The following is a 111359-nucleotide window of genomic DNA, read 5'->3' as shown; positions in this document are numbered from 1 at the left end:
AATACATCAAATGTTATTAATCAACGTTTGAAGAAAAACAAAAAATCTTATATTTGTGTGAATTTCAATACATCAAATGTTATTAATCAACGTTTGGGTGAAAACACTTTTGTGTTTTCTCCTTAGTATTTCAATACATCAAATGTTATTAATCAACCAATATAAAATACACATTTTAAATATATATCCCATCAATATATTACCCATTTTATGAGATTTTTTGATTTTTTACCAGCTATTTCTATTTTTTGCTTTTCTTTATTTTTTCAAATTCTTTTGTTTTTGCTGGTAATTATATTATTAGATTTTCTTCTAGTGATTTGTATTTTCCTATTGTTTCTTCTTCGAAGCTTTCTTTGTTATACATTTTTATTATTGTTACAAAATCCTCTTCTTTTTTTATTGTTTTTTCAATTTCTCTTTTCAAAGCTATAATTTTTGATGGGCTTATTTCTCCTCTAAATACTGAATTTTGGTGGTGAGTTAAATATTTTTTGCAGACTTTGAATACTTTGTTTACTCTTTTTTCTCCAACATCATAGAATAGAAATGCATAATTATAATTTTTCCCCATCAATATTTCCTTTCTAATAAATAAGGTTCGAATTCTTTGTCTTCTAGTATATATTTTATTAATTTATAGCAATCTAGCTTTATTTGTGTTTGATAGCTTACATTTCTTTTTAATTTTTCATTTTTAAATTTTGTTTCTATTCTTTTTTCAAAAGCTGCTATAAATATTTTCTTACCCTCATCGTTTAGGATACAATAATTTTGCTCTTTTAAAAAATGATCTTCTACTCTAATTTTTCTATTATTTACCAAATCAAATATTGTTTTAAATACTATTATAGTCTTGAAAGCTTCACTCATATCTAGGGAAAGAGAAAATCTTGATTCACTTGGTTCGTGTAAATAACTTATGGCTTGATTTAAGTGAGTCCTGTAGATTGCTGTTATAGTTTTTGTGTATAAAAGTGAGTTTCCAAATGATATTAGGGCATTTATTGGATTATCAGGAGGTCTTCTTACTCTTTTATTCAAAATAAAATCTTCATTTAGAAAATATTTGAAAGAACCGTAAAATCCTTGCCAAATTTTTCCTTCTATATATAAAACTTGTTTTATGTTATTTGATTTTTCAAGCTCCTTCGAAATCTCATTTTTTAAATAATCAAGAAAAATTTTAACTTCCTTTTTATCATGTTTATAGTAATGATATAGAACTTGATAAATATTTTTCCATATCGCTTCTACAATTTTTTTAGCTATTTCTATTCTTTTTTCATTATAGGCTTCCACTTGTTTAACCAAAAGTTTTCCGCTTATGTATTTTTCTCTTGGATAAAATGTTCCAGAATAGTTTCCATAATAATTAAAAAAATGTAGGACTATATGCTTACTTGCAAGAAAATCTAATAATTTTGTATTTATTGTCGTCTCGCTTAGTATGTAAAGCTCTCTTATGCTTTCTATTGGTATATAAACATTTTTACCATTTACCTTATAAACTAAGGAATTGTCTTTTCTTTTTATTTGTCCATCTGTTAAAAGATATTTTGTTTTTCCCATACTTTCACCTAGATTTTGCAATATTCATAATAAGCACATTTGGTACATCCCTTAATTTTTTTGAATTTTGGGATTTTTTCTTTTGAAATAAATTCTTCTATTTCCTTAAGTAATTTTTCTAGTTCTTTTTCTTTTCTATCGTCTAAATCTAAATATTCTATTTTTTTACCTTTATTGTTTTCAACAAATTCTAATTTTCCTTTTTTGACTATTCCTTTTTTCTTCAATATATAAAGATAATAGTAAAGCTGCCATCTAGCAGCTTCTTTGTCTGCATCTGACTTTTTTATTTCTACCAAATATTTATCTGTAATTTTATCAACCACTATATTGTCTATTTTTATCTCAGAATTTTTCTTGTTTTCGCTTTTACTTAGGTGGATTTCTTTTCCAATTTTTACAAGTTCACTGTTATCTTCGAAATTCAATTTATTTGCAAATAAATAACACTGCCTTTTGCAATGAAAATAATAATTTATTATCGTTCCATTCATATTATGTCCTCAAATTCATCATTTTCATTTTTATAGTTTAATCTTTCATTATAAATATATTTTTCTCCATCTTCTATATAAACGATTATATAAACGATGTTTCCTATTATATCATTTGCTGTTTCTACATATTTTAAAAAATCTCTTTTTGAAATTCTATATAGAAAATCTGACATTTGGGCTTTCTTTTCTGAAAGTTTTACAATTTTTTCACTATAATTCATATCTTTATTCTCAATAAGATTTGTGTATTGATTCCAAATTTCAGATCCCTTTATTTCTTTTCCATTTATCCTTAAATTTCTATTTAAAAATAATTCAATCATTTGCCTATTATCATCAATTAATTCCATGTGTTTGGATATTTTTTCGAAATTTAATTTAACAAGGTCTTTTTCAAAATTTATATAGGCATATTCGTCCCTATCATTTTTTGCTTTTTGTAATTTTAAGGCAAAATATCTAGAAAAATCTTTTGTTTCAAGATCTTTTCTCCTATCTTTATTTCTTAGAGTCAAAATATCTTGGGAATTTTTATAAATTTTCTTTTCATCTGCCATGTCAAAAAAATATGCTACAGCATCATTTTTTAAAGCTGACCTTCCAATTCTTCCCAAAAACTGTTCTTCATTTTCAAGCATAGATATATCTTTGTAACCAATATCCATGTCAATATCAACTCCAGCTTCTACAACCTGACTTGCAATTAATATGGTTTTTTTAATAACTTCTCCACTTATTTGTCTGATAACTTGAGACTTTCTTCTCAAATTATCATCGCCTGTTAAAATCAAAATATTATATTGGTTAAAAATTTCCTCCTCATTTAAGATTTTAAAGAAATTTTCTGCGTCTTTTTTTCTAATAAATTCTACCAATATTTTTTTGTGATTTCCTATATTTTCTTTCATATGATTTAAAAGATGATCATAGTCAATCTTTCCCAAATCTAACAAATCATAGTTTATTTTGACCCTATTTTTAAATAAAGGCTCATCAAAAATTTCTCTTGGATTTTTTATTAATTTTCCTATATTTTTCTTTTTATCCTCATCTAACAAAGCTGATAAATCAGGAAGGGTTGCTGACATAATAATTATTTTTAAATTAAAAATCTTGGCATAAATTTCTAACATTTCTATAATTTCATTCCACAAATCTTCCCTGTAGGCTTGAATTTCATCCAAAACAATTACAGAATTTGTAATTTGATAAAGACCAAATATATTTTTTCTTTTATTTGAAAAAAGCGTATTAAAAAGCCCTACATTAGATGTGATTATAAATGGAGAGTGGAGAAACTGTCTATCCAATAAAGATTTTATATAATAATCCCAATCTTTCATAAAATCATCATTATCACTTTTTCCAATAGGTGTGATTGAATTTATAATAGAAATATTTTCTTCTATGCTGGTTTTTTTATAACATTTTAAGAGTGTATTTTTATTTTGTTCCACCAAGGTGTTAAAGGGATAGGCATAGATTATTTTATTAATCTGATCATTTAATAATTTGTAAGATAAATTCATAGCAGTATTAGATTTGCCAGAACCTGTAGGAGCTTCTAGGAAAAATATATTCTTATCCCTTTCTTCTTCTAAATTTTTTTCTGCATTTAGAAAAATTTTAGTCCTAAGATCGTTTATATTTTCTTTTTTCTCATAAGACTTGTCTTTTTCGCTTTTTCTAATACTTTTTATAAGTTTTGAATTATTGTATATCTTTATAAGGTCATTTTGGTCAATTTTTGGAAGCTTTGTCTTATATCCATTCATATAATCAGTTGTAGCATAAAAGTCAGCTGCGACTAAAATAGAATATATAATTCTTGTATATATGTAAATCTCTTTTGATTTTGATTTTTTGAAATCTATATAAGAAGAATCCATATCAAAATCATAGACCAGATCCATAATTTCATTAGATATTTCTTCAAAATCATCAAAAAATTCTTCCTTTATATTCTTATCTTTACTTAAATAATTTAAAGTTTTATAAAATTTACTTCTTTCATCAATAAATAAATCAAAAAAATTATGAATTGAATATGAGAAGTCTGATAAATCACTATGATGTCTAGAAATTACAAAGGCATTTAAAAAAATAAGATAATAAAATTTTTCTTTTAGTTCATCATCAATTTTTAAATTTTTAATTTTTCCAACAAAAATATAAACATAAATAAATGAAGAAAGTATAGAATGTTGGGTTTCTATTCCCAAATCTATAAGGTCTATTTCAAAATTTTTTAATTTATTTCTTTGAAACCTAGAATTTATCTTTCCTAAATCATGAAATAGTATTACAGAATCTATTAAATCTTTAAAATATGTATATCCTTCCCTTTCATCGAAAATACTTAGGAAAAATCTTTCAAAGACTTTTCCCAAGTTTTTTTCATCTAGAATCTTTTGGTAATATGCAAAAGTTTTATTAATATGATCTTCTAATTTTTCTTTATTATTTCCTACTCCTTCTATGTGACCTAGGTATTTATCTGGATTTTTAACTATAAAATCAAGCTTCATATATTCCTTCTTCGCTGTAAAAAGCAAGTTTTAACTTATTATCTAAATCTTTAAATATGACATTTTTATCTGATTTTTTTCTAACTTCTCCATTGCTCGCCAAGGTTTTTTTTCTTATATATCTTTCAGTGTCTTCTTCTAAGAAAAACGGAAGATTTTCTTCATATTTATACATCTTACTTTTTAACCTTAGTTTAAAATCTTCATCCCAAAATAAAGAATCTATAATATTTTCATCACTTTTTTCTAAATCAACTATTTTACAATTACTAATATTTGCCATGTGATCATTTGTTCCAAGATAAGGAGTAAAAATTGTTTTTTTATTTAAAATATATTCTTTTATCAATTCACTTTGGTCATTGTCTAAGAAAACATAAATTAGCCATGAAGGATTTTCTAGCCAAACTTGTTTTACTATTAGATTTCCACCTTCTTCATTCGATGCAAAAGCTGTAGAATTATTAAATATTTGCAACTTTTTATCAAAAATCCCATCATTTCCCTCTGAAACTATAGAAATTTTAAGATCTTTTAATTTTTTATAAAACTCAGGATATTTTTCCCTGCCTTTTTCGTTATATCCTTTGTACCCAACAATTGCTCCCAAAAGTCCTAGAAGGGCAACTCTGTGAATTTGTCCATAAGTATAATATAGATAAGTATTTACATCTGGCTGTTTGAAAAAACCTGTTTTCCCACTTAATCTAAATCTCAAAGCTTTCATATTAAGCCTCGATTTTTTCTCTTGTGTATATATTATAAACTTCTATATTATCTGGAAAATCAACCAAGTCTATTTTTTCATTGTCGTAATAAATTTGGATTTTTTCTATATCATCTCTTTCTTCTAGAATAGTTTTTCCTGTGAAAATTATCTTATCCTTTAAGTTTTCTTCAAAATTTTTTTCAAATTTAATATAATTTGCAAGACTTGGAAGATAAGTATCTAATTTTGTTTCAACAAACATAGAAAATTCATTATTTGCTCCTTCTTTTGCATTTGTAGCATAGGAAGTTGCACAATCAATTGCAGCTAGTTTGAATTTTTCATAATCTTTTTCGCTATAGCCTTCTGTTACTCCTAATTTTTTATAATCATCATAAGCCTTTGGATTTATTACAAAAGAATAAAAATAATGAGCTTCATCTGATACAATTTTATTTCCCAAAGTAGAATTTTGAGCTTCTTCTCCTGATTTACTTTTTTCTTTTGCATTAGGATCTCTAAAAGGAGATAAGATTTGTTGAACTTGAGCCCTGCTATCTTCATATTTGTTCATTCCTTGTGAAATTTGCACTGCTCCAGTTATTGAAATATTATTTCCTTTTTCTGCAAAGGTAGCTCCAAAATTTTTTACATCTGTTGCCATAAATAAATTGGTCAGAATTTTTTCGGATTCACCAGATTTTATTTCTGTATCAAAAACTTGTTCATATCTTTCCTTTAAAGTTCTAGGCATCAAGTTTCCCTTATCTCCTATGGTGTAACTTTTTATATAAATTACCTTCTCGCCTTGTTCAGACCATTTTTTCTTCATAGTATATTTTAAAGCCTTATCTGATCCAAAAATTTTACCAGAAGATAAAGATTTTGGAAATCCTGAGAAATCCGCATTCCAATTTGCCATTTTTGATCCTATCCCAATAATTCCATAAACTCTTTTATTAAGCTCTGTCATTTTCTTCTCCTTCACTTAGTTTTTTTCCATAAAGATATGATTCTTCTAAAAATCCCGCTATTATCCACCTATCTTCTGCCTTTTTATTATCAAATTTATGAACAAGAATTTGGCTTACAGCCCTATTAAGTCTTACATCCTTAGCGCTAATATTGTGGGCATAAGTTACAAGTAAGTGTTCCAAATTTTCAATTATCCTAGAAGTTTTTTGTCCTCCTAAGAAATTTCTAATAAAGGTTAAATTTTTATCGCCAATCTTTGAATGATTAAGTAGTTTTCTCAAAACTTGTCCTAGGGCAAACAAAATTTCTTCATCACCTTCAAGAGAAATATCTCCTGCTGATTCTAATTTTCTTTTCATTTTTTCTTGAAAATCCATATAATTTTCCTCCTTTTTTTCAAAATATTCTTTCAAAGATAAATAATAATTAAATTGGGTTATAGCCTTTGTATTATAATCATTTGTAAGAGAATATTTGATAGAATCTTTCAAGAGCCTATCTAAAATCCTTACAACTTCTTTATTCTTATTATTTATTATTGCAAATTCCAGACTTTTTCCATAGTTTAAAATTATCATTTTAAAATTTAACTCTTTTATATTTAAATTATCCAAATTATACTTATTTCTTTGGTAATAATTATAGAAAAAAAACGAATCTATTTTATTTAAAAGTATATTTTTTTCAGTAACAAGACCGTATTTTTCTTCTCTTTTTGAAAAATCTTCGGCTTTAGCATTTTCTGGCAAGTACTCTTCAATGAATTGCTTAATTTTAATTTCTATATCATCAAAATCTTTTGAATAAATATTATAATCTAAGATAGCCGCCTCATTTTTTTCAGGATACAAAAACAATTCAAAACCTATAAAATTTTTATTTTTTTCAAAACTTATTTCCTTATTTCCGGTATTAAAATATATCCTCTTATATCCTCTCTTGACAGATGATGAAAGATAGGAAAAAAATAAATTTTGTAACTTTGCCATATCTGCACTTATTAAATAAGGTTGTTTTACCTTTCTAGATAAATTTTCTAAATAAGGCTTTTTATCATTTATTCCTAAATTATCATCAGAAACACCAAAAGTTTTTCCATTAACTTCTATATTATATTTATTCTTATTAAATAAATTGGTAAGTAAATACCTATCTTGCTCTCTTTGATAGGCTTTTTTTGTTTTTTCTTCATCTTCATAGACAAAAAATATTTTGAAATAATCTTTTGAGCTTGTATCAATATCAAAGATATTTTTATTATCAATATTTTCAACAATCCACTTTTCAATTTTTTCAGCCTCATCTACATTTACGCCACCCAGTTTTTCTTCATTCTCCAAATAAAGATTTTTTGCATTTTTATCCTTATATTTTTTGAGTGGATTTTTTAAAATTGAAAAATATCTTTCTATTGCATCTTTATTAATCTTATCTTCATAAATATTTTCCTTGAAGAAAAAACTATAATAATTAGAACTATGGATCGCTTTTTTATTGTCTATGCTTTTGTTCATATTTAAGAGATTGGAATTAAAATCCAAATCTCTAATAAAAGAATAATTTAATGGTTGATTTTCAATTTTCTTTTCTTTTTTGTCATATTTAATTTTAAAACTTGGGCTAACCTCCCAAGGACCTTTTTCTTTCATAGTAACAAGATAATATTTACCATCTTTAGGAATATATCCTCTCAAAACCATGTCAGGATCTTCGTCCAAATTTTTTTTGAAAATCTCCAAACATTCTTCTAGCACATAATCACCTCCTAAATTAAATATTTGTATCCCAAAAATCCTGCCCCATAAGCTGAATTTTCACTAAATGTAACACCAAGAGCAAAATAAGCTAGTTCCTGACTTCTTTTATCCATATTAATTTCAAGCTCAAGCTTATCACCCAAAAGTTTTATGTTTTTAAATTTAAAAGCAATTGGCATTTCATTTAAAAATTTAAGACCTGTATAAAATTTCCCATCCTCTATATTTTCATCAATAAAAAATTTGTATTTTTTTATTAAATTATCTGTGATTCTCTTTTCAAATTCTTCTAAGGTCAACTTTTCCTTCCAATATCCAAAATCATTTTTTATAATTGTAGGATTTAGGGTAAATAGTTTTGAAATAGGTGATTTTGGAATTATCCTAACCTCAACAGTCAAGTTTTTGAAAACCTTATTCTTGTAATCAGAAAAACTATTCAAAATATAATTTACAAATTCTTCATCAATTGACCTAATTCTGTACTGATAAACCATATTTTTTTTGTAGAACTTTTTTATTGGATATAGATTATCGTGGCAATAGGATTTATAATTTTTAGATTTGTGAAGATCTAAAAATTTTTCATTTTCTGACAAATAAGAAATTATTGCCTTAGAAATAAATCCCAAAGAATCTGACGAATCAATATCTTCTAACAAAAATGTTCTTATTTTTAACTCATATACTTTCATTTTTTATCTCCTTTCTTTTTTATGATATATTGAATCAAATTACTAAAATAATAATTACAAATTTTATATCCCATATTAATAATTAAGCTGATATTTTTATTTTTCATCTCAAAATATATTAAATTAGTAATTAAATTCTTTAATATATTACCCATTCTATAATTGAAAAATCTTCATTAAATTTTTAATTTATCTTTTATTGTTAAATTCAAAATAAAACAATATAATACCCCTAGAGATAGTATTTAAGTTTTAAAACTATACTCTTTTACACCATTATATTTAATTTTAAAAAATGAGCTTATATATTTAGTGAGACTCAAAATATTTTGTTACTTGTGCAAGGTTTTTGTCTGTTTATTAAATATAAACTGCTTTTACCTTGCTTTTTTTAAGGAGATTTTATGGAAATTGAAATGTTAAAAGGAAAAATTCATAGGGCTACTGTGACTCAGGCTGAACTTGACTATGTTGGTTCTATTACTGTTGATGAGGCTTTGCTTGGTGCAGCTGGAATTAGAGAGTATCAGAAAGTGCAAGTAGTTAATATTAACAATGGAAATCGAATTGAAACTTATACGATTGCTGGCGAGAAAGACAGTGGTGTTATTTGTTTAAATGGTGCTGCAGCAAGACATTTTTCGCCTAATGATTTGGTTATTATAATGGCTTATGCCTCTTATAATGAAAAAGATTTGGAAAAATATAGTCCAAAGGTTGTTTTTGTTGATGATAAAAATAAAATCAAAAAAATTTCATCTTACGAAAAACATGGGACTTTAGTGTAAATAAATTTTAGTGGTGTAATAGGCTATCTCTAAATATTTTTAGAGGAGAAGAAAATGAAAGTTATTAAAAAAATTGATGAATTGAGAGATGTTTTAAAGGATTTTAAAAAAGAGGGAAAATCAATTGGCCTTGTTCCTACAATGGGATTTTTGCACAAGGGACATGCAAGCCTAATTAAAAAAGCAGTTTCAGAAAATGACATCGTAGTTGTTTCTGATTTTGTAAATCCTATCCAATTTGGACCAAACGAAGATTTGGAGGCTTATCCTAGAGATATAAATGCTGACAGCAAATTGTGCGAAGATTTGGGAGCTGATTTTATTTTTAATCCTGAACCAAACGAAATGTATCACGACAAAAAAGCCTTTGTAGATATTGAGGGACTTTCTGATAATTTATGTGGAGCAAGAAGAGAGGGACACTTTAGGGGCGTTTGTACAGTTTGTACAAAATTATTTAATATTGTTGGCCCTAACAGAGCATATTTTGGACAAAAAGATGCCCAACAACTTTCAATCATCAAAAAATTAGTTTTTGATTTAAATATTCCAGTTGAAATTGTTGCCTGCCCAATCGTAAGAGAAGAAGACGGACTTGCTATGTCTTCAAGAAATACTTATCTTTCAAATGATGAGAGAAAAGCTGCTCTTTGCCTTTCAAAGGCAATTTTTGAGGGAGAAAAAATGGCAAAAGAAGGAGCAAGCGTAAAAGAAGTTTTGGCAAAAATGGAGGAAATAATTTCATCAGAAAAACTTGCAAAAATCGACTACGTCAGTGCTGTTGATTTTGAAACAATAAAAAACGTGGACAATTTCAATAAAGATACCTTGGTAGCAATTGCCGTATATATTGGAAAAACAAGATTAATCGATAATTTTATTTATGAGGTGTAAAGATGGAAAAATTTTCAAGAATTTCAGATAAAATAACTCAAAATATCGGTTTAATTATTGTAATATTTTCTGTCATAGCCTATTTTGTACCAGATTATTTTTCTTGGATGACAAATTACACCACAATTTTTCTTGCCCTTGCCATGTTTGGAATGGGAACTTCAATCGAATCCGACGCTTTTAAGAAAATTTTAAAAAATCCTAAAGATATTTTTATAGGAGCCTTGGCACAATTTACAATTATGCCCCTACTTGCTTGGATCTTAGCAGTAGGATTTAATGTAAACAAAGATATTGCTTTAGGAATTATCCTTGTTGGATCATGCCCTGGAGGAACTGCATCAAATGTAATAACCCACATATCTGGAGGAAATGTTTCAATGTCAGTTTCTATGACAATTTTATCAACCCTACTCGCCCCAATTGTCACACCTTTTTTGGTATATCTTTTGGCAGGAAGATGGGTTGAGGTTTCAATTTTAGCCATGTTTAAATCAGTTGTGACAGTTGTTTTAATACCAGTTTTGATGGGAATTTTTGCAAAAAAATTAAGCCCCGAAAAAATGGAAAAATCAAAATCAATTTTCCCATTAATATCATCACTTGCAATTATTTTGATAATTTCAGGAATAATCGGAGCAAATGCAGAAAAAATCGCAAAATCTGGACTAATCGTTTTATTAATAGTAATGATTCATAATGCACTAGGACTTTTATTAGGACTTGGCGTTTCCAAATTATTCAAAATGGATTACGACAAGCAAACAGCCCTTTCAATCGAAGTGGGAATGCAAAACTCCGGCCTTGCCATCCAACTTGCAACAGCAAATTTTGCCCTAAACCCACTAGCAACCCTCCCAGGAGCAATATTTTCAATCTGGCACAATATTTCAGGTTCAATTTTCGCATCACTTAGAAGAAAAGATGAAAAAGATCTTGCCTTTGCTAGGGAAAAATAATTATAAAAAAAGATGAGGAAATTAATCCTCAGCTCAGAATGTAGGCAAATTCAGTTTAGTAATTCATTAATAATTAAAAAATAAAATCATGCTAAAACCCATCTCGACTAGATGATTGTGCCTTGATTTGGCACAATCATCCCTAAAACTAAGTGCGAAAGCACGAAGAATTTTTTAAAGCAAATGAGTTTTAGTGTGAGTGAAACTAACTCATGGAGAGATCTCATGAGATTTCTCGACTCACTACGTTCGCTCGAAATGGGTGAAAATTTAGTTAGTCAATAGTCTAAGATGAGGAAATTAATCCTCAGCTTTTTGCTTTATATTTCTTGCCTTTGTGAATTTCCTCTTATATCAACTTCTCTTATTTTTTTAATCTCATCATTTCTGTAGCCGTAAAAATAATAGTTAGCTTTGCTGTTGAGCATGAGCGGGATGAAATTATTTGTATTTTTTACCAAACTATAAATCACTTTTATATTAATTTATTAAATAGTTAAGATTTAAAATAAAAAGGATTTTTTCTATTTCATCCTAGCCTTATCCCAAGTATCAAGATAGGATTTGTAAAAAGAAAGATCTTGGACAGTTTCCAAAACTCCTAAATAATTTCCGTTCTTATCCCTAACTGCATAGTAGGTCACAGCGTGGTCATTGCCCCTTATGTTTTTTATGATTTGAAATTTATCCTTGCTACCTTTTTTAAATTCACCGATAAGCTTTCTTACAATTGGCTCAACTTGGGGTGGGTGACATGAATAAACTTCTCTTCCCAAAGATGTCTTAGCCCTTTTAAAAATTTTATCAGCTTTTGTGTCATTATAATAAGAATTTATATCATTTTTATCTATAAAAGTTATCTCAATTTCCAAAGTATCAAGAAGGGCCTCAAGCTCACCAACTTTCATCTTTCCTTTAGAAAAATTAATATATCCATCCATAGAATCTTTCTCATTATTTGTATTTTCTCCCTCATCCCAAACTTCTTTTTTGATTATATCATCAGGATAATCTTTCAAATCCTCATAAAGACCCAAAAAATCTTCATTTGAAATCACATCTTCCATCAAAGGATACAAGATATTTTCTTCCTTATAAGTCATCTCCCTTGCTCTTTCAAATACTTTTTTGACATCATCAAAATCAGATTTTTTGAAAGCTTTTTTGAAATTTTTAGAAATTTCTATATCCACGCCCCACATAATTTCAGATGGACCTGGCTTTTTATAATTTTCCTTTAACAAAGGATAAATCAAATCCCCCTTTTTCCTATAATGTGAAGTGATTTTATTAGAAATATCTTTAATTTTTTCCAAATCTTGACTGTTTTCTCCTAAATCAATAAGTTCTTTAATTTTTTCATTTTCCAAAAAGAAAAATCTAAGGGGATGACCAGAAATATTTATTAATTTCAAATCCTTTCCATCTTCACTTTCAGTTTTTCCATGAAAAAGTGAAGAATGCACATCGCAAAGCCTTTGAACATCAGCCCTATCAACTCCCCCTTCAAGAAGAGCTTCCTCAGCATCCATAATTTCAGAAGATGAAACATTTTCGAAATTTTTTACAAAATCTTTTCTAACACTTTGAAGAGCCTCACCATCTGACAATCTTTTTACATAAGATTTAATCAGATTTCTTCTATTTTTAACTTCAAAATCATCATAAGAGTTAATAATTTCATAACCCAAATCTTCTAACTTTTTGTCAACATTATCAATTCCAACCATCTTTGCCCCGCGTCTAATAGACATTTTTTTGCCCATAGTTTTAAGCATAAGAGGATTGGAAAGATTTTTAAAACCAAGACCTATAAGATCTTTTTTTAATTTATCATCACGATTAACTAAATCATAAATCGCCTTATTAATATCAATTTTTTTAGCCATAATATCCTCCAATATTATTATACTCTTCAATTGATAATGTCTATTATTTGTATAAAAAAAGCAAGAAGTATCTTGCTTCAGACTGTAGACAAAGTAGATGAAAAACGCAATTTCATCTACTTTGTCTATATAATAAACGCTTAAATCAAGCTATCTATGGGTATAAATATACTAAAGATGGAGGAAGTTATTCTACATAAAAACGAAAATAATAATACTGAACAAGTCCAAATGGTATCAGTAGAACAACTAGTTCCAAAAAATCACATATTAAGAAAAATAGATAAACACATAGACTTCAACTTCATATACGACCTAGTAGTATTAATAAAACTTGTAATCCTACAATACTTCTTCAACATAAACAGCATGAGGCAAACAATAAGAGAAGTAGAAATAAACCTAGCCTCGTCGGTTCTTAGGACTGGACTTCTACGATAAAGTTCCACACTTTTCAACTTTCGGTAAAAACTATGAAAGAAGATTTAAAAATACAGACATATTCAATCAAATATTCGAAAATATCCTAGACCAAGCAATGAATTATGGATTCGTAGACACAAAAATACAATTTGTAGACTCAACCCATGTAAAAGCTCACGCCAACAGACATAAAAATCAGAAAGTAAAAATAAAGAACAAAGTAAAATCATATCAAAGAAAACTAGAAAAAGAAGTAAACAAAGACAGAAACAACAATGGTAAAGATGACTTCGATTACCCAGAAGGTGAAAAACTAGTAGAAAAAGAAATCACCCAATCAACAACAGACCCAGAAAGTGGACTATTTCATAAAGTAAACCATAAAGAAGTATATGCCTACTCAATCCAAACATCATGTGACAAAAATGGATGGATCTTAGGATACAAAGCCTATCCAGGAAACCTACATGACTCAACAACTTTCCCATCATTCTTCAAAGAAAATTTAGAAAAATATAAGCCAGAAAAAATAGTAATGGATGAAGGATATAAGATACCAGCAATAGCAAAAGAGCTAATAGAAAAATGGATAATGCCAGTCTTACCATATATAAAACCAAAAGGAAGAAGAAACGATAAAGAATCTTTCTATCCAAAACAATACAAATATGACGAAATAAACGACTGCTATATATGTCCAGAAAACAAAATATTACTATACTCAACAACAAACCAAGAAGGATACAGAATATATCAAAGCAAGAAAAGTTTATGTGAAAACTGTCCAAGTCTAATTAAATGTACAAAAAGTAAAAGCAAGGTAAAGGTAATAATTAGACATATCTGGCAAGAATACATAGACTATTGTGAAAGATATAGACTAACAAAAGCGGGAAAAGCTGAATACAAGCAAAGAAAAGAAACAATAGAAAGACAGTTCACAAGTGCAAAACAATATCATAGCTTTAGATATACTAACATGATAGGAAAAGCAAAAATGAGTATGAAAGCAGCACTAACTTTTGCGTGCCTAAATATGAAAAAACTAGCAAAATTACTAGATAGATTAGACAGAGAGGATGATTTTCCTCTATTTACTAAGATATTTACTATATTATTTGAAAAATTAATATATTTGAGAATAAATATAAAAAAAGCGTCGATAAACCTGTTTTATTAGGAGGTTTGCCGACGCTCTGAAGCGATGTCTTCGCTTGTTTTACTTTTTACTATTCATAATCTACAACACTTAAAAGTATTGATTTTGGTCCTAAATGAACCCCGAATACTGGAGGTACTGTCATTTCTTTATATATTTTTGCGTTTTTTATTTCTTCTTTTAGCGATTCTTTTATTATTTTTATTTCTTCAAAGCTTGCTCCTCCGCCTATTGCTAGGCCGTATTCTTTTTTATCTTTTATTTTTTTCTTTATGATTTTTGCTATTTCTTGGAATGATTTTTTTCTTCCTATAACTTTTTTTGCTATTTTTATTTCTCCGTCTTTCATTGTAAAAATCGGCGTGAAATTTATTAAATTTGCAACTTTTCCTATTGATTTTGGCAATCTACCTCCTTTTACAAGGTAGTCAAGACTTTCTGCTCTTACGTATATATTTGCTTTTTCTACATCTTTGATTGCTCTTTTATAAATTTCTTCGTATTTTTTTCCTTTTATAGCTGATTTTGCTGCTTTTGTTGCTATAAAATATAGGGGAAGTGATGCTATTTTTGTATCTATTATATCGATTATAACATTTTTATTTTCTATATGATCTTTTGCTAAATTCATCATATTGTTCATACCTGAAAGATGGGATGATATTGAAAAACATAGGATTTTATTGTATCCTTCTTCTATATATTTTTCTAGAATTTCTACAAATTCTCCTACTCCTGGTATTGATGTGCTAACTTTTTCTTCTGTATTTTTTAATTTTTCAAAAAATTCTTCGCTTTCTAAATCTATTTGGTCTGTGTAACTTGTATCTCCAAAATGTATTTTGAATGGGACTATGCCTATGTTATATTTTTTTGCTTCTTCTAGGTTAATCGAGTTTCCTGAATCTACTATTATTTTTATTTTCTCCATTTTTTTCCTCTTTTAATTATTTTTTCTAAAAAAAATAGCCTCAAAACAAAAAGTTTTGAGGCCTTATGTCTTTTTTTATAGATAATATTTTTCTACTACGTTTAATTGGTCATCTAATTCGTAAACTAATGGTTGTCCTGTTGGGATTTCTAAATCCATTATGTCATCATCTGAAATTTTTTCTAAATGTTTTGCCATAGCTCTTAAAGAATTTCCGTGTGCTGCTACTAAAACTGTTTTTCCATCGATTAAATCTTTTGCTATATTGTCTATATAGAATGGAAGACATCTTTCTAGTGTTACTTTTAAATTTTCTGCAACTGGTATTATATCTTTTGGATATTCTTTAAATCTATCTTCGTTTGCTTGTGCATTTGCTTCTTCGTCTGTTAAAGCTGGTGGAAGTGTATCGTATGATCTTCTCCAAATATGCACTTGTTCATCTCCGTATTTTTCTGCTGTTTCTTTTTTGTTTAATCCTTGTAATGCTCCATAGTGACGTTCGTTTAATCTCCAGGATTTTACAACTGGCACATACAATTGGTCAGAATATTCAAGGGCAAAGTTACAAGTTTTGATTGCTCTTTTTAATATTGATGTATAAGCTATATCAAATTTAATTCCTGCTTCTTTGATTTTTCTTCCAGCTTCTTTTGCTTCTTCTACTCCCTTGTCTGATAAATTTACATCTACCCACCCTGTAAATTTATTGGCAAGATTCCATTCACTTTGTCCATGTCTTACGAAAACTAATTTTTTTGTCATTATCTTCTCCTCATTTTTTCCTTTTTCTCAAGCTGTTTTTGCTTGGCTTTCATTGACTCATTCTTTTCTTCATCAATATTGTCAATCCATGTTAGGGCGTTTGCTGTTCCTTTTATTACACATTCTCTTGGATCTTGGGCAATTTTTACATCAATTTGAAGTCTTTCATTGATTCTTTTTGCAAGTCCCAAGGTTAATGCACCGCCACCTGTTAAAAATATACCTCTTTCATACAAATCTGCAGCTAATTCTGGAGGTGTTTGCTCTAATACATTTTTTACTCCATTTATTATTTTATCAATTGATGGTAGTAAGCAAGAATAAATTTCTCCAACTGGAAGATAGATTCTTGATGGAAGTCCATCTTCTATAAGTCGTCCTACAACTTCAATTGAATCTGTATAGTCTGCTTCTTGAGCTTTTATTTTTATCATTTCTGCACTTGATTCGCCAATAAGCATCCTATATCTGTTTCTTATATGATCTTTTATATCATTGTCGAAAGTATCTCCAGAAATTTCTATAGAATCGCTTGTTACGATTTGTCCCATAGAAACTACTGCAATATCTGAAGTTCCTCCTCCAATATCTATAACCATATTTCCTTTTTCATCTGTTATATCTATATCTGCACCAATCGCTGCTGCGAGAGGTTCGTCTATCAAATAAACTCTATGAGCTCCTGCATTTTCTGCTGCTTGAAGAACTGCTCTTTTTTCAATTTGAGTTGCCTTGCTTGGAACACAAATCAATAAATCAGGTTTAAATAAAGATTTATTCAAGGATTTTTTCAAAAAATATTTAAGCATTTCTTCTGTTGCGTTAAAATCTGCAATTACTCCATCTTTTAAAGGCTTTAATGCAATTACATTTCCAGGAGTTCTTCCCAAAATTTTTTTTGCATCTTTTCCAACTGAAAGAATTTTTCCTGTGAGTGTATCTTTTGCTATAACTGAAGGTTCTTCTAAGCAAATCCCCTTATCTTCAACGTATACAAGGACTGAGGCTGTTCCCAAATCTATTGCCACACTTTTTCTTAACCTTGACATGGCCTCTCCTATTTATTTTTTAATTTATCAACTTGGTCTAATTTTTCCCAAGTAAAATCTTCATCATTTCTTCCAAAGTGTCCGTAAGCTGCGGTTTTTTTAAAAATTGGTCTTTGTAAATCTAATTTATCAATAATTGCTTGAGGTCTAAAATCAAAAACTTCTTTTACAATTTCTGTAAGTTTTTCATCTTCATATTTTCCAGTTCCAAAACTATCTACATAAATTGATAGAGGTTTTGCAACTCCAATTGCATAAGCTACACCAATTTCGCATTTTTTGCAAAGACCAGCTGCAACCATATTTTTTGCTGCATATCTTGCCATATAAGTTGCTGATCTGTCAACTTTTGTTGCATCTTTTCCAGAAAATGCTCCGCCACCAGATTTTGAATATCCACCGTAAGCATCAACGATTATTTTCCTTCCTGTAAGTCCAGAATCTCCTTTTGGTCCACCAATTACAAATTTTCCTGTTGGATTTATATAAAATTTTGTATCATCGTCGATGTATTTTGGATCAATAACTTCTTTGATTACTTTTTCTATTACATCTTTTTTGATTTGTTCAAGGCTTACTTCTTCTGAATGTTGAGTTGAAATAACTATAGAATCTACTCTTTTTAATTTGTCATCATCATATTCTACTGTAACTTGGCTTTTGCCATCAGGTCTTAAATAATCAAGAATTCCTTCTTTTCTAACTTGAGCAAGTCTTTTAGAAAGTTTTTGTGCATAAACAACTGACAATGGAAGATATTCTTCTGTTTCATCATCTGCATAACCAAAAACCATTCCTTGATCGCCCGCTCCAATTTTGTCGTATTTGTCATTTGTAGATTTAAAATCCATTGAATCATTTACGCCTTGAGCAATGTCAGGAGATTGTTCTATAAGTGATGTTAAAACTGCTACGTTTTGATAATCAAATCCTAATTTTGGATCATCATATCCTATTTCTTTGATTGTATCTCTTGCTATATTTTCTATTGGAGCATAAGCATTTGTCGAAATTTCTCCAACAACCAAGACAAGACCTGTTGTTGTTACACATTCACAAGCTACTCTAGAATTTTTATCTTGCTTTAAACATTCATCTAAAATCGCATCAGAAATTTGGTCGCAGATCTTATCTGGATGTCCTTCTGTTACTGATTCTGAGGTAATTAATTTTTTCATATTAAGTCCTTTCTTTTAAGGATAATTATACCTTAAATTATTTCAATTTGTTATATTTTAATCAATTTTTTCTAACAAAACTACAGCTCTTGCCTCAATTCCTTCTCCACGCCCTGTAAAAGATAATTTTTCTGAAGTTGATGCTTTGATTGATACATTTTCTATATCAGTTTTTAAATGTTTTGCCAATTTTTTTTGAATCTCTTCTCTTTTCGGAGAAATTTTTGGCATTTCACAAATTATAACTGTATCTAAATTTCCAATTTTGTAGGATTTTTCTTCCATTAATTTTACAACCCTATCGAGAAGTTTTATTGAGTAAATATCTTTGTACTCATCGTCAGTATCTGGAAATAAATTTCCAATATCTGGAAGATTTAAGGCTCCCAAAATTGCATCCATTATGGCATGAACCAAAACATCTGCATCAGAATGACCCAAAAGTCCTTTTTCATATTTAAATTCAACTCCACCCAAAATTAATTTTCTATTTTCAACTAATTTGTGAACGTCATATCCTATTCCGATTCTCATACTAATCCTCTAAAAACGCCTTGGCAAATATCAAATCTTCTGGTGTAGTCATTTTTATATTTGAATATTCGCCTTCAACTACTTTTATTTTTTCATCACTATAAATTTCAAAAAGCTGGCTATCATCTGTTATTGTAAAATTACTTTGTGTATATTTTTCGTAAAAATCCAAAATCATTTCCTTATCAAAGGCTTGAGGAGTTTGAACATTGTAAACTTCTTTTCTAAGTGGTGTAGTTTTTACCAAAGAATTTTCATCTACAATTTTTACCGTATCTTTTGATTTTACTGCACTTATTACAGCCTTATACTCTTTTAAATTTTCTAACACTTTTTCAAATAATTCTTTACTTGCAAAAGGTCTTACCCCATCATGGGTTAAGACCAATTTTGAATTTTTATCTACAGCTTTTAAGCCCTCATAAGTTGAAAGCTCTCTTGTTTCTTTCCCAAAAACATAGGAAATTTTCTTGTCATATTTTTTTAAAATATCCTTCAAATAATTTTCATCATCTTTTCTAATTACTACAATTATTTGGTCAATTTGGTCAAGTTTTACAATGGTATCAAGGCTAATTTCTAGAATTTTTCTGCCCATAATTTCTATGTAGGGTTTTGCCTTGTTAGATTTCATCCTAAGTCCATTACCTGCAGCTGTAATTACTGCTGATATTTTTTTTCCGTCTATCATATTATTCCTTTGCTCTTACAAATATCATTTTTCCAGCCGATGTTTGTAAAACACTGGTTACTGTTGTATTTATTTTCTTTCCAATTAAATCTTTTCCATCTTCAACTACAACCATTGTTCCATCTTCAAGATAACCTACTCCTTGATTTCTAGATTTTCCTTCTTTGATAACTTCGATTTCCATTATCTCTCCAGGCAAAACCTTGGTTTTCATTGCATTTGCCAAATCATTTATATTTAAAACTGTAATTCCTTGCACATCTGCAACTTTATTTAAATTGTAGTCATTGGTAAAAATTTTTGCTCCTGTATCTTGGGCAAATTTCAAAAGTTTTGAATCTACTTCTTTAATATTTGGATAATCTTTTGAACTTATTTCAAGATTTATATCCTTATTTTTTTTGATTTCTTTTACAACATCAAGCCCACGTCTACCTCTTTCTCTTTTTAAATCGTCGGGACTATCGGCTATGTGTTGAAGTTCTTCTAGGACAAATTCTGGAATTATTAATTTTCCTTCAATGAAATTTATTTTTATAATATCCAAAATTCTTCCATCAATTAAAACTGATGTATCAATTAATTTTAAGGATGTATCCTTTGAAATTTCTTTTTTATTTTCTCTTCTATTTGATATTTTTACATTTTTTACTTTTTGGAATGTTTGAGGGTATTTGTCTGGATATTTTGATGCAATTCTCCAACCCAAAAGTCCAAAGCCCAAATAAATAATAATAGATAATAGCACAAAAATTGAATTACCAACTACTGGTAACGACAAAGAGCTTAATGGTTTGGTTGCAAGAAAGGCTAAAATTAAACCTACAATTACTCCGCTTATTCCAACTGCCACACTAAGTGGCGGTAAATCTTCTAAGTATTTTTCTAACTTCATAAATACATCTTCCATCATTTTGTAAATAAAACCTGATAGAAAATAAAATATGCCTGCAAATAATAAAGCCACTAAAACATTTACTGCAATGAAAAAAACAGAACTACCTATTGTAAAATCCACAACAGATAGTACCAATTTTAATACAGATATGCCTAGAATAGCTCCAATTACAGAAAACATAATTCGAAATATTCTATTTAACATTATCTTCTCCTAATTTTTTATAATCCGATTGATTCATCAATCATTTTTTCTGCCTCATCTTTTTCTAGAGAGCCTGACATGACTAATTCGCTAGCCATAATTCTTCTCGCCCTATTTAAAAGCTTTTTTTCCGTTGTTGAAAGTCCCTTATCATCGTCTAAGGCAACAAGGTCTCTTACCATATTTGCAATTTTGAAAATATCTCCAGTTTTTAAAATTTCTTGATTTTCTCTATATCTTAGATTCCAATTAGAATTTAAATCTTTAGGATCTTGTTCAAGAATTGCAAGTATTTCTTCTCCTTCTTTTTTGGATATAACATCTCTAATATTCATTTTGTTGATATTTGCTTTTGGAATTGATATATCCATGTTACCTATAGGCATTTTGAGTATAAAATATTCTTTTTCCTCGCCTAAAAACTCTTTGGTTTCTACAGAATCAATTATCCCAGCTCCATGCATAGGATAAACTATTTTATCACCGATTTTAAACATTTTGACCTCCTAGGTTCTCTCTTTTATTATAACCTTTTTTGGCAAAATAGTAAAATCAAATAATTTTACAGTATACTACCACTATATTCTTTTGTCAATACTTTTTTTCCTATTCGAAATCAACTCCTTGCTATCTTTTGAAAAGCCAGTTCTCATTTTTACAGCTCTATTTAAAACTTTTACTTCACTTTTTTTATAAGAGCCTCCAAAATCGCCATCTAAAGTCCAATCAATTTTTTCGTCACTTTCAACTTTAAAAACAGAACCAGACCTAAAAATCACATTATCATTTTCTTTTTTGCTCCTAAGCCCATCGATAATTTGATTTAGCTCAATTAATCCTTTTGGTTTTTTAATTAAAACAGCTTCAAAAATCCCATCATCAAGACCAATATTTTTATTGTAAAAATTATTAAATCCTCCAACTGAAACAGAATTTGTTGCCATAAAATGAATAAATTCTCCTTCAAAAACTTCTTCATCAATTTTTATTTTTGCCTTATAAGATTTTAAATTTGAAACAGTTTTTACCCCCTCCAAAATATAGGCAAATCGTCCAAAAATATTTTTCATTGATTGGTCAGTTTCGTAAGAAACTTGGGCAATTGAACCAAAGGCTGCAACGTAGGTAAAAAATTTAGAATTAAATTGCCCTACATCCACATCCATAACTTCGCCTTTTATAGCATATTTGCTAGATTTTTTTATGTCAGAAGGAATTTTTAATGACCTTGAAAAATCATTTGTTGAACCTGTTGGAATATATCCGATTATAGAATTTGCATCAGCTTTTAAAACACCAGAAACAACTTCATCCAAGGTTCCATCGCCACCGCTTACCAAAATCTCATCATATTCTTTGGCAAATTCTTTTACTTTTTCTCTCGCATCATCCGCTCTTTGCGTTGCATAAACCGTCGGAAAATAAGAATTTTTGCTAAAATATTCAACAATTGAGCTTAAATAATTTCCTATAGTTCTTTGCCCGCTCATCGGATTATATATATATAATAATTTTTTCATTTTATCCCTCAAATTTGTAAATAATATATTTATATTTTACTTACATTTGTTAAGTTTTAAAGTATTAGCTAATTTTAATTCCAATTTATCAACTAACATGATATACTTAAAATTGTTATTATATAAAATATAACAGAAAAAAAGGAGTAAAATATGGAGAAAAATAATACAAGATTTATAGTCGAAGGAGGAGTGTCAATCGCCCTTTCTTTTGTACTTTCTTTTGTAGTTTTGTTTAAAATGCCTCTAGGAGGTTCAGTAACTCTTGCATCTAGACTTCCAATTGTAATTTTTGCAATAAGGTGGGGAGCTAAAAAAGGACTTTTGGCTGCAGCAGTTTTGGGATTGTTGAATATGGTTTTTGGAGGATATGTAATTCATCCTGCCCAAGCAATTCTTGATTATATTCTATCATTTTCAGCAATTGCCCTTGCAGGTATATCATTTAGCAAAAATAAAAGCAAATATTCATACATTCCATCAATAATAATTTCATATTTAGTAAGTGGAGCTTTTAATGTGATTAGTGCTTTTATATTCTTTAACGATATGGCAACAGCAAAAGCAGCCGGCTTTAATAACTTTACCCTATACGCTTTTGCATATAATTATTCTTTCTTAGCAGCTGATGCTTTGATTTTAATAATTGTATTTTTGCTTATTTTTGATAGGGTAAAAAAATTTCTAGATAAACAAAATTAAAAATAAGAATTCAAAAAGACCATCTTCCGATGGTCTTTTATTTTGAAGATGATTCTACGATTTCTAGATTTCCTTTAAAAGAATAGGATTTGGCATAATTTGTTATTATAAAAAAATCTCCTTTTTTTATTGGATATGTTTCATCATCTATTATAATTTCCCCACATCCCTTTATTATGCTTTCTAAAATATATGGCTCTTTTCTTTCAAACGAAATTTCTTTTTCTACATTTATTTTTTTTACTGTAAAATACTCATTATCATACAAAATTTCTATATTTTTTTCTAAATTTTCGTGGATTTTTTCTGTGTCTAGGCACTTTAAGGCTTTTTTTGATTTTTCTAGGTGCAAAGCTCTTTTGTTTCCATTTTTATCTTTCCTATTGTAATCATAAAGTCTGTAAGTTATATCTGACGCTTGTTGGATTTCCAAAATCAAGGAATCTTTTTTTATGGCATGAACCATGCCGGCTGGCACTTTAAAAAAATCTCCTTTTTTTGAATTTTCTTCTTTTAATAAATCTTCCCATTTTTCCTTATCTATTAGGTCAATGGCTTCTTTTTTGTTTTTTGTTTTTAAGCCATAGATTATTTTTGCCGGATTTTCATTTAAAATATACCAACACTCACTTTTGCCGTAGGAATTTTCATTTTTTGCCATTTCATCATCTGGATGGACTTGGATTGATAAGTCATCGTTTGCATCTATTAGTTTTATCAATAGGGGAAATTTTTCTTTTTTTTCATTTCCAAAAATTTCTTTGTGGTTTTGATATAAAAAATCTAAATTTTCACCCTTATATTTTCCATTTAAAATTTTTGATGGGAAATCTTTCATAGCAGAAATCGCCCAATATTCTCCAATATTTTTTGATTCGAATTGGTAAAGAAATTCTTTTTTAAGCCTATCTCCTCCCCAAATTTTTTCTACAAATTTTCCTTCTAAAAATAATATTTTTTCCATAAGTCACCTCTTTTTTATTATACTAAGAAAAAAATAAAGCCCAAGGATAATCCTTGAGCCTATTTTATGCTACTGTTAGTTTGTTTTTGTGGAAGAAATTTGTGAGATAAATTTGTATTGATGATGCTACTAGGTCAAGTATAGCACCAATTCCCAACATTCTTGTAAATTCTTCTACAGTTTTTATATCGCTTAAATAAAATCCATTTTGTGTTTGTGTTGAACTTTCTGATACTCTTACTCCAAATGTTTCAAAAAATTTCAATCCAAATGTAAGTCCTAAAATAGAAACTATTATTGTTATTATTATAAATACCAAAACCGGACCAAATTTTCCCATATCTTTGAAAGTTTTGCTTGAGCCAATGCTTATTGATGCCAAAATTCTTGTAAGTGTTGCAAGCAAAGAAACTATTAGTGTTATTGTTCCTATTATTAATGTTTTTGATGGAAATTGGTCAAAAAATCTTTTTAATCCTTCAAACAATTCTTTTACTCCAAGTCCATCTGGTCCTGTAGAAATAACTAAAAATCCAAAAAATTCTATCAAAAATACTAGACCTGCAAGTAAGGCAATAATCATAATATTTAAAACTCTTGATGTGGTTATATCTTTTGATTTTACTGGGAGGACATCATAAAAGGCAGCCTCTTCGCCATAAAATTTCTTGTAATCGTTTAAAATTACAATTATCATTGAAATTGCAAAGGATGAATACATAACCACCATTGAAATAACTGTGATAAAATCCAAAAACGCTGAGTCAAAATATAAATTTATATAATTTAATACAAGTGACAAAATTAAAGGAATTACCATCCAAGGAATTATGTCCCTAATATTTTCTTTTAATTGGTGTTTTAATAATTTAGCCATTGAAAACCTCCTCAAAGTATTCTTCAACTCCCATCTTGTGATTTTGTCTCAAATCATCAATATTTTCTTCCAAAATAATTTTTCCATCAGAAATAAATACAACCTTATCCAAAAGTCTTTCGATTTGACTAATCAAATGAGTTGAAATAATCATAAGGCCTTCTGAATCAAAATTATCAATTATTACATCCATAATTTTTCTCCTACTTGCAGGATCAATCCCACTCATTGGCTCATCCAAAAGATATAAATCGGACTTTCTTGAAAGAGAAAGAGCAATTTGCACCTTGTCTTTCATACCCTTTGACATATTTTTTATTTTCATCTTCATATCAAGTTTAAAATCTCTTATTATTTTTTCAAATTTTTCTTTTGAAAAATCTTCAAAAAAGTCGTCATATAAATTTGAAATTTGAATCAAATTATATGATTTGTCCAAAGGAAGATGGTCTGGTTGGTAGGATACAAAAGATTTTGTAAGATAGTCTGGATTTTCCCCACCAATTTTTACCTCGCCCTTATAATTTTTTTCAAGACCTGCAAGAATTCTAAGCAAAGTTGTTTTTCCCGATCCATTAGGTCCCAAAAGCCCAACAATTTCTCCTTTTTTAAATGATAAATTTAGCTTATCCAAAACAAGTTTATTTTTGTATGCAATAGATAAATTTTTAATCTCTAACATTAGTCCACCTCCCAAAATTTTTCAAGACCATCAAGAGCATCTTCTTTTGAAATTTTTAAATTTTTTGCATTGTTAATAAAATCTTCACAAATTATTTCAAAAGCATTTTTTGATAAAGATTTTATCAAATCCCCATCATCCGTTACAAATCTTCCACTTGTCCTTTGGCTTTTACAAAGTCTATCGCGTTCAAGCTCAGCCAAAGCTCTTTGGACAGTATTTGGATTTACTTCATAATCCTTGGCAAGATTTCTAACAGAATCAATTTTATCGCCAGCTTTCCACACGCCACTTGAAATTTTCGACTTAAAATCTTCTAAAATTTGAAGATAAATAGGTCTATCATTATCAAATTCCATTTAAGCCTCCTTTTTTTCTATCGCTTGCCCAACAACCAAACCAATCAACATTCCAATCGGAAGAAAAGTTCCAATATTATCGTACAAAGAACCAAAAATTATACCAAAACTCATTCCAATAGTCATACCTTCTGCCAAATAATTTTGCTTGTTTTTGTAATTTTGATTTTCGCCTTTAATTTTTTCGCTTTTTTCAAGTTTTTTTATAATAAATACAAATAAAAACCCCAAAAGCCCCATAGGCAAAATTATTTTTAAAATATTCATTCACTTTCCTTTTTGTATTTTTGTATTATTGTATCACTCTCTTAATACAATAATATTATATCCCCGATTTTTATTTTTGTAAAGTCTTTTTTAAAATTTTTAAAATTAAAAAATAAAATACGCTAAACGCCTAATTTAAAAGCTTTTACTAATTATTTTTTAAAATTTGATTTTGTTTTTTTTTGAAAATTCTTAAAATATTTACTCAAATTTTACAAAAATTTTTACATTTCCTAATAAATATAATTTAATATCTAAATTGAAAGAAAATTTGAAAATAATCCCTCAAAATTTACGCTCTTTTCTAATAATTTCATTTTTTCTTTTGCAAATATTTGTTGGTAATTGCCTCAAAAATTTTTAGCCTAACAAGGCTAAATTTTTTAAACAAATACACTAAACTAAATAAGTGATTTTAAAACCTATTTTTCAAAATCTCCAAACAAAAAAGGCCCTAGGATTTCTCCTAAGACCTTTTTGTTTTATTTTCTATTTTATCTAATGCTTACTCTACCAAAAGCTGATTTTATATCCAAATCTAAATCTGATTCTTCTGGATTAGTTGAAACTTGATAGCCATCTTTTGTTTGCAATTTATTTTTAAATTTATCCGCAATTGAATAAGATGATGATTTAATCAAAGCCTTTATATTTTTATTAAATTCATTTGTATCAATTACAACTGATCCAAATTGTGTTCCTATATTAACTTCTTTTGCATCAACGATTTTAAAAATTTTAATTGAACCAGCTTTTGATGAAAGAGCAACTTTTTCCATATTTAAGCCATCAATTCTTATAGAGCCATTTACAAGATCTACATTTGCATTTTCTCCAGAAATATTTGAAAGATAAACTGATCCATTTACATTAGAAACTTCAAGATTTCCATTTGTGTTTCTAATTTCAATTTTTCCATTAGTATTTTTCAAATCAATATTTCCAGCAGAATTTATAATAGTAAATCTTGCATTAGTTGATTCAATATTATTTTCCTTAAAATCAACATCACAAAGTTCAACTTGACCATTTACAATATTTATATCAAGACTATCATAAATATTTTTGCCCAAATATAATTTTACATTCGCACTTGCATCCAAAGACTTATAATTTTCATTTACACTTACAATTAATTTGTCCTCAACAACTTCAATATTTAAATAATCATTTACTTGGTCTTCTTTGTTTTTGAAATAAACTTTCTCATCAACCATAATATGATTTTCTTGAGCTCTTTCAATATCCAAAGAACCATTTATAAGATCAATTTCTATAGCATTCACATCATCATCAATTTTTGTTTGATTTTCAGTTTTTTGAGAATTTATATGGTAAATATTAGGAATATTTACGCTATCAAGATCAATATCAAAATCAAAATTTGAAATAGTTTCACTTGTCTTTTTCATAATTTTTTCAAAAGAAGTTGATAATTTATCAACAAAACTTTCCTCATTATTTTTAGACTTGTCTTTGCCAACTGCCTCCAAAAGATCGCTAGCTTGTTCAACTGTAATTTTTCCTTCTTTTAACATATCTAAAATCATTTTCTTTTCTTCATTCATCTTTAAGCTCCTTTAAAAGTTCACTTGCTTGGTCAGGAGTAATCTCTCCGCTGTTGACCATATTCAAAATATCTATTCTAGATTCTTGTTTATTTATTTTTCCACCAAGTTTTTTTACAATCTTGTCAATTCTATTTCTAACAGTCGGGTAAGAAATTCCCAAACTCTCTCCAACATCTTTTATACTGCCACGCTTTTGCAAAAAAAGCTCAATAAATTCCAAATCCTCAATATCAAGTCTTTGAAACTTACCCATTTCAAATTCTCCACTAACTTCAGTAAAACATGAATTACATTTATAAGAAGTGATAACCAAGTCACCACCACAATTAGGACATTTATTAATCAAAACCCGCCTCCTTTATAAAATAAGTATACCACCATTTTAATTTTTGTAAAGTTTGTTTTTAATTTTTTTAATATTTAAATAGTATATCTTAATTAATTTAATATTTTATTTTAATTAAATCATTTCAAAAATTAATCTTCAAAAATTTTCCAAAAAAAAAGACAAAAGATAAAACTTTTGTCTCAAACTATTAAAAAAAATCAAAAATATATAACTATAACTGATAAACAACTTATCATTTCTCTCATTTATAATTTATCATGCTTTAAAATAAGTTTTTTGCCCAGTAACTTTTCAAGCTTCTTAGGATCCAAATAATTGTATTTACTACAAGTGCTAGGTTAAAAGTAAAATTTAATAGTACTACTATCCCGTAAATTTCTTGATTTTTTATGAATTTGAATGGATTTAAATATGAAATTAGGGAGAAAATCAAAAATACTCCTATCCATTTTATTGAAGTTTTTAAATTTTCTTTGTAATCCGGGAAAATAAAATGTCTATTTTTGTATCTTTTTATGAAATTATCTCTTTTTTGTTTGTAATTTTTTCTATCATCTCTCTCGTTTTTTATAAGGGATGAATAATAAAAAATCATATCGTCGTAGGTTGATGTGTATTTTTTAAGATTTTCGCATTCTTCTTTTGAATAGGAAATCTCTATTATTCTTTTTGTTATATTTGCTTTTGATTTGTATGAAATTTTTTCATTTCTTAATTTTTTTAATTTTTCTATATTTTTTTCGTTTTCGATTTCTTTTTTTGTTTTGTCTTCGTATTTTTTTGTATTTTTTCTAATTAGAAAATAAAAACTTAATAATATTAGAAAAACTAAAATTTGTCCTAAAAAAATTAACATAAAATTGCTTGTATCAAGGCTTGTCACAAATAGCATTACAAAACTTGGCAGCAAAATAATCAAAAGGGCATAGCTTATAAATTTTATTACACTTCTCATTTTTCTTCTCTTTCTAATAGGTCTTGGTAATATTTTTTTAGTTTCAAGCCTATATTTTCTATGGATTTTTCTTGGGCGAGCTTGTAGCCTTCTTCTTTTAATGAAGGATATTTTCCTTCCAAAATCAATTTTATTTTTTTGTAAAATTCTTTTTTGTCTTTTGCTTTATAAATTTCTTTTCCGTCTTTGAGATTTTCATAAATTTCTATATCTCTAATTATTGTGTCGGCTTTTGTTGCAAGGGCCTCTAGTAAAACTATTCCTTCGGTTTCTTCAAATGTCGGAAATATATAAAGGTCTGATCCTGAATATGCTTCTCGCAATAATTCTTGGCTAACATAGCCTGGAAAATGTAAATTTTTTAAATCTGTTTTGACAGCTTTTTTGATTTTTTCTGGCACTAAACTTAATTTCAATTCTCCAAACCACACAAATTCGTATTGGGGAAGTTTTTTTGCAAGGTCTACGAAATCCAAAATTCCTTTTCTTTCTATAAATAGGCCAACTGAAATGATTGATTTTTTATTTTTATCAAGCTTATATCTTTGGTAAAAATTTTCCCTGTCATTTTCTTTTTTCTTCCAAAAATCTAGGTCGACTCCGTTTGATACGACTTTAATTTCTTTTCCAATCTTATATGAATCCAAAATATTTTTGGAATATTTGGTTGGTGTTAAAATCAAATCTCCTTTTTTGTAGCAATGTATAAGCCATTTTTTGAAAAATGGTGCAAGCTCATTTGATAGGATAAAAGAATTTTTAAAATCTTCCTTGGTGGAATGCCCATGATAGACAACTTTTTTTCCAGATTTTCTCGCCTTATTTGCAAAAAAAGCAGACTTTGGAAAAACTGTATTTATGTGGCAAATATCATAATCGTCATCTGGATTTAAGGTATATGAAACTCCAACCAAATCCAAAGCCTTTTTTTGATGGTCTATTGCTTTTCCAACGCCAGATTCTTTTACAGTTTGATAATCTTCATTATAAATAAGAATTTTCATGTGTCCTACCTTTTTTGATTGCTTCTTTATATAATCTTTCGCAATTTTCGCCAAAAGAATCTATAGAAAAATTTTCCAAAGCATATTTTCTTGCGTTTCTAGAAAGTTTATCCCTTTTTTCTTTATCAAGAAAAATCATTTCCAAATATTTTTTAAAATCAGAAAAATTTTCATATTGGTAGCCATTAAAATCATCAATTATTACCTTATCAAGGCAGTAATCTTTTCTACAAATCGCAGGAGTAGCATTGCTCATCGCCTCATAATAAGTAAGTCCTTGAGTTTCGGACTTGCTTGCAGAAACAAAAGCATCTGCCATTCTATAATAATTATTTACTTCCATAGGCTTAACCATACCCGCAAAATATATTTTTTTATCAATATTTTTTGCATAAGATTTCAAATCTTTTAAATAAGGTCCGCCACCAACAAGAATAAATTTTAATTTTTCTATATCAAGCCTTTCGTAATAATCAATTAGTTCCTCAATATTTTTTTCTTCGGCAAGCCTACCCAAATAAAGAATTATTTTATCGCTTGCATCAAATCCGTAATAATCTCTGATTTTATTTTTATCTTCCAATTTTTCTGGCATTTCTATTCCAGTAGGAATTATTTTTATTTTCTCATCTTCAATATCATAAGATTTTAAAATTTCTCTAGTTTTTTCGCTTGGAACAATAATCATTTCAACCCTATCGGCAATTGCTTTTGAAAAAACCGAAATCATTTTTTTGCCCACCTTTTTTGATGGAGAAAAATAGTGAGTATAGTCTTCATAAATTGTATGATAGGTGTGAACTAAGGGACAAGATGATTTCTTGGCAATTTTTGTCGCCATCATAAAAGTAGAAAATTCGCATTGTGAGTGAACAATATCTGGTTTCCAATCTTTTATTTCCTTAATGAATTTATTTCTTAAAGTTGCAGAAATCCTTGCCTCTGGATAAATTTTCCCTGCACCAAGACTTCCTATATAATAAACATTTCCTTTTTTATAACTTTCAGTTGAATTTGAGAGGGTTAAAACTTTTACATCAAATCCCCTATCTTCTAGATAGGATTTTAAATTTAAAATTGATCTTACTACACCATTGACGACGGGATCGTACCAATCGGATGTAATTAAAATTTTCATTGAATCACCTCTTTAACTAACTTAACATTTCTTTCATTATAAACTTACAAAGTCTATTAATATTGTATGCAAAAAGTAAATATTTTTCAATTTATATCAATTGGGGTATATTTTATCTAGTATTAATTCAAAGAAAGGGTGATAATTTGGGAAATTTAATAGTTGGCGATGTGCTTTTATTATTCTTTTCAATTTATGTAGGAATATTTTTCAAAAAATTTCACACAGACTATCCAAAAATGAGAGTTGGATTTCACATTTGGGAAGTTTGTTACAATAAAGAATGTTGGGAATACGGAAATAATTTTGCTGGAAATCTTTCAATAATTCTTGGAATAATTTTATTTGGCATAATTTATCCAATAATTTTGTATTTCAAAATAAAAAGAAATATATGCGTAATCCTTCTAATTGTTTTTACAATCCTATATTTTATCCTTTTACTTTTAATTTTAAGACACCACATGAGAAAAAAATTTAATTTAAAAGATGAAAAAGATGATGAAGATGATAAAAAATAAAGCTATTTTACAAAAAGTAAAATAGCTTTATTTTTTTCTTTGAGATTTTTATTTAAAAATTTTAGTCTTCTTCTTTGTCTATATATTTTCTTTTTAATCTTATAGCTGATGGACAAGCTGCAACTCCGCCTTCGCCTGTTTCTCTTAGGCTTGCTGGAAGGGCATCGCCTACTTCTTTTAAGGCGTCTACTGTTTCATCAAATGTTACCAAAACTTTTACTCCAGCAATTGCCATATCAGCTGCAGAAAGTGCATTTATAACTCCTGATGCGTTTCTAATATTGCAAGGAAATTCTACCATTCCTCCTATCGGATCGCACACAAGTCCCATTATTGATAAAAGTGCAATTGATGCCGCATCTTCCATCACGTCAATGTCACATCCTCTCAAATAACAAATTGCAGCTGCACACATAGCTGCTGCAGAACCGCATTCCGCTTGGCATCCGCCCTCAGCTCCAGCAAATGTTGCATTGTCAGCAATAATTTGTCCGAATTCTGTTGCAACGAGAATTGCTTTTATCAATTCTTCATCAGAATATCCATATTTTTCACGCATTGCCATTAAACTTGCTGGAACAATTCCTGCAGATCCTGCTGTTGGACTTGCTACGATTTTTCCCATTGATGCGTTTACTTCTGATGTTGAAAAAGCCATAGCCATTGCCTTTGTTGGCAAATCTCCCATTATTGTATCTTCTGATAGAAAATAATTATTCATTGATTTTGCATTTCCACCAGTCATTTTTGTCATTGACATTAATTTTTTATCAAGAGCTTTTTGTGAAGATTCTTTCATAACATCAAGAGATTTTTGTAATAATTCAAAAACTTCTTCTCTTGATTTTCCTGTTAGCTCCATTTCATCTTCAAGCGCAATCTCCCAAACTTCCTTGTTTTCTTCTTTTATTCTATTTTTAATATATTCCATTGTTGTTTTCATAAATTACCCCAAATATTTTATAAATTCAAAATTCTTGCCGGCTTCAATTTCTTTGTAAACTTCTTCTTCCAAATCTTGATCTAATTCTACAATTAACATAATTGTGTTGCCCTTGTTTATAGTTTTCATATTTTTTATATTATAATTGTGGTCAAACAAAACATTTGAAATGAAAGCTATCATTCCTTTTTGTTCAGGATAGGTACAAATAATTGTAGGATTTTTTCCATTATATTCTACTTCATTGTCCATTATTTGATTTATCATAATATTTCCGCCACCAATTGATGAGCCTCTCAATTTAAATTCATGGCCGTCTGGGTAGTAAAGAACAATTTTTACTGTGTTTGGATGAACTTCTCCCATATCTTGTGGAATAAAATTATAAGTAATTCCTGCTTCATCAGCTATTTTAAATGAATCTCTTAATCTTTCATCTTCTGGTCCAAAGCCCAAAACTCCTCCAACCAAAGCCCTATCTGTTCCGTGACCTTGGTAAGTTTTTTCAAATGATCCGTGTAAATAAAAATCAACTTTTGTAAATCCTTCTCCGCCCAAATCTCTTGCGATTTTTGCAATTCTGTTTGCTCCCGCAGTATGGGATGATGATGGGCCAATCATTACAGGTCCAATAATATCAAATACTGATAAATTTGCCATTATACTCTCCTTATTTTTGAAATTTCTTTTGGACTATCTATTATAAGATTTGGCTTTAAATTTTCAAGAATTTTTCTTTCTCTAAAGCCCCAAGCACATCCTACAGTAAATACTCCAGCATTTTTTCCACACTCCATGTCGACTTCGCTGTCTCCAAAATAAAAAATATCCGAATAGTCGACACCAAATCTTTCTTTTATTATATACATACCCTCAGGCGACGGTTTTCTTTTTATATCTTCTCTATATCCTAAAATAAAATCAAAATAGCCTTCTCCAAAAATCTCCCCTATAACTTTTTTGCAAGTGGAATCTGGCTTGTTAGAAAAAGCAACCAAAATTTCGCCCATCTTTTTTATTTTTTCAAGCTCTTCTACGATTCCATCATAAGGCTTTGTAAGATAGGTTGGATTATCATCATATCTTTTGTTATAAGCATTTAAAATTTTTTCTCTTTTTTCAGATTTTTCAAAGCCAATATAATCAAGAGTTTTTTCAATCAAAACCCTCGGGCCATTTCCTACAAACTCCTCAATTTTTTCTTTTGGTACTTGACTTAAAGAAAAATTTTTTAAAGTTTGGTTTATATTATATGAAATAGAATCAATCGTATTTAAAAGTGTTCCATCTATATCAAAAATATACATTTATGTATCTCCTTTTGTTTGCCAATTTGTGCCAAACTATTATTACTATACCACTCATTAGTGGTATAATAAAAACAATATGTGAAACGAAAAAATAATAAGGAAGGAAAATATGCAAACAAGAAGAAATTTATCTATGCTCAGTGATTTTTATGAATTTACTATGGCTTATGGATATTTTGAAAGTGGAATGAAAGATACGATTGCAGTTTTTGATGCATTTTACAGAAAAAATCCTGACGGCGGAGGATTTTCAATTTTTTCTGGCTTAGATGATATTATTGATTATGTAGAAAATATTCATTTTGATGATGAAGATATTGAATATTTTAGAAAAAATACAAAATTTTCGGAAGAATTTTTAACTTATTTGAAAAATTTTAAATTCACAGGAGATATTTGGGCATTTCCAGAAGGATCAGCAATGTTTCCATCTGAACCAATTGTAACTGTAAGAGCTCCAATAATTGAGGCACAAATTTTAGAAACTTATTTGCTTTTGTCTTTAAATTACGGCTCCCTTGTTGCTACAAAAACAAATAGAATTGTAAGGGCTGCAAAGGGAAGAACTGTTATGGAATTTGGGGCAAGACGTGCTCAAGGCCCTGACGCTTCTGTAAAAGGAGCAAGGTCTGCCTTTATAGCCGGCGCTCCAATCACTTCAAATACTCTTTCAAGTCAAATGTATGCTTATCCTGCTGGGGGAACTATGGCTCACTCTTGGGTTCAATCTTTTGATAGCGAATACGAAGCATTCTTGGCTTATGCAAAATTATATCCAGATAACTGCATTTTATTAATTGACACCTATGATGTTTTAAAACAAGGCCTACCAAATGCTATGAAAATTTTCAAAGAAGTTTTAGAGCCTTTGGGACTTACTGGCGGTGTAAGAATTGATTCTGGCGATCTTGCCTATCTTTCAAAAGAATGTAGAAAAATTTTGGACGAAAATGGCTACAAGGATGCAAAAATTGTTGCAAGTAATTCACTTGACGAATACAAAATAGAATCTCTACTCCAACAAGGCGCAGAAATTGATTCATTTGGAATCGGAGAAAGATTAATTACTGCAAAATCTGATCCAGTTTTTGGTGGAGTTTATAAACTTGTTCAAGTTGAAGACAAAAAAGGCAAGACTGCAAAAATAAAAGTATCAGAAAATGTAGAAAAAATTACAACACCAGGTCTAAAAGAAGTTTACAGATTGTACGACAAAAAAACTGGCAAGGCAGAAGCTGATTATATAACCTTAAAAGAAGAAAAAGTTGATGAAACTAAACCACTTGTAATTTTTGATCCACACTTTACATGGAAGATGAAAAGAATGGAAAATTATGAAATTCGAAAAATGCAAATTCCAATTTTTGAAAAAGGCAAAAAAGTTTATGAATCTCCAAAAATTGAAGAAATAAACGAATATTGCAAGTCAGAAGTGAAATCCTTGTGGGATGAGGTAAAAAGATTTGACCAACCTCACAATTATTACGTCGACCTTTCTCACGATTTGTGGAATTTAAAACAAAATCTAATAATGAAGGCTATGAGCAAATAATGATAGCCATAATTACAGGAGCAAGTTCAGGCATAGGCTATGAATTTGCAAGGCAAATTGACAAAAAAAATTATGAAGAAATTTGGCTAATCGCAAGAAGAACTGAAAGACTTCATGATTTATCAAAAAAACTACAAACAAGGGCAAGGATTTTTGCCCTTGATTTGTGTGAGGAAAAATCTTTTGAAGCTTTAAAAAAAGAATTAGAAATTTCAAACAAAAAAATAGGACTTTTGATAAATTCTGCAGGCATGGGAGAAAATGATTATTTTAAAAACACAAGTTTTGATAATGATATGAAAACTTTGGACTTAAATATAAAAGCTCTCACAGCAATGACAAAAATATCTCTAGATTTTTTCCAAAAAGATGGAATAATTTTAAACATAGCCTCATCAGCAGCATTTATTCCACAGGCAAAATTTGCCCTTTATGCTGCAAGTAAGTCCTATGTCTTATCATTTTCAAGAGCTGTAAGGAGAGAGTTTAAGGATATAAAAATTTCAGTTTTATGCCCAAACAGGATCGAAACAGAATTTTTAGAAAAATCAAATAATACTTCGGGCGGAATAAAAAATTTAGGAAATGAAAATTTAGAAAAAATGGTGGCAAAAGCAATTAAAAAAATGGGCAAAAAAGACCTAATAACTACCCACCCAAGCGCAAAAATTTTATTAATAATTTCAAAAATTTTCCCTCATTCTTTTATAATGTGGATTGAGAAAAAACTTTCTATGTATTAATTTTTTATTTCAAATTAAAAAGAAGGCAAGTATGCCTTCTATTTTTTTGTAACTTTTAGTGCATCCAATCTTTTTTTCATATATTTTTTATTTTCTTCGACATTATCATACATCAAAGATATTAAAAGTATATCCATGACTGTTAGGTAAAGAATTCTTGCATTTAAGGATTCTGTTCCGTGTTCGGATTCTATTGATGGTAAAATCATAGCCTCATCTGAGATTTTTACCATTTCAGATTTTGGATTTCCTGTAAGGGCAATAATTTTTGCCTTATTTTTTTTTGCAACTTTTGAAACTTCTATTACCTCTAGCGTTCTTCCTGAATGTGAAAATACAAAAATACAGTCGTTTTCGTCCATCTTTGTGCAAGCACTTAGTTGCATGTGAGAATCCGAAATATAATTTACCATATATTTTGTTCTCAAAAATTTATGATATGAATCGTAAGCTATGGTTGCTGATCCTCCCATGCCAAAAAAGTGAATTTTTTTGGATTTTTTTATCAAATTCAAACAAGATTCAAAAGGAATATTTTTAATATCTTCTTTTAGCGTATACATTGATTGGATATTAAACGCCATAATTTTGTTGGCTATTTCATCAGGGCTGTCATTTTCATTTACACTTGTTATAGCTGTAAGTAGCGAATCGTCAGAATTTTTATTTATATTTGTAGCTAAGTTTAATTGAAAATCTTTGTAGCCTTTAAAGCCAAGTTTTTTTATAAATTTAAAAATTGACGCTGTGGAGCTTTCTGTTTCTTCAGCAACATTTGATATAGTTTTATTTAATATTTCATCATCTAATTTTAAAAAATATTCTGCATAAAAATTTTCCGTTTTTGTAAAGGTACTTTTTTTAGACAAAATAATTCTTTCTAAATATCGGTTCAAAACATCCTCCAATCTATTCTTACTAATATTATACATAAATTTGCAAATTTGAATAGAAATTTTTATTTGCAAAATTTTTTTGTTTTTTTACCGTTTGACAAGTAAAAATTTTTTTCGTATAATTTATTTAAATAATGAACTACAGATAGCCTTACAATTTTTTGGAAAAATATTTTTTTTAATCATTTGAAAAGGTTATCAAAAAAAGAAAGGAGTTTATATGAAAATAGGTTTTTTGGGACTTGGAAAAATGGGTTACAACATAGCCTTAAATGCCATCGACAATAATTTTGAAGTAATTGGCTATGATGTAGATGAAAATGTAAGAAAAAAAGCAAGCAAAGATTTTAAAATCGCAAATTCTATCGATGAACTTATAGAAAAATTAGATGATGTAAAATTTATTTTACTGAGTTTGCCTGCAGGAAAAATCACTGATGACATGATTTTTCTTTTAAAAGAAAAACTTAATAAAGACGACATTGTAATTGATACTGGAAATACTAATTACAAAAAAACTTTAGAGCATTACGAAATTTTAAAAGAAAAAAATATTGGTTTTCTTGATTGTGGAACTTCTGGCGGAATGAGTGGTGCTAGAAACGGCGCTTGTCTTATGGTTGGAGGAGAAAAAAAATATTACGATCAAGTAAAAGATTTTTTTGAAGCAATTTCTTGTGAAGATGGACTTTTATATACAGGACGTGCTGGTTCTGGTCATTATTTAAAAATGATTCACAATGGAATTGAATATGGAATGATGCAAGCTATCGGCGAAGGATTTGCAGTTTTGGAAGCTAGCGAATTTGATTATGATTACGAAGATGTTTCAAAAGTTTGGAATCACGGATCTGTAATTAGGTCTTGGCTAATTGAACTTGCTCAAGAAGGCTTTGCCAAAGATCCAAAACTTGATTCTCATTCCGGCGTTATAAATGCAAATGGAGAATGTAAATGGACAGTTGAAGAAGCACTAAGACTTGACGTTCCTGTTCCAGTTATTTCTAATTCTTTGTTTGTAAGAAATACAAGTAAAATAAATGTTGATGATAATTTTTCTAATAAAGTTGTAGCTCAACTAAGAAATGGTTTTGGCGGACACGATCTTGTAAAAAAGGATAAATAAAATGAAAATTGCTATTGTAAATTCTAGTAGTTTTGGAAAAATTTTTCCAGACCATATAAAAAAACTAGAAAAAATTGGACAAGTAGATCGCTTTGAAGTCGACCAAAATATAGATGGAAAATCTCTAGGTCAAATGCTAAAAGGCTACCAATATATAATAGCGAGCGTTACACCATTTTTTGATAAAGAATTTTTTGAAAATGTAGATGATTTAAGGCTTATCTCAAGGCATGGAATTGGCTACAACAATGTAGATTTAACTTGTGCAAAAGAAAAAGGAGTAATTGTTTCTATTGTTCCTTCTTTGGTAGAAAGAGATTCAGTTGCAGAAAATAATATTACAAATCTATTGGCTTTGATGAGAATGACTATAAATTCTTCCAAAAAAGTAAGAGATGATAAATGGGAAATGAGAGCAAATTTTGTAGGAAATTCTCTCTACCACAAAATTGTTGGCGTAATCGGCGTTGGAAATACCGGAAGCCAAGTTGCAAGAACACTTAGAGAAGGTTTTCAATGTAGAGTATTAGGCTATGACCCTTACAAAGACAAATTAGAACTAGAACAATTTGGCGTAGAAAAAGTTGATTTTGAAACACTTTTAAAAAAATCTGATGTGATTTGTTTATGCGCAAATTTGACAAAAGAAAATTATCACATGATAAATAAAAACACAATATCAAAAATGAAAAATGGAGTTTATATATCAAATACCGCAAGAGGCGCTCTAATTGATGAAAAAGATATGGTTGATGCTTTAAAAAATAAAAAAGTTAAAGCTCTTGCAACAGACGTTATGGAAGTTGAGCCTGCAAGAAGTAATCATCCCTACTTGCAATTTGATAATGTAATAATTACACCTCACACATCAGCCTACACAAAAGAATGTTTGTATGCAATGGGAGAAAGTTGTGTAAATGATGTTTATAATGTACACAATAAAAAACTTCCAAAAAGATGTGTGCAAAAAGAAAGTCCCTTTGTGGAATAAAAATTTTTAAAAAATTTAGGAGGAAAAAATGGAGACCTTATCTGTAGCAAAAAGTTTATTAATAGCTTTGTGGGTTGCAGGCGTTATGTCACGTTGGCTATTGGGTGGCGCATCTTTAACATTAAGATTTTCGCCATTAATGACAGGCCTTGTTGTAGGAATTGTTATGGGAAGAATTGCTGATGCAATGATAGTAACTGCAAGTTTGCAATTAATATATATGGGAGTATTTTCTCCAGGTGGCTCAATGCCATCAGAACCTGCAGTTGCAGCTGCAATAGCAGTTCCAGTTGCCCTATTAGGAAATTTAACACCAGAAGCATCAATTGCCATTGCCGTTCCAGTTGGATTTTTAGGATCTTATCTTTACCAATTTAGATTTTTCCTAAATACCTTTATAGGCAAAAAAACTGACGTCGCAATTGAAAAAATGGATGAAAAAGCAATCAAAAGATCAATAATAACATATCCAACTATAGCATCTTTTGTTTTATTTGTTCCATTAATCTTTGTAGCTTTATATTTTGGCGCACCAGTAATCGCTGATGTTGTAGCAAAACTTGAAGGAACAGTATTTTTACACATACTAGATGTAGTCGGCGGAGGACTTGCCGCAATCGGTATTGCAACAACAATTTATGTAATAGGTAGAAAAGATTATTTATTATTTTTCCTATTAGCATATTTTTTAAGCGTAATTTTAAAAGATATGAATGTAAATATGTTAGTTTATGCAATTTTAGGAACAATAATTTCAATTTTGGCAGTAGGAAATAAAAATCAAGCCAAAGAAGACAAAGAAGTAAAAACAGAAACTTCAAGCGAACGTGAAATGACATTTGAAGAAGAAGATGACTTTTAGTAGGAGGTTTTAAAATGCAAGATATAAAAAAAGACGAAATGGCTCCAGAAGAATTAGAGCTAAAAGATGTTAGAAAAGCATATTTAAGATGGCATTTCGCAAACGAAATTCCTCACACTTTTGAAAGATATTTGGCACCTTCCCTCTTATATGCAATGATGCCAGTTTTGAAAAAATTATATAAAAATAAAGAAGATTTGAAAAAAGCTTACAAAAGACAATTGTTATTCTTCAATACCCAACTTACTTGGGGCGGTGGAATAATCACAGGTCTTATGTCATCAATGGAACAAGAAAGAGCCCTTCAAGAATACAACAACGAAGAAATAACAATGACCGATGATTTGATGTATAATACAAAAGCAGGGCTAATGGGAGCTCTTGCAGGAATTGGCGATGCAATTGATTCAGGAACAATCCAATATATTTTTATAGCAATAGCAATTTCTTGGGCACAAGCAGGATCCCCAATGGGAGCTTTGTTTCCATTCGTAGGATTTTCCTTATACCAAGTTTTTATCGGAAGATTTTTTGCAAAACAAGGATTTGTTTTAGGTAAAAACGCATCAAGTTTATTAAAAAGCACAGGAGTTCAAAACGCAATAAATATTTTATCAGCTTTGGGACTTTTTATGATGGGAATTTTAGCAGCAAACTATGTAAAAGTAAGCTCAGCATTAAAATTTACAATTTCAGGAAAAGAATTTGTTTTCCAAGAGCTTTTAGATAAAGTATTACCAGGAGCTTTGCCATTAGTAACAGTTCTTGGCGTATATGTTTTTTATTTGAAAAAAGGTTTAAAAGTTACTCAAGCTTTATTAGGTTTAACAATAATTTTAGCAGTATTAGCAGGAATAGGAATATTATAAAATGGGAAAAGTAGTATTAGGTAGAGTTGACGAAAGATTAATTCACGGACAAGTAATGATTACCCTATCGCAAAAAGACGGAGTAAATTCAATTTTTGTAGTAGATGATGTCGTTTACAACGAAACTTTTATGAAAGATTTATACAAAAGTGCTGGAAATAGAACAGGAAAGAAAACAATAGTTTTAAACGAACAAAGAGCATTCTACTATTGGGACAAATACAAATTTAAAGATTATAATTGTATCCTAGTTGCAAAAAGCATAGATGTATTTTATAAATTAATCAAACACGGCGTTGAAGTTTGCGAATTAAACGTTGGAGGCATAGCAAAAAAAGACGAAAATGATTTGTTAGTTACAAAATCAGTTTATCTTAACAAAGAAGATGCCAAAAAATTAAAAGAGTTAAGAGAAGATTATAAAATAGACAATATTTATTTTCAAGCAACCCCATCAGCACCAAAATCAAGTTTAGACGAAGTTTTAAAAAATTTTGATTTATAAATCATTTAAGCTCCCCTTAAATTAAGAAAGGATAAAAAATGATAGGAATACTAATTGTAAGTCACGGAAAGCTTGCACAAGGATTTAAAAGTTCAGCAGAAATTATTTTTGGTCAAGCAGAAAACATAGATTATCTAGGTTTATATCCAGAAGATGACATAAATAATTTCAACGAAAAAATAAAAGAAAAAATAATAAATTTAGACAAAGGCGATGGAGTAATTGTCTTTACAGATTTAATTTCAGCATCCCCTTACACCCAAAGCCAAATTGCCATATCAAAATTAGAAAATAATGAAAAAATATCATTAATAGGAAATTTAAATTTCCAAATGCTGATTCAAGCAATAAATGGACAAGTCTTAGAAGAAAACATAGACCAAGTTGTAAAAAATATCCTAGAAATCACAAAACAAGAAGTCTTAGAATGGAAATATGAAAATATACAAATAGAAAACCCAGATGAAGATGATGATTTTTAGATAAAAATTTTTTTCCCTTACAAATCGTGCTAGAAAATATCTCTAGCACGATTTTTTTTATTTTAAAATTAGATTTAAAAATACCAAGGCTAATATGTTTAACCTTGGTATTTTAATTTAATATTTTCTGATAGTTAGTAATTAATTTTAGGCTTATTATTGGGAATTTGTTTTATTTGATTAATTCTAGTGGTGAATCTACTTTTTCTTCTACTTTTTCACCTTTTAGATATTTAATTGCTGTTTCTAGAGCGATTTTTCCCATTTCCTTTGGTTTTTGAGCAACTGTTGCTGACATTGAACCTTCTTTTACAGCATTTATTGCGTCTTCATTTCCATCAAATCCAACTACAACAATATCTTTTCCGCTAGCTTTTATTGCTTCTATTGCTCCCAATGCCATTTCATCATTTTGACAAAATACTGCTTTTACATCTGGTTGAGCTTGAAGTAAATTTTCCATTACTGTCATTCCTTCTGCTCTATCAAAGTTTGCAGTTTGGCTTGCTAATAGATTTATTTTTCCATCTGTAGCTTTTTTAAATCCTTCTCCTCTTTCACGAGTAGAGCTTGCTCCAGGAATTCCTTCTAATTGAATAACTTCTGCATTTTCTCCAATTTTTTCAAGAATAAATTCGCCTGCAAGTTTACCACCTTCTACGTTATTACTTGCAATTAAACTTACAATTTCTCCCTCATCAGAATTTCTATCAACGCATATTACAGGTATATTTGCTTCGTTAGCTTTTTTTACTGATGTTGAAATTGCTGTTGAATCTACTGGATTAATTATAATCAAATCAACTTTTTGTGTTATAAGATCTTCTACTTGGTTGTTTTGTGTTGAAGAATCATTTTGTGCATCTGTTATAATTGTTTTTGCGTTTGCATCTTTTGCTGCCTCTTCAACGCCTTCTCTTATTGATACAAAAAATGGATTGTTTAAAGTTGATAAAGAAACTCCAATTTTATATTCGCCATCTTTGGCTTTTGTTTCTTCTTTTGCATTACTAGATGCATTATCATTTTTATCTTGTCCTTCGACGCTACAAGCTGTGAATGTAAACATAGCTATAGCTAAAACTGCCAATATTCTTCTAAATTTTTTCATATTTTTCTCCTATTTATTTCTCTTTCTGTCTATTAGAACTGCTATTAATATTACAATTCCTTTTACTATTTGTTGATAGAAACTTGAAACTCCCAATAAATTTAGTCCGTTATTAAGGACTCCTAAAATTAAAATTCCTATTAATGTTCCTGTTAATGATCCACTTCCACCTGTCATACTTGTTCCGCCTAAAACTACTGCTGCTATAGCATCCATTTCATAGGCTGAACCAGCTGTTGGTTGAGCAGAATTTAATCTTGATGTAAGTACAAGACCAGATATAACTGCCATCAAGGCACTTATTACATATACAAATGTTTTTGATTTTGCTATATTAATCCCTGAAATAAAACTTGCTTTTTCATTTCCTCCAACGGCAAATATTTTTCTACCATAAGAAGTTTTATTTAAAATCATCCAAAGTATTATATAAACAATTATAAATAAAATAACTTGGAAAGGAATTCCTAAAACTTGTCCTTTTCCTAAAAATTGGAAAGCAAAGTCATCTCTAGGTCCTGCTATTGGTCTACCGTCCATAAAAACTAAAGTAAGTCCTCTAAATATTGTCATAGTTGCAAGTGTTACTATAAATGGTGCAAGTTTTCCTTTTGTAATCAACAAACCATTTATTAGCCCCAAAATAATAGCTAATAAAATAGCTACAAGTATAGCAAGAATTGTATTTGTCCCATTTTGTAAAAGTCCTGCAAAAATTGCTGAGCTTAAGGCAAGAGTTGAACCAACTGAAAGATCAATTCCTCCTGTTAAAATTACAAAAGTCATTCCTAATGCCACAAAACCATTTATGATTAATTGGCGCATCAAATTTAACAAGTTGCTAACTTGCAAAAATGCTGGATTAAGTACGCTCACAAAACATATCAAAATAAGCAAGGCAACTATTGTCCCTAAATTTTGATTTTCTTTAAATCGATTTTTTATATTACTCATAACCTTCCTCCTGTTGCAAGGGTCATTATTTTTTCTTGGCTAGCATCTTTCTTTAAAAGTTCTCCTTGTATTTTTCCTTCATGAATTACATAAATTCTATTTGATAAACTTATAAGCTCTGGCAAATCGCTTGATATAAGTATGATTGAAACTCCCTTATTAGTAAGGTCTTTTATTAAATCATAAATTTCTCTTTTTGCTCCTACATCAACGCCTTTAGTTGGCTCATCAAGGATTAATATTTCTGGACCAATCGCATACCATTTTGCAAAAACTACTTTTTGTTGATTACCTCCAGATAAATCGCTAATTTTGCTTTCTGATGATTGGGTCTTAACTTTAAAACTATCTACCAAATTATCTGAAAGATTTTTTTCTTTTGCTTTATCTATAAAAGAATTTTTTGAAAATTTGTCAAAATTTAACAGAGAAATATTTTCTCTAATTGATTCATCAAGAATCAATCCTTCTTCTTGCCTATTTTCTGTTACAAAGCCAATTTTATTTTTTATTGCATCTGCTGGATTTTTTATTTCTATTTTTTTACCATCTACAAATACTTCTCCACTATCTTTAGGATCAAGGCCAAATACTGATCTCATAATCTCTGTTCTTCCTGCTCCCATAAGCCCAGAAATACCAAGGACTTCTCCTTTTTTTGCTTTTATATTTATATCTTTAAAAAATCCTTCTCTATTAAAATTTTTAAGCTCTATCTTTACATCAGAAATTTCAGCATCCATTTCAGGATAAAAATCTCCAATATCACGACCTACCATATAAGAAACAACTTCTCTTTCATCAGTCTTATTAGTATCCATTACTGATACGGATTTTCCATCTCTCATTACTGTAATCTTATTAGTTAATGAAAAAATTTCTTCCATTCTATGAGAAATATATATCATAGAAACATTTTTATCTCTTAGTCTTTTTATTAGCTTAAATAATTTGTCAATTTCATTATTTGTAAGTGCAGATGTTGGTTCATCAAGAATTAGAACATTTACTTTATTTAAGTTAGCCTTTGCTATTTCCATCATCTGTCTTTGCCCAACTGAAAGTTCAGAAACTTTTGTTTTTGGATTTATATCTAAATCAAATCTTTCAAGAAGTTCTATACATTTTTTTCTCATTTTTGCCTTATCAAGAAAAATTCCATTTTTTATTTCATTATTCATAAAGATATTATCCATAACAGTAAGCTCTGGCCAATCAGATAATTCTTGGTGGATAAAACTTATTCCATATTTTTTGGCTACATTTGTATCACTTATGTCAACTTCTTTGCCATCAATTAAAATTTCTCCCTTATCTTTAGAAAGAACTCCTGACAAAATATTCATCAAAGTAGATTTTCCTGCTCCATTTTCTCCTACCAAAGCATGAATTTCTCCATCATTTAAGGTAAAATCCACTCCTTTTAAAACATCATTTTTACCAAAAGACTTGTAAATATCTTTCATTTCAATTTTCATAAAATCCTCCTAAAAGATATTCTTTGATCTTAAAATTATATTTGAATAAGGTGTATTTTCTCCAGTCCTTATAACAAATTTAACGTCTTTTAATTTTTTCTTAAATTCTTCATGAGATATATATTCGCATTCAATATCTGGCAAAAGTTTTTTAATATTTTCTTCTTGACTTGGATTTTTTTCTTTGATTTCTTTTGCCAAATAATAATATTCGCAACCAAAATCACTAAGCAGAATTTCTAAAACATCTATAAACTTAGGTTCGCCAAGTTTAAGTGCTAAGTCAATCTTTTTGTCAGAATCAATTGGCAAACCACAATCTCCAACAGCTATTAAGTCTGTGTGTCCCAAATCAGAAAGTCTTTTTGAAATTTCGCTATTTAATATTCCTTTTTCTTTCATACATTCTTCCTTTCAAATTCTTTTACATCACAAAGGCTTGGAATAGATATGCTAGCCCCGCTTTTTGTTACGGAAAGAGCAGATGCTAGGCTTGCAAATTTCAAACAATCCCTTACATTTTTTCCTTGATAAAAATATGATACGAAAAATCCTGTAAAAGTATCTCCAGCTCCTGTGCTGTCGACAGATTCAACTTTTATTCCTTCTTGTTTGATTTTCTCATTTTTATTTACAAAAATTGAGCCTTTACTTCCAAGTGTTACAATCAAATTTATATTTGGATAAGTAGCCATGAAATAATTAATGCTTTCATCTATATTATCTTTATTTGCTATATTCTTTGCCTCTATTTCATTTACCAAAAGCAAATCTATTTTATTAAAATCAAATTCTTTTATCTCATCTGTTATTGGAGAAGGATTTAAAACTATTTTCATTCCCTTTTCATAAGCCTTATCTATCAAATATTTCATAGAGCTTATTTCATTTTGCAAAAGCAAAATGTCATCTTTATCAAAATTATCCAAAACTTCATCTATAAATTTTTTGTCATTATCAAAATTTGCTCCCTTGTAGAGAACTATAGAATTTTCTCCCCTATCATCAACTTGGATAATCGCATTTCCTGTTAATTTATCAGATTTTTTTATATATTTGGTATTTATATTCTCACTTTTTAAATAATCAATAAGAAAAATACCATCATCTCCTACGCTTCCTGCGTGATATACATTTTCAAAACTTTTGCTAAGAGCAACAGATTGATTAAGTCCCTTTCCACCTGGTCTTTTTTCAATGCTTTTTGCACTTATAGTTTCTCCTGGCTTTACAATATTTTCTACTCTAAAAAATATATCAATATTTAAAGAACCAAAATTTAGTATTTTCATTATTTTTTACCTACACTTTCTCCACAAGCCACAAAAGGCTCTACCATAACTTTTTTATTATTTTTTCTTCCATTTATCAAATCATCCGCCATTTCAATAGAAGATTTTGCTATCATTTCCAAATTTTGGTCAATTGATGTTAATTTGGGACTAATCAAATTATTTAAAAATAAATTATCATAACTTATCAAAGAAATATCTCTTGGAACTTTTATTTTGTTTTCATCAAAATATTTCAAAAGTCCGTATGAAGACATATCAGCAAAAGAAAAAATAGCATCAACTTTTTTTTCTAAAAAAATTTTTCCAGCCTTGTAACCACCTTCATAAGAATAATCCCCATGAATTATATTTGAAGAATCAATATAAATATCATTATTCATAGCAGCTTTTATGGCACCAGATAATCTTCTTGAAGAATTTGCAGTAGACCTTGGACCTATTAAAAGCCCAATATTTTTAAATCCTCTATCAATTAAATATTGCATGCCCAAAAATCCACCTTTTTCATTATTGCCAGTAACTATGTGAGTTTTTCTATCATCAAAATCAACCTCATCTAGAAAAATAATATTATTTTCTTTCACAAGTTCATCGTCTAAATCTTTCATATTTCTATCAACTAATAAAGTTGCGCCAATAACATTGCTAGTGATCATATTAATATATTCTCTCTTTTTAATATTTTTATTATTAGTATTGTGAATGTACAAAAAATAAGAATATTTTTCTGCATAATAAGTAAGATTTTTAACTAACAAAGAAAAAAATGGATTGGAAATATCTGGAATAAGAGCCATAATCACATTGCTTTTTTTACTAGCAAGAGCTTTGGCAAAATTATTTGGATTATAACTAAGAGTATTTGCCGCTTCAATTACTTTTTTTCTAGTTGCATCCGATATTTTGTTGTTAGTATTATTCAAAACCATAGAAACTGTAGTAATAGACACTCCAGCAAGTTTTGCTACATCTTTTATATTCGCCATACCGACCTCATTAAAACGTTTTAATTGATTATAATATATTCTTTTATTAAGGCTTTGTCAATAGATTTTTTCTACTTATTAAAAAAATATGAAAATATTTAGCAAATTATTCTATAAGTATTTTTATAAGTAAATAAAAATTTTTTCGATTGTTTTTGAAATTTTTTAGCTTTAATCCTTTTAAAAAAATTATTTTTAAATTAAAAAATCGCACTGAAAATATTTTATTTTTATCAATGCGATTTTTATAAATAATTTTTATTTGGAAAAAACATCTGAAATTACTTCTTTAATATTTTTCATCTCTTTTATTTCTATATTTTTGTATTCTTTTTTATCTATTGAATATTTTCCTATATAGGCTTTTTTGTAACCTAGTCTTTCTAGCTCTTTTAGTCTGGATTTTATTTGTGGGACTTTTTTTAGCTCTCCTGTTAGACCCACTTCTGCTATAAAAACTGTTTTATTGTCAACTGGTTTTTTTAAATATGATGAGGCGATTGAAATCATTATGGCAAGATTTACTGATTGCTCCCTAATTTTTAGTCCGCCTGTTGCTTTTATTATTACATTTTCGTCAAATAGATTAATTCCTGCTCTTTCTTGTAAAATTGAAATCAAAGTATTTAAGTCATCTTTTCTTAAACTATCGCCGATTCTTTGGGGATAGGGCATAAATGATTTTGAAACCAAGGATTCTATTTCAATTTCCAAAAGCCTACTTCCTTCTTTCATAACAGAAATAGCCGATCCTTCGATTCCTGAATCTCTTTCTGTAATAAAATATTCTGACGGATTTGTAATTTCGATTAGGCCTTCTTCTTGCATGGAAAATAATCCGACTTCGCCCGTTGGTCCAAATCTATTTTTTGTACTTGTTAAAAGTCTTAAATCATCTTCGCTTTCTCCGTCCAAAACTAAAACCGTATCAACCAAATGCTCCAAGGTTCTAAGCCCTGCCATTTCTCCTGATTTGTTCATGTGACCAACCATAATAAAAGCTCTTTTTTTCTCAGGATTTTTTGCAAGGTCAACGCATTTATTTGCACATTCAATAGTTTGGGTAGGAGAACCTTGTTTGTTATCAAATTCGTTTAGAAAAAATGTTTGAATTGAATCTAAAATTACAATATCGGCATCTTTTTTCTTTATTTCAATTTCTGCAAGATCCATTGAATTTGTTGATAAAATCCAAATATTTTTTGAAATTTCTCCAATAATCCTATCAGCTCTTGCTTTTATTTGAGATTCGCTTTCTTCTCCCGAAACATACATTACCTTAAAACCATCTTTTGCATAAGACGAAGACAATTGTAAAAGCAAAGTAGATTTTCCAGCTCCAGGTCTTGCTGTCAAAATTGAAACAGAATCTCTTACAAGCCCTCCGCCAATCGCCCTATCAAATTCGTCAAAAGAAGATTTTATTCTCTCAGACTCATCAAGTTTTACTTCTTTTAATAGCCTTGCCTCATTTTCAAAATCAAGGGGATTTTCTTTTGAAGATGTCCTTTCGTTTTTTATAGTTTTTTCAATCAAAGTTCCCCATTTGCCACAATCTGGGCATTGACCTGCCCAAACATTTTGAATATGACCGCAATTTTTACATTCAAAAGCTCTTTTAAGCTTTGCCATTAATATCTCCTAAAACATAATTTACAGAAAATTGCTCGCAAGCTTTTTTTGGATCATCCTTATAAATTTTTTCAAATTTATCTCTCAAAGTTTCCTTTTCATCAATTAATTTTTCTATTGATGAGAGATAGTTTTTTTCATTTTCATCAAGTCCGTCTTTTGCAAGAGAAATAAAATATTTTATCCATTCACAAATAGTTTTTCCCTCATATTTTGCATCAAAGCCATGCTCTTTTGCATCCATTTTTAATTTTTGACAAGAAGCATAAGTCATATTTTTAAAATCTTCTCTCAATTTATTTAGATTTTCTTCATTATAAAATAAACCCTTGATTAAGGCTGGAAAAGAAAGATTGTATGAGTAAGGCACTGCATCAGGCATCCTAATTTCTATATATTTTTTAACCCTAACATCAGGAAAAACAATAGAAAGAGCGTGAAAAATCATCTCATCAGAAAAATCTTTATCCATTATTTTTTCAAATTTTGTATTCCCCTTATAAACATCTTGTCCGTCTTCATGAACAAAAATTATATCAGTGTCTAAAATTTTTTCCGCATATTTTTCATAAGACATATCATCATCAAAAGCAAAATCGTAAACGCCAGTCCTGTTTTTGTCACAAGCTTCCCAAATTTCTTGGCGAAGATTTTTATTTTCATAAGGCTTTCCTTGGAAAATATAGGCATTATCATAAAGAGTGTACATGAAAGGCGAAAGAGCATTTGCCACGAAAAATTTCTTTTTAAAATCTTTTTCATCAGAAAAATCTATGGCGGATTGAACACTTGCAGTTCCTCTCATCATATTTAAAGCATATTTTCCACCAAATTCAGTAAAATATTTTTGCATATATTTATACCTATCTTTTGGAATAATATTCAAATCCATTATTTTTGATTTTGGATGATAGCCCAAAGTTTCAAGATATTGATTTTTTTCATCAAAAATCGGAACAATTTCTCCCATAATTTTTTTATAAGACTTATCCAAATCATTTATATTTTTCTTAGCATCAATTGCAAGTTCAAATTGACCAGCAGGTTCAAGATTTACAGCTATATCTTCTTTTCTAAGCCCAAGAATATATCCATCTTCCTCATTTGTCACAGAAAAACCCATATCCTTTAAATCTTTCAAAGTACTGCCCACGCCCTTTTCTCCAAAATAATCATAAGAAAAAAGCTCATCCTTATCTATAACAAAATGCTCCATTTCTAGACCAATTTTAAAATTTTCCTTTTGGCTTTCGCCAGATTTTATATATTCAACAATTTTATCTTTTTTTTCTTGATAATTCACAACATCCTCCAATTTCTAGACATTTTTCTACTTTTAATATACCCTTTTTACTTTAATAATAAATTTGCCTATATTTAACTTAATAATTTATATCAAAAGCAAAATAATTTTAAATATTTTATCTTTTTCTTGTAAATGTATATAATATAATTAAGAAAATTTAAAAATCCTTACGTGATTATATTTAATAAAAATATAATTTAAATAGTAAAAAAGGAGGAGATATGAAAAAGAAATTAGCACTAATTTTTACTATGGCTTTAATCTTTTCATCTTGTAGCGGAAAAATTATAAAAAATAATCAAAAAGAACCTGAAACAAAAAGCCAAACAAAAGAAACTCAAAAATTAGAAGAAGATAATTCAAACGAAAAAGTTTCTCAAAAAACAGAAAAAGACAATGTAGATAAAAAAATCGCAAAAGATAAGACAGACCAAAACGAAAATCAAGAAACAAATACTACCAATAATCAAAATAATTCAGAAAACAAAACTCAAACTGTACCAACTCCTAGCCAAAAAAAATCTTATGTAACATTTACAAATCCCGACCTATCAGACAATTCTAATAATTATCCTGAAGTTTTAAACGATTTAAATGGAAAAGAATTTCGATTTTCATCTGGAGCTGGCGGCTGGTGGACTATATTAAATTTTACAGAAAATGGCAATTTTACAGGTGTCTATAAAGATTATGATGCTGAGAGTGTAGCTGTTTGTGAATTTAATGGAAAATTCTCAATTGATTCAAAAGTAGATGAAACTTCCTATACTTTAAGACTTGATAGAGCAGAAATAAATAGTCCAGTAAATACTGAAGAAGTTCAAAATATTGATGGACAAGATATGACAGTAAAATATGTCGATCTTCCTTACGGATTTGAAGCAAGTGAAGAAAATATTCATTCTTTCCAAGATAAATTCACCTTATACCTCCCTTTAAGAAAAAGATCAGAAATGAGTGATGATGTAAACTACTGGTTAGATATAACTATTAATCCATTTATAGAAAAAGACATAAGTAGAGTTTACATACTTGTAAACGAAATAAATCAATTTCCTTTCAGGGAACAAGTAAAATAATGAAAGCATATTATAAAAAAGATAAATTTATTTTTGAAATTGAATATAATGAAAAAATTGCTTTGGTTGATGAAGAAAAGTCTGGCAAAGAATCTTTTATTTCAGATTTTTCTTTTGAAGAAATTTCTTCCTTTCTTGATGGGAATTTAAAAAAATTTTCATTTGAAATAAATCCTCAAGGGACAGATTTTCAAAAAAAAGTTTGGAGAGAAATTGAAAAAATTCCTTATGGAAAGACTATAACATACAAAGAAATTGGAGAAAAAATATATTCTAAGGCTTACCAAGCTATTGGCTCTGCTTGTGGGAAAAATCCAATTTTGTTGAGAATTCCCTGCCACAGGGTTGTAGGAAAAAATAATTTGGGCGGATTTTTCTATGGACTTGATTTGAAAAAATATTTATTGGAGCTTGAAAAAAATAAAATATAAATGAATTGTAATAGGAATTTTTCTTAGGAAATTTTAATAGCTTAGGCTTTTTAAAATTTCCTAAGATTTTTTTTTGATATTTTTTATAATGATTTACCAAAAAATTATTTTATACTTGGCTCTATCATACTATAACAATCTCTGATTTTCCCAATTTTTTTCAATTTTTCAAACATTTTCAAAACATCTTTTGACTCATAAAGTCTTTTTTCAAAAGAATTGTAATCTTTGTTTTCAAAAATTTTCTTAAAATAATCAAATTCATAAAAATACAAATCTTTTTCTTTTTTTATATCAAAAATATCAAGCCTTCCATCTGAAAAACATTCAATTTTTTCTGCCTCTTGAATATTTCCCAAAACTTTTATATATCCTTCTTCTCCTTGGATTATTATATAATTTTCACTTTTACTGTCTTTGGCATTGGTAAATGATACAGAAAAATCTCCATAAGAGATCAAACCTTGCCCTGCAATATCAACACCGTATTGATTTATATTTCCAAAATATGAATAATCTTTTCCTTTTCCAAAAAGTTCATAAATCAAATGCAAATTATAAATTCCAAGATCTGCCAAAGCTCCTGCAGAAAATTCGCTTTTAAAAATATTTTCAACAATTCCTTCTTTATATTTATCAAATCTTGATGAATATTGGGAATAATTAATCATACAAGTAGAAAATTTTCCGATTTTTCCCAAAAGATTTTTTAAAAGCTCAAGGCTTGTCAAATATTTTATGGAAATCGCCTCAAATAAAAACAAATTTCTTTCTTTTGAAATTTTTATTAAATCATCAAGCTCTTTTGTATTGGTAAAAAATGGCTTTTCACAAACTACATTTTTATTTGCCAAAAGACACATTTTCGCCTGCTTATAATGCAAAGAATTTGGACTTGCTATATAAACAAAATCGATTTTTGGATCTTCAAGCATTTTTTTAAGATCATCAAAAGATTTTTCCGCCCCAAATTTTTCTTTCAAATAATCAGCCTTTTCAATAGACCTTGAATAGGCTCCATAATAATTATATCCGTCCATTTTTACCACTGTTTTCAAAACATTTTCAACTATAAAATTTGAACCTATGCTTACAAAATTAATCATATAACCCCCTATTTTTTACCCTAATATAAAAAATAATTATAGAAATTAAATAACACATTATAAATAAATATTTCAAAGAAGATCTTTCAAAGACTAAACTTATTAATAAATTAATAAAAAAAGATGGAAGAATTGATTTGATATAGCTTTTGCCTATATATTTATCTCCAACCATTGATTTTGGATATTCTGTAAATATAGGCTTATTATGAAATAACAAAACTATATTCTCACTTGCCAATGTAGCAAGAATTAAAATTATAATATCAAAAAAATCTTTGATACCTACTAATTTATATTTTAACAAAAAACTAAGTAGGAAAACCAAAATTACTAGCACACCTGTAAGAAAATTTGTGAATAAATTTTTACTTAAAATATATGGTAGAATATTATTTTTATTAAGCTTTTTCTTATCCTCAAAATAAATTTGGTCCGAAAGACAAGCCTCTCTAAAAATAAGGGAGGTCAAAATAGAAATAAAAAAATAAAATAAAAATATTAGACCCCCTACATTTATCAACAATTTCAAAGATAAATATACCATAGCCAAAATTGTAAAAATAATAAATATTAATTTTTCATCAAAATATTTTTTGAATGTATCTTTTAAAAACATAAAGCCTCCCGATAAATTTCTACCCAAAATTTGGATAGATAAATACAAGGAGGTACTATGAAATATTATTTATTGATTGACTTATTAGTATGGATTATCTTTATCAAATCCATACAAAATAAAATAATTACTAAGACCATGTTTTTACCAATATATTATTTTACTTGCCTAGGACTTTTTTTGATTTTATTTTTGATAATTTACAAATTTTCTTTTACTTTTCTAGATTTTTCCATAATTTTTTTGATAAGTTTTGGATTTTTCTTATCCTTAAAAAGTCAAGGAGTTACAAAAAATTCTATTATTATTTTTGAAAAAATTCCTGTTTTCCCAAAATTTATAAAGTTTAAAGACATAAAAAATATAGAAACTATAGAAAATTCAAAATATCCAAAGTGTAGAATTTGAGCTTATGGAAATTTTTATGATTTTTACTTTAAAGATTACAAATATATAGTGATTTTTAAAAATATTTTTGAAAATTACATAGATCATAAACTTTAACCTAGTATATGATTAAAAATCTTAAATTTAAAGCCTAGGTAAAATAAGTTAGCATTATACAAAATATAATTCAGAGCGTAGACAAAGTAAGTTTAGTAATTTATTAGTAATTCAAAATAAAATTAGGAAAAAAACCATCTCAACTAGATAAATGGGCATTGATTTTGCACATTTATTCCTAAAACTAGTTTGATAACACAGAAAAGTTTGCAAAGCAAAGGTGTTTTAGCGTGAGTGAAACGAAGGCATGGAGAAATCACATGAGATTTCTTCGCTCGTTCCACTAGATCAAAATAGGCAATTTTTTTACTTTGTCAACAATCTGCACTATACAAAATATAATTTTATTTTACATAAGATATAAATATCTAATAAAATTTATAAATTTCAACTATGTAAAATAAAAAGATTAGTTTAAATTTTAAAATTTTTCTATTATTGCCTCGACATTATCAATTCAAATAAAACAAATTTATGTGATCAGAATTCTTATATTTAAATGAATAATTTTTTACAATAGACATTTATTTTTACATTTTACACTAATCAGTTAATAAAAAACTTTTATAATTTTTAGTTTTAAACTTAAGCTCAACATTTATTTTCATAATGATTTTACAAGTTTCATTTTTCCAAATATCAAATTTAAAATATAAGTTTTAAAAATTTAATAATAGAAAAAATTTTTATAGCTTAGATTTTAAAGTTTATCCCTATTCATATTGATTTCATTGGTTTTTTTATATTTTCGTAGAGAAGTTTCTTCATCCATTTATTTTAAATTTTTAGAAAATTTTAAATGATAATGCAAATCATTCTTGACATTTGTTTTTTTTATTGTTATCATTTATTTGTCGATAGTTAATTAACTAAAAATACAAATTTATAAATTAAATAATAAGGAGAATGAAATGAAAAATAAAAAATCACTTAGTTTAGTTGCCCTTTTATCTTTGGGACTTATGTTGACAGCTTGTCAAAAGGATCCAAAAAATGATGAGCCTTCTAGTACAAATGTTTCTCAAGAAATGAAAAAAGATGATGCTTCAAATGCAAGCAATTCTTCTTCAAATATTGACGAGAAAAAAGAAGACGCATCAGAAGTAAGTCTTTCTGACTGGGAAGGCGAATGGAATGATATGGGCGGATATCTTGAAAAAGATGAAGTTCAAAATGCTTTTAAAACTTTAGCTGAAAAAGAAAAAGTTGATGAAAAAGAAGCTAAAGAAAATTATTTAAAGAAAAGAAAATGTGATTTTGGTGGTCTTGAAATAAAAGATAATAAAATAAAATTCTTAAAAGATTTTCCAGATAAAAAAGGTGAAGTTATCAGTGAGAGCGAATATAAATATGTTGGAAAACAAGAAGTTGAACATGGTGGCCATAAATTAGAATGGGATATTTTTGAAGCTAAAAATGATGATGCACCTTATAAATTTATTCTTATGATGCCAATTCATGGAGAAGAAAGTCTAACACATTTCCATATGAGATATGGTGATGACAAGGATAAATTATTAAAAGATGAAGGTTGGTTCCCTACTTTTGTAAAACCAAACACAACTGATGCACAAATAATTGATGAAATTACTGAATAGATTATATGGGTTGAAATTTTTCAACCCTCTTTCTAAGGAGGAAGGATGAAAAAAAGATATATAAGTTTTTTTGTTTTCTTACTTTTTCTCTTTAGCTCTTGTGCAAATAAGAATGAGCACTCTTCTGATAAACCTTTGGTTTATACTTCTTTTTATCCTGTTTATGAAATGACAAAAATGATTGGTGATGACACTATAGATGTAGAATCTTTTATGCCCCTTGATAAGCAACCTCACCTTTGGGAGCCAAGTCCTAAGGATATGAAAAAGCTAGCAAAGTGTGATCTTTTGGTTGTAAATGGCGCTAATATGGAACCTTGGCTTGATAAGGTTAAGGAAAATTTACCAAATCTCGATATTTTAAAATTATCCGATTCTGTTGATCTTATTACTTATAAGGGAGCGGCAGCTATTGGTGATTTTCAATATATGTCTAAAGTAAATTTGAAAAAAGGAAAAAATAAATTTGATTTTGGTCACACTCACGAAGATATGATGAGGGTTGCCTTTATAAAAGATGATGGTACTCGTGGAGAAAATTTGGTAAAAAAATGTAAAGATATAATGAGCCAAAAGGGAGAGCTAATTCATCAAAAAGAAACTTTCGATCTTGAAGAAGGAAAGGTTTATGGACTTGAAATGGGACATGAGTCTGGAGAAATTTTCTTTAATATTCCAAAAGATGGAGATTATATTTTTATAAGCGACAGGATAAGTGAAGATCTTCTTCCATATAATTTGGTTGGAAGTGATGGTAAATTTTTAAAAGATGAAAAAAAGGAAGAGCCTTTGATGGAGGGTTCATCTTCTGGATTTGATAAAATAACTTATGATCCCCACTCATGGTTATCCATTACCAACGCAAAAAAATATTTGAATGCTATCAATGAAAAATTAACCGAAAAATATCCGAAAAATGAAAGAATTTATAAGAAAAATAAATTAAAGTATGTTGATAAACTTACTGATATTGATGCAAAATATAAAGAAAAATTTTCAAAAATCGATAAAAATAAGAGAAATTTCTTAGTAGTTCATTATGCCTATGCTTATGTTGCAAGAGATTTTGATTTGTTTCAATATCCACTTCAAGGTCTAACAAGTTTAGAAAATCCTAGCCTTAAAACTATAAAAAAAGCCATAGATTTTTCTGAAAGCAAAAATATTTCCACAGTTTTTTATGAATATGGACAAAATCCAAAACAAGCTCAGGCTTTGGCCGAAGAAATTGGCGGAAAAATCTCTCCTCTTGCTTCTATGGAATATGTTAATAAGGAACAGGAGAAAGGTAAACTTAATTATATTGATCTTATGGAAATGAATCTTGAAAATCTCTACAAATCTATGACCGAGGAGGAAAATAATGAAAGCAGTGTCAATAAATAATTTGAATTTTTCTTATTCACAAATTCCTGTTTTAAAAAATTGCAATTTGAATGTTGATGTTGGTGAATTTACGGTAATTCTTGGTGGAAATGGTTCAGGTAAATCAACTTTAATAAAGCTTATGCTTGGAGAATTAAAAACTAATAGTGGAGAAATTAAAATTCTTGGCAAAAATATTGAAGATTATGTTTCTTTTAAAGACATTGGCTATGTCCCACAAATAAATATAGTAAATAAAATTGCCTTTCCTATAACTTGCCTTGAACTAGTTTCATTAAATCTTTATGAAGAATTTGGTCTTATTAAAATCCCCAAGAAAAATCATTACCAAAAAGCAAAAGATATACTAAAAAAAATGGGTATGGAATCTTATATCAACACTCCTGTAAATGAATTGTCGGGAGGTCTCGCTCAAAGAGCAATGATTTCAAAAGCTATGATAAATGATCCAAAAATTTTAATTCTTGATGAACCAACAGCAGGCGTTGATAAGTATTCTAAGGACCATTTTTTTGAAACAATAGATTTTCTTTCAAAAAAATTTAATGTAACTATAATTATGGTTACTCACGAATTAAAAGAAATGGAGTCTTTAAATATTAAGATGACAAAATACGAAATGATAGAAGGGAGTTTGAAAAAATGCTAGAATTTGCTTTTATGAGAAAGGCGCTTATTTTGGGATTTTTACTTTCTATTATGATTCCTATAATAGGAATTGTAATGGTAAATAGAAAAACTTCCATGATAGGTGATGCCCTATCTCACACAGCTCTTGCTGGAGTTGGAATGGGATTAATATTAGGTTTTGATCCTCTTTTGGGATCATCAATTGTTTGTATTGTAGCTGCCTTTTTGATAGAACTTATAAGAAAAAAACTTCCCCAATATGGAGACATGGCAACAGCAGTTATTATGAGTACTGGTCTAGGAATTGCAGCCATTCTTTCAGATTTTGCTCCAGGTGGAAATTCTTTTGAATCTTACCTTTTCGGATCAATTTCATCAGTTACAGATAGAGATATAGTAAATACAAGTATTGCCTTTATTTTGGTTTTAATATTATCAATTTCAAGATATTCATCTCTTTTAGCTATAGCGATAGATCCAAATACAGCTAGGCTTTCTGGAGTAAAAGTAAAAAGACTTGATGCATCTTTTACTCTCCTTGCAGCCATAACTATAGCCTTGTCTGTAAAAATAATTGGAGCTTTAATGGTTACAAGCTTAATAGTTTTACCAGTAGCAACAGCCTTAATTATTGCTAAAAGTTATAAACAAACATTTTTTATAACAATTACACTCGGCGTAATCTATATGATGCTTGGTATTATTCTAAGTTATCAATTCGATATAAAACCTGGTGGAGCAATTGTTGTAAATGCAATAATAGGAATGTTAATATTTGTTTTATATAAAAAGTTAAGAAAAAATAAAGTATAAAAATTGGGCTTTTACAGAATCTTATATTTTGTAAAGCCCATTTTAAATTTAAAAATTTCACTTAAATTCAATGTAATTTTATAACTTTACTAAAATTAATATTTCAAATATAGATTAAATTGATTTATAAATGTTTTTTTGATAAAATACCTATATATTGTGCAAATGTTTTCTAAAGGAGCTTATCTTATGAAAAATTTAATAAAAAAATACTCTTATCAATCATATTTGTCCTAATTATTCTTTTTATTATCGGCATTATTACTTATTATTCTCTTAAATAATCACAAGGAGCTTTAATGAAAATAAAAATCAAATTATTACTTCTTATAAGTCTATTTTCTATATTTGTAGGATGTAATATCATAAAAAATGGAAAAAAATTTTCTGACGAAGAAATAAAAAAAGACGCTTTTATTATGTATAATCCTAAAAAAGAAAATGCAAAAAGCATTGAAACTTACAAGCCTTCTATGGCCGATGAGCTTTTTGAAGATACTTATGCTTACAAAATTTATGAAAAAAATAAGGAAAATCTTGGCAAAACTCGTGATATTCTTATGGAAGAATGCATCGATTACGCAAATAATTTGTATTTTATTTTTAGCTCTGATCTTGAAAAAATCAAAAAAAATAAGGGAAGTCTTAGGGCTAATTTGACTAATGAAAACGGCGAAGAATCTATCGAAAAAAGTTTATACGAAACTCAGCTTTTGGCGATTTGTGATACTTCTTCCAAACTTTATTATGCAATAAATGATTTAAAGCTTGTAAATGATTTGATGGGAAATTCTTATGATGATTTAAAAATTTATGCCAAGGATTTCATAGAAAAAAACGGGGAAAGTTTGCTTGATGACCAAATGAAAAATTTTGGTTTTGCTTATAATGATAAGGCTAAAGAAACTATAGAAAATCTTATAATTTCCTATCTGGATGAATTTAAAAAAGATCTCCCTCACAAAGATGGAGATAAAACAAATATAAAAATTGAAAAAGAAGTTAAGCTCAGCATGGAAAAGCTTGAAATTTTGAAATATTTTGATGATTTAGAAAAAGCTTTGAGAAAAACTTATAAGGAAAATTAAAAAAATTAATAATTTCAATCAAAAAGGCTCAAAATGAATTTTCATTTTAAGCCTTATTTTTTATCCCAAAACTTCAGATTTTTCTTTTATTTTTTCTTTTTTGTTGGCAAAATTTATTTTTCCTTCTTTTACTGTAAGGTTAATTTTCATATCTTTTGATAATTTTCCTTCCAATATTTCTTCTGCCAATTGGTTGTCGATTTTATTTGTGATATGACGTTCAAGTGGTCTTGCTCCGTATTCTTTTGAAAAACCACCTTCTGAAAGTAAATCTACAACTCTCTTGTTGTAATTTATTTCTATTCCAAGATTTTTTAATCTTTCTTTTGTTTCTTCAAGTAAAATTTTTGTAATTTCTTTGATGGCGTTCTTATCAAGTGAATTAAACATTATTATATCGTCAAGCCTGTTTAAAAATTCTGGAGCAAAGGCGTTTTTTATTGCCTTATTTATTATTTCCTTATTTGAATCATCAATTTCTTTTTCGACATCTCCAGTTCCAAATCCAATTTTCGGATTTTGATTTAAAGAAGAAACTCCAACGTTACTTGTCATAATTATAATTGTATTTTTAAAATCTACAGTTCTTCCTTGACCATCTGTCAAACGTCCATCATCAAGAATTTGTAAAAGCAAATTGAAAATATCTGGGTGGGCTTTTTCAATTTCGTCAAATAAAATTACAGAATATGGGTGTTTTCTTACAGCTTCTGTAAGTTGACCTCCTTCTTCGTAACCAACATATCCTGGAGGAGATCCAACAAGTCTTGACACGGCGAATTTTTCCATATATTCACTCATATCCATTCTTATTAAATTGTCCATATCTCCAAACAAATTTTTTGCCAAAGATTTTGCAAGGTATGTTTTTCCAACTCCTGTTGGCCCTACAAAAATAAATGAACCTATTGGTTTTTTTGGATCTTTTAAGCCAACTCTTGCTCTTTTTATAGCATGAGAAATTTTATCAATCGCCTTATCTTGACCTATAACTTCTTTTTTAAGGTCAATATCAAGATCCATATATTTTTGTTTTTCGTCTTCTGTTAATTTTGTTATCGGAACTTTTGACCAAGATGAAACAATTTTTGCAACTTCATCAAAAGAAATTTTTAAATCTGTTTTCTTTTCTTCTTTTTCTTTTTCAAGTTTTTCTCTTGTTTCATTTATTTGATCTCTTAGGCTTGCGGCTTTTTCAAAATTTTGCTCATTTATAGCCATATTTTTTTCTTCAATGAGCTTATCTAAAATTTCTTTTTTTGAAACTTGATTTTTATTTTCCTTATAATTTTTAATTCTTTCTTTTGAGCAAGCCTCATCAATTACATCGATCGCCTTATCTGGCAAAAATCTGTCTTGAATATATCTTTGTGATAAATCTACAGCAGCTTTTATGGCCTCATCTGTAATTTCCACCTTGTGATGGTCTTCGTATTTATCTTTTAATCCTTCAATTATTTTTATCGTGTCATCTTTATTTGGCTCTTCAACATGAACTGGTTGCATTCTTCTAGTTAAAGCTTGGTCTTTTTCTACATGCTTTCTATATTCATCAATTGTTGTCGCACCAATTATTTGAATATCGCCTTTGGCAAGAATTGGTTTTAAAATGTTTGCTGCATCCATAGAGCCTTCACTTGCTCCAGCTCCCAAAACCATGTGAAATTCGTCAATAAATAAAACTACATCTTCTCTTTGTTCCAGTTCTCCAAATAATTTTTTTAGCCTATCTTCAAAATCCCCACGATATTTTGTTCCTGCAATCATACTTGCAAGATCAAGTGAGACAATTGTTTTTTCCTTCATAACAAAAGGAACTTTTCCATCAACAATTCTTTGAGCAAGTCCTTCGATTATGGCAGTTTTTCCAACTCCTGGATCTCCAATCAAAATCGGATTGTTTTTTGTTCTTCTTAAAAGAATTTGAATAACTCTTTCAACTTCATCTTCCCTTCCAATAACTGGATCAATTTTTCCAGCCTCTGCCATTTCATTTAAATTTTTGGCAAATTTTTTAAGATTTTCACCCAAATTACTGGTAGAATTTGAAGATTTTTCTTCTTTTTGCAAACGAATCAAATTATCTCTAATAATTTTTTTATCAAGACCTGACAACATAAACATTAAATTTGTAAATGAATCATCGTCATTTAAAATTGCAAGAAGAACATCTTCTTCGCTTGCAGAAACTTTTTTTCTTTTTTGAGCAAAAAGTCTTGCCCTATCAAAAATTTGTCTTACTTTATTAGAATATTCCTTTGCAGGTCTTACCGCAGAGCCTTTGCCAATATTATTTATTACAATTGACCTTAAAAGTTCGTAATTTGCACCAGCTTCTTCCAAAGCCTTTGTCGCAAGAGAACCTGTTTTCATAAGAGCCAAAAGCAAATGCTCAACTCCTATATAATCGTGGCTAAGAGAATAAGATTCCCTTCGAGCCTGACCTGTTAGCCTATTTAATTTGTTATTTTCCATTATCTAGCCTCCATGTACGAATTTAAAAATTCATATCTTTCATTGTCACGGTTGCCCTTGTACTTATCCTTTGTAATATTGAAAATCAAATACTCAATTTCTTGATTTGATAATTTTGTTTTAAAACCCAAAATATTATATTTTTTTAAATCATAAAGACAATTTATCATGGCTGTTAAAGTCTTTAAATTTTTGCTTTCCAAATTATCTTCCAAAATTTTTATAGAATCTTTTATATCTTCATCATTTAATCCATTTAAAGATTGAAAATCTCTCCTAAATCTTCTCTCATTTCTAACGATTGTATCTAAAATATTTTCAAAATTTTCCAAATATTCGTCAATTTTTTCCCTATAATTTCCGAAATTTTTCAAAATATAAATATCATCGTCATAGGATTTAAAATATTCTGGAACAAATCTTGTAAAATAAATTCCATCATGAGCAAGACTTGATTTTAAAGTTAGATATGCTTGGGTATTATCCAAAAGTCCAAACAAAAATAATTTAAACCTTATTTCAATTCCATTTCCACAATCTCTACCAAAACTTGTCAAATATCCATATTGAGGAGAAAAAGAAAAATCAAATTTTTTATCCAAATCTTCTTCAATTTCCATCGCCCTTTCATAAGCAAGCTTGATTTCTTCTCCAAAATTTGAAATATTTATAGAAATATGGTCTTTATCATTTATAACAAGAATATAATCATCCTCAAAAACAAGACCAATCACAGCTTCTTTATTTTTTGAATCTTCTGTAATTATTCCTGCATTAATAAGTTTATTTAAAGTATTTTCATCTATCTCATCTAAAAGTATCAATTCATCCCCATAAATTTCCCTAAATTTTTCAATAATTTCTAGAGAATCTTTTTCCGAAAGACTTATGGGGAAATTATATCCTTCAATATTTCTTTTCAAAGATAAGTTGTTTTCAAGTATTATGTCCTTATAATAATCTATCAATTTCTCACCTTCATATTTAATTCATCTATTTTTTCTTTAAGATCTTGAGCCTTTTCAAAATCTTCAATCTCAACTGATTTTTGCAACTGTTCTTGCAAATTTTTAATTTTTATTGCCACTTCCCTGAAATCTCTGTGTTTTTTTGGAAATTTTCCGTCATATTTTTTCAAATTATTTACAGCCTTCAAAATTTCTACCGTAAGTTTTTTGTCGATTTCATAACAATAAGGACATCCAAACACTCCACTTTTTATATTTGTCAAAGAATTTCCACACTTTGGACAAGTTTCTTCTTTTAATGATGAAAAATAATCATAAGAAAAATTATTTTTTGAAATTTTGTAATCATAATAAGAATCGATAATTTGGTCAAGGCTTGGAACAAATTTATCTACCAAACTCTTCCAATCAAAATTATTTATATCAATATCTTTTTCATTTCCATCAAAAAGAAAATTTCCTTCGCCTTTGGATAATTTTTCCATACAATCATTGCACAAGTGGAAATCATGCTCTATGCCATTTATAATTGCTTTTACAGTTACATTTGCTTCGTTGTCGCATCTGTCACACTTCATAATTAACTCCTTATTAGAAAGCTCAGTAAAATATTTTTTACTATATCATGCCTTACTAAATTTCTCTTATTTTTTTCTACATTCATAAGGGACTTGTCAAGGATAGCATAGACAGCAATTCCCAATTCATTTTCGTTCATATATCCCTTGTTAAAAAGTTCCGTAAAAAAACTTTTTGCCCTTTCCTCAGTTAATTCTTTATCTAAATTTTTAATAATATATTTTATATAATCATCTTCATCTTCAACTATAGTAATAATTCTTATAAAGCCGTTGCCGCCTCTTTTGCTTTCAATTAAATATCCATTGTATGGAGTAAATCTTGTAGAAAGCACATAATTAATTTGACTTGGAGAACACTCAAACCTTGTTGCCAAATCATTTCTTCCAATTTCTACAAAACCATCTTGAGTATCTTCCAAAAGAGCTTTCAAGAATTTTTCTATATCAGACGTTAGTCCTGCCATAGATTTACCTCAATTTCTTTGACTTTCTCTGACCTTTTAAATAATAAATAAAGATTCAATTCGAATCTTATTCTTATTGTACACTAAAATAGTAGAGATTCAAGAATATTGATATGCAATAAAAACATAAAAAACAAGGCCAAATATTTTAAAATATTTTAGCCTTGTTAATTTTTTTAATCATCTCGTCTGTTGCCAAACAAAATCCAAAGTCTTAAAAATTGTAAGGCAGTAGAAATTGTAGCTGCCACATAAGTTAAAGCTGCAGCTTTTAGCATATCTTTTGCATAATCATTTTCAACACCAACAAGCATGCCCGATTCATTTAAAACTTTCAAAGCTCTTCTTGATGCATCAAATTCTACAGGAAGAGTTATAATTTGAAAAATTAAGACAAAAGAAAATAAAAATATTCCAATGCTAATTAATTTTCCCATAGAAAGAAAAATTCCCAGCAAAATTAAAGGAAAAGATAATTTTGAACCAAGCCCTACAGCAGGAATCAAGAAAGATTTTATTTTTAAAGGAATATAGCCTTTTTTGTATTGAATAACGTGTCCACATTCGTGAGCTGCCGCAGCCAAAGATGCAATCGAAGTATCATCAATAGAAGCTTCCGTCAAAGCAATTTCTTTACTAATAGGATTAAAATAATAAGATAAATCCCCTTTTATTTTTTTGATTGAAATATCATTATAAGAATTTGTAGACAAAATATATCTTGCAGCATCAAAACCTGTTATAGATTTTTGAGTTTTTATTTTTTTGTACTTATCGAATTTTCTTTGAATATTAGCTTGAGCTATACTACTTATAAAAATTCCAATGAGAACCAAAATATAAGTTCTGTCAAAATAAAACATAATTTTCTCCTTTTATTTTTTTCAATATACTACAGGGATTTTTTATTTCAATTGTAAAAAAATAAAACACAAGGAAATTAGAATTTTAAAATATAAATATAATAAAGATAGCTCTTGATTTAAATATGCAAAAAATAAAATAAAATCTTTGAAAATTTTTCCCAAAATAAAAAGACCCCTTTGGGCCTTTTTATAATATAGAAAAGAATAAGTTAGTCCTAGTTTTCTATAGGGAAAACTATAAGGAATTAATAATGAAAAACCTAGCTATTTACTAGCTAATATTATTATAGCATGATTTGATAAAAATGCAAACTTTTTTTTATAAATTTTATATCCTTATAATTTCAATGTTTATGCGTTAAATTTTCGTTTTCCTGAAATTATTTTATTTGTATTTGTCTACTTCTTTTTGAAGTTTTTCTGCATGCTCGCTGTCTCCCAATAAAACTAGGGTATCATCTTTTTTTATTTTCCAATTTGCATCTGGATTTATAACCATTTCTCCATCTCTTTTATAAGCTATTACCATCATTTTATATTTTTTTCTAAAATCTACTTCTATCAAATTTTTTCCAATTATTTCTTTGAAAGCTTTTAATTCTAGCATAGAATAATCATCTGAAAAATGGAAAAATTGTAGAAGATTTGATCCTGCAATGCTTCTTGCAAGCTTTTCTCCCATATCAATTTCTGGAAAAATTATTTGATCTGCTCCAATTTTTTTCAAAATTCTTGCGTGATTTGTTGATGTTGCTTTGGCTATAATTTTTTCTACATTATGGTCTTTGGCAAATAAAGTTGCAGCCATTGATGCCTCAAGACTTTCTCCTGTCGCTATTACTGCCACATCAAAATTTCCCATTCCTAATTCTTCTAGTGCTTTGTCATTTGAAATATCGCATTGAACAGCACTTGTTACTTTTCCTGAAATATTTTGAACTAAATCGTAATCTTTGTCCACTGCCATAACTTCTAATCCATCTTCAAAAAGTTTTGTTGCAACTCTTTCTCCAAATCTTCCGATTCCTAAAACTATTACACTTTTTATCATTTTTTTCTCCTAACCTATACTAATATTTGCTTCTGGAAATCTTATATATTTTGTTTTTGATTTAAGTCCAATTGAATAAGCCATAGTCATTGGGCCAATTCTTCCTAGATACATACTTAAAGTTATCATAATTTTTCCAAGATTTGAAAAATCTCCGGTAATTCCCCTGCTTGCTCCAACTGTACCAAAGGCTGATGCCACCTCATAAGCTATGTCTAATACTTTAAAATTTTCGCTCAATGATAAAATAAAAATAACCAAAAATATTAATCCCAAATAAACCATTATAATTGCAAGGGCCTTTCTGATTGTCTTTGAGTCAATATGTTTATTAAAAATTGTAACTTCATCTTCTTCTTTAAAAATTGAAATTGTTGATAAAATCAAAACTCCAAAAGTTGTTGTTTTTAATCCACCGGCAGTTGATCCTGGAGAACCTCCTATAACCATCAAAACACTTAGTAATAAAACACTTGTGTCGTGCATTTGATTTAATTTTACAGAATAAAATCCAGCAGTTCTAGCAGAAACGGATTGGAAGGCTGATTGCATTATAGAATTTTTAATTCCTTCTTGGTACAAAACTCCACCGACTTGCCTTTCAATTAAATAAAAAGCAAGAGTTCCTATTACTATAAGAAAACCACTGATTATCAAAACTAATTTGGCGTGAGTAGATAATTTTTTGAAAGATCTTTTCCTAAAAATTTCTGCTGTAACCATAAAACCAAGTCCACCAATTACAATCAAGCTCATCAAAGTAATATTAACCAAATTATCATTTCTGTACGGATAAATTGAATCTCCCAAAAGATCAAACCCTGCATTACAAAAGGCAGAAATCGAATGGAAAATTGAATACCACAAGCCCTTTGCAATTCCAAAAATTGGAACAAAACGAAGGGATAAGAAAAATGCTCCCAAAAATTCTATAAAAAATGTAAAAACCAAGACATATTTGAATAATTTCATAATCCCTTGGAGGGTGTCAATGTTTAATTGTTCTTTTAAAATTTGTCTTGATTTTAAGCCGATTTTTTTTCTCAAAAGTAAGGGAAAAAGTGTCGCCAAGGTCATTACACCCAGTCCCCCGATTTGAATTAAAAATAAAATCAAAAGATGACCGTAAGAATTCCAATGTTCAGCCGTATTTACAGTTGTAAGTCCTGTAACACAAGATGCTGAAGCTGCTACAAAAATCGAATCAATTAAATTTGTAAACTTACCACTTCTTGTAAAAATCGGCAAAGATAAAATACATCCTCCCATAAGGATCAAAATCGCAAAACCTAAAGTCAAATACAAGGGTGGATTTGATGTAATTTTATCTGATAATTTTTCCAAAAAATTTTGTTTATTTTTACTAATATTTCTCATTTTCTTTCCTTATATAAAAACTAATAAAATTTAAAGCCTAATTCAAAGGCGTATCTCATCTAATTTTATACCCTAGATTATAAATGTCAACACAAATACAAAAGACTTTACAAATAATTTATTTTTTTGTTTTATTATATTTTTGAGGGTATAAATTAAAAAAGCAGATTGGAGTTTTTTATGAAAAAATATTATTTTAAGGAAAAATTTTTTAAAATTACAGATAAGTATCCGATTTTAGATGAAAACGGAAAGGAAGTTTTCTTTTTTGACCAAGATTTTAAATTCGTAGGTTATGAGGCGAAATTAAAAGATATGAATGGAAATATTTTATTTAATATTTCCAAAAAAATTCTTTCTTTTCTCCAAACTTATTATGTTGATTTTTGTGATGGAAGTCGTATGGAAATAAATCAAAAATTATCTTTTTTAAAAAGGAGAGTCGATGCTTTTTACGATGGAAAAGAATTAAATTTAAAGGGCTCTTTTATGGACCATGATTTTGAAGTTTATTACCAAAATAATTTGATTGCTGATATGAATAAGAAATTTTTTGCTTTTAGCGACCAATATGAGCTTACGGTTTATGACGAAAATTTCACTTTAGTTTTGATTGCTCTTTGTCTTTGCATTAATGAAATGAAAAATAGAGATGATGCTGCGGCTAGCTCTTCAAATTAAAATTGATTTTTGAAATATTTAACATATAATTATATCAACAAGAGGGAGTAGCTTAATTATTCAATCGTCATTACGGTTTAACCCGGTTGAATAAACCACTTGGTAGCAAGACTTTTGGCGATGTGCCATTAGTCTTTTCTTTTTGTATAGAAAAAAAATTAGAATAAAAAAATTTAAGGAGGTAGGAATGGACTATTTAGGTCAAAAAAATGAAATTGTAAAAAAACTTGACTCAGATAGCTTAAGAGGCTTATCAAAAGATCTTGCAGCTAAACGTCTTGAAGAAAACGGCCCAAATAAAATTGAATCCAAGAAGAAAAAATCTCTTGGCAAAAAAATCGCCGAGCAAATTATTGATCCTATGGTAATTTTATTGATAGTTGCATCAATTGTATCAGCTTTTACAGGCGATAAAGTTGAATGTTTTATAATTATTGCTATCGTTATTATCAATGCAATTATGTCAATTATTCAAGAAGGAAAAGCTGAAGATTCTGTTGAGGCCTTGCAAAAAATGTCATCGCCCGAAGCAAGTGTAATTCGTGATGGCAAAAAAATAAAAGTAAAAGCAGAAGAATTGGTTGTGGGCGATGTAGTTGTAATTGAAACTGGAGATATTGTTCCAGCTGATATGCGTTTATTAGAATCATCAAATCTAAAAATCGACGAGTCTTCTCTTACTGGAGAATCTGTTGCAACAGAAAAAAATTCTGAAGCAGTTTATGACAGCGAAGTGGGAATTGGCGATAGGGAAAATTTTGCTTTCTCATCAACAATTGTAACTTACGGACACGCAAGAGGAATTGTTACTCAAACTGGTTCTGACACAGAAATGGGAAAAATCGCATCAAGCCTTCATCAAGTTGAAGATAAGGATACGCCATTACAAAGACAATTAAATAAATTATCAAAACTTTTGGCAATTCTTGTAGTTGTTGTTTGTATAATCGTATTTGTTGTTGGATATTTTAGAACTGGCGATTCACTTTTAGACAATTTAATGGTGGCAGTCTCTCTTGCTGTTGCAGCAATTCCTGAAGGACTTACAGCGGTTGTAACAATAGTTTTATCAATCGGAATGAACAGAATGGCAGAAAGAAAAGCCATTGTAAAATCTCTAGTTTCTGTAGAAACTCTTGGAGCAACAACAGCAATTTGTTCAGATAAAACTGGAACATTAACTCAAAATGAGATGACCATTACAAAAATTTGGACAAATGAAAAAGAATATGAAGTTGAGGGAAGTGGATATGAACCAAAAGGTCACATAAAACTTGACGATGAAAAAATAGAAGATGAAGAAAATATAAAACTTCTAATGAAAATTTCGACTTTATGTAATGATGCTGATTTGGTTTTGGAAAATGACCAATATAAAATTATTGGAGATCCAACAGAAGGCGCTATGCTTACATTTTCTGAAAAATGGGGAATAGTTCAAGAGGATTTAGAAAAAAAACATCCAAGAATTGAAGAAATTCCTTTTGATTCTGACAGAAAAATGATGACAACCTTCCACAACGTCGAAGAAAATTATAAAGCAATGACAAAAGGCGCTCCGGATATAATAATTTCAAATTCTTCAAAAATTTTATTAAATGGAGAAATTGTAGATTTCACTGAAGATTTAAAGCAAAAGGCAATGGATGAAAATAAAAATCTTGCCAAACAAGCTCTTCGTGTAATGGCTTACGCCTTTAGAGAATTTGATTCAATAAAAAATGAAGATTTAACAAGCGAAAATATAGAAAGAGAAATGGTATTTGTTGGACTTACTGGAATGATAGATCCACCAAGACCAGAAGCAAAAAAAGCAGTAGCAGAATGTCACTCATCAGGAATTGATGTCCTAATGATTACTGGAGATTATTTAGAAACAGCCTTCGCAATAGCAAGAGATTTGGGAATTGCAGATTCCAAAGACCAAGCAATTGAAGGAAAAGAATTAAATAATATGACAGATGAAGAAATTAGAAAAATTGCCAAAGAAAAAAGAGTTTTTGCAAGAGTATCTCCACAAAATAAGGTGCAACTTGTAAACGCCCTCCAAGAAAACGGCGAAATAGTTGCCATGACAGGAGACGGAGTAAACGATGCTCCAGCAATTAAAAATGCTGACATAGGAATTTCTATGGGAATTACAGGAACTGACGTTGCAAAAGATACAGCAAATATGATTTTGGTTGACGATAATTTTGCTACAATTGTAAATGCAGTCGAAGAAGGAAGAATAATTTTTGCAAATATTAGAAAATTTGTTTCATTCTTACTTTCATGTAACATAGCAGAAGTTTTGATTGTATTTTTGTCAATTTTATTTGGACTTCCTTCTCCACTTACACCAATTCAATTACTTTGGTTAAACCTAATAACAGATGCTTTCCCAGCCCTTGCCCTTGGCGTTGAGCCTGGAGAAAAAGATATAATGGAAAGAGAACCAAGAGAGCCAAAAGAATCAATAATTTCTGGAGATTTGAGAAATTCACTAATTGTTCAATCACTAGCGATTACATTTGCAGTTTTAATTTCTTATATAATTGGATTAAAATTAATCTTCCCAGGAAATATAGAAGGAGCTCACACAATGGTTTTTGCAACCTTAATTACAAGTGAGCTTTTGAGAGCATTTTCTGTAAGAAGTACAAAATATACCCTAAAAGAATTGGGAATAGGTTCAAACAAACAATTAATAAAAGCAAATATCCTATCATTCGCCCTACTTTTAATAGTAATGTACGTAGGACCATTAAGATATTTATTTGAATTAGAATTAATAACCTGGCAATGGATAATAATTTTAGCACTCGCCTTTATACCATTAATTTTAGGAGAAGTTCACAAAATTAGTGTGAGAAAAAAATAATATAGTTTTAAGAAGAAAGCAAGACCGCTTGCTTTTTTCTTAACTTTTAGTATAATGAAAATGACTAAAGGAACATATAGTTCATTGTAAGACTAAAAAAGCAGGAGCGGCAACTCCTGCTTTTTTATTTGGCTAGTTATCACATTTGTCATCGGCATCTAACCATTTACAAATAAAATGACCAATTATATTTGTCAAAATGCCAATTATAAAGGAACATATATCTTTCATGTAAGCACCTCCATTCTGTTATCAGATTGGATGTGATAACACCATAATTATATCAAATTATCTTATCTTTTTAAAAATTTTACAATTTAAAAATAATTCCAAACAAAGCGCCCATTCCTATTATTAATAGGGGATGGATTTTTTTGTATTTTCTTAATAAAAATAAAAATCCTAGGAACAAAACAAGTTGGATTATTTGAAATAAATCTAGAAAATTCCCTGTTTTTTCATATAATTTTACATTAAATAAAGAAATTATCATTACATTTAACATCGCTCCCAAAATAAGTCCTGCTGTTGATGGTCTTATGTATTCAAAAGCATTTTTTACTGTAAGAGATGTTTTAAATTTATCCAAAGATTTTGCAATGATTAAAATTATAATTATTGCAGGCGCTATCAAAGAAATGCTTGCAAGGATTGCTCCAAAAATCCCGTAGGCTCTATATCCTGCAAAACTTGCCACATTTATTCCTATTGCTCCGGGTGTTGATTCTGAAACTGCAATCATATCTAATAATTCTTCGCTTGTAAACCAATCATAATTTTCTGCCATTTTTTGCAAAAATGGAAAAGTTGCCATTCCTCCTCCAATTGCAAAAAGTCCAGTTTTTAAAAATTCCCACATCAACCTAAGCATATTTGCCTCCAAAAATAATTCCAAAAATTCCGCAAGAAATCACTATAATAATTGGCGAAATAGAAAAAATTCCTATAGCAATAAAAGTTAATAAAAAAATTAAAATTTTTATTTTTGTATCAGCAGTTTTTTTGACCATATTTATTACAGTATTTAAAACTAGAGCTGAAACTGCAATTCTAATTCCAGCAAAGGCGTGTTGGATTATTAATAAATGTGAAAATTCTTTTAAAAAATTTGCAATTATTGTAATTATTATTATTGATGGAGTGATAAAACCAAGTGATGCAACAATTCCTCCAAGATTTCCTTTTCTTTTTCTCCCACAAAAAGTCGAAGTATTTACAGCAATTATTCCTGGAGTTGTTTGACCTATTGCGTAATAATCTAAAATTTCTTCTTCTGTAATCCATTTTCTTTTATCGACCAATTCTCTTTGTAAGAGCGGAAGCATGGCGTAGCCTCCCCCAAAGGTAAAGGCTCCTATTTTAAAAAAAGTTATGTAAAGCTCAAATAATATTTTCATTTTTAAATTTCTCCTTTGTATTTTATTATAGCACAAGGCAAAGGTCAGGCTAAATGTCTTGATTTTAGGCTTTTTTGAAGTATGATTATTCAATATGACTGATAAAATGAAAGGAAATTTATGAATTTAACTTTATCAAATTCTTATTTAGAACACTTAGAAGAAATTAAAAATTTATATATAGAAGCTTTCCCAAAAGCTGAAAGAAAACCTCTAGACCAAATTATAAAAGTTTGCGAAAATTCTTTGGGAAGAATTATTCCAATTTTGCTTGATGATGAATTTGTAGGAATGTTTATTACCTTGGATTCGGATTGCGATAATACGCTTTTGATTGATTATTTTGCCATAAAAAGCGATTATAGGGGACTAAGTCTTGGTTCAAAATCTATAGAACTTTTGAATGAAAGAGAAAATAAAACAATAATAATTGAAATTGAACCTTGCGTTGAAGATGCTTGTAATCTTGTTCAAAGGCAAAAAAGAAAGAATTTTTACAAAAATTTGGGCTTTAGGCAAACTGACATAAACATTTCATGGTTTGGAGTTGATCTTGAACTAATGAGCCTAAATAAAACTATAAATTTTGAACATTATATGAACTTATTAACTTCAATTTTCCCAAAATCTTACATTGAAGATAATATAAAGCTTGCATAAGAAAATTTTAAGGAGTTTTTATGAAATTATTTTTTGACTGCGATGGAACAATCCTTGATTCCATGCACATTTGGCTAGAACCAATAGCGAAACTTTTAAAAGAATATAATTACAAACTTACAACCGAAGAGAAAGGAAAAATTGAAGCCTTATCATTTTTGGATACAGTAAAATGGCTAAAAGAAAATGTCTGCAAAGACAAAAGTGAAAAAGAAGTTTTAGATTATTTTTCTTCTACAATAACAGATGCCTACAAAAATCATTTGTTAGCAAAAGACGGAGCTGTTGAAATTTTACAAAAATTAAAAAACGATGGCTATGATATGTGTATTTGTTCATCAACTGACAAAATTCATCTAGAAAATGCCCTAAGAAGACTTGGCATAATAAATTTATTTGATTTTATCCTGACTCCAGATAAATTTCCTTACAAAAAAAGCGACAAGGAATATTGGCAAAAGGCACTAGATAATTATAAAATTGATGCAAAAGACGCAGTTTTATTTGACGATGCCCTTTATGCAGTAAAATCTGCCAAAAAACTTGGAATAAAAACCGTAGGCATAAAAGATTTCCCATACAACAAAAACGAATGGGACAAAATAAAAAAACAAGCAGATATGGTAATTGATAATATCAAAGATATTGATATGGAAAAAATTAAAAATCTATAAAATAAAACCACCAAACGGTGGTTCTTTTTTTGAATATTTTTCTTATTTTAAAAAATCATCTAAAATCTATAACTTTTAAATTCTTTTTCATTTTCTTTTTCAAAAGAAAAAGTGAAAGAAGTCCTTTTATAATTGATGTTATTGTCATTGATAGCCAGATTCCCAAAACGCCAAAATATGGTATTAATAAAATTGATATTGGAATTCTTGCTGCATTAAATATTATCGAAATTGCTGATGGCGTTCTTGTATCTGACAAGCCTTGGAAAATTCCTGTAGAGCCTATTTCTAATGCCATCATAAGTTGGCTTGCTGAAAGAATTGCCAAATATTTTGCCCCCAAATTTATTGTTTCCAAATCGCCTGGCACAAAAATTTCAAATAAATAATTTCTAAATGCAAACAAAATAATTGTAGCAATAATTCCAATTGCCCCTACAAGTTTTAGACTTTCTTTGACACCTTTTTTTACCCTATCCATTAAGCCTGCTCCGTAATTTTGTGCTATTAATGATTGAACTACAACTTGGCATCCTTCTGTTGTTTTCCAAGAAATTGATTCGAGCTGACTTCCTATTGAATAAACTGCAACTGGTTTTGGTCCAAAATTTGCCATTAATTTATTTAAAATCATAGTTATTAGAGCGTGAATTCCGCTGATAAAAGCAACGGGAAGTCCTAGTTTAAAAATTCTCACTTGCCATTTTGTTGAAAGTGTAAAATTTTCAAGGGAATCTTTTATTACACCAACTTTTCTTTTCATAACAAATAAAAATATAAAAAATACAGTTGCTTGTCCCGTAACAGTTGCTATTGCCGCACCCCTTATTCCTAATTGAGGAATTGGTCCAAGACCAAAAATAAAAATTGGATCAAGAACTATGTTTAAAACCAAACCAATTGTATTTATTTTAAAAGGAGTAATACTTTCTCCAATCGAATAAAATGATTGGGAAAATATTGGATTTAAAAACACAAAGATATAACCCAAAGCTATAATAGAAATATAAGAATTTGCGTAATCAGAAACTTTCTTTCCCAATTTATAAAAATCGACAATATAAGTTTTGAAAGTCAAAATCAAAATTATGTAAGCAATTGAAGTTACAAAACCCTGAAAATATCCATTTTGAAGAATTAAAGAAGTAAGTTTTTTATCTTTTCTACCGTAAGCCTGAGCTGCATAAACCCCTCCTCCAATTTTTGCAATCAAAGATAAGGCTTCACCAATCCAAGTCAAAAAATATGAAACTCCAACAGCAGCCACAGCATTTGAACCAATCCTACCTATCCAAATCATATCAACCAAAGTGTAGGCAATTTGAACAAAAGCTGTAAGAGTTAGAGGAATTGATAGAATTATCAAAGATTTTCTGATATTCTCTTTTGTTAAATCAATATGCTTTCTTTTTTCCATAGACCCTCCCTATCATCCAATTTAAATCATTTTACCAAGTATATAAAAATTTCTAAAATAATAACTAGTATAATCTCCTAAATTTTACGAAAAATAAATTATTCTGTCAATGTTTATCAAATTAAATTTTCCCAACAAAAAAAGCTGCAAAATTTTGCAGCTTTTCGTTGTATTTTTTAGAATCTTAATGACAAACAAGTTAAACTTCCGTCTATTTTTTTAAATTCATCTGTATTTACAACTTTTACTGGATATCCTAAAGATTCAATGTGTTCAAGAGTTTTTGGATATCCCTTTGGTACCATTACTGTTCCGTTTATATACAGTGAATTTATAGCATATAACTCTTCTTTTTCAACAACATATCTATTAAAGTCTTTGAAAGCTTCAACTTCGTTCATTTTTGCACTTAATAACATGTTATTATTTTCTAAATAAATAACAAAATCTTTTAAATGAAGACCTTCTGTTACTGGTACTGTTGATGTTGTATAACCAAATTTTTTAACTATTTCATCAAATTGTCTAGCACCTTCTTCATTTGTTCTTTCAGATTGTCCAATATAGAAATGTTTTCCAACAAGCATTACATCTCCACCTTCCATTGTTCCTGGAGCTTCGATGTAAAAGATTTGGTCATCATTATAATATTTTTTTAGAGGTTCAATTATTTCATGTTTTTCACCATTACGAGATTCTCTTGGGGAGTTTGTAACTATTGCACATTCTTTCATAACAACAGCAGGATCTTCAACAAAGCATGAATCTGGATATTCTTCTAATGGTTCCAAAACTAAAACATCTAATCCTAATCCTTTTAAAGTTTCAACATACTCAGCATGTTGTTTTAAAGAATCTTCATAGATAGGAGCCTCATCAGAGAACATTCCTGTTGTAATCCCTTCAATCATTGCTTTACAAGGTTTTCTTACTATTGCATTTTTAAATTCTAACATTTTTTCCTCCTAGTTAATAAATATTTTCTCTACATATTCTGATTGACATGACATTAATAAGTTTTCATACATTAAATAAAATTCTACTATATCTCCAACCTTATAATCTATATCGCAATCAGTAATATCCAAAATAGTATGATCACTACTTCCGCCCATAATTTCTATTTTTTTATCTAAAGGGCGTAAGTGCATGCAGTCACCTATATCTTGTCTTCCTACAGCAATTAGAGCACGTTTTCTTATACCTTTGTCTACATATTCTTTTTTATTTCCAAAAGCATCAACAGCTATTGTTCCTATTGGGTGACTAGGCTTTTCATATACTTCAATAACTTCAGCTTTTAGCTTAAAAGCTTCTTTATCTTCTTCAAACATTTCATATTCAAAGCACTCATCTAAATCACTTACATACAAACAGTCTCCCATACGCATTTGAGTTATACCTTCTGGCAAAGCTCCCCTAGCAACCATTGGAAAAGCAGTACTAGCTGCTCCTGAAACAACTTCCAATTTTCTTCCAATTTTCTCTTCAATAAGTTTTGCTTTGCCTAAAAGTTCATTCATTTTCTCTGGTGTTGGCATAATTGATCCATAACATCCTAAATTTGTACCAACTCCCATCAAATGTAATTTGTCAAACTCATTTTCTACTTTTGATGCAACTTCTAGCATCTCATTTTCATCATATATTCCCTCACGTAAATCTCCGCATTCTAACATCAAGATAACGTTGTGAATCTTATTATGATTTTTTGCAGCCTCATTTAATTTTTCAAGAACAACTAGATTTGAATTAAGGCTAATGTCTGCACATTGAACCAATTCATCAAGTTCTGAAAGCATAGGAATTCTTAAATCATAGGTTAAAATGTCTGGATTTATTTCTTTAGCTAACTTTAATTGAGATAGTCTTGATGAAGCTATTGTTTTTATTCCACAATCTATCAAAACTTCTACAATTTCTTTTATTCCATTAACAGCTTTTACAACTCCAACTATTTCTATATTATTCTCATCTGCTATTTTTAAAACATTTTTGACATTGTGTTTTAATTTTTTTATATCAATTTCTAATTCAGGATACATTTTTTCTCCTTATATAATCATTTTAACTATATCATAGTTCTAAGATCTATAGTTCCATTAAACATTAGATATAAACTGATAATAGCTAAAATCAAAATTGCTATTGCCATGATTGGTTCTTTTCCAACCAAGAACTTCTCATTATTATCTTTTCTAACTTTATAATAAATCAACATACAAGGTGCAAACAATAATGATGTAATGATTATATATTGCCATCCTGTTGAATACATTAAGTAAGCCATAGCTACTGTTGAAACAACTCCTAAGAAAGTACTAAATTTAAATCCTTTCTCTATAATGTATGATTGTTTTATCATTGTTAAACTTACGAAGAAGTAAGGAACAAGCATTGTTGTAGATGCAAATAAAGCCATTACATTATATATTGATTCATTAATGATTATTGTTACAAAGAAAGCTTGTTGTATTACTGTTGATAATAACAAACCTTTAACAGGTTGGTGATGTTCATTTTCTTCACTAAACATTTTAGGTACAACTTCGTGTTTTGCAGCTACATCTAAAATTTCACCTGTAAACATACAACATCCAAACCAACATCCTGCTGCTGATAGGAATATTCCAAAGTTCATTAAAACAGCTCCCCATTTACCTACAGCATATTCTAATATGCCTCCTAAAGCAGGAACTTCCATTTTTGCAACTTCAGCTTGAGGAACAACTGCAAATGTTAGCCAGGTAATTAATAAATATATTACAGCAATAACAACATAAGATATTACAATTGCTTTAGATGCATCACTTTTATTTTTTGCACGAGCTGAATAAATTAGAGCACCTTCAATACCTACATAAACCCAAATTGTTGAAGCCATAGCTACATTAATTTGACTTTTAACAGTAACCAAGTTGTTTTCTGCGCTCAAAGCGTTTGTCCAAAAACCTGAGCTTAAAATATCAGGATTAAATGATATCGCTAAAGCAGCAATAAGTACAACTATTGGTATCATTTTTGCAATCCAAATAACTGTATTAACAAGTGAAGCATTTTTTGCACCACTACAGCAGATATAATAAAATACCCATAATAAAATTGAACATAATACCAATGATGCTATGTTATTTCCACCTCTAAATACAGGGATAAAATAACCTAAGGAACTTACAGCTAAAACACCCAAGGAAACATTTCCTACAACTATTGATAACCAATAGCCAGTTGCTGATAAAAATCCTACAAATTTTCCAAATCCTTTTTCAGGGAATGAAAATATACCGGCATCAAGGTGAGGATAATGATCTTTTAAATATTTTAAACAATATACAAATATAGCAAAAGCTACACTAGCGATAGCCAAAGCTATTAATGATGGGCCTGGTGCTACAGATCTAGCTAAGTCTCTTGGTAAATTAAATACACCAGCTCCTACTACTGTTGTTACTGTTAAAGCAACTAAACCTAACAAACTAACTTTCTGTTGATTTGAACTAGTGCTTACATCGTTTTTATCTGTCATAATTAACTCCTTTTAATTAAAGAAAACTTTATAAAGATATGCAGGGTAAGATTTTACCCTACATATCTAAATTACTATTTTTTTTAGAAACGTAATGATAAGCAGCTTAAACCACCGTCAATTTTACGATATTCAGAAGTATCTACTACAAGAACTTTGTATCCTAAATTTTCAACAGCAGCTTGTACTTTTGGATAGCCTTCTGGAACTATAACTGTACCGTTAACCCAAATACAGTTTGCAGCATACGCTTCATCTTCGTCAACTACTATTTTATTGAATGTTTCAAATAGTGGGTTATCAACGAATTCTCCAGCAACTAAAAGGTTATTATCTTCTAGATAATTTACACCAGTTTTAAGGTGAAGAACTTCTTCAAGTGGAACTTGGATAACTGTTTTTCCATATTTTTCTAGAATTTCTTTCATTTGTTTGAAACCTTCGTCGTTTGTACGTGCAGATTTTCCAACATAGAAAGTATCTCCAACCATCATTATATCACCAGGTTCTACCAAGCCTGGTGCTTTGATTTCGTGTACGTTTGTATAGAAAGATGATAACATTTTTCTAAAGTCCTCTAGTTGAGTTTCATCTCTTCTAGTTTCTGCACCTGGTCTTGAAATAATCGCACATTTATCTGTACATAAAGCAGTATCTTCCATAAAGCATGAATCTGGGAATTCATCGTTAGGAGGAAGAACATTAACCTTAACTCCACATTTTGACAAAGCAGCTACATAATTTTCATGTTGAACGAGTGCATTTTTATGAACTGGCTTACCTAAATCAGGATTTGAAGTAATTCCTTCGCTTATGCCTTTACCTGGTATACGTACAATTACGTTTTTGAAATGTCTCATAAATTTTCTCCTTTTATTTAAATATATTTGGATCTTCTAGTAATTGTTTATCACATTTTTATGAATTCGTTTACATTAAGAAGCCCATTAAATTTTAAGTATAGCAGATTATTGCAGTAATAACAAGAGTACATGTGAAATTTTTATCTTGTGAAAATGTTTGTGTACATTATTATTTTTTTCTGTTAATATTTTTAAAGTTTTGAAAATTTATTAAGACTGAACCTTATTGATAATATTTATTATTTATTCTTCTCTCAATTTTTTATTATAAATCGTTCTGCATAATTATTAAATAATTTAATTTTCAGGAAAATTTTTATAATAAAAAATAGCTCTTAAAATAATTTTTAAGAACTATTTAGATTAAATTGTATGTTATCTGTTTTATTATCTAAGTCTATTCTATAATTAATTTTGTTTCAGGATCAAATAAATATGATTTTTCCATATCAAAGGCGAATTTTGTAGTTTCTCCAACTTTTGCCTTGGTTGATGGGCTTACTCTTGCTGTTATTTGATCTTCGCCTAAATCAAAATACAAATAAACTTCTGCTCCCATTAGCTCAAATACTCTAATTTTTGCATTTATTATTGAGCCATCGCTTGCTTTTTCTAAAAAGTCTTCTTCGTCATAAATTGATTCAGGTCTTATTCCAAATACAACTTTTTTTCCTATATAATCCTTATCGATTAATATGTCCGCTTTTTCTTTTGGAAGTTTTAATTTTAAATAATCATTTTCTACGAATACTTCTTCGCCTTCTTTTACGGCTTTAACATCTATCAAATTGATTTGTGGTGAGCCTATAAAACTTGCAACAAATAAATTTTTTGGATGATCGTAAAGATTTTGTGGTGTATCAATTTGTTGAACAACTCCATCTTTCATTACAACTATTCTTGTTCCAAGAGTCATCGCTTCTGTTTGATCGTGAGTTACATAGATCATTGTTGTTCCCAATTTTTGATATAATTTTGAAATTTCAATTCTCATTTGAACTCTAAGTTTTGCATCAAGGTTACTTAATGGCTCATCCATCAAAAATACTTTTGGATTTCTAACTATAGCACGTCCCATAGCAACTCTTTGTCTTTGTCCACCTGATAATTGTTTTGGTTTTCTTTTTAATAGATTTTCTATATCCAAAATCTTTGCTGCTTCTTTTACTTTTTTGTCAATTTCATCTTTTGGCACCTTATTTATTTTTAATGAAAATGCCATATTATCATAAACTGTCATGTGTGGATAGAGAGCATAATTTTGGAAAACCATAGCTATATCTCTATCTTTTGGTAGGACGTCGTTTACAACTTTTCCATCAATTTTTAGCTCTCCAGAGCTTATATCTTCAAGCCCTGCTATCATTCTAAGAGTCGTAGATTTTCCACAGCCTGATGGTCCTACAAAGATTATAAACTCCTTGTCCTCTATTTCCATATTAAAATCTTTTACAGCATGAAAGCCGTTGTCATAAATTTTATTTATATTTTTTAAACTTAAATTTGCCATTTTTTCTCCTTTAATATTAAAATTTACAGGGTAAATTATAATATTATGAATTTATTTCCTATTTTTTTCTATAATTTCTTTCAAAAATTCTTCTTTTTCTTTTAATTTTTCCATTGATTTGAATTTATAAGACCAATTTTTTTCATCCAAGGTGGCTGGTGTATTTATTCTTGCTTCTTTGCCCAAGCCCAAAATATCTTGTAGAGGAATTATTACATATTCGCTATCGCATCTGATTGCAAATTCAAAAAAATTATCGTAAATATTTTCGTTTCTTATGCCGATTTTTTGGAAAAGTTTGTTTATATTTTCTTTTTCTTCTTCGCTTAAATCTTCAAACCAATCCATAATCGTTTTGTTATCATGGGTTCCTGTATAACAAATCGAATTTTCTGGTGCGTATATATAATTTTTTTCAGTTGCTCTTATATCTGTTTGAATTATTACCATTCCTTTTAGGTTAAAATAATCTCTAAGCTCAAAAACTTCTGGTCTTATTTCGCCTAAATCTTCTGCGATAAATTCTACATCTTTCAAATCTTTTTTTATTTTTTCAAACAATTCATAGCCAGGTGCAAAAAGCCATTCGCCTTCTATGGCTGTTTCATTTTTTGAATCTATTACCCAATAAGTATCAAAGGCTCTAAAATGGTCAAGCCTTACTATATCGTAAAGTTTTCCGTTATAGGCAAGTCTATTTATCCAAAAAGAAAAATCATCTTCTTTTATTTTTTCCCAATTATAAATAGGATTGCCCCATCTTTGTCCTGTAGCTGAAAAATTATCTGGTGGAACACCTGCAATTAATTTTGGATTGCCATCTTTTGTTATTTCAAAATATTGTTGATTTTCCCAAACATCAAGGCTATCAAGTCCTACATAAAAAGGAATATCTCCAACAATTTTTATATTATTTTCGTTTGCATAAGCCTTTAATTTCATCCATTGTTTGTAAAAAATATATTGAACAAAAATTTCATAATTGATTTTGTCTTCATAAGGTGTTAAATCGAATTTTTTATCTACAATCCAATTTTTCATCTCATCTGGCCATTCGTTCCAGCTTCTTAAATCATTTTCTTTTTTTAAAGTTATAAAAACGCCATAATTATACACAAAATCAAATTTCAAAAAATCTTCGTAAGCTTTTGTTTGATTTTCTTCAGTTTTTTTAAAATTTTCGTAGGCAATTTTTAAATATTTTTCTTTAAATTTTCTTACAAAATTATAGTCAATTCTTTCTTTTTGCTCTATTTTTTCAGCCCTTTTTTCAAGCAGTCCGTCTTCATATAGCAAGTCTAAACTTATATAAATTTCATCTCCAGCAAAAGAGGAATATGGCTGGTAGGGAGAATTTCCATATCCTAGGGGATTTAATGGCAAAATTTGCCACATATCGAATCCTGATTTTTTGATTATATCTATAAAATCAAATGCAGCTTTTCCAAAATCTCCAATCCCATTTTCTCCATTTAGACTTTGAAGGGGTAATAAAATACCTGCTTTTTTCATTCTAACTCCTTACTAACAATTGGTGCTGTTGTTTTTCCTACAAACAATTCAGCATCAAATTCCATTATCTTTTCATACGGTTTTTTCTTTATTATTTTAAATAAATCTTTTACTGACTCATAAGCAATTTCTGATGCTGGTTGGACTATGGTTGTGATTGGTTTTAATAAATATTTATTTATTTCCAATCCATCAAAACCTGCAACTGAATAATCTTGCGGAACTTTTTTACCAAAATCATCTATTGCCTTAATTGTTCCCATGGCGACTACATCAGATATTGCAAAAATTGCTGTGCATGGAATATTTTTTTTCACAATTTTTTTGCCTACTTCATATCCATGTTCCATGGAATAGGGATTTATTCCCTTTTTTGGATAAAAAATTAATTTTTCATCAAATTCTATCTCATTTTCTTCTAGGGCTTTTTTGTAGCCCATAAGCCTTAACTTTCCTATACTTTGATCTTCAATTCTTGGCGCTATAAAAGCAATTTTTTTATGCCCAATGCTTATCAAATAATTTACTATTTTTTTGCTTTGAACAAAATCATCTACGCCCAGACAAGCTGATTTTTTTATTTTTAAATCTTTGTTTATTATTGTCGTCATTGTAAAAGGAATTCCCAAAAAATTTAATTTTTTTCTATCTTCTACAAAATATCCGCCCAAAAATATTATTCCTTCAGGCTTTAAATTCTTTACAACTTTATAAGCTATATCAATTTCACTTAAATGTTCTTCTACTTTTTGTAGGGCAAAAGTGTAACCTGCTTTTGTTATTTCTTCTTCGAGAACCTTTAACATTGGTGTAAAAAAAGGATTTGTAATTCCTTTTATGAGAACTGCTATTGTTTTTGTTTTTGTAATTTTTAAATTTCTTGCATTTTGATTTGGCACATAGCCTAAATCATCAATGGTTTTAAGAATTTTTTGCTTGGTGGCATCGCTTATTTCTCCACCATTATTTATAGCTCTTGAAACAGTGCTCACACTTACCCCACACATAGATGCTATGTCTTTTATGGTTACTCTTTTCAATTTTTTATCCTTTAATTGCTCCTGCCGCAACTCCTTTAACTATGTGTTTTTGCATTGTCAAATAAAATACTATAACTGGCAACATACTAAGAACAAGCATAGCCATCATAGCTCCCAAGTCTTTGTTTCCATTACTTCCTACAAGCATTTGAATTACAACTGGAATTGTTTTGTATGGAGTACTTACTCCTATTACAAGATATGGAAGAAGATAATCATTCCAAATCCACATTGTATTTAAAATTGCAACTGTAATTGCTGTTGGTTTTAAAATCGGAAGAATTATATAAAAGAAATGTTTTATTGGCGAACATCCATCTATCATTGATGCTTCTTCGATTTCTATTGGTATTGATTTTATAAATCCTGAAAACATAAATACTGAAAGCCCACTTCCAAATCCTAAATATAAAACAACCATACCGATTGGATTATTTAAATGTAGAAAGTCTGCAACTTTTATTGTTGGAAACATAACCATTTGGAAAGGTACTATCATTGAAAATACAAACAAGTAATAAATCACTTGTGTAAATTTATTTTTTACTCTTGTTAAATAATAAGCAGTCATTGCTGATAAAAGTACAACTACAAAAACTGAAATTATTGTTATAAAAAATGACCAACCTGCAGCTTGGAAAAATCCTGTTCTTGCAAGTCCAGAAACATAATTTTCAAGTCCTGCAAAAGTATCTCCTGTTGGAAGTGTAAAAGGAGAATCGCTTATGAAAAATTTTCCTTTAAAGGAATTCATAAGGATAAAGGCAATAGGAAATAGGAAAATCCCAAGTAGAAATAACATTATTACAAACAAAATTGCATTTATGGTTTTTTCTTTCATTATTGTTCCACCTCTTTTTCTCTGGTAAGTCTGATTTGAAGATAGGCAATGGCTGCTACTATAATAAAGAAAATAACCGCTTTTGCTTGTCCAACTCCTTCAAATCCATTTCTTGAAAACATAGTATCTACTATATTCAAAGCTAACATTTCCGTCTTATACAATGGTGCACCTGCTGTTAAGGCAAGGTTTTGATCGTATAATTTGAAACTGTTTGTTAGTGTTAAAAATGTACAAATTGTAATTGATGGCATAACCATTGGAATTGTTATAGATTTTAAAGTTTGCCACTTACTTGCTCCGTCAATTTCTGCAGCTTCTATAAGTGATGGTGGGACATTTTGAAGACCTGCTATATAAATTACCATCATATAACCAATCAATTGCCAATTCATAAGTATTACCAAGCCCCAAAATCCATATTTTTGATTTGCTAAAAGCGTTTGTCCAAATTTTAATAAAAATGAATCAATCATAACTTGCCAAGTATAACCAAGGACTATTCCACCGATTAAGTTTGGCATAAAAAATACAGTTCTAAATAAATTTTTGCCTCTAATTTTTCTTGTAAGAACAACAGCTAGAGCAAAGGCTATAACATTTATAGAAATTACACAAACTATAGTAAATAAAACCGTAAAAACAAAAGCTCTACCAAATCTTTGTCCGCTTGATAAGGCTGTTACATAATTTTGAAAACCTACAAACTCAGAATTAAAAATTGTAGTGAATTTTGTAAAAGAAAGTCCGATTCCAAGTATAAAAGGAATAATAAAAACAATACAAAATACTAAAAAAGTAGGTAATACAAAAAATGGGAAATATTTTTTCAATATTTTTTCCATAAAAACCTCCTTTATGGATTTGTTTTAAAAAAAGTCTGAATGCAGGATTGATTTTTAATCAAGCTAACATACATTCAGACTATTTTTTTCTATCTCAAAGATAGATTAATTTAACCTATAATCTTTTTTGGCTGCTAATTTTTTTATTTTGCAGCAGCTTTTTCATCTTTCCATGTTTTTACAAAAGAATCTTTAACTTCATCCCATTTCATTTCTCCAGATGCATATTGTCCTAGAGCTTGTCCAAAGAAATCTTTGAATGCTTGGCTTGGGAATGATGTGAAGTTCCAATCAATATTGTATAAGTCTTTGTCAGACATATATTTTACAACTTCTTTTGCAAGAGGATCTGATGGTTGATCTTTTTCTTCAAATGTATCGAAAGGTGAAATAAATCCTAAATCTTTTGTTACAAATTCTTTTCCTTTTTCAGAAGTAAATAACCAAGTTAAAAATTCTTCTGTAGCTTTTTGATCTTCTTTGCTAGCTTGTGAATTTACAGAGAAGAAGTTTTCTGTACCAACACAGATACCTTGTTTTTCTTCGCCTTTAACACCTGTATAAATCGGCAAGAATTTAATATTTTCTTCTTTTACTTTGTTTCCAGAAACTTCAGAAATTTGGCTCCAAGCCCAGTTACCATTTTGAACAAAAGCAGCTTTTTCAAGAGCAAATTCAGCCATAGAATCTGTAACAGCTTTTCCTGTTAAAGCATTTGGATCAACTGTAGAATTTTTAATATAAAGGTCAAAAATATTTTTGTAATTATCAGCATATTTGAATTTAACTTCATCCATATCTTTTACCTTATTATCTTTATATTCATAATAAATTGGTAAGTTTGCTAAGTGAGTTTGCCATCTCCAATCTTCACCTGGTTTTAAAGATGTAGAAGCAAAAGCTCCATCGATGCCAAGCTCTTCTTTTTTAGCTTGCATATCTTCAGCAACTTCTTTTAATTTTTCAAAGTTTTTAATTTCATCAACACTTTTAATTTTTGCACCGTCAAGGCCTATATATTTTTGTAAAATTGCATCGTTGTAGATAATTCCATATCCTTCAACTACATAAGGAATACCAAATACTCCTTCTCCATCCTTAACAGCAAGTTCTTTGTCGATAAGATGTTTGTAAAGTTCAGAATCTTTCAAATCTTTTGTGTAATCTTTCCAATTTTGGTAACCAACAGGACCGTTGATTTGGAAAAGAGTTGGTGCATCCTTTTTAGTAATTTCTGCTTTCAAAGTAGATTCATAAGTACCACTTGCAGCAGTAACAACTTTTACAGGAACACCAGTTTCATCAGTATAAGTTTTTGCGATTTTGTTCCAAACTTCCTCAACTTCAGGTTTAAAGTTTAAATAATAAACAGAACCCTTTGCACTTTCTCCGCCTCCTGCATTAGAATTGCTGTTATCAGCATCATTTTTTTGTCCACAAGAAGTAAGAGCAAGAGAAGATGCAAGCACTAAAGCAGTTGTCAATAACGTTTTCTTGAATTTCATAAAAAATATTCCTCCATTTTATTTTCCAACTAACCAAAAACATTTATAAAAAGAAAACCCTAAAAATCCCTCTATTAATATTTTTTTAGAATTTTTCAATTTCTTTGCATTTAAAAAAAATTTAAAGCAAACAGTTTTCGGTATCGTTTCCGTAAATTCACTATATCATATTCCAAAATAAAAATCAAGATTTTTTTTGAAAAAATTTAAAAAATTTAAAAAAATAAAATCCTATAATTCCAAAGACTAAAAAAGAAAAATAAAATTTTTTAAAAATTTTTTCAAAAAAATTATGAAATTTTTTATAAAAATAAAAAATATTAATCAAAAAAATAATGATTTCCCTAAGACTTTTACTTCAAATTATTTTATCCAATAAAAAAAGACCATAAGGTCTCAGACTATCGGCAAAGTATACAAATCCTCATGCTAAGAATATCATACGGAAAAAATTGATTTGATTTCAAATTTAAAAATCCGTCAAAAATCGCACTGTTTGAGCATTAGCGAGTTTACGATTTTAGAATTTTGAAATTTAAAAATCAACAATTTTTGGAGTCAGATATTCGTGCTTGAGGGTTTGTCTACGCTCCGAAACCATAAGGTCTTTTTACAATTTATTAAAAATAATATCCAATACTCATAGTAATTGGAAAAGCAAGTATTAAAAAAATATTTAAAAACGATAATATGATATTTCTATTTTTTATAGAAAAAAGCATTCCAATTATTCCCAAAATCGGGCAAATAAATATAGTCGCAAGTCCTAACGGCCTTAATCCATTTCCCAAAACAAATTCCAAACTATCAACTGGCAAAAATATTGCAACAACCCATATTACAATTCCCAAAATAAAAATTGGTACTTCAACTTGTCTTTTCATATCTCCTCCTAAATTAAATCGCGAAAACTTGTAAGCATTATAGCGCCAAAACCAAGTATGGTTAAAAATCTAAAAACAAATTCACTTTTTTTAAGTTTTTCTTTTTTTATAAAAGTTTTATAAGTCAATCCAAATAAGATCATTGTCGAAAATATAGCGTTTGGTCCGCTGGTATTTAAATTTTTCACCCATGATATTATCATGACAAGAATATAAGAAAGACTTGCTCCTATAATTTGAAAATTTCTTGTCCTATCTTCCATATTTCTCCTTATTATTTTTCAAACTCAAATACTTACTCTCTCTTTTAAATTTTTACCCCAATAAAAAATATTAAATCCAATTTTATAATATAAATTTTAAAAAATAATTATATTATTTTCTTTAATAAATTACACAAAGCAACTAAATATCTTATTTTTGCAATAAAAAAGGAGCTTGCGCCCCTTTATCTACTTTTTTCTATTTTTTTCTGGCAAATATTTCCAGTATTTTTTTGGCATATTTTCTATCATTAGTTTTTTATTTTTTCTTTCTTTTATGGCTATGGCATCGTAGAATCCTATCCATAGATTTTGAAAAAATTCTTCCTTCTTACTTTCTTTTATATCAAGATTTAATATTTCTACAACTTCAAAATTTCCATAAATTGATACAAAAGCCTTGTTTCTATTTTTGTCGTATATTACAAATTTTTCCTTTGGCATTCTTTGTAAAAAATGTCTGGACAAATCTTCTAAAATATCGTTGTGGGATTCATATTTGGCAAACAAAAATCCTTCTTGGATTTCCTTAAATCTCAAAAGCCCCTTAAAGGCATGAGCCTCTCTGCTGTAATTTTTTACCATTTTATTAAATGCTATGGCGTATTTGTTGGTTGATTTTATAATTTTTTCTCCCTTTAAAAAAGAAAGTTTTATTAATCTTGCAATTATCGTGTCCTTATTTTTATAATCTGATTTAAAGGCTATTTTTATATCATAATAAAATTCTTTGGAAATATTTTTCTTTATGGAATCTTCAACTCTTTTTGCTTTTTCAAAATTTGTTTTTATATATTTTTGGTCAAGAAAAGAAATTTGGTCTTTTTCACTTTCTATTTTTACTTTAAAATTTTCCTTGTATGATGTAAAAATTACCGTCAAGAATCCTTCAAAAGTTCCGTCATAAACTATAATTTTCATATTTCACCCAAAAAATGATAATTGCTCAAAAGATTTTGGATCAGAAAGGCTCATCCTCTCTTTTAAATCTTTTTGGTCTTTGACTTTTAAACCTTGATACTTGCCATTTACAGTTATAAAATTTCTGGCTTTTTTTACAGAAATATTTAAGGCTTTCAAATGCCAATATTCAAGTTTTCTGTATTTTCTTGCATTTACAACTTTTCTTGCAGAAGTTATTCCAATTCCTGGAATTTTAATTAAATCATAAAAGCTCGCCTTGTTGATTTCCATCGGAAACTTCGAAATATTATTTATCGCCCAATCTGTTTTGGGATCTATTCTTAAATCAAAATTTTTATTTTTCTCATTTAATAAATCAGAAGATTTAAAACCATAAAACCTCAAAAGCCAATCAGCTTGATAGAGTCTATGTTCTCTCAAAAGTGGAGCTTTTTTTATATCTTTTGTAAATTCACTTTTTACAACTGGAACAAAAGCTGAATAAAAAACCCTTTTTAATGAATAATCGTCATACAAATTTTCCGCCCTACTTACAATGTCAAAATCACTTTCCTCATCTGCTCCTATAATCATTTGGGTTGTTTGTCCTGCCGGAAGAAATTTTGGAGTATGCTTGTATAATTTAATCTCATTTTTCCTTTGGACAATTTTTTTATTGGCAAAATCCATAGAAGATTCGATTGCCTTTATAGATTTTTGAGGAGCTAGAATTTTTAGAGATTTTTCTAGAGGAAGTTCCACATTCACACTCATCCTATCAACCAAAAGTCCCATTTTTTTAACCAAATCAGAATCAGCGCCCGGTATTGATTTCATGTGAATATAGCCATTGTAATGATATTCATTTCTCAAAATATCAGCGGTTTTAATCAAAAGCTCCATTGTATAATTTGGATTTTTTATAACTCCAGATGATAAAAATAAACCCTCAATATAATTTCTCTTGTAAAAATTAATAGTCAAATCAGCAACTTCTCTTGGAGAAAATTCCGCTCTCTTTGTGACATTTGATGACCTATTAATACAATATTCACAATCGTAAATGCACTTATTAGTAAATAAAATTTTTAAAAGAGAAATACATCTGCCATCCTCACTCCACGAATGACAAATCCCAGCAAGATGCCCATTGCCCAATCCTTTTGAAGAATTTTTTCTACTAGAACCCGATGAAGAACAAGACACATCATACTTGGCAGCATCCGTCAAAATTTTCAATTTTTCTAAAGTATCCATAGCCTACTCCTTTTAGACTCTTAATGTCTTATTATTATATAAGATTTTTTTAAAACTTTCAAGAAAATATCTTCAATAAGCTATTTGACACAAAATATTTTTTAACCTATTATAAAGATAAAGCAAAAAAGAAAGGAATATATTATGAAAACAAATCTATTAATAATAATAATTTTACTTGCAAGCTTGGTTGTAAACATCCTACTTTTAACAAAATACAAATTTGGCGACAAAAGAGATGCCGAAATTTTTAATTACACATCAATCCACACCCTTATAGCCTTTACAATCTACCTAGTTCTAGAAATATTTTTTTCATTGATAAGTAAAAAATCAAGTCCAGATTCCTTTACAAATCTTTTTATAATTTCCTTTTTGTTCTTGGTAAATCAATTAATGTATAGGAAAAAAATCAAATAATTTAAAATGAAATAAAAGATTAAAAATAAACACAAAAAAATCGACTTTAAACTTTCTTTACAATTTAAAGTCGATTTATTTTATATGTCCACTAGCACAGGATTCTATTTTTGGTTCAATCACTCTTATGTCCTTTCTTTTTTCATATTTCTATATTTATATATTAAATATCTTAGCACATTGACAGTTTTTGTATATTTTTTTATTTTATGGGAAAACTTCCTCCTAACAAAATCTTTATCTATTCAATTGTTAGCTTGCTTTTTTTCTATTTATCCTATAAACAAATCTTTTAGAAAAATGTCAGATGGCTCTACTTTAACAATTAATTTCCACCACTTTTTCCACGAAAACCTATATTATTTTCTTTTTTTAAATAAAGCTTCACTATTATAAAGTTTTATAATATAAGATTTCAGATTTTAAATCCATTTAAATTTTTATAGTCTAAATACATTTATAGCTTTAAATCTCATATATCACTATAAACTTAAGCATTTTTATTATCCATGCTAGTGGACTATCAGAAGATTTTATCTTCTGTTATTATAATAATACCCAGTGAAATCAATTCTAAACATTTTTTTAAAATTTTTTAATTTTTTTGAAATTTTTAAATAAAAATTTATTTTTTCCCCTTATTTTTTATCGATTCGCCTATTGCTTTTTGTAATAATTTTAAATATGCATCATTTGCCTCTTTTTCTCTGTAAAAATGAACTCCGTCTGTGCCTTTGTAATATTCTGGGTGGGCCATAGCTTCTTTTTCCCAATCCATTATTGTTATGAAATCATATTTTTTTCCTAATTCTTTCATGACTTTTGTTGTTTTGTGAGGGTGTTTGAAGCGATCGTCAAAACATGTTACTAATATTAGTTTATGGTTTTTTGGTAGTGTTTTTATTATTTCTTCAAGGCTTTCTTCAGGATCTTTTATTGAGTTTGTTCCAAGGGCTATTACAAGAGTTGAGCCGAGTGTTCCTTCTTTTTGCATCTGTTTTATAATTTTACTTGCTGAATCAAGGGATCTGTTTCCTTCTGCATCTACATATAAATTTTCTATATTTTCTTGTAAAAATTCCCTGTTTCCCAAAAGTACGCTGTCTGCTATTACTGTAATTGGAGCCGATTTTTTTGCTTCAATTTCTTTTTTTATTTGCCTATCTAGGCTTTCTTTGTCACGTTTTATCTTATCAATGTCCTGCCCTATTGATTTTTCATAGATCGTTTTTTCTATATCTATCATATTATCTGACTTTTGATCTATAAAATATCCCGAAAAAATTGTAAAGACTAAGATTATTCCTATAAGACTTTGGATAAATATTTTATATTTATCATAGGAAAATTTCTTCTTTCCAAAAACTTTAAGGTCAATTTCAAATTCATCTTTATTAAATAAAGTCTCAAATACGTAGTAATTAAATAAAACTAAAAGACTTGTTATAATTAAAATTATTAAAAAAGCCCACCATTTTTTTGTAAAACTTGTAACTATTACATAAACTGGCCAGTGAAAAAGGAATATGCTATATGAATAGGCTGATAAATTTTGTATTATTTTTCTTTCTTTTAAATCTTTGTTGGAATATGCAATAATTATTAAAATTATTGTAGTTAAATCAGAAAGCAAAAATCCCAAACAATAGGTAAGTTTATTATTATATGAAAATAAAAATGAAATTATTAGCAAAAATAATGAAAATCCTATGGTTGGTTTTAGGTTTGGAATTTTTTTGTAAGAAAATCTTTTTACAAAACAAGCTAGAAATGATCCTAAAACGAAGGAACCCATTCGACTTAGATCAAAAAAGTATACAAAGGATATTAATTTTTTATCTTTCAATACAAGAATTATCATCAACAAATATGAAAATAAATAAAGAATCAAAGATATTTTCATCAAGGCTGTTGAAAATCTTTTTTTGAAGTGATCTTTGTCCTTGTATTTTCTATAAAGAAATGATAAAAACAATGGCCATAATATATAAAAATGGACTTCTATAGCCAATGACCATGTTGGCATAAATAAACTTTTTATAAATTGTCCCTCGTATGATCCTCCCCTAATTATTTCAAAAATATTGTAATTAAAGGAAAGGGCGGAAATAAATTGGTCAAAATATCCTACTGTAAAATCCTTGTTTATAAAAAATGCAGATATATTTGTTAAAAAAATCATCAAAAGAAGTGGTGGGAAAATTCTTACAAATCTTTTATAATAAAACTTTTTTAAATCAATATCATCTCCACCGTATATTTCGTCAAGCAAGTGAAAACTTATCAAAAATCCTGACAAGACAAAAAGAACATTTACTCCCAAGAATCCTCCTGGGATAAAACTTGTAAAAAGATGATAAAATACCACCAAAAATATTCCCAATAATCTTATGTAGTCCAATCCCTTAATTCTCATTATCTTCTACCATCTTCCAGGTTTTTCCTTCTTTTTTATATACGCTTCCATCTTTTAGCTTAATTTTAATATCCTTATTTCCCTTTTCTTTGTCAAAATCACAAATATAGGTATAATCTTGATTTACAAATTTACCATTACCGTTAAATCTGCCTTCTTTAAAATCTCCAATATATTTTCCATCAGAAGTTTTGAGTTCTCCTTTTCCTTCAAATTTATTTTTTACAATTTTTCCCTCATAAAAAATTTCCTCATTCACCTTATAATTTGAAACTTTTCTTGGTATTTTTAAAAATAAAATATATACAAATGAAATTAAAATTAAAAATCCAATAAGTCTTCCTAATTGTGAATTGAATTCTTTTCTATCCATTTTTTCTCCTTATATTTTTAAATTCATTATATCAAATTATCTAATTTTTTAATATTTTTATTAAAATTTATTGAATGTCGCTCAGTTCTGATAGTGAAATAAAGAAGAAAAATTATTTTTGGTAACGTTTGTCTATTTTATTTAATTGATTTATAATATGAATTGGAGGTACACTATGAAAATGTTTAATAAATTATGTGTTTCAATATTGAGCGCAGTATTTTTATTTACTGCATTAGCCTTACCTGCAAAAGCTTGTACAGGCGTTATAGTTGGTAGCGATTTGACTGAAGATGGTACTACAATTTTTGGTCGTACAGAGGATTTGGAAATAAATCACAACAAGGTTTATAAAATCAATGAAGCTGGCAAATACAAAAAAGGAGAAAAACTTGTAGATGTTTCTTACGCAGAAAAAGGTGGATATGAATTTGAACTTCCACACGATTCTTACCGTTTTACTTCTATAAGTGATACTACTCCTGAATATGGTAAGTTTGATGAGGCTGGCTACAACGAAAAAGGTCTTATGGCTGATATGACTGTTTCTGCATCTGCAAGCGAAGATGTTCAAAAGGTTGATCCATATCTTGATGGAGAAGAAGAAGGAAAGCCAATTGGAATTAGTGAGGCAATAATTACAACAGTTGTATTATCAAGTGCTGACAATGCACTAGATGCTGTAAAATTAATAGCTAATGAAGTTGCTACAAAAGGAGCTGCTGAAGGAAATGCTCTTGTAGTTGCTGACAAAACAGATACTTGGTATGTAGAAATTTATTCAGGCCATGAATTTGTTGCAATGAAATATCCAAAAGATAAATTCTCAGTTTTCCCAAATACTTTCTGGCTAAATGAAGCAAAACTTACAAAAGGCGAAGAAAGTGACAATTATATAATGAGCGAAGACGAAAATTATCTTTATTCTAAAGGAATTTTTGAAACAGCTAAGAAAGCAAAAACTTTTGAAGGAAATGAAGATGATAGAATTATAAATTTGGCAAAATCTTATGCAGAAAAGGAATTCTCTCCATCAAACCGTTCAAGAGTTGCATCAGGAATCAAATTCTTAAATCCTGATTCTAAAATTGATATGGAAACTGAAACTTATGAATTCCTACAAGATGCAAAAAAAGGTTCTATTTCTGTTAAAAATGTAATGGACTTTACAAGAAACAGACTAGAAAATTTTGATTTAGAAGCAAATGACAGAGGAAGAGATGAAACTTATCCAATAGGAAATAGAAATACTATGGAATCACACATCTTCCAAGTTTCAAAAGACGCAGAGGCAACAAATCCTGGAATAATGTGGCTAACACTTGGTTCCCCACTAGTTCAACCATACGTTGCATACTATCCAAACCAAGAAGATGCAATTGATGAAGTTAAAAACGAAACAAATGATCCACAAAAAGATAAGTCACATTATTGGATGGCAATGGATACCCTACACATGGTAGAGGCAAACAGAGATGACTTTATGAAAGACATCACTCCAGAAATTGACAAATTTGAAAAAGAACAAATAGCAAATACAAAAGTTTCAGGAGAAAAAGATCCAACAGAAAAAAATAAAGAAGAAGCTAAAAAAGCATTCGATTTATTAAAAGGATTCAACAAAGACTTAGAAGACAAATACAAAGATTATTTAAAGAAAAACGAATACGAATATACTTTCTACGGAAGAAGAGCTACTGAAAACTTCACAGATACAACAATGGAAGTTAAAAAAGATACAAGCGATAAAGCTTTGAATCTTCAAGTTACACCAGACGAAGACGAAAAAGGTGGAAAAATCGAAATAGTAGACTCTTACGGAGAACCTGTAGAAAAATTAAATAATCCAGTAAAAATCTCAGTTCCTAAAAAAGCCTTTGAAAAAGAAGTTGCATTCGGCTCAAAAGATGACAAAATTGATGTAAAAGAAGAAGATGACAAATACGTATTCGAAACAGACAAATCATCAGTAGAATACAAAACAGAAGGCAAAGAAGAAGAACCAAGCCAATCAAACGATGCATCATCAAAAGAAACATCAGCACAATCATCAAGCAATGAACAAGAAACAAATAAAACAGAAAACAAATCAAACAAAACATTAATAATCATTGCAGTTGCTGTAGTAGCAGCCGTTGTAGCTATATTTTCAAGAAAAAAGAAAAACTAGAAAATAAAATAAACTAAAAGCAAAAAATCGTATTGGGTTTTCCAATACGATTTTTTTGTAAGAAAAATTTTAAAATTTAAGTTTAGAAATTAAATAATAACTTACCTATCTTAACTAAATAAGCATAGCAAATGCGTGGATAGATCTCATTATTTAAGTAAATTCGAATAAATATCGAAAAAAATCCAAGCCTACTTGTCTTGAGTAATTTACCTATTATATATTTTATTTTATTATTTAGCAAATTAAAAAATCTCCCTGTGGGGAGATTTTTCATATAATTTTTAGATTAGGTCTAAGGCTTGATTTAAGTCTTCTATTATTTCATCTGCATCTTCTAGACCTACTGATAATCTGATTAAGCCTGGTGCTATTCCTGCTTCTTTTAGGGCTTCTTCTGAGTAGGTTGAGTGGGTCATTGTTGCTGGATGTTCGATTAATGTTTCTGCATCGCCTAAGCTTACTGCTAATGAACATAATTTTACGTTATTCATGACTGTTCTTCCTGCGTCGATTCCGCCTTTTACTTCGAATGTTACCATTGCTCCGTAGTCTTTCATTTGTTTTTTGGCTACTTCGTGGTTTTTGAAATCTTCTAGGCCTGGATAGTATACTTTTTCTACGTTTTTGTGTTTTTGTAATGCTTCTACAACCTTTTTGGTGTTTGCTACGTGTTGTTTCATTCTTACTTCTAGGGTTTTCATTCCTCTAAAGATTAAAAATGCATCGTGAGCTGATAAAACTGAGCCTGTGAAGTCTTTTTGACCTACGAGTCTTACTTGAGTCATTAATTCTTTTGATCCGCATGAGAATCCTGCTATTACGTCGCCGTGTCCGTTTAGGTATTTGGTTGCTGAATGTACTACTATATCTACGCCTAATTTTAATGGATTTTGTAGGTATGGTGTTGCAAATGTATTGTCTGCGATTACTAATGTATCTTTTGAGTTTGCTTTTGCAAGTTTTACTACTTCTTCTATATCTATTACATCTAGGGTTGGGTTTGCTGGTGTTTCTAGATATACTATTCTTGTGTTTTCTTTTAAATGTTTTTTAACTTCTTCTAGGTCTGTCATATCTATGAATTCTACGTCTACGTTAAATTTTGTTATTTCATTTAAAAATGCAAATGTACATCCGTAAAGTGTTCCGCATGCTAGGATATGATCTCCTGCTTTTATGAATGGCCAGATTGATGATGTGATTGCTCCCATTCCTGATGATGTTGATACTGCTGCTTCTGCTCCTTCAAGTGTTGCTAGTTTTTTTTCTAGGGCATCATTGGTTGGATTTCCTAGTCTTGAATAGATAAATCCTTCTTCTTCTAGGGCAAATCTTCTTCCACCTTGTTCTGCGTTTTCAAATATAAAGGTTGATGTTTGATATATTGGTAGTCCTAATGAACCGTATGTATCTTTTATTGCGCCTGCGTGTATTGTTTCTGTTGCAAATGATCTTTTTTTGTTTTCTGTCATTTTCTAATCCTTTCATTTCCATTGTTTCATTTTTACCAAATATTTAATATAATATATCCAAAGAGACTAAGGAGATATTATGAATTTAAACAAAATTATTTACGCTATAGAAGTTTCTAAAACAGGTTCTATTTCAAAGGCTGCAAAAAACCTCTACACATCCCAGCCTGCCATTTCCATGGCTATAAATGATCTTGAAAAAGAACTGGGTTTTAAAATTTTTGAGAGAAATCAAAGTGGAACTCAAACAACCGCCAAGGGACTTGAGTATCTCATAAAATGCCAAGATTTAATCAGCAAATATAAGGAAATCCAAAGACAATATGCTCCAGATAATAAGGATATTTCTGAGCTTAGAGTGTCAAGTCAGCACTTTAATTTTGCCGTTTCAGCTTTTATGAAATTAATTGACAAGTACAAGGACAATTCTTTCAAATTTTATTTAAAAGAAACCACATCCCTTGATGCCATTAACCACGTTGAAAACGATTATTCTGATCTTGCCTTTATTTACATAAATGAACCTTATAGGCAAGCTATTTTTAATTTATTTAAAGAAAAATCTTTATCTTATGTTACAATTGCCAAGGTCATTCCTCATGTTTTCATTAATAAAGACCATCCATTAGCGAATGAAAATTTGATTAAGATAGATGATCTTTATAATTATCCTATGATAATTTATGAGCAAAATGACACTGAGATTTTGCCGGAAGAATTTGTAAACTTACCTGATCACAAACAGGTTATCTATACCCAAGATAGGGGCACGACTTTGGGGCTTATTTCCAACACAAATTCTTTTAATGTTGGAACAGGTTGCCTTCATCCAAATAGTGGATTTCCTAATATCAAAACTGTTAAGCTTGAAAATCCAGAAAATTTATCTATGGATATAGGTTATGTTTACAAATCTTCCAAAAATCTTTCAAAGCTTTGTAAGGAATATTTATCCCTAACTAAGCGTGAGCTTGTTCATTGTCTTCCAAATTTTTAACATGACCCCTAACTTTTGATTCAGCCATATCATATTCAAAATTCCATTTATCTTTTGCAGCTGTAAATGGTACATAGATAGAAACTATGGAAACAACTCCCAAGATAAATTGATACCAGAAATATGGCATAATTTGGAATGGTGCTACAGCACCTTTTGTAAAGCTTGCAGCTATTAATACTTGAGCAGCATAAGGTACTATTCCTTGGAATACGCAAGAGAATGTATCAAGAAGTGATGCAGATCTTCTAGGGTCGATCTTATATTCTTTACACATTTTCTTTGCAATTGGACCTGAAATAATAATTGCAACAGTATTGTTTGCTACAGCAATATCAGCAAGAGAAACAAGAGCAGCTATACCAAGCTCGCCAGATTTTTCTCCCTTTGCAAATTTTTTGATTTTTGAAATAATCCAATTAATACCGCCCTCTTTGGTAACCATATTAGAAAGACCACCAATTAGCATTGAAAGTAAGAATATTTCAAACATTCCAGTAAATCCTTCCCACATAGTTTGAGAAAGAGCAAGTAAGTTAAATCCGTTGTTCATAAGAAGAACAATACCAGATAAAACAATACCACCAGTTAAAACTAAAAATACATTAACGCCCATAAGAGCAACTACCAATACGAAGATATAAGGAATAATCTTAATAATATCGTAAGATAAATCTTTTTGAGCTGGTTGAGTTTCAGGCGCACCTAAAATTAATAGCAAAATAAAAGTAATTATTCCAGCAGGAAGAGCCATTTTAATGTTCATCCTAAACTTATCTTTCATTTCACAGTTTTGAGTTCTAGTTGCAGCTATAGTTGTATCAGAAATAACAGATAAGTTATCTCCAAACATTGAGCCACCAACCAAAGCACCAAGCATCAAAGCAATATTGATACCACCGGAAGTAGCAAGACCAATTGCAATAGGTCCTAAAGCTGTAATTGTTCCAACAGAAGTACCAGTAGCTATAGAAATAAAACAAGCTATTAAAAATACACCTGCAGTTAAGAATTTAGCAGGAACAACAGAAAGTCCTAAGCCAACTACAGAATCAACTCCACCAGAGGCAGAAGCCAAAGCAGAGAAAGCGCCAGCCAATATGTAAATCAAACACATAATTATAATGTTTGAGTCGCCACAACCTTCAACTAAATTGTCAAATTTGTCATCAATACTTCCACCAAATAATAAAAATGCACTAATAATACCAACAAGAGCTGCAATAGGTGCAGGCAATTGATAAAATGCCATTTCTACTCCTCTTAAATGAAGTACGATACCTGTGGCAAGATAAATAACGATAAAAACCAAAAATGGAATTAACGCCTTTCCTGAAATTTTTTCATTTTCTTTCACAATATTCACCCCTTTTTTAAAAATGATTACGTTTTCACTATTATAATACATTAGATTAAAATCGTTGTAAAATACATATAAGTTATGGTGCATATAAGAAAAACTTATAAAAGCTTTTTCACATTTTTATTGATAAAGATTCTCATTCGTATTATAATAAAAAAAAAGATTATATGCTTGTTAATCTTTATTTGTAATTTTTTATTTATAAGGGGTAATTATGATTAAAATTTCAAATTTACATAAGTTTTATGGAAAAAATTCTAACAAGATAGAAGTTTTAAAGGGAATTGATTTATCTTTTGATGAGGGAAAAATAATTTGTATTTTAGGTCCTTCTGGCTCTGGAAAATCTACCTTGTTGAATATTATTGGTGGAATTGAAACAATTGACATAGGAAATGTTAATATTTTGGGTCAAGATCTAGGTGAATTAAATAAAAAAGATTTGGAAATTTTTAGGCGTAATAATTTGGGCTTTGTTTTTCAATTTTATAATTTAATTAGTGATTTAAATGTTATAGAAAATATTGAGCTTGGTAAATTTTTGTCTGATAATCCTCTTGATATTGATGATTTGATTGATAATCTTGGTTTATCTGACCAAAAATATAAATTCCCAAACGAAATTTCTGGAGGTCAAGCTCAAAGAACTTCTATTGCAAGGGCTATGGTAAAAAGTCCTAGAATTTTAATTTGTGATGAGCCAACTGGTGCTCTTGATTATGAAAGTGCTAAGGATGTTTTGAATTTAATTGAAAATTTAAATAAAATTTATAAATCTACGATTTTAATTGCAACTCACAATACTAATATAAGTAAAATGTGTGATATTATTTTAAATTTACATGATGGCAAAATAAAGAATCTTTTTGTAAATTCAAATAAAATATCTGCTAAGGAGGTTTCTTGGTAATGAAAAATCCTCTTAATAAAAGAATTTATAGGCAAATAAAATCTAATCCTTTTAAATTTTTTTCTATTTTTTTAACTTTAACCATTTTAATTATTTTTTCATCATCATTTTTTACTGCCCAACAGTCTATTAAACATTTGTATTACAAGCAAATTGATGATGGAAAAGTTGAGGATGGAGAATTTGTTTGTATTGATAAACTATCTAATAAAACAATCAAAGCCTTGGAAGATCTTTCTTTGAATGTTTATGAAAATTTTTATTTTGACGAAAACTATCATGATGATAGAACTTTAAGAGTTTTTAAAAATAGAAATCGTATCAATATTAGTCAAATTTTTGATGGAAGATTGGCAAATAATGACAATGAAATTGCTATTTCTGCTAATTATGCAAGGGCAAATAAAATAAATATAGGGGATTTTTTGAAAATTAAAAATAAAAAATATCTCGTAACAGGCCTTGTTTCTTTGCCTGATTATTCTACTCTTCTTAAAAATAGGGAAGATATTGTTATGGATACAGGATATTTTGGTGTTTGTCTTTTGTCTTCTAAAACTTTTGATAAGATAAAGGATAAAAAAATTGTTTATAATTATTCTTATCATGATAAATTTTCTAAAAATAGTAAAGTTGCAAATAAAATGCTTAAAAAAATCGCAAAAATTGTCAACAAAAAAAATCTTATGATTGATGGCGTTACAAGATATGATAATAAATGCATAACTTATATTATGGATGATATGGATGGGGATGTGCCTACTATGATTTCGGCTAGTATTTTATTATTTATTTCTCTAGCCTTTATTAGTGCTGTGCAAATTAAAAATTTAATTGAAAATGAATCTCCAATAATTGGTTGTCTTTTAGCTTCTGGTTACAAAAAAAAGGAATTATTAAAAAATTATATGGCTATGCCTTTGTTTTTGGCAATTTTGGCATCTATTTGTGGAAATTTTATAGCCTTTACTTATTTTTATAAAAAATATGCTGATGTGTATTATCTTTCTTTTGAACTACCAAAATTTGAGCTAAATACAAACCATCTTACCTTTGCATTTACGACTATTTTGCCTATTTTTATATATTTGGTAATTAATTTTTTTGTTGTATATTTTTCTTTAAATCACAATCCTATTGACTTTTTGAGAAAAAATTTATATAAGAAAAATAAAATATCAAAACTTAAATTGAAAAATTTTTCTTTTATGCAAAAGGCAAAACTAAGATTGATATTAGACAACAAACTAAATTTTCTAGCCCTACTATTTGGAATTTTCTTAGCAAATTTGCTTTTGGTTTTCTCTCTTTGCCTTGAACCTTCTTTTGAAAATTATGCAAAAAAAATGAAAGATGAGATGAAATATGACCATATTTACTTTGTAAAGACAAAGGATGAAAAAATAAAATCGGATATGGCTAGCATTGTAAATGTAAATTTGGTAAATTTTGATGACAAAAAAATTCAATTTTATGGAGTTGATAAAAATAGCAAGTACGATAATAAAAATTTAAATGAGCTTAAAAAAGATGAAGTTGTTATATCATACGGTCTTGCACAAAGATTTAATCTAGGTAAAAAAGATACAATAAAAGTCTTAAACTCTTATAATAATAAAACTAATACCTTAAAGATAAAAAAAATTGATGATAAGATAAAAACTTTGCAAATTTTAACAAATAGACAAAACTTAAATAAATTAATAGGAAAGGATTCTTCATATTTTAATAGTTACTTATCAGATAAAAAGTTAGATATTTCAAAAGAAAATTTAATAACAGAGATAAACAAAAAGGATATGACAAAATTTATGGACCATTTTTTTGACCACTTTAAATTTGTTTTTAAAATTGTCCTTATTGTTTCGCTCGCCTTTTATTTTATAATAACGAGCGTTATTTCAACAACTATTATTGATAAATCAAAAGAAAATATAAGCTACCTTAAAATATTTGGATTTAAAGATAGAGAAGTTGTAAAAATATACATCAATACCATACTCTTTTTACTTGTAATTTTTGAGATTATACTAATGCCACTACTGAATACAATACTAAAATTTTTAATAAAAATTTCTATGGAAAAACTAGATATTTTTGTGGATATATCTATCCCAAATAAAATATTTGCCTTTGCATTTTTCTTGAGTTTACTTACTTTTATAATTACACAAATTATTGAAAGCTATAAAATTTCAAAATTAGACATGGTAAAAGAGCTTAAAAATATCAATGGATAAATAAAAATTACACCTTGGTATCTGATGCTTTTGCTTATTTTTTTAACATCTCCTTTTATATTTGCTAATTTATTATATTGATTTCTACAATAAAATTTAAAAAACTAAATTTTGGGTATATCAATATATATGATGTGAAAATATATATAAAAAAGGAGCAAATAATGAAAATAAAAAATGTAACCGTAGCTGGTGGTGGCGTTTTGGGTGCTCAAATTGCCTACGTCGCAGCTTTTCATGGATTTAATGTAACGATTTGGGGAAGAAGTGAAGGTTCTATTGAAAGAATTAAGCCAAGAATTGAAAATTTACACAATATTTTTTCTAAGGAACTTATGGCTTGTCCTTCATATATTGGAGCTGAAAATCCAAATTATCCTAGGTCTTTTTTCAAAGATAAAAACGAAATTACTAATGAAAAAATAGAAGAATTAAAAAATGTAAATGAAAAAATTTTTAAAGAAATAAAATACACTACTGACTTAAATGAGGCATTTTCTGATGCTGATCTTGTTATTGAGGCAATTGCAGAAATTGTTGATGAAAAGAAAGATTTTTATGAAAAAATTTCTTCTTATTTAAAAGAAGATGCAATTATTGCAACAAATTCTTCAACTTTCTTGCCTTCAACTTTTAGAGAATATACTGGTAGACAAGACAAATTTTTAAGTCTTCACTTTGCAAACTCAATTTGGAGACAAAATCTTGTTGAGGTAATGAAGCATGACAAAACAAGTGATGAGGCTTTTGAAAGTGTTATTGAATTTGCAAAAAATATAGGAATGTATCCAGCTGTAATAAAAAAAGAGCAAGCAGGATATATTTTGAATTCTTTGCTTGTTCCATTTATTAACGCAGGTCTAAATCTTTATGGAAATGATGTTGCTGATCCAAAAGATATAGATATGGATTGGAAAATCGGAACAGGCTCTCCAAGAGGACCTTTCGAAATAATTGATATAGTTGGTATTACAACTGTAATAAATATTTCAAAAACAAATCCACAAGCAAATGATCCAAATTCTCCAATTGCAAAAGCTATTAAAAAATTGGAAGAAAGAGCTGCCAAAGGCTTAAAGGGTATTGAAACTGGGGAAGGATTTTATAAATATAAATAAAAATATAAGGCGATAAATTATTTTTATCGCCTCAGACTGTAGACAAAGTAGGTGCAAATGCACCTACTTTTTAAACTTCTAAAGGAATGTGTTTAAATTCATTTACATCAAACAATCCTTTGTCTGTCATCTTTATATCCGGTATAACCGGTAGAGCCATAAATCCAAGAGTCATAAATGGATCTATTCCATCTCCTACTCCAAGCTCTTTTGCTTTTTCTAATAATTTCTTGATCTCTTCATGTACTTCTGTCATTGATTTACTACTCATAATGCCTGCTATATCAAGTCTTAAAAACCCTTCTAATTTTCCATTTGAAGATATTGCCATTCCACCACTCATCTCATCTATTTTCTTTATTACGTTTAGCATATCTTCATCATTGTCCCCAATAACAACTAAATTATGGCTATCGTGTGCTATTGTAGTTCCAACAGCGGCATTTTTTATATCATATCCCTTTATCAATCCTATTGCTATTGAAGAATTTCCGGTGTGTCTTTCAATTACCACTATTTTTCTTATTCCGTCATCTGAGTATTCGAAGTAACCATCTTTTACATCTACATCATAGATAATTTTCTTAGTTAAAAGTGATTCTTTTTCCATTTCAATTACATGGACTCTGTTTGAATTCAATCTAAGTTTTAAATCTTCTAATTTAAAATCTCTTATATTCATTTTTGAAAGTACCTTTGGAGAAAGTTTTTGTGGAAAATCTACTATTACTTTTCCATCTTCTGCTACTTTCTTGCCTCCAACGAAAACTGCTTTTGCGTTTATGTTATTCAAATCATCGAATAAAAAGAAATCTGCAACATACCCCGGTGCAATTGCCCCTGAATTTTCCATTTTGTAACACTGAGCCGGATTTAAAGTTGCCATTTTAATTGCATCTAAAGGTTCCATCCCCAATTTAATTGCTTTTCTCACGTTGTTATCTACATTTCCATCTTTTAACAAGTCTTGCGGATGTCTATCATCTGTACAGAAGAAACAACGACTTATGTTATCTTTTGTAACTCCTTTTATCAGTGCTTCTAAATTTTTAGCAGCTGTACCTTCTCTTAATTGAATGTACATTCCTCGGCGAATCTTTTCTTTCATTTCATCTACATCTGAACACTCATGGTCTGTTAAAATACCAGCTAGTACATAATCGTCCAACGCCTTTCCTGATAAAAGTGGGGCGTGTCCATCTACTACCTTATTGCTATTTTTAGCCAAGTCGATTTTTTCCAAGATGTCTTCTGATCGATTTACTGTTCCAACAAAATCCATCATTTCTCCTAACCCTAAAACTCTCGGATCATTTATCATCTCTTTATAATCGCAAGCTTTTAAAATAGCTCCACTTGTTTCAAATGGTGTACATGGAACGCATGATGGCAACATTACATATACATGTGCCGGTAGATCTTTTGTTTCATCTATTATGTATTCAATCCCATCAAGCCCACACACATTTGCTATCTCATGTGGATCTGCTATTATAGTTGAAACTCCTCTTGCAACTAAACATTTTAAAAATTCAGCTGGAGATACCATAGAAGACTCTATGTGCACGTGTCCGTCAGTCATAGTTGGTGATAGGTAGTATCCTTTTGCATCTACAATCTCATCTGCATCTTCATAATCTCCAATGCCAATAATTTTTCCATTCTTCACTGCTACATTTCCCTTGTAAATTTCATTTTGAAACACATCTATTACTTTGACATCTTTTATTATCAAATCCGCTTTCATATCACTCTTTAACATTTCTCTCTCCTTATAAAAATAACATTTTAACTAAAGATAAAATTCCTATCATAATACCATCCACAATACTGTAAGTAAGAGGAATTATGATAAAGGTTAAAAATGCAGGTATAGCTTCTGTTATATTATCAAAATCTATAGCTTTTACTGCACTTGTCACTGCCATAAGTCCTGTTCGCCCTCCCTCTTCTATGACGGCTGAAGTTTCTAATGTTGTTCCCACAACACTTGTTCCTAAACACCCAGCTACAATTGTTCCTAAAGAATCTACTAGAAAAGATTTATTCATATCTTTTGCTTCATTATTTTTAGCTTATATGTTACTATTGTTTCATCTTTTTCTCTTTGCATTTTTAAATTATATTTTTCTCCACACAAAAGTTTTATCCTATTATTTACATTTTCCATGCCTATTCCTCCAAGTTTTGTTGGAATATTTTCTTTTTTTTCTTTTGGACCTAGTCCGTTATCTATTATTTTTATTATTAAATATTCTGGATTTTTTTCTACTATAATTTTAATGTAAGACTTGGATTTTTTTTCTCTTATTCCGTGATAAATTGCATTTTCTATTATTGGTTGGAGTATTAATTTTGGAACGTATAGACTGCTTGTTTGTATTTTTTTTATAAATTCGTAGGTAAATTTATTGTCATATCTTATTTTTTGTATATCTAGATAATTTTTTGCGTGTTCTATTTCCTTATCAAGTTTTACGAAATCTTCGTCAATGTTTAGGCTGTTTCTTAGAAGCATCCCTAAATTTTTGGTTACTTTTATTGCTTTTTCATTTTCGCCAAATTCTACAAGCCACAAAATTGTATCCAAGGTATTGTATAAAAAATGTGGATTTATTTGGCTTTGAAGAGCTTTGACTTGGTAGGTTCTTTTTTGTTCTTCTTTTTTTTCTATATCTTCTGTTAGAACAAAAATCCTATCTATTAGGTTGTTGTATTCTTTTGTTAAGATTTGTATTTCGCTTGATGCTTGAGGGAGAGATTTTATTTTATATAATTTTTTGTCGGTTTTTTTGATTTCTCCAATCAAATAAATTATTGGTTTGCTTATTTTTTTTGACACAAAAATCGACACTAACAAAGTCAAAATAAAAACGATTAGGGCAAGAATTAGGGAGCTTTCTATTAATTGTTTTTTTAAATTAGAAATTGCGTTTGAAAAGGAAATTCCTACCAGCTTCCATTGGGTATTTGGAATAAAAACATTGGATGAAACAAAGTCCATTTTTTCTGGTTTCATCCTCTTTTTTAAAAGTTTTTCGTAATCTTTTTTGCCAAAATCTTCCATATTTTTTGATTTAAAAAGGAGTTCTTCTTCTGAGGACAAAATAAAAACATAGCCATCTTTGCCAAAATTTATTGTCGAAAGAAAATCTTCCAAAAATTTATAGGAAAGATTTATAACCACAAAGCCCAATCTTTTATTATTTTTATCTTTAATTTCTTTGGAAATGCTAATTATATTTTTTGATGAATCACTAGATATTTTTGAAAAATCAGCCTTGCTTGCAAATGCCATATTATTTGAATTTATAAGTTTTTTATACCAAGAAATATTTTTCATATCCTTATTTGTTTCTAAACTTACTTTCTCATTTGAAATAATATTTCCATTTTCAGAAACTAGGAAAATTTTTTTTATAAATTCATCGCTTTTTTCGCTAACTTTTATTATGTCCTTCAAATTTTTAAAATCTGTCTTATCATCCATTATATTTTGACTTTCGGCTGACATAGCCAAAAGAGAGGCAAGGTTTTTGTTTTTTTCTAAATAGCTTGCCACATAAATACTTGCATTTTTGACTTCTTGGCTTGTTTCTTCTTTTTCGTATGTCATAAGCTTTGAAGAACTTTGCTTGTACCAAGAAAAAAGCATTAGTGATATTATGAGAATAGAAATCACAAAAAAGCAAGCACTTATTTTGAATTCTATTTTTTTAAAAATCTTTTTCATTTATTTTTTCCTAATTTGTTTTGGACTTTTGCCAAAATATTTTTTAAATTTATTAGAAAAATATGAAACATCATAGATACCAACGGCATCTGCTATTTCTTGATTTTTCATATCGCTTGTCAAAAGCAAAATCCTTGCCTTTTCCATTCTCAATTTATTGGATAAATCCTGGAAAGATAAACCGTAAATTTCTTTTATCAAACTGCTTAAATAATTATTATTGTAACCAATGTCGCTTGCCATCTTATTTAAAGAAAAATCTTCACAAAATACATTTTTATCAATATATTTTTTTATATCTTCATAAGATTCTTTTGCCTTTAAATTCTCATCATTATACTCTTTCAAAGACTCATTTTTTCTGTTAATATTAAGCTTATTTACAGCAGTTTTTAACATATATTCTACATCTTTTTTGCTAACAGGTTTTAAAATATAATCGTCCACCTTTGCCCTAATAGCAGCTTGGGCATAATCAAAATAATTGTAGCCTGTAAGAATTAACAAGTAAGAATCTGGATTTTTCTCCTTTATTTTTTTACTAGCACTAAGACCATCAACTATAGGCATATTTATATCCATTATAACTATATCTATCTTGTTTTTTAAGGCCAAATCAACAGCCTCTTTCCCATTTTCCGCCTCAAAAACTTGATCAATTTCCAAACTCTCAAAATCTATTAAATTTTTTATGCCCTTTCTTATGATTGATTCATCATCTGCTATTAACAATTTATACATAATCCCCTACTTTACAAGATGTTTTAAATATCCATATCCCCTATCTTCCATATCTTTAAGTGGAATAAATTTAATTGAAGCTGAATTTATACAAAAACGAAGACCGCCAAGTTCTTTAGGGCCATCATTAAAAACATGTCCCAAATGGGAATCCCCAGACCTACTTCTCACTTCAGTTCTGTTCATATTATACGACTTATCTTCACGATATGTCACAACATCTTTGGCTATTGGCTTAGAAAAAGATGACCAACCACAACCCGAATCAAATTTATCACTTGATGAAAACAAAGGCTCGCCAGTTGCTACATCAACATAAATACCTTTTTCCTTATTATCCCAATATTCATTAGAAAAAGAAGATTCAGTTTCATTTTTTTGAGTAACCCTATATTGAATATCCGTAAGTTTTCTCTTCAAATCATCATCCGATGGTTTTGGATATTTAGCAGGGTCAATCACAACTTCACCCGCCTTTGACAAGTCGATATGACAATATCCATTCGGATTTTTCCTCAAATAATCTTGATGATAATCTTCAGCCACAGTAAAATTTTTAAGTTTCATATTTTCAACCACAATTTTTTCGCTGTATTTTTTTGCCTGAAAATTCATAACCTTATCTATAACTTCCTTATCAGAATCATCCACATAATAAATCCCAGTCCTATATTGACTTCCCCTATCATTTCCTTGTTTATTAAGGCTAGTTGGATCAATTATTTTAAAATAATGATTAAGCAAGTCCTCAAGCTTTATTTTTTTACTATCATAAGTTACTTCCACAGTTTCCGCATAGCCACTTTTGCCACTACTTACAGTTTTATAAGTCGGGTTATTAACCTTTCCATTTGCATAACCACTTACAGCATCATAAACCCCATAAATTCTTTGCATATATTCCTCAACACCCCAAAAACAACCACCAGCTAGGTAGATTTTTTTAAGATCATCCTTAGAATAATTTTCCTTTTCCTTATCCATATCTTTTTGATTTTCCATTTCCTTTAAATTTTTCTTATTATTAGAGTCAATAATTTCATCAATTTTTTTGCCAATTTCCTCATTTGTGCTAGAAATATTTCCATTATCCTTAGACTTATTCTTAGAATTATTAGAACAAGCCACCAAAAAGATAGCACAAATCAAAAAAACAAAAATAAATTTACCTTTCATACAAAACTCCTATTTAATCTGTTTAAAAATTTCATTGATAGTATCCTTATCCAAAGCCCCTGGAGCAACCTTGACAAGCTTACCCTCAGAATCCAAAAATACATTTGTAGGAGTAGATTTAACATTAAATTTTTTAATAAAATCCCCACTCGTATCATACAAAGTATTAATATTTTTATATTCCAAACCATCAAACCATTTTATAAAATCCTTCTTAGATTTTTCCCCCATTTGGTCAGGAGCAACCACACTTACAACCTGATAATCCCCATTACCATTAGACAATTCATCCAATTCGCCAAGACTTGACAAACAAATAGGACACCAAGAAGCCCAAAACTTAATATAAGTTTTCTTCCCCTTAAAAGAATCCAAAGAAACCTTGTTACCATCCCTATCCTCAAGATTCAAAGAATTATCACTATTTTTATTTTCCATACTATTACTTGAAATATTTTTATCCTTCATATCATTCATATTTTTATCCGCCGATTTTTCACTAGAGCATGCACTAAGAGCAAAAGCTATAACTAAAAACGGTATCGCTAAAGATTTTTTCATATATCCTCCTAAATAAATAAATTGTTAAAAAATGAAGTAAGATTAGGCAATTGATTAGTCATAAGAACAACGCCCATTACCATTATCAAAAATCCACCCAAACGTTTCATAAAAATAAGATGTTTTCTAAAAAAATCAAAATTTTTATTAAGAGTAGATGATAAAACAGCCATCAATAAAAATGGAACCATAAGGCCAAAAGAATAAACTAGCATCATAAAAGCCCCATAAAATTCCTTACCACTGCTTGCAGAAGTAAGAAGAACTGCTCCAAGAATTGGACCAACACAAGGCGTCCAACCCAAAGAAAAAGAAAGCCCCATAAGATAAGTCCCCAAAGCCTTAGTTTTCTTATTTTTAAAATTAACAGTCTTAGTAACATTCAATTTTTCAATATTAATAATTTCCATTTGATGAAGACCTAACAAAAACACAATAAGTCCCCCAATAAAAATTATCCATCTATTATTAACAAATTTTCCAAAAAAACCTGCACCAAAACCCAAAATAACAAAACTAGTAGCAAGACCCAAAATAAAAGTCATAGTTTTAATAATAGCACCAATATTTATATAAATTTTTCCAAATTTAAAATTTTTATATTCTCCCCTTTGATCCGTAATGATACCAATATAAGCAGGCATCAAAGAAAAAGTACAAGGAGCAAAAAACGATAAAAAGCCAGCAATAAAAACCGAGCTTAAAAGTAATTGATTTTCAATCATAAATACCTCCTTTTTTTTATAATATAATTATAAAATCAAAGGAAAAATAATAGAATAGAAATATCTTATGTAAAATATAAAAATAATCAGATATTAAAAAATAAAAAAAATACAAGCAAAAAGAAATTTAAAATCAAAAAAATTATATTTATAGACAACAAAAAAGACTAGCTTATGCTAGTCTTGATTGTTTGGCAACTTCCTAGTCTCCCGGGAGGT

General features: G+C 28.9%; 108 protein-coding genes and 1 pseudogene. 32 read left to right on the top strand and 77 right to left on the bottom strand.

Translation table 11 applies throughout. The features are described 5' to 3' along the window. Positions 1–292: 292 nt before the first annotated feature. From cas2 to HMPREF3045_RS04655, 8 genes are read right to left on the bottom strand one after another with little or no spacing between them, the layout of a single operon-like run. Positions 293–574: a CRISPR-associated endonuclease Cas2 gene (gene cas2, locus HMPREF3045_RS04690; protein WP_070737350.1), complete on the bottom strand. Its 282-nt coding sequence runs from the start codon at positions 572–574 to the stop codon at positions 293–295. Further along, a complete protein-coding gene (gene cas1b / locus HMPREF3045_RS04685; RefSeq protein WP_070737347.1) occupies positions 574–1572 on the bottom strand; it encodes a type I-B CRISPR-associated endonuclease Cas1b in 999 nt (332 codons plus the stop codon). The genes cas2 and cas1b overlap by 1 nt, the downstream gene beginning before the upstream one ends. An 8-nt stretch (positions 1573–1580) precedes the next feature. Next, positions 1581–2066, bottom strand: coding sequence for a CRISPR-associated protein Cas4 (gene cas4 / locus HMPREF3045_RS04680; RefSeq protein ID WP_070737343.1), 486 nt, complete (start codon positions 2064–2066; stop codon positions 1581–1583). After that, on the bottom strand, positions 2063–4597 hold the full coding sequence (locus tag HMPREF3045_RS04675) for a CRISPR-associated helicase/endonuclease Cas3 (RefSeq protein WP_070737340.1): 2535 nt from the start codon (positions 4595–4597) through the stop codon (positions 2063–2065). The genes cas4 and HMPREF3045_RS04675 overlap by 4 nt, the downstream gene beginning before the upstream one ends. After that, positions 4587–5324, bottom strand: a complete 738-nt coding sequence (gene cas5b / locus HMPREF3045_RS04670) for a type I-B CRISPR-associated protein Cas5b (RefSeq protein ID WP_070737337.1) — start codon at positions 5322–5324, stop codon at positions 4587–4589. Before cas5b ends, HMPREF3045_RS04675 begins: the two co-directional genes overlap by 11 nt. A 1-nt stretch (position 5325) precedes the next feature. Then, the gene (locus HMPREF3045_RS04665) at positions 5326–6279 is read right to left on the bottom strand and encodes a type I CRISPR-associated protein Cas7 (RefSeq protein WP_070737336.1); all 954 of its coding nucleotides are present in this window, start codon (positions 6277–6279) and stop codon (positions 5326–5328) included. Continuing rightward, the gene (locus HMPREF3045_RS04660; protein WP_070737332.1) at positions 6266–8035 is read right to left on the bottom strand and encodes a hypothetical protein; all 1770 of its coding nucleotides are present in this window, start codon (positions 8033–8035) and stop codon (positions 6266–6268) included. Before HMPREF3045_RS04660 ends, HMPREF3045_RS04665 begins: the two co-directional genes overlap by 14 nt. A gap of 11 nt (positions 8036–8046) precedes the next feature. Continuing rightward, complete coding sequence (locus tag HMPREF3045_RS04655) at positions 8047–8733, bottom strand: CRISPR-associated protein Cas6 (protein WP_070737329.1); 687 nt, start codon at positions 8731–8733, stop codon at positions 8047–8049. A gap of 404 nt (positions 8734–9137) precedes the next feature. Between HMPREF3045_RS04655 and panD the strand changes: the two genes are divergently transcribed. From panD to HMPREF3045_RS04640, 3 genes are read left to right on the top strand one after another with little or no spacing between them, the layout of a single operon-like run. Continuing rightward, a complete protein-coding gene (gene panD / locus HMPREF3045_RS04650) occupies positions 9138–9521 on the top strand; it encodes an aspartate 1-decarboxylase (RefSeq protein WP_070737326.1) in 384 nt (127 codons plus the stop codon). 54 nt (positions 9522–9575) lie between these two features. Beyond that, entirely contained in the window at positions 9576–10415 is an 840-nt protein-coding gene (gene panC / locus HMPREF3045_RS04645) for a pantoate--beta-alanine ligase (protein ID WP_070737323.1), read from the top strand. Positions 10416–10417: 2 nt separating this feature from the next. Continuing rightward, positions 10418–11374, top strand: coding sequence for a bile acid:sodium symporter family protein (locus HMPREF3045_RS04640; RefSeq protein WP_070737320.1), 957 nt, complete (start codon positions 10418–10420; stop codon positions 11372–11374). A gap of 524 nt (positions 11375–11898) precedes the next feature. Here the strand turns inward: HMPREF3045_RS04640 and HMPREF3045_RS04635 are convergent. Then, complete coding sequence (locus HMPREF3045_RS04635; RefSeq protein WP_070737317.1) at positions 11899–13263, bottom strand: DUF438 domain-containing protein; 1365 nt, start codon at positions 13261–13263, stop codon at positions 11899–11901. A gap of 189 nt (positions 13264–13452) precedes the next feature. Between HMPREF3045_RS04635 and HMPREF3045_RS04630 the strand changes: the two are divergent. Further along, a pseudogene (locus tag HMPREF3045_RS04630) lies at positions 13453–14737 on the top strand (IS1182 family transposase); the annotation flags it as partial. A 178-nt stretch (positions 14738–14915) separates the two neighbouring features. On the opposite strand, the gene HMPREF3045_RS04625 reads toward HMPREF3045_RS04630, so the two are convergent. The 9 genes from HMPREF3045_RS04625 to HMPREF3045_RS04585 form a co-directional block, all read right to left on the bottom strand. Continuing rightward, positions 14916–15776, bottom strand: coding sequence for a DegV family protein (locus tag HMPREF3045_RS04625; protein WP_070737312.1), 861 nt, complete (start codon positions 15774–15776; stop codon positions 14916–14918). 75 nt (positions 15777–15851) lie between these two features. Next, a complete protein-coding gene (gene gpmA, locus HMPREF3045_RS04620) occupies positions 15852–16541 on the bottom strand; it encodes a 2,3-diphosphoglycerate-dependent phosphoglycerate mutase (RefSeq protein ID WP_070737309.1) in 690 nt (229 codons plus the stop codon). Then, positions 16541–17590, bottom strand: coding sequence for a rod shape-determining protein (locus HMPREF3045_RS04615; protein WP_019118962.1), 1050 nt, complete (start codon positions 17588–17590; stop codon positions 16541–16543). Before HMPREF3045_RS04615 ends, gpmA begins: the two co-directional genes overlap by 1 nt. Positions 17591–17598: 8 nt before the next feature. Further along, positions 17599–18768, bottom strand: a complete 1170-nt coding sequence (gene metK, locus HMPREF3045_RS04610) for a methionine adenosyltransferase (RefSeq protein ID WP_070737307.1) — start codon at positions 18766–18768, stop codon at positions 17599–17601. 57 nt (positions 18769–18825) lie between these two features. Beyond that, positions 18826–19302 carry a 2-C-methyl-D-erythritol 2,4-cyclodiphosphate synthase gene (gene ispF, locus HMPREF3045_RS04605; protein ID WP_070737304.1) on the bottom strand — a complete coding sequence of 159 codons (477 nt, stop codon included), beginning with the start codon at positions 19300–19302 and terminating at the stop codon, positions 18826–18828. 1 nt (position 19303) lies between these two features. After that, the gene (gene ispD, locus HMPREF3045_RS04600) at positions 19304–19993 is read right to left on the bottom strand and encodes a 2-C-methyl-D-erythritol 4-phosphate cytidylyltransferase (protein WP_070606681.1); all 690 of its coding nucleotides are present in this window, start codon (positions 19991–19993) and stop codon (positions 19304–19306) included. Between the two features lies 1 nt (position 19994). Next, positions 19995–21095, bottom strand: a complete 1101-nt coding sequence (locus HMPREF3045_RS04595; RefSeq protein ID WP_070737301.1) for a PIN/TRAM domain-containing protein — start codon at positions 21093–21095, stop codon at positions 19995–19997. A 17-nt stretch (positions 21096–21112) separates the two neighbouring features. Beyond that, positions 21113–21592, bottom strand: a complete 480-nt coding sequence (locus HMPREF3045_RS04590) for a CarD family transcriptional regulator (RefSeq protein WP_070737298.1) — start codon at positions 21590–21592, stop codon at positions 21113–21115. Positions 21593–21673: 81 nt separating this feature from the next. After that, positions 21674–22615, bottom strand: coding sequence for a diacylglycerol/lipid kinase family protein (locus HMPREF3045_RS04585; RefSeq protein WP_070737295.1), 942 nt, complete (start codon positions 22613–22615; stop codon positions 21674–21676). A gap of 153 nt (positions 22616–22768) precedes the next feature. On the opposite strand from HMPREF3045_RS04585, the gene HMPREF3045_RS04580 reads away from it, so the two are divergent. Continuing rightward, positions 22769–23317, top strand: a complete 549-nt coding sequence (locus HMPREF3045_RS04580; RefSeq protein ID WP_070737293.1) for an energy-coupled thiamine transporter ThiT — start codon at positions 22769–22771, stop codon at positions 23315–23317. 37 nt (positions 23318–23354) lie between these two features. Here HMPREF3045_RS04580 and HMPREF3045_RS04575 read toward each other — a convergent pair whose 3' ends face one another. The 10 genes from HMPREF3045_RS04575 to HMPREF3045_RS04530 form a co-directional block, all read right to left on the bottom strand. Next, positions 23355–24281 (bottom strand): type I phosphomannose isomerase catalytic subunit, encoded by a 927-nt coding sequence (locus tag HMPREF3045_RS04575; RefSeq protein WP_004839757.1) that lies wholly within the window; start codon positions 24279–24281, stop codon positions 23355–23357. Between the two features lie 64 nt (positions 24282–24345). After that, entirely contained in the window at positions 24346–25158 is an 813-nt protein-coding gene (locus tag HMPREF3045_RS04570) for a hypothetical protein (protein WP_070737290.1), read from the bottom strand. Further along, positions 25151–25840: an ABC transporter ATP-binding protein gene (locus HMPREF3045_RS04565; protein WP_070737287.1), complete on the bottom strand. Its 690-nt coding sequence runs from the start codon at positions 25838–25840 to the stop codon at positions 25151–25153. Before HMPREF3045_RS04565 ends, HMPREF3045_RS04570 begins: the two co-directional genes overlap by 8 nt. After that, positions 25840–26199, bottom strand: a complete 360-nt coding sequence (locus HMPREF3045_RS04560; RefSeq protein ID WP_070605699.1) for a GntR family transcriptional regulator — start codon at positions 26197–26199, stop codon at positions 25840–25842. The genes HMPREF3045_RS04565 and HMPREF3045_RS04560 overlap by 1 nt, the downstream gene beginning before the upstream one ends. Beyond that, positions 26200–26466 (bottom strand): glycine zipper domain-containing protein, encoded by a 267-nt coding sequence (locus HMPREF3045_RS04555; protein WP_070737284.1) that lies wholly within the window; start codon positions 26464–26466, stop codon positions 26200–26202. It lies immediately after the preceding gene. Positions 26467–26960: 494 nt separating this feature from the next. Further along, entirely contained in the window at positions 26961–28034 is a 1074-nt protein-coding gene (locus HMPREF3045_RS04550) for a DUF4097 family beta strand repeat-containing protein (RefSeq protein ID WP_070737280.1), read from the bottom strand. Further along, positions 28027–28383, bottom strand: a complete 357-nt coding sequence (locus HMPREF3045_RS04545; RefSeq protein ID WP_004839748.1) for a DUF2089 domain-containing protein — start codon at positions 28381–28383, stop codon at positions 28027–28029. The genes HMPREF3045_RS04550 and HMPREF3045_RS04545 overlap by 8 nt, the downstream gene beginning before the upstream one ends. A 265-nt stretch (positions 28384–28648) precedes the next feature. After that, a complete protein-coding gene (locus HMPREF3045_RS04540) occupies positions 28649–29341 on the bottom strand; it encodes a hypothetical protein (protein ID WP_070737277.1) in 693 nt (230 codons plus the stop codon). Continuing rightward, positions 29338–30345, bottom strand: coding sequence for an LTA glycolipid anchor biosynthesis glycosyltransferase, IagA/BgsA family (locus HMPREF3045_RS04535; RefSeq protein WP_070737274.1), 1008 nt, complete (start codon positions 30343–30345; stop codon positions 29338–29340). The genes HMPREF3045_RS04540 and HMPREF3045_RS04535 overlap by 4 nt, the downstream gene beginning before the upstream one ends. Further along, positions 30326–31483: a glycosyltransferase gene (locus HMPREF3045_RS04530; protein WP_070737271.1), complete on the bottom strand. Its 1158-nt coding sequence runs from the start codon at positions 31481–31483 to the stop codon at positions 30326–30328. The genes HMPREF3045_RS04535 and HMPREF3045_RS04530 overlap by 20 nt, the downstream gene beginning before the upstream one ends. Before the next feature lie 146 nt (positions 31484–31629). Between HMPREF3045_RS04530 and HMPREF3045_RS04525 the strand changes: the two genes are divergently transcribed. Further along, on the top strand, positions 31630–32004 hold the full coding sequence (locus HMPREF3045_RS04525; RefSeq protein ID WP_070605684.1) for an SdpI family protein: 375 nt from the start codon (positions 31630–31632) through the stop codon (positions 32002–32004). Between the two features lie 61 nt (positions 32005–32065). On the opposite strand, the gene sdaAA is transcribed toward HMPREF3045_RS04525, so the two are convergent. Genes sdaAA through HMPREF3045_RS04510 form a run of 3 tightly spaced genes read right to left on the bottom strand, consistent with a single transcriptional unit; the run spans position 32066 to position 34254 of the window. Next, a complete protein-coding gene (gene sdaAA, locus HMPREF3045_RS04520; RefSeq protein WP_019118989.1) occupies positions 32066–32947 on the bottom strand; it encodes an L-serine ammonia-lyase, iron-sulfur-dependent, subunit alpha in 882 nt (293 codons plus the stop codon). Between the two features lie 3 nt (positions 32948–32950). Continuing rightward, positions 32951–33607 carry an L-serine ammonia-lyase, iron-sulfur-dependent subunit beta gene (gene sdaAB, locus HMPREF3045_RS04515; protein WP_070605682.1) on the bottom strand — a complete coding sequence of 219 codons (657 nt, stop codon included), beginning with the start codon at positions 33605–33607 and terminating at the stop codon, positions 32951–32953. Next, on the bottom strand, positions 33607–34254 hold the full coding sequence (locus HMPREF3045_RS04510) for an HAD family hydrolase (RefSeq protein ID WP_070737268.1): 648 nt from the start codon (positions 34252–34254) through the stop codon (positions 33607–33609). Before HMPREF3045_RS04510 ends, sdaAB begins: the two co-directional genes overlap by 1 nt. 112 nt (positions 34255–34366) lie before the next feature. On the opposite strand from HMPREF3045_RS04510, the gene HMPREF3045_RS04505 reads away from it, so the two are divergent. Continuing rightward, complete coding sequence (locus HMPREF3045_RS04505; protein ID WP_070737265.1) at positions 34367–35809, top strand: nicotinate phosphoribosyltransferase; 1443 nt, start codon at positions 34367–34369, stop codon at positions 35807–35809. Beyond that, positions 35809–36552 carry an SDR family NAD(P)-dependent oxidoreductase gene (locus tag HMPREF3045_RS04500; protein WP_070737262.1) on the top strand — a complete coding sequence of 248 codons (744 nt, stop codon included), beginning with the start codon at positions 35809–35811 and terminating at the stop codon, positions 36550–36552. Before HMPREF3045_RS04505 ends, HMPREF3045_RS04500 begins: the two co-directional genes overlap by 1 nt. 38 nt (positions 36553–36590) lie before the next feature. On the opposite strand, the gene HMPREF3045_RS04495 is transcribed toward HMPREF3045_RS04500, so the two are convergent. Next, the gene (locus tag HMPREF3045_RS04495; RefSeq protein WP_019118994.1) at positions 36591–37448 is read right to left on the bottom strand and encodes a MurR/RpiR family transcriptional regulator; all 858 of its coding nucleotides are present in this window, start codon (positions 37446–37448) and stop codon (positions 36591–36593) included. A gap of 220 nt (positions 37449–37668) precedes the next feature. On the opposite strand from HMPREF3045_RS04495, the gene gnd reads away from it, so the two are divergent. Genes gnd through HMPREF3045_RS04465 form a run of 6 tightly spaced genes read left to right on the top strand, consistent with a single transcriptional unit; the run spans position 37669 to position 42283 of the window. Then, the gene (gene gnd, locus HMPREF3045_RS04490) at positions 37669–38574 is read left to right on the top strand and encodes a phosphogluconate dehydrogenase (NAD(+)-dependent, decarboxylating) (protein ID WP_070605673.1); all 906 of its coding nucleotides are present in this window, start codon (positions 37669–37671) and stop codon (positions 38572–38574) included. A gap of 1 nt (position 38575) precedes the next feature. Then, the gene (locus HMPREF3045_RS04485) at positions 38576–39565 is read left to right on the top strand and encodes a D-isomer specific 2-hydroxyacid dehydrogenase family protein (RefSeq protein ID WP_070737259.1); all 990 of its coding nucleotides are present in this window, start codon (positions 38576–38578) and stop codon (positions 39563–39565) included. A 28-nt stretch (positions 39566–39593) separates the two neighbouring features. Beyond that, positions 39594–40427, top strand: coding sequence for a PTS mannose/fructose/sorbose/N-acetylgalactosamine transporter subunit IIC (locus tag HMPREF3045_RS04480; protein ID WP_070737256.1), 834 nt, complete (start codon positions 39594–39596; stop codon positions 40425–40427). A gap of 14 nt (positions 40428–40441) precedes the next feature. Further along, complete coding sequence (locus tag HMPREF3045_RS04475) at positions 40442–41296, top strand: PTS system mannose/fructose/sorbose family transporter subunit IID (RefSeq protein ID WP_019118998.1); 855 nt, start codon at positions 40442–40444, stop codon at positions 41294–41296. 1 nt (position 41297) lies between these two features. Beyond that, entirely contained in the window at positions 41298–41801 is a 504-nt protein-coding gene (locus tag HMPREF3045_RS04470; RefSeq protein WP_019118999.1) for a PTS sugar transporter subunit IIB, read from the top strand. A gap of 38 nt (positions 41802–41839) precedes the next feature. After that, positions 41840–42283, top strand: a complete 444-nt coding sequence (locus tag HMPREF3045_RS04465) for a PTS sugar transporter subunit IIA (protein ID WP_070605662.1) — start codon at positions 41840–41842, stop codon at positions 42281–42283. A gap of 172 nt (positions 42284–42455) precedes the next feature. Here the strand turns inward: HMPREF3045_RS04465 and rbsB are convergent, their stop codons facing one another. The 8 genes from rbsB to HMPREF3045_RS04425 form a co-directional block, all read right to left on the bottom strand. Beyond that, a complete protein-coding gene (gene rbsB, locus HMPREF3045_RS04460) occupies positions 42456–43394 on the bottom strand; it encodes a ribose ABC transporter substrate-binding protein RbsB (protein ID WP_004839719.1) in 939 nt (312 codons plus the stop codon). A gap of 9 nt (positions 43395–43403) precedes the next feature. Then, positions 43404–44348, bottom strand: a complete 945-nt coding sequence (locus HMPREF3045_RS04455; RefSeq protein WP_004839717.1) for an ABC transporter permease — start codon at positions 44346–44348, stop codon at positions 43404–43406. Continuing rightward, on the bottom strand, positions 44345–45826 hold the full coding sequence (locus HMPREF3045_RS04450) for a sugar ABC transporter ATP-binding protein (protein WP_070737253.1): 1482 nt from the start codon (positions 45824–45826) through the stop codon (positions 44345–44347). The genes HMPREF3045_RS04455 and HMPREF3045_RS04450 overlap by 4 nt, the downstream gene beginning before the upstream one ends. Positions 45827–45835: 9 nt before the next feature. Then, positions 45836–46228, bottom strand: coding sequence for a D-ribose pyranase (rbsD, locus tag HMPREF3045_RS04445; RefSeq protein WP_004839714.1), 393 nt, complete (start codon positions 46226–46228; stop codon positions 45836–45838). Next, a complete protein-coding gene (locus HMPREF3045_RS04440) occupies positions 46225–47118 on the bottom strand; it encodes a ribokinase (protein ID WP_070605655.1) in 894 nt (297 codons plus the stop codon). The genes rbsD and HMPREF3045_RS04440 overlap by 4 nt, the downstream gene beginning before the upstream one ends. Next, a complete protein-coding gene (locus HMPREF3045_RS04435; RefSeq protein WP_070737250.1) occupies positions 47118–48107 on the bottom strand; it encodes a LacI family DNA-binding transcriptional regulator in 990 nt (329 codons plus the stop codon). The genes HMPREF3045_RS04440 and HMPREF3045_RS04435 overlap by 1 nt, the downstream gene beginning before the upstream one ends. A gap of 258 nt (positions 48108–48365) precedes the next feature. Continuing rightward, the gene (radA, locus tag HMPREF3045_RS04430; RefSeq protein ID WP_070737247.1) at positions 48366–49739 is read right to left on the bottom strand and encodes a DNA repair protein RadA; all 1374 of its coding nucleotides are present in this window, start codon (positions 49737–49739) and stop codon (positions 48366–48368) included. Next, positions 49726–51042, bottom strand: a complete 1317-nt coding sequence (locus HMPREF3045_RS04425) for a glutamate-cysteine ligase family protein (protein ID WP_070737243.1) — start codon at positions 51040–51042, stop codon at positions 49726–49728. Before HMPREF3045_RS04425 ends, radA begins: the two co-directional genes overlap by 14 nt. 224 nt (positions 51043–51266) lie before the next feature. On the opposite strand from HMPREF3045_RS04425, the gene HMPREF3045_RS04420 reads away from it, so the two are divergent. Together HMPREF3045_RS04420 and HMPREF3045_RS04415 are read left to right on the top strand one after the other, a co-directional pair. Next, complete coding sequence (locus HMPREF3045_RS04420; protein WP_070737241.1) at positions 51267–52124, top strand: hypothetical protein; 858 nt, start codon at positions 51267–51269, stop codon at positions 52122–52124. After that, entirely contained in the window at positions 52124–52555 is a 432-nt protein-coding gene (locus HMPREF3045_RS04415) for a methylated-DNA--[protein]-cysteine S-methyltransferase (RefSeq protein ID WP_070737238.1), read from the top strand. Before HMPREF3045_RS04420 ends, HMPREF3045_RS04415 begins: the two co-directional genes overlap by 1 nt. 104 nt (positions 52556–52659) lie before the next feature. Here HMPREF3045_RS04415 and HMPREF3045_RS04410 read toward each other — a convergent pair whose 3' ends face one another. Beyond that, a complete protein-coding gene (locus tag HMPREF3045_RS04410) occupies positions 52660–53661 on the bottom strand; it encodes a Gfo/Idh/MocA family protein (protein ID WP_070737233.1) in 1002 nt (333 codons plus the stop codon). Then, entirely contained in the window at positions 53654–54280 is a 627-nt protein-coding gene (locus HMPREF3045_RS04405) for a hypothetical protein (RefSeq protein ID WP_070737231.1), read from the bottom strand. The genes HMPREF3045_RS04410 and HMPREF3045_RS04405 overlap by 8 nt, the downstream gene beginning before the upstream one ends. 57 nt (positions 54281–54337) lie before the next feature. Between HMPREF3045_RS04405 and HMPREF3045_RS04400 the strand changes: the two genes are divergently transcribed. From HMPREF3045_RS04400 to HMPREF3045_RS04375, 6 genes are all read left to right on the top strand, one after another. Beyond that, complete coding sequence (locus HMPREF3045_RS04400; protein ID WP_257244372.1) at positions 54338–54688, top strand: hypothetical protein; 351 nt, start codon at positions 54338–54340, stop codon at positions 54686–54688. A gap of 1007 nt (positions 54689–55695) precedes the next feature. After that, the gene (locus HMPREF3045_RS04395) at positions 55696–56382 is read left to right on the top strand and encodes a ZinT/AdcA family metal-binding protein (protein WP_070737229.1); all 687 of its coding nucleotides are present in this window, start codon (positions 55696–55698) and stop codon (positions 56380–56382) included. Positions 56383–56427: 45 nt separating this feature from the next. Beyond that, on the top strand, positions 56428–57768 hold the full coding sequence (locus tag HMPREF3045_RS04390; protein WP_004839697.1) for a metal ABC transporter solute-binding protein, Zn/Mn family: 1341 nt from the start codon (positions 56428–56430) through the stop codon (positions 57766–57768). Continuing rightward, positions 57746–58417, top strand: a complete 672-nt coding sequence (locus tag HMPREF3045_RS04385) for a metal ABC transporter ATP-binding protein (RefSeq protein ID WP_070737226.1) — start codon at positions 57746–57748, stop codon at positions 58415–58417. Before HMPREF3045_RS04390 ends, HMPREF3045_RS04385 begins: the two co-directional genes overlap by 23 nt. Next, positions 58411–59211, top strand: a complete 801-nt coding sequence (locus tag HMPREF3045_RS04380; RefSeq protein WP_004839695.1) for a metal ABC transporter permease — start codon at positions 58411–58413, stop codon at positions 59209–59211. The genes HMPREF3045_RS04385 and HMPREF3045_RS04380 overlap by 7 nt, the downstream gene beginning before the upstream one ends. A gap of 299 nt (positions 59212–59510) precedes the next feature. Beyond that, positions 59511–60299 carry a hypothetical protein gene (locus HMPREF3045_RS04375; protein ID WP_070737223.1) on the top strand — a complete coding sequence of 263 codons (789 nt, stop codon included), beginning with the start codon at positions 59511–59513 and terminating at the stop codon, positions 60297–60299. A gap of 60 nt (positions 60300–60359) precedes the next feature. Here HMPREF3045_RS04375 and HMPREF3045_RS04370 read toward each other — a convergent pair whose 3' ends face one another. The 7 genes from HMPREF3045_RS04370 to HMPREF3045_RS04340 form a co-directional block, all read right to left on the bottom strand. Beyond that, on the bottom strand, positions 60360–62774 hold the full coding sequence (locus HMPREF3045_RS04370; protein ID WP_070737220.1) for an ATP-dependent Clp protease ATP-binding subunit: 2415 nt from the start codon (positions 62772–62774) through the stop codon (positions 60360–60362). Further along, positions 62774–63742, bottom strand: a complete 969-nt coding sequence (locus HMPREF3045_RS04365; RefSeq protein WP_070737217.1) for an ATP--guanido phosphotransferase — start codon at positions 63740–63742, stop codon at positions 62774–62776. The genes HMPREF3045_RS04370 and HMPREF3045_RS04365 overlap by 1 nt, the downstream gene beginning before the upstream one ends. Then, entirely contained in the window at positions 63739–64320 is a 582-nt protein-coding gene (locus tag HMPREF3045_RS04360; RefSeq protein ID WP_070605626.1) for a transcriptional regulator, read from the bottom strand. Before HMPREF3045_RS04360 ends, HMPREF3045_RS04365 begins: the two co-directional genes overlap by 4 nt. A gap of 2 nt (positions 64321–64322) precedes the next feature. Further along, positions 64323–64787 carry a CtsR family transcriptional regulator gene (locus tag HMPREF3045_RS04355; RefSeq protein ID WP_019119017.1) on the bottom strand — a complete coding sequence of 155 codons (465 nt, stop codon included), beginning with the start codon at positions 64785–64787 and terminating at the stop codon, positions 64323–64325. Between the two features lie 176 nt (positions 64788–64963). Continuing rightward, positions 64964–65650, bottom strand: coding sequence for a zinc metallopeptidase (locus HMPREF3045_RS04350; protein ID WP_070737214.1), 687 nt, complete (start codon positions 65648–65650; stop codon positions 64964–64966). A gap of 388 nt (positions 65651–66038) precedes the next feature. Continuing rightward, positions 66039–66704, bottom strand: coding sequence for a potassium channel family protein (locus HMPREF3045_RS04345; protein ID WP_070737212.1), 666 nt, complete (start codon positions 66702–66704; stop codon positions 66039–66041). Positions 66705–66713: 9 nt separating this feature from the next. Beyond that, complete coding sequence (locus tag HMPREF3045_RS04340; protein ID WP_070737209.1) at positions 66714–68081, bottom strand: TrkH family potassium uptake protein; 1368 nt, start codon at positions 68079–68081, stop codon at positions 66714–66716. A gap of 180 nt (positions 68082–68261) precedes the next feature. Between HMPREF3045_RS04340 and HMPREF3045_RS04335 the strand changes: the two genes are divergently transcribed. Next, positions 68262–68762 (top strand): LURP-one-related/scramblase family protein, encoded by a 501-nt coding sequence (locus tag HMPREF3045_RS04335; RefSeq protein WP_070737207.1) that lies wholly within the window; start codon positions 68262–68264, stop codon positions 68760–68762. A gap of 187 nt (positions 68763–68949) precedes the next feature. After that, positions 68950–71625 carry a cation-translocating P-type ATPase gene (locus tag HMPREF3045_RS04330; protein WP_070737204.1) on the top strand — a complete coding sequence of 892 codons (2676 nt, stop codon included), beginning with the start codon at positions 68950–68952 and terminating at the stop codon, positions 71623–71625. Positions 71626–71935: 310 nt separating this feature from the next. Here the strand turns inward: HMPREF3045_RS04330 and HMPREF3045_RS04325 are convergent, their stop codons facing one another. Both HMPREF3045_RS04325 and HMPREF3045_RS04320 read right to left on the bottom strand, forming a co-directional pair. After that, entirely contained in the window at positions 71936–72496 is a 561-nt protein-coding gene (locus HMPREF3045_RS04325) for a chromate transporter (protein ID WP_070737203.1), read from the bottom strand. Next, entirely contained in the window at positions 72489–73022 is a 534-nt protein-coding gene (locus HMPREF3045_RS04320) for a chromate transporter (RefSeq protein WP_070737202.1), read from the bottom strand. Before HMPREF3045_RS04320 ends, HMPREF3045_RS04325 begins: the two co-directional genes overlap by 8 nt. 120 nt (positions 73023–73142) lie before the next feature. On the opposite strand from HMPREF3045_RS04320, the gene HMPREF3045_RS04315 reads away from it, so the two are divergent. Both HMPREF3045_RS04315 and HMPREF3045_RS04310 read left to right on the top strand, forming a co-directional pair. Then, positions 73143–73682 (top strand): GNAT family N-acetyltransferase, encoded by a 540-nt coding sequence (locus tag HMPREF3045_RS04315; RefSeq protein WP_070737201.1) that lies wholly within the window; start codon positions 73143–73145, stop codon positions 73680–73682. A gap of 20 nt (positions 73683–73702) precedes the next feature. Beyond that, positions 73703–74356, top strand: coding sequence for an HAD family hydrolase (locus HMPREF3045_RS04310; RefSeq protein WP_070737200.1), 654 nt, complete (start codon positions 73703–73705; stop codon positions 74354–74356). A 55-nt stretch (positions 74357–74411) separates the two neighbouring features. Here the strand turns inward: HMPREF3045_RS04310 and HMPREF3045_RS04305 are convergent, their stop codons facing one another. The 15 genes from HMPREF3045_RS04305 to HMPREF3045_RS04235 all read right to left on the bottom strand — a co-directional run bounded on the left by HMPREF3045_RS04305 (position 74412) and on the right by HMPREF3045_RS04235 (position 90722). Beyond that, positions 74412–75773: an MATE family efflux transporter gene (locus tag HMPREF3045_RS04305; RefSeq protein ID WP_070737199.1), complete on the bottom strand. Its 1362-nt coding sequence runs from the start codon at positions 75771–75773 to the stop codon at positions 74412–74414. 176 nt (positions 75774–75949) lie between these two features. Beyond that, positions 75950–76729, bottom strand: a complete 780-nt coding sequence (locus HMPREF3045_RS04300; RefSeq protein WP_070737198.1) for a dimethylarginine dimethylaminohydrolase family protein — start codon at positions 76727–76729, stop codon at positions 75950–75952. Between the two features lie 9 nt (positions 76730–76738). Beyond that, a complete protein-coding gene (locus tag HMPREF3045_RS04295; protein ID WP_070737197.1) occupies positions 76739–77818 on the bottom strand; it encodes an alanine racemase in 1080 nt (359 codons plus the stop codon). A 26-nt stretch (positions 77819–77844) separates the two neighbouring features. Beyond that, positions 77845–79299: an amino acid permease gene (locus HMPREF3045_RS04290; protein ID WP_070737196.1), complete on the bottom strand. Its 1455-nt coding sequence runs from the start codon at positions 79297–79299 to the stop codon at positions 77845–77847. An 83-nt stretch (positions 79300–79382) separates the two neighbouring features. Beyond that, positions 79383–80159 carry a dimethylarginine dimethylaminohydrolase family protein gene (locus tag HMPREF3045_RS04285; RefSeq protein ID WP_070737195.1) on the bottom strand — a complete coding sequence of 259 codons (777 nt, stop codon included), beginning with the start codon at positions 80157–80159 and terminating at the stop codon, positions 79383–79385. A gap of 400 nt (positions 80160–80559) precedes the next feature. Beyond that, positions 80560–81672: an ABC transporter ATP-binding protein gene (locus HMPREF3045_RS04280; RefSeq protein WP_070737194.1), complete on the bottom strand. Its 1113-nt coding sequence runs from the start codon at positions 81670–81672 to the stop codon at positions 80560–80562. Between the two features lie 51 nt (positions 81673–81723). Then, complete coding sequence (gene malQ, locus HMPREF3045_RS04275) at positions 81724–83184, bottom strand: 4-alpha-glucanotransferase (RefSeq protein WP_070737193.1); 1461 nt, start codon at positions 83182–83184, stop codon at positions 81724–81726. Further along, positions 83181–84224, bottom strand: a complete 1044-nt coding sequence (locus HMPREF3045_RS04270; RefSeq protein WP_070737192.1) for a LacI family DNA-binding transcriptional regulator — start codon at positions 84222–84224, stop codon at positions 83181–83183. Before HMPREF3045_RS04270 ends, malQ begins: the two co-directional genes overlap by 4 nt. A gap of 4 nt (positions 84225–84228) precedes the next feature. Beyond that, positions 84229–85065, bottom strand: a complete 837-nt coding sequence (locus HMPREF3045_RS04265) for a carbohydrate ABC transporter permease (protein ID WP_004839659.1) — start codon at positions 85063–85065, stop codon at positions 84229–84231. After that, positions 85065–85910: a carbohydrate ABC transporter permease gene (locus HMPREF3045_RS04260; RefSeq protein ID WP_070737191.1), complete on the bottom strand. Its 846-nt coding sequence runs from the start codon at positions 85908–85910 to the stop codon at positions 85065–85067. The genes HMPREF3045_RS04265 and HMPREF3045_RS04260 overlap by 1 nt, the downstream gene beginning before the upstream one ends. Before the next feature lie 143 nt (positions 85911–86053). Next, a complete protein-coding gene (locus HMPREF3045_RS04255) occupies positions 86054–87415 on the bottom strand; it encodes an ABC transporter substrate-binding protein (RefSeq protein WP_070737190.1) in 1362 nt (453 codons plus the stop codon). A gap of 620 nt (positions 87416–88035) precedes the next feature. Then, the gene (locus HMPREF3045_RS04250; RefSeq protein ID WP_070605586.1) at positions 88036–88299 is read right to left on the bottom strand and encodes a hypothetical protein; all 264 of its coding nucleotides are present in this window, start codon (positions 88297–88299) and stop codon (positions 88036–88038) included. An 8-nt stretch (positions 88300–88307) separates the two neighbouring features. Beyond that, positions 88308–88562 carry an ion transporter gene (locus tag HMPREF3045_RS04245; protein ID WP_070737189.1) on the bottom strand — a complete coding sequence of 85 codons (255 nt, stop codon included), beginning with the start codon at positions 88560–88562 and terminating at the stop codon, positions 88308–88310. A 189-nt stretch (positions 88563–88751) separates the two neighbouring features. Next, positions 88752–89483, bottom strand: a complete 732-nt coding sequence (locus HMPREF3045_RS04240) for a TIGR03915 family putative DNA repair protein (protein WP_070737188.1) — start codon at positions 89481–89483, stop codon at positions 88752–88754. A 3-nt stretch (positions 89484–89486) separates the two neighbouring features. Continuing rightward, positions 89487–90722: a putative DNA modification/repair radical SAM protein gene (locus HMPREF3045_RS04235; RefSeq protein WP_070737187.1), complete on the bottom strand. Its 1236-nt coding sequence runs from the start codon at positions 90720–90722 to the stop codon at positions 89487–89489. A gap of 144 nt (positions 90723–90866) precedes the next feature. On the opposite strand from HMPREF3045_RS04235, the gene HMPREF3045_RS04230 reads away from it, so the two are divergent. After that, positions 90867–91142, top strand: a complete 276-nt coding sequence (locus HMPREF3045_RS04230; protein ID WP_019119033.1) for a hypothetical protein — start codon at positions 90867–90869, stop codon at positions 91140–91142. Positions 91143–91767: 625 nt separating this feature from the next. Here HMPREF3045_RS04230 and HMPREF3045_RS04225 read toward each other — a convergent pair. Together HMPREF3045_RS04225 and HMPREF3045_RS04220 are read right to left on the bottom strand one after the other, a co-directional pair. Further along, positions 91768–93558: an acyltransferase family protein gene (locus tag HMPREF3045_RS04225; RefSeq protein WP_070737186.1), complete on the bottom strand. Its 1791-nt coding sequence runs from the start codon at positions 93556–93558 to the stop codon at positions 91768–91770. Further along, positions 93548–93931 carry an MORN repeat-containing protein gene (locus tag HMPREF3045_RS04220; protein ID WP_070737185.1) on the bottom strand — a complete coding sequence of 128 codons (384 nt, stop codon included), beginning with the start codon at positions 93929–93931 and terminating at the stop codon, positions 93548–93550. The genes HMPREF3045_RS04225 and HMPREF3045_RS04220 overlap by 11 nt, the downstream gene beginning before the upstream one ends. A gap of 175 nt (positions 93932–94106) precedes the next feature. Between HMPREF3045_RS04220 and HMPREF3045_RS04215 the strand changes: the two genes are divergently transcribed. After that, positions 94107–96101: a C69 family dipeptidase gene (locus HMPREF3045_RS04215; protein ID WP_070605576.1), complete on the top strand. Its 1995-nt coding sequence runs from the start codon at positions 94107–94109 to the stop codon at positions 96099–96101. 284 nt (positions 96102–96385) lie between these two features. Here the strand turns inward: HMPREF3045_RS04215 and megL are convergent, their stop codons facing one another. After that, positions 96386–97576, bottom strand: coding sequence for a methionine gamma-lyase (gene megL / locus HMPREF3045_RS04210; protein WP_070605573.1), 1191 nt, complete (start codon positions 97574–97576; stop codon positions 96386–96388). Between the two features lie 79 nt (positions 97577–97655). Here megL and HMPREF3045_RS04205 point away from each other — a divergent pair, with 79 nt between their 5' ends. Further along, a complete protein-coding gene (locus HMPREF3045_RS04205; protein ID WP_004839646.1) occupies positions 97656–98573 on the top strand; it encodes a LysR family transcriptional regulator in 918 nt (305 codons plus the stop codon). Here the strand turns inward: HMPREF3045_RS04205 and HMPREF3045_RS04200 are convergent. Continuing rightward, entirely contained in the window at positions 98536–99930 is a 1395-nt protein-coding gene (locus tag HMPREF3045_RS04200) for a Na+/H+ antiporter NhaC family protein (protein WP_070737184.1), read from the bottom strand. The two genes, HMPREF3045_RS04205 and HMPREF3045_RS04200, sit on opposite strands and share 38 nt — an antisense overlap. A gap of 220 nt (positions 99931–100150) precedes the next feature. On the opposite strand from HMPREF3045_RS04200, the gene HMPREF3045_RS04195 reads away from it, so the two are divergent. The 3 genes from HMPREF3045_RS04195 (at position 100151) to HMPREF3045_RS04185 (ending at position 104204) form a co-directional block, all read left to right on the top strand. Then, positions 100151–100846 carry an ABC transporter ATP-binding protein gene (locus HMPREF3045_RS04195; RefSeq protein ID WP_070737183.1) on the top strand — a complete coding sequence of 232 codons (696 nt, stop codon included), beginning with the start codon at positions 100151–100153 and terminating at the stop codon, positions 100844–100846. Next, on the top strand, positions 100846–103086 hold the full coding sequence (locus HMPREF3045_RS04190; RefSeq protein WP_070737182.1) for an ABC transporter permease: 2241 nt from the start codon (positions 100846–100848) through the stop codon (positions 103084–103086). The genes HMPREF3045_RS04195 and HMPREF3045_RS04190 overlap by 1 nt, the downstream gene beginning before the upstream one ends. 164 nt (positions 103087–103250) lie before the next feature. Next, positions 103251–104204, top strand: coding sequence for a 3-hydroxyacyl-CoA dehydrogenase (locus HMPREF3045_RS04185; protein ID WP_070737181.1), 954 nt, complete (start codon positions 103251–103253; stop codon positions 104202–104204). Positions 104205–104274: 70 nt separating this feature from the next. Here the strand turns inward: HMPREF3045_RS04185 and ade are convergent, their stop codons facing one another. From ade to HMPREF3045_RS04150, 7 genes are read right to left on the bottom strand one after another with little or no spacing between them, the layout of a single operon-like run. Continuing rightward, on the bottom strand, positions 104275–105966 hold the full coding sequence (gene ade / locus HMPREF3045_RS04180; protein ID WP_070737180.1) for an adenine deaminase: 1692 nt from the start codon (positions 105964–105966) through the stop codon (positions 104275–104277). Between the two features lie 10 nt (positions 105967–105976). After that, complete coding sequence (locus HMPREF3045_RS04175) at positions 105977–106255, bottom strand: hypothetical protein (protein ID WP_083316581.1); 279 nt, start codon at positions 106253–106255, stop codon at positions 105977–105979. Next, complete coding sequence (locus HMPREF3045_RS04170) at positions 106252–107937, bottom strand: sensor histidine kinase (RefSeq protein ID WP_070737179.1); 1686 nt, start codon at positions 107935–107937, stop codon at positions 106252–106254. Before HMPREF3045_RS04170 ends, HMPREF3045_RS04175 begins: the two co-directional genes overlap by 4 nt. Next, a complete protein-coding gene (locus HMPREF3045_RS04165; RefSeq protein ID WP_004839637.1) occupies positions 107938–108678 on the bottom strand; it encodes a response regulator transcription factor in 741 nt (246 codons plus the stop codon). 6 nt (positions 108679–108684) lie between these two features. Beyond that, positions 108685–109854 carry a peptide-methionine (R)-S-oxide reductase MsrB gene (gene msrB / locus HMPREF3045_RS04160; RefSeq protein ID WP_070737178.1) on the bottom strand — a complete coding sequence of 390 codons (1170 nt, stop codon included), beginning with the start codon at positions 109852–109854 and terminating at the stop codon, positions 108685–108687. Positions 109855–109863: 9 nt separating this feature from the next. Then, positions 109864–110415, bottom strand: a complete 552-nt coding sequence (locus HMPREF3045_RS04155; protein ID WP_070737177.1) for a redoxin family protein — start codon at positions 110413–110415, stop codon at positions 109864–109866. Between the two features lie 8 nt (positions 110416–110423). Continuing rightward, positions 110424–111140, bottom strand: coding sequence for a cytochrome c biogenesis CcdA family protein (locus HMPREF3045_RS04150; protein ID WP_070737176.1), 717 nt, complete (start codon positions 111138–111140; stop codon positions 110424–110426). Positions 111141–111359: the final 219 nt, after the last annotated feature.

It is taken from the genome of Anaerococcus sp. HMSC075B03 (assembly GCF_001815585.1).
Classification (GTDB): Bacteria; Bacillota; Clostridia; order Tissierellales; family Peptoniphilaceae; genus Anaerococcus; species Anaerococcus vaginalis.
Note: the sequence above shows the minus strand (reverse complement) of the source record. Positions and strands in the feature narration are given on the sequence as shown.

Excerpts from the sequence above, each read along its gene's own strand:
- ade (WP_070737180.1), bottom strand. The coding sequence starts at position 105,966 with ATGTTAAAGAGTGATATGAAAGCGGATTTGATAATAAAAGATGTCAAA.
- HMPREF3045_RS04220 (WP_070737185.1), bottom strand. The coding sequence starts at position 93,931 with ATGGATAGAAAAGAATTCAATTCACAATTAGGAAGACTTATTGGATTT.
- HMPREF3045_RS04230 (WP_019119033.1), top strand. The coding sequence starts at position 90,867 with ATGAAAACAAATCTATTAATAATAATAATTTTACTTGCAAGCTTGGTT.
- HMPREF3045_RS04560 (WP_070605699.1), bottom strand. The coding sequence starts at position 26,199 with ATGGAATTTGATAATGATAGACCTATTTATCTTCAAATTTTAGAAGAT.
- HMPREF3045_RS04370 (WP_070737220.1), bottom strand. The coding sequence starts at position 62,774 with ATGGAAAATAACAAATTAAATAGGCTAACAGGTCAGGCTCGAAGGGAA.
- malQ (WP_070737193.1), bottom strand. The coding sequence starts at position 83,184 with ATGAAAAAAGCAGGTATTTTATTACCCCTTCAAAGTCTAAATGGAGAA.
- HMPREF3045_RS04345 (WP_070737212.1), bottom strand. The coding sequence starts at position 66,704 with ATGATAAAAAGTGTAATAGTTTTAGGAATCGGAAGATTTGGAGAAAGA.
- ispD (WP_070606681.1), bottom strand. The coding sequence starts at position 19,993 with ATGATAGACGGAAAAAAAATATCAGCAGTAATTACAGCTGCAGGTAAT.
- cas4 (WP_070737343.1), bottom strand. The coding sequence starts at position 2,066 with ATGAATGGAACGATAATAAATTATTATTTTCATTGCAAAAGGCAGTGT.
- sdaAB (WP_070605682.1), bottom strand. The coding sequence starts at position 33,607 with ATGGCAAATTTATCAGTATTTGATATTATTGGACCTGTAATGATTGGC.
- HMPREF3045_RS04400 (WP_257244372.1), top strand. The coding sequence starts at position 54,338 with ATGAAATATTATTTATTGATTGACTTATTAGTATGGATTATCTTTATC.
- HMPREF3045_RS04500 (WP_070737262.1), top strand. The coding sequence starts at position 35,809 with ATGATAGCCATAATTACAGGAGCAAGTTCAGGCATAGGCTATGAATTT.
- HMPREF3045_RS04655 (WP_070737329.1), bottom strand. The coding sequence starts at position 8,733 with ATGAAAGTATATGAGTTAAAAATAAGAACATTTTTGTTAGAAGATATT.
- HMPREF3045_RS04455 (WP_004839717.1), bottom strand. The coding sequence starts at position 44,348 with ATGAGTAATATAAAAAATCGATTTAAAGAAAATCAAAATTTAGGGACA.
- HMPREF3045_RS04215 (WP_070605576.1), top strand. The coding sequence starts at position 94,107 with ATGAAAATGTTTAATAAATTATGTGTTTCAATATTGAGCGCAGTATTT.
- HMPREF3045_RS04575 (WP_004839757.1), bottom strand. The coding sequence starts at position 24,281 with ATGGAAAAAATATTATTTTTAGAAGGAAAATTTGTAGAAAAAATTTGG.
- HMPREF3045_RS04170 (WP_070737179.1), bottom strand. The coding sequence starts at position 107,937 with ATGAAAAAGATTTTTAAAAAAATAGAATTCAAAATAAGTGCTTGCTTT.
- HMPREF3045_RS04625 (WP_070737312.1), bottom strand. The coding sequence starts at position 15,776 with ATGGAGAAAATAAAAATAATAGTAGATTCAGGAAACTCGATTAACCTA.
- HMPREF3045_RS04355 (WP_019119017.1), bottom strand. The coding sequence starts at position 64,787 with ATGGCAGGACTAACGTCTGATATAGAAAAATTCTTGAAAGCTCTTTTG.
- HMPREF3045_RS04280 (WP_070737194.1), bottom strand. The coding sequence starts at position 81,672 with ATGGCAAATTTAAGTTTAAAAAATATAAATAAAATTTATGACAACGGC.
- HMPREF3045_RS04295 (WP_070737197.1), bottom strand. The coding sequence starts at position 77,818 with ATGTATCCTGAATTAGAAATTGATATAAAAAAATTAAAACACAATGTC.
- gnd (WP_070605673.1), top strand. The coding sequence starts at position 37,669 with ATGAAAATAGGTTTTTTGGGACTTGGAAAAATGGGTTACAACATAGCC.
- HMPREF3045_RS04225 (WP_070737186.1), bottom strand. The coding sequence starts at position 93,558 with ATGAGAATTAAGGGATTGGACTACATAAGATTATTGGGAATATTTTTG.
- HMPREF3045_RS04570 (WP_070737290.1), bottom strand. The coding sequence starts at position 25,158 with ATGGCTAAATTATTAAAACACCAATTAAAAGAAAATATTAGGGACATA.
- HMPREF3045_RS04390 (WP_004839697.1), top strand. The coding sequence starts at position 56,428 with ATGAAAAAAAGATATATAAGTTTTTTTGTTTTCTTACTTTTTCTCTTT.
- rbsD (WP_004839714.1), bottom strand. The coding sequence starts at position 46,228 with ATGAAAGAAAAAGGAATATTAAATAGCGAAATTTCAAAAAGACTTTCT.
- HMPREF3045_RS04255 (WP_070737190.1), bottom strand. The coding sequence starts at position 87,415 with ATGAAATTCAAGAAAACGTTATTGACAACTGCTTTAGTGCTTGCATCT.
- rbsB (WP_004839719.1), bottom strand. The coding sequence starts at position 43,394 with ATGAAAAAATTTAGAAGAATATTGGCAGTTTTAGCTATAGCTATGTTT.
- HMPREF3045_RS04375 (WP_070737223.1), top strand. The coding sequence starts at position 59,511 with ATGAAAATAAAAATCAAATTATTACTTCTTATAAGTCTATTTTCTATA.
- HMPREF3045_RS04580 (WP_070737293.1), top strand. The coding sequence starts at position 22,769 with ATGGAGAAAAATAATACAAGATTTATAGTCGAAGGAGGAGTGTCAATC.
- HMPREF3045_RS04380 (WP_004839695.1), top strand. The coding sequence starts at position 58,411 with ATGCTAGAATTTGCTTTTATGAGAAAGGCGCTTATTTTGGGATTTTTA.
- HMPREF3045_RS04530 (WP_070737271.1), bottom strand. The coding sequence starts at position 31,483 with ATGAAAATTTTAATTACATCCGATTGGTACGATCCCGTCGTCAATGGT.
- HMPREF3045_RS04535 (WP_070737274.1), bottom strand. The coding sequence starts at position 30,345 with ATGAAAATTCTTATTTATAATGAAGATTATCAAACTGTAAAAGAATCT.
- HMPREF3045_RS04585 (WP_070737295.1), bottom strand. The coding sequence starts at position 22,615 with ATGAAAAAATTATTATATATATATAATCCGATGAGCGGGCAAAGAACT.
- HMPREF3045_RS04475 (WP_019118998.1), top strand. The coding sequence starts at position 40,442 with ATGCAAGATATAAAAAAAGACGAAATGGCTCCAGAAGAATTAGAGCTA.
- HMPREF3045_RS04450 (WP_070737253.1), bottom strand. The coding sequence starts at position 45,826 with ATGAAAATTGAAATGAAAGATATTTACAAGTCTTTTGGTAAAAATGAT.
- HMPREF3045_RS04665 (WP_070737336.1), bottom strand. The coding sequence starts at position 6,279 with ATGACAGAGCTTAATAAAAGAGTTTATGGAATTATTGGGATAGGATCA.
- HMPREF3045_RS04325 (WP_070737203.1), bottom strand. The coding sequence starts at position 72,496 with ATGCTTAGGTTGATGTGGGAATTTTTAAAAACTGGACTTTTTGCAATT.
- metK (WP_070737307.1), bottom strand. The coding sequence starts at position 18,768 with ATGAAAAAATTAATTACCTCAGAATCAGTAACAGAAGGACATCCAGAT.
- HMPREF3045_RS04240 (WP_070737188.1), bottom strand. The coding sequence starts at position 89,483 with ATGAAAATTATAGTTTATGACGGAACTTTTGAAGGATTCTTGACGGTA.
- HMPREF3045_RS04635 (WP_070737317.1), bottom strand. The coding sequence starts at position 13,263 with ATGGCTAAAAAAATTGATATTAATAAGGCGATTTATGATTTAGTTAAT.
- HMPREF3045_RS04310 (WP_070737200.1), top strand. The coding sequence starts at position 73,703 with ATGAAATTATTTTTTGACTGCGATGGAACAATCCTTGATTCCATGCAC.
- radA (WP_070737247.1), bottom strand. The coding sequence starts at position 49,739 with ATGGCAAAGCTTAAAAGAGCTTTTGAATGTAAAAATTGCGGTCATATT.
- HMPREF3045_RS04565 (WP_070737287.1), bottom strand. The coding sequence starts at position 25,840 with ATGTTAGAGATTAAAAATTTATCTATTGCATACAAAAATAAACTTGTT.
- HMPREF3045_RS04555 (WP_070737284.1), bottom strand. The coding sequence starts at position 26,466 with ATGAATATTTTAAAAATAATTTTGCCTATGGGGCTTTTGGGGTTTTTA.
- cas5b (WP_070737337.1), bottom strand. The coding sequence starts at position 5,324 with ATGAAAGCTTTGAGATTTAGATTAAGTGGGAAAACAGGTTTTTTCAAA.
- HMPREF3045_RS04615 (WP_019118962.1), bottom strand. The coding sequence starts at position 17,590 with ATGTCAAGGTTAAGAAAAAGTGTGGCAATAGATTTGGGAACAGCCTCA.
- HMPREF3045_RS04350 (WP_070737214.1), bottom strand. The coding sequence starts at position 65,650 with ATGTTTTATTTTGACAGAACTTATATTTTGGTTCTCATTGGAATTTTT.
- HMPREF3045_RS04330 (WP_070737204.1), top strand. The coding sequence starts at position 68,950 with ATGGACTATTTAGGTCAAAAAAATGAAATTGTAAAAAAACTTGACTCA.
- HMPREF3045_RS04410 (WP_070737233.1), bottom strand. The coding sequence starts at position 53,661 with ATGATTAATTTTGTAAGCATAGGTTCAAATTTTATAGTTGAAAATGTT.
- HMPREF3045_RS04540 (WP_070737277.1), bottom strand. The coding sequence starts at position 29,341 with ATGAGAAGTGTAATAAAATTTATAAGCTATGCCCTTTTGATTATTTTG.
- HMPREF3045_RS04395 (WP_070737229.1), top strand. The coding sequence starts at position 55,696 with ATGAAAAATAAAAAATCACTTAGTTTAGTTGCCCTTTTATCTTTGGGA.
- HMPREF3045_RS04420 (WP_070737241.1), top strand. The coding sequence starts at position 51,267 with ATGAAAAAGAAATTAGCACTAATTTTTACTATGGCTTTAATCTTTTCA.
- HMPREF3045_RS04245 (WP_070737189.1), bottom strand. The coding sequence starts at position 88,562 with ATGGAAGATAGGACAAGAAATTTTCAAATTATAGGAGCAAGTCTTTCT.
- cas2 (WP_070737350.1), bottom strand. The coding sequence starts at position 574 with ATGGGGAAAAATTATAATTATGCATTTCTATTCTATGATGTTGGAGAA.
- HMPREF3045_RS04675 (WP_070737340.1), bottom strand. The coding sequence starts at position 4,597 with ATGAAGCTTGATTTTATAGTTAAAAATCCAGATAAATACCTAGGTCAC.
- HMPREF3045_RS04315 (WP_070737201.1), top strand. The coding sequence starts at position 73,143 with ATGAATTTAACTTTATCAAATTCTTATTTAGAACACTTAGAAGAAATT.
- HMPREF3045_RS04205 (WP_004839646.1), top strand. The coding sequence starts at position 97,656 with ATGAATTTAAACAAAATTATTTACGCTATAGAAGTTTCTAAAACAGGT.
- HMPREF3045_RS04300 (WP_070737198.1), bottom strand. The coding sequence starts at position 76,729 with ATGTTAGAATTTAAAAATGCAATAGTAAGAAAACCTTGTAAAGCAATG.
- ispF (WP_070737304.1), bottom strand. The coding sequence starts at position 19,302 with ATGAGAATCGGAATAGGATATGACGTTCACAAATTAGTTGAAAATAGA.
- panC (WP_070737323.1), top strand. The coding sequence starts at position 9,576 with ATGAAAGTTATTAAAAAAATTGATGAATTGAGAGATGTTTTAAAGGAT.
- HMPREF3045_RS04405 (WP_070737231.1), bottom strand. The coding sequence starts at position 54,280 with ATGTTTTTAAAAGATACATTCAAAAAATATTTTGATGAAAAATTAATA.
- HMPREF3045_RS04290 (WP_070737196.1), bottom strand. The coding sequence starts at position 79,299 with ATGACAGATAAAAACGATGTAAGCACTAGTTCAAATCAACAGAAAGTT.
- HMPREF3045_RS04185 (WP_070737181.1), top strand. The coding sequence starts at position 103,251 with ATGAAAATAAAAAATGTAACCGTAGCTGGTGGTGGCGTTTTGGGTGCT.
- HMPREF3045_RS04260 (WP_070737191.1), bottom strand. The coding sequence starts at position 85,910 with ATGGAAAAAATATTGAAAAAATATTTCCCATTTTTTGTATTACCTACT.
- HMPREF3045_RS04250 (WP_070605586.1), bottom strand. The coding sequence starts at position 88,299 with ATGAAAAGACAAGTTGAAGTACCAATTTTTATTTTGGGAATTGTAATA.
- HMPREF3045_RS04235 (WP_070737187.1), bottom strand. The coding sequence starts at position 90,722 with ATGGATACTTTAGAAAAATTGAAAATTTTGACGGATGCTGCCAAGTAT.
- HMPREF3045_RS04590 (WP_070737298.1), bottom strand. The coding sequence starts at position 21,592 with ATGTTTAAAATCGGTGATAAAATAGTTTATCCTATGCATGGAGCTGGG.
- HMPREF3045_RS04435 (WP_070737250.1), bottom strand. The coding sequence starts at position 48,107 with ATGGCGAATATAAAAGATGTAGCAAAACTTGCTGGAGTGTCTATTACT.
- HMPREF3045_RS04175 (WP_083316581.1), bottom strand. The coding sequence starts at position 106,255 with ATGAATAAATCTTTTCTAGTAGATTCTTTAGGAACAATTGTAGCTGGG.
- HMPREF3045_RS04440 (WP_070605655.1), bottom strand. The coding sequence starts at position 47,118 with ATGAAAATACTAAATTTTGGTTCTTTAAATATTGATATATTTTTTAGA.
- HMPREF3045_RS04550 (WP_070737280.1), bottom strand. The coding sequence starts at position 28,034 with ATGAATGAAGAAAAGAAAATGATTTTAGATATGTTAAAAGAAGGAAAA.
- HMPREF3045_RS04285 (WP_070737195.1), bottom strand. The coding sequence starts at position 80,159 with ATGAGACATTTCAAAAACGTAATTGTACGTATACCAGGTAAAGGCATA.
- HMPREF3045_RS04510 (WP_070737268.1), bottom strand. The coding sequence starts at position 34,254 with ATGTATATTTTTGATATAGATGGAACACTTTTAAATACGATTGATTCT.
- HMPREF3045_RS04360 (WP_070605626.1), bottom strand. The coding sequence starts at position 64,320 with ATGAAGTGTGACAGATGCGACAACGAAGCAAATGTAACTGTAAAAGCA.
- msrB (WP_070737178.1), bottom strand. The coding sequence starts at position 109,854 with ATGAAAGGTAAATTTATTTTTGTTTTTTTGATTTGTGCTATCTTTTTG.
- HMPREF3045_RS04640 (WP_070737320.1), top strand. The coding sequence starts at position 10,418 with ATGGAAAAATTTTCAAGAATTTCAGATAAAATAACTCAAAATATCGGT.
- HMPREF3045_RS04320 (WP_070737202.1), bottom strand. The coding sequence starts at position 73,022 with ATGAAAATATTATTTGAGCTTTACATAACTTTTTTTAAAATAGGAGCC.
- HMPREF3045_RS04465 (WP_070605662.1), top strand. The coding sequence starts at position 41,840 with ATGATAGGAATACTAATTGTAAGTCACGGAAAGCTTGCACAAGGATTT.
- HMPREF3045_RS04335 (WP_070737207.1), top strand. The coding sequence starts at position 68,262 with ATGAAAAAATATTATTTTAAGGAAAAATTTTTTAAAATTACAGATAAG.
- panD (WP_070737326.1), top strand. The coding sequence starts at position 9,138 with ATGGAAATTGAAATGTTAAAAGGAAAAATTCATAGGGCTACTGTGACT.
- HMPREF3045_RS04150 (WP_070737176.1), bottom strand. The coding sequence starts at position 111,140 with ATGATTGAAAATCAATTACTTTTAAGCTCGGTTTTTATTGCTGGCTTT.
- HMPREF3045_RS04595 (WP_070737301.1), bottom strand. The coding sequence starts at position 21,095 with ATGTTAAATAGAATATTTCGAATTATGTTTTCTGTAATTGGAGCTATT.
- HMPREF3045_RS04190 (WP_070737182.1), top strand. The coding sequence starts at position 100,846 with ATGAAAAATCCTCTTAATAAAAGAATTTATAGGCAAATAAAATCTAAT.
- HMPREF3045_RS04195 (WP_070737183.1), top strand. The coding sequence starts at position 100,151 with ATGATTAAAATTTCAAATTTACATAAGTTTTATGGAAAAAATTCTAAC.
- HMPREF3045_RS04340 (WP_070737209.1), bottom strand. The coding sequence starts at position 68,081 with ATGAGAAATATTAGTAAAAATAAACAAAATTTTTTGGAAAAATTATCA.
- cas1b (WP_070737347.1), bottom strand. The coding sequence starts at position 1,572 with ATGGGAAAAACAAAATATCTTTTAACAGATGGACAAATAAAAAGAAAA.
- HMPREF3045_RS04385 (WP_070737226.1), top strand. The coding sequence starts at position 57,746 with ATGAAAGCAGTGTCAATAAATAATTTGAATTTTTCTTATTCACAAATT.
- gpmA (WP_070737309.1), bottom strand. The coding sequence starts at position 16,541 with ATGACAAAAAAATTAGTTTTCGTAAGACATGGACAAAGTGAATGGAAT.
- HMPREF3045_RS04415 (WP_070737238.1), top strand. The coding sequence starts at position 52,124 with ATGAAAGCATATTATAAAAAAGATAAATTTATTTTTGAAATTGAATAT.
- HMPREF3045_RS04265 (WP_004839659.1), bottom strand. The coding sequence starts at position 85,065 with ATGAAAGAAAAAACCATAAATGCAATTTTGTTTGTAATAATGTTATTT.
- HMPREF3045_RS04305 (WP_070737199.1), bottom strand. The coding sequence starts at position 75,773 with ATGGAAAAAAGAAAGCATATTGATTTAACAAAAGAGAATATCAGAAAA.
- HMPREF3045_RS04485 (WP_070737259.1), top strand. The coding sequence starts at position 38,576 with ATGAAAATTGCTATTGTAAATTCTAGTAGTTTTGGAAAAATTTTTCCA.
- megL (WP_070605573.1), bottom strand. The coding sequence starts at position 97,576 with ATGACAGAAAACAAAAAAAGATCATTTGCAACAGAAACAATACACGCA.
- HMPREF3045_RS04480 (WP_070737256.1), top strand. The coding sequence starts at position 39,594 with ATGGAGACCTTATCTGTAGCAAAAAGTTTATTAATAGCTTTGTGGGTT.
- sdaAA (WP_019118989.1), bottom strand. The coding sequence starts at position 32,947 with ATGAAAACAACAATGGAATATATTAAAAATAGAATAAAAGAAGAAAAC.
- HMPREF3045_RS04155 (WP_070737177.1), bottom strand. The coding sequence starts at position 110,415 with ATGAAAAAATCTTTAGCGATACCGTTTTTAGTTATAGCTTTTGCTCTT.
- HMPREF3045_RS04505 (WP_070737265.1), top strand. The coding sequence starts at position 34,367 with ATGCAAACAAGAAGAAATTTATCTATGCTCAGTGATTTTTATGAATTT.
- HMPREF3045_RS04165 (WP_004839637.1), bottom strand. The coding sequence starts at position 108,678 with ATGTATAAATTGTTAATAGCAGATGATGAATCAATCATAAGAAAGGGC.
- HMPREF3045_RS04470 (WP_019118999.1), top strand. The coding sequence starts at position 41,298 with ATGGGAAAAGTAGTATTAGGTAGAGTTGACGAAAGATTAATTCACGGA.